General features: G+C 38.0%; 100 protein-coding genes and 1 tRNA gene (1 of these 101 running past the window's edge). 62 read left to right on the top strand and 39 right to left on the bottom strand.

The genetic code is table 11. The features are described 5' to 3' along the window. The 7 genes from H710_RS00915 to trxA all read left to right on the top strand — a co-directional run. Positions 1-96, top strand: partial view of a bifunctional folylpolyglutamate synthase/dihydrofolate synthase gene (locus tag H710_RS00915; RefSeq protein WP_041848983.1) — the 3' end only. 1,227 nt of this gene lie to the left of the window's left edge; only the last 96 of its 1,323 coding nucleotides appear in the window; the start codon falls outside the window, past its left edge; it ends in the stop codon at positions 94-96. Positions 97-140: 44 nt separating this feature from the next. Beyond that, a complete protein-coding gene (locus H710_RS00920) occupies positions 141-1,139 on the top strand; it encodes a complex I NDUFA9 subunit family protein (protein WP_041848984.1) in 999 nt (332 codons plus the stop codon). A 526-nt stretch (positions 1,140-1,665) separates the two neighbouring features. Continuing rightward, entirely contained in the window at positions 1,666-4,140 is a 2,475-nt protein-coding gene (locus tag H710_RS00925) for a PAS domain-containing sensor histidine kinase (RefSeq protein WP_041848985.1), read from the top strand. Between the two features lie 64 nt (positions 4,141-4,204). Continuing rightward, on the top strand, positions 4,205-5,698 hold the full coding sequence (tsaE, locus tag H710_RS00930; protein ID WP_041848986.1) for a tRNA (adenosine(37)-N6)-threonylcarbamoyltransferase complex ATPase subunit type 1 TsaE: 1,494 nt from the start codon (positions 4,205-4,207) through the stop codon (positions 5,696-5,698). A 178-nt stretch (positions 5,699-5,876) separates the two neighbouring features. Further along, a complete protein-coding gene (gene addB, locus H710_RS00935; protein WP_041848987.1) occupies positions 5,877-9,050 on the top strand; it encodes a double-strand break repair protein AddB in 3,174 nt (1,057 codons plus the stop codon). After that, on the top strand, positions 9,047-12,514 hold the full coding sequence (gene addA / locus H710_RS00940; RefSeq protein ID WP_041848988.1) for a double-strand break repair helicase AddA: 3,468 nt from the start codon (positions 9,047-9,049) through the stop codon (positions 12,512-12,514). The genes addB and addA overlap by 4 nt, the downstream gene beginning before the upstream one ends. 110 nt (positions 12,515-12,624) lie before the next feature. Continuing rightward, positions 12,625-12,948 (top strand): thioredoxin, encoded by a 324-nt coding sequence (gene trxA, locus H710_RS00945; protein ID WP_041848989.1) that lies wholly within the window; start codon positions 12,625-12,627, stop codon positions 12,946-12,948. A gap of 81 nt (positions 12,949-13,029) precedes the next feature. Here trxA and H710_RS00950 read toward each other — a convergent pair whose 3' ends face one another. From H710_RS00950 to H710_RS00960, 3 genes are all read right to left on the bottom strand, one after another. Next, positions 13,030-14,607, bottom strand: a complete 1,578-nt coding sequence (locus H710_RS00950) for a peptide chain release factor 3 (protein ID WP_041848990.1) — start codon at positions 14,605-14,607, stop codon at positions 13,030-13,032. Continuing rightward, positions 14,607-16,268, bottom strand: a complete 1,662-nt coding sequence (locus H710_RS00955; RefSeq protein ID WP_041848991.1) for a lysine--tRNA ligase — start codon at positions 16,266-16,268, stop codon at positions 14,607-14,609. Before H710_RS00955 ends, H710_RS00950 begins: the two co-directional genes overlap by 1 nt. A 199-nt stretch (positions 16,269-16,467) precedes the next feature. Then, complete coding sequence (locus tag H710_RS00960; protein WP_041848992.1) at positions 16,468-17,688, bottom strand: argininosuccinate synthase; 1,221 nt, start codon at positions 17,686-17,688, stop codon at positions 16,468-16,470. Between the two features lie 179 nt (positions 17,689-17,867). Here H710_RS00960 and H710_RS00965 point away from each other — a divergent pair, with 179 nt between their 5' ends. Beyond that, the gene (locus H710_RS00965) at positions 17,868-18,509 is read left to right on the top strand and encodes a LysE family translocator (protein ID WP_041848993.1); all 642 of its coding nucleotides are present in this window, start codon (positions 17,868-17,870) and stop codon (positions 18,507-18,509) included. A gap of 7 nt (positions 18,510-18,516) precedes the next feature. Here the strand turns inward: H710_RS00965 and rlmN are convergent, their stop codons facing one another. The 7 genes from rlmN to H710_RS00985 form a co-directional block, all read right to left on the bottom strand. Then, positions 18,517-19,686, bottom strand: coding sequence for a 23S rRNA (adenine(2503)-C(2))-methyltransferase RlmN (gene rlmN / locus H710_RS00970; protein WP_052472857.1), 1,170 nt, complete (start codon positions 19,684-19,686; stop codon positions 18,517-18,519). A gap of 86 nt (positions 19,687-19,772) precedes the next feature. Continuing rightward, entirely contained in the window at positions 19,773-20,276 is a 504-nt protein-coding gene (locus H710_RS00975) for an invasion associated locus B family protein (protein ID WP_414946104.1), read from the bottom strand. Positions 20,277-20,606: 330 nt separating this feature from the next. Continuing rightward, the gene (locus H710_RS06535; protein WP_414946127.1) at positions 20,607-20,693 is read right to left on the bottom strand and encodes a hypothetical protein; all 87 of its coding nucleotides are present in this window, start codon (positions 20,691-20,693) and stop codon (positions 20,607-20,609) included. Position 20,694: 1 nt separating this feature from the next. After that, on the bottom strand, positions 20,695-20,805 hold the full coding sequence (locus H710_RS06540; protein WP_196295835.1) for a hypothetical protein: 111 nt from the start codon (positions 20,803-20,805) through the stop codon (positions 20,695-20,697). Then, positions 20,802-20,969, bottom strand: coding sequence for a chlorhexidine efflux transporter (locus H710_RS06190; RefSeq protein ID WP_196295836.1), 168 nt, complete (start codon positions 20,967-20,969; stop codon positions 20,802-20,804). The genes H710_RS06540 and H710_RS06190 overlap by 4 nt, the downstream gene beginning before the upstream one ends. A 139-nt stretch (positions 20,970-21,108) precedes the next feature. Further along, the gene (ptsN, locus tag H710_RS00980; protein ID WP_041848995.1) at positions 21,109-21,573 is read right to left on the bottom strand and encodes a PTS IIA-like nitrogen regulatory protein PtsN; all 465 of its coding nucleotides are present in this window, start codon (positions 21,571-21,573) and stop codon (positions 21,109-21,111) included. A gap of 146 nt (positions 21,574-21,719) precedes the next feature. Then, positions 21,720-22,130, bottom strand: coding sequence for a hypothetical protein (locus H710_RS00985; protein ID WP_244875574.1), 411 nt, complete (start codon positions 22,128-22,130; stop codon positions 21,720-21,722). A 78-nt stretch (positions 22,131-22,208) separates the two neighbouring features. On the opposite strand from H710_RS00985, the gene H710_RS06195 reads away from it, so the two are divergent. Further along, the gene (locus tag H710_RS06195) at positions 22,209-22,379 is read left to right on the top strand and encodes a hypothetical protein (RefSeq protein WP_155367617.1); all 171 of its coding nucleotides are present in this window, start codon (positions 22,209-22,211) and stop codon (positions 22,377-22,379) included. A gap of 341 nt (positions 22,380-22,720) precedes the next feature. On the opposite strand, the gene lptB is transcribed toward H710_RS06195, so the two are convergent. From lptB to lptC, 3 genes are all read right to left on the bottom strand, one after another. Further along, positions 22,721-23,515, bottom strand: a complete 795-nt coding sequence (gene lptB, locus H710_RS00990) for an LPS export ABC transporter ATP-binding protein (protein WP_041848997.1) — start codon at positions 23,513-23,515, stop codon at positions 22,721-22,723. A gap of 6 nt (positions 23,516-23,521) precedes the next feature. Continuing rightward, positions 23,522-24,127 (bottom strand): LptA/OstA family protein, encoded by a 606-nt coding sequence (locus H710_RS00995; RefSeq protein ID WP_041848998.1) that lies wholly within the window; start codon positions 24,125-24,127, stop codon positions 23,522-23,524. 69 nt (positions 24,128-24,196) lie between these two features. Continuing rightward, positions 24,197-24,835, bottom strand: a complete 639-nt coding sequence (gene lptC / locus H710_RS01000) for an LPS export ABC transporter periplasmic protein LptC (protein WP_041848999.1) — start codon at positions 24,833-24,835, stop codon at positions 24,197-24,199. 186 nt (positions 24,836-25,021) lie between these two features. Here lptC and H710_RS01005 point away from each other — a divergent pair, with 186 nt between their 5' ends. From H710_RS01005 to H710_RS01030, 6 genes are all read left to right on the top strand, one after another. Further along, complete coding sequence (locus H710_RS01005; protein WP_041849000.1) at positions 25,022-25,300, top strand: integration host factor subunit beta; 279 nt, start codon at positions 25,022-25,024, stop codon at positions 25,298-25,300. A gap of 353 nt (positions 25,301-25,653) precedes the next feature. Then, the gene (locus H710_RS01010) at positions 25,654-26,586 is read left to right on the top strand and encodes an RsmD family RNA methyltransferase (RefSeq protein ID WP_155367623.1); all 933 of its coding nucleotides are present in this window, start codon (positions 25,654-25,656) and stop codon (positions 26,584-26,586) included. A gap of 2 nt (positions 26,587-26,588) precedes the next feature. Then, positions 26,589-27,413 carry a TrmH family RNA methyltransferase gene (locus H710_RS01015; protein WP_041849002.1) on the top strand — a complete coding sequence of 275 codons (825 nt, stop codon included), beginning with the start codon at positions 26,589-26,591 and terminating at the stop codon, positions 27,411-27,413. Positions 27,414-27,437: 24 nt separating this feature from the next. Then, positions 27,438-27,935, top strand: coding sequence for a signal peptidase II (lspA, locus tag H710_RS01020; protein ID WP_041849003.1), 498 nt, complete (start codon positions 27,438-27,440; stop codon positions 27,933-27,935). A 511-nt stretch (positions 27,936-28,446) separates the two neighbouring features. Beyond that, on the top strand, positions 28,447-29,220 hold the full coding sequence (locus H710_RS01025) for a Bax inhibitor-1/YccA family protein (protein ID WP_041849004.1): 774 nt from the start codon (positions 28,447-28,449) through the stop codon (positions 29,218-29,220). Between the two features lie 125 nt (positions 29,221-29,345). Continuing rightward, on the top strand, positions 29,346-30,242 hold the full coding sequence (locus H710_RS01030; RefSeq protein ID WP_041849005.1) for an endonuclease/exonuclease/phosphatase family protein: 897 nt from the start codon (positions 29,346-29,348) through the stop codon (positions 30,240-30,242). Here the strand turns inward: H710_RS01030 and polA are convergent. From polA to H710_RS01060, 6 genes are all read right to left on the bottom strand, one after another. Next, a complete protein-coding gene (gene polA / locus H710_RS01035; RefSeq protein ID WP_041849006.1) occupies positions 30,208-33,114 on the bottom strand; it encodes a DNA polymerase I in 2,907 nt (968 codons plus the stop codon). The genes H710_RS01030 and polA overlap by 35 nt on opposite strands. A gap of 307 nt (positions 33,115-33,421) precedes the next feature. Then, positions 33,422-34,126: a DNA polymerase III subunit epsilon gene (dnaQ, locus tag H710_RS01040; protein WP_041849007.1), complete on the bottom strand. Its 705-nt coding sequence runs from the start codon at positions 34,124-34,126 to the stop codon at positions 33,422-33,424. A gap of 4 nt (positions 34,127-34,130) precedes the next feature. Continuing rightward, complete coding sequence (gene coaE, locus H710_RS01045; protein ID WP_041849008.1) at positions 34,131-34,733, bottom strand: dephospho-CoA kinase; 603 nt, start codon at positions 34,731-34,733, stop codon at positions 34,131-34,133. Continuing rightward, entirely contained in the window at positions 34,730-35,602 is an 873-nt protein-coding gene (locus H710_RS01050; protein ID WP_041849009.1) for a shikimate dehydrogenase, read from the bottom strand. The genes coaE and H710_RS01050 overlap by 4 nt, the downstream gene beginning before the upstream one ends. Further along, positions 35,595-36,191 carry a Maf family nucleotide pyrophosphatase gene (locus H710_RS01055; RefSeq protein WP_041849010.1) on the bottom strand — a complete coding sequence of 199 codons (597 nt, stop codon included), beginning with the start codon at positions 36,189-36,191 and terminating at the stop codon, positions 35,595-35,597. The genes H710_RS01050 and H710_RS01055 overlap by 8 nt, the downstream gene beginning before the upstream one ends. A 10-nt stretch (positions 36,192-36,201) precedes the next feature. After that, positions 36,202-37,026, bottom strand: coding sequence for a pyruvate, water dikinase regulatory protein (locus tag H710_RS01060; protein ID WP_041849011.1), 825 nt, complete (start codon positions 37,024-37,026; stop codon positions 36,202-36,204). A 600-nt stretch (positions 37,027-37,626) separates the two neighbouring features. Between H710_RS01060 and rho the strand changes: the two genes are divergently transcribed. The 6 genes from rho (at position 37,627) to H710_RS01090 (ending at position 44,623) form a co-directional block, all read left to right on the top strand. Continuing rightward, positions 37,627-38,892: a transcription termination factor Rho gene (gene rho / locus H710_RS01065; protein ID WP_041849012.1), complete on the top strand. Its 1,266-nt coding sequence runs from the start codon at positions 37,627-37,629 to the stop codon at positions 38,890-38,892. Between the two features lie 31 nt (positions 38,893-38,923). Beyond that, positions 38,924-40,231 (top strand): tRNA uridine-5-carboxymethylaminomethyl(34) synthesis GTPase MnmE, encoded by a 1,308-nt coding sequence (gene mnmE / locus H710_RS01070; protein WP_041849013.1) that lies wholly within the window; start codon positions 38,924-38,926, stop codon positions 40,229-40,231. Positions 40,232-40,340: 109 nt separating this feature from the next. Further along, positions 40,341-42,209: a tRNA uridine-5-carboxymethylaminomethyl(34) synthesis enzyme MnmG gene (mnmG, locus tag H710_RS01075; protein ID WP_041849014.1), complete on the top strand. Its 1,869-nt coding sequence runs from the start codon at positions 40,341-40,343 to the stop codon at positions 42,207-42,209. Next, positions 42,209-42,856 (top strand): 16S rRNA (guanine(527)-N(7))-methyltransferase RsmG, encoded by a 648-nt coding sequence (gene rsmG, locus H710_RS01080; protein ID WP_041849015.1) that lies wholly within the window; start codon positions 42,209-42,211, stop codon positions 42,854-42,856. The genes mnmG and rsmG overlap by 1 nt, the downstream gene beginning before the upstream one ends. A gap of 5 nt (positions 42,857-42,861) precedes the next feature. After that, positions 42,862-43,659, top strand: coding sequence for a ParA family protein (locus H710_RS01085; protein ID WP_041849016.1), 798 nt, complete (start codon positions 42,862-42,864; stop codon positions 43,657-43,659). Positions 43,660-43,711: 52 nt separating this feature from the next. Continuing rightward, positions 43,712-44,623 (top strand): ParB/RepB/Spo0J family partition protein, encoded by a 912-nt coding sequence (locus tag H710_RS01090; RefSeq protein ID WP_041849017.1) that lies wholly within the window; start codon positions 43,712-43,714, stop codon positions 44,621-44,623. Here the strand turns inward: H710_RS01090 and H710_RS01095 are convergent, their stop codons facing one another. The 5 genes from H710_RS01095 to dapF form a co-directional block, all read right to left on the bottom strand. Further along, positions 44,624-45,103 (bottom strand): hypothetical protein, encoded by a 480-nt coding sequence (locus tag H710_RS01095; protein WP_041849018.1) that lies wholly within the window; start codon positions 45,101-45,103, stop codon positions 44,624-44,626. A 376-nt stretch (positions 45,104-45,479) separates the two neighbouring features. Then, positions 45,480-46,151, bottom strand: a complete 672-nt coding sequence (locus H710_RS01100) for a septation protein A (RefSeq protein WP_041849019.1) — start codon at positions 46,149-46,151, stop codon at positions 45,480-45,482. Next, a complete protein-coding gene (gene ftsY / locus H710_RS01105; RefSeq protein WP_080772744.1) occupies positions 46,148-47,311 on the bottom strand; it encodes a signal recognition particle-docking protein FtsY in 1,164 nt (387 codons plus the stop codon). Before ftsY ends, H710_RS01100 begins: the two co-directional genes overlap by 4 nt. 14 nt (positions 47,312-47,325) lie before the next feature. Next, complete coding sequence (gene mtaB / locus H710_RS01110; RefSeq protein WP_041849020.1) at positions 47,326-48,609, bottom strand: tRNA (N(6)-L-threonylcarbamoyladenosine(37)-C(2))-methylthiotransferase MtaB; 1,284 nt, start codon at positions 48,607-48,609, stop codon at positions 47,326-47,328. Beyond that, positions 48,609-49,460: a diaminopimelate epimerase gene (gene dapF / locus H710_RS01115; RefSeq protein ID WP_041849021.1), complete on the bottom strand. Its 852-nt coding sequence runs from the start codon at positions 49,458-49,460 to the stop codon at positions 48,609-48,611. The genes mtaB and dapF overlap by 1 nt, the downstream gene beginning before the upstream one ends. Positions 49,461-49,703: 243 nt before the next feature. Here dapF and H710_RS01120 point away from each other — a divergent pair, with 243 nt between their 5' ends. The 8 genes from H710_RS01120 (at position 49,704) to lpdA (ending at position 60,803) form a co-directional block, all read left to right on the top strand. Next, positions 49,704-50,249 (top strand): AprI/Inh family metalloprotease inhibitor, encoded by a 546-nt coding sequence (locus H710_RS01120; protein ID WP_041849022.1) that lies wholly within the window; start codon positions 49,704-49,706, stop codon positions 50,247-50,249. A gap of 93 nt (positions 50,250-50,342) precedes the next feature. Continuing rightward, on the top strand, positions 50,343-51,557 hold the full coding sequence (gene zapE, locus H710_RS01125; protein ID WP_041849023.1) for a cell division protein ZapE: 1,215 nt from the start codon (positions 50,343-50,345) through the stop codon (positions 51,555-51,557). Between the two features lie 268 nt (positions 51,558-51,825). Next, a complete protein-coding gene (gene mdh / locus H710_RS01130) occupies positions 51,826-52,791 on the top strand; it encodes a malate dehydrogenase (RefSeq protein ID WP_041849024.1) in 966 nt (321 codons plus the stop codon). An 80-nt stretch (positions 52,792-52,871) separates the two neighbouring features. Beyond that, entirely contained in the window at positions 52,872-54,068 is a 1,197-nt protein-coding gene (gene sucC / locus H710_RS01135) for an ADP-forming succinate--CoA ligase subunit beta (RefSeq protein ID WP_041849025.1), read from the top strand. 3 nt (positions 54,069-54,071) lie between these two features. Then, complete coding sequence (gene sucD / locus H710_RS01140) at positions 54,072-54,974, top strand: succinate--CoA ligase subunit alpha (RefSeq protein WP_041849026.1); 903 nt, start codon at positions 54,072-54,074, stop codon at positions 54,972-54,974. Positions 54,975-55,125: 151 nt separating this feature from the next. After that, positions 55,126-58,125 (top strand): 2-oxoglutarate dehydrogenase E1 component, encoded by a 3,000-nt coding sequence (locus H710_RS01145; RefSeq protein WP_041849027.1) that lies wholly within the window; start codon positions 55,126-55,128, stop codon positions 58,123-58,125. A gap of 33 nt (positions 58,126-58,158) precedes the next feature. After that, a complete protein-coding gene (gene odhB / locus H710_RS01150) occupies positions 58,159-59,364 on the top strand; it encodes a 2-oxoglutarate dehydrogenase complex dihydrolipoyllysine-residue succinyltransferase (RefSeq protein WP_041849028.1) in 1,206 nt (401 codons plus the stop codon). Between the two features lie 32 nt (positions 59,365-59,396). Next, complete coding sequence (gene lpdA / locus H710_RS01155) at positions 59,397-60,803, top strand: dihydrolipoyl dehydrogenase (RefSeq protein ID WP_041849029.1); 1,407 nt, start codon at positions 59,397-59,399, stop codon at positions 60,801-60,803. 135 nt (positions 60,804-60,938) lie between these two features. On the opposite strand, the gene H710_RS01160 is transcribed toward lpdA, so the two are convergent. Further along, a complete protein-coding gene (locus H710_RS01160; protein ID WP_041849030.1) occupies positions 60,939-62,177 on the bottom strand; it encodes a saccharopine dehydrogenase family protein in 1,239 nt (412 codons plus the stop codon). A gap of 55 nt (positions 62,178-62,232) precedes the next feature. Next, positions 62,233-63,330, bottom strand: a complete 1,098-nt coding sequence (locus H710_RS01165) for a carboxynorspermidine decarboxylase (RefSeq protein ID WP_041849031.1) — start codon at positions 63,328-63,330, stop codon at positions 62,233-62,235. Between the two features lie 723 nt (positions 63,331-64,053). On the opposite strand from H710_RS01165, the gene H710_RS01170 reads away from it, so the two are divergent. Genes H710_RS01170 through mnhG form a run of 6 tightly spaced genes read left to right on the top strand, consistent with a single transcriptional unit; the run spans position 64,054 to position 70,090 of the window. Continuing rightward, entirely contained in the window at positions 64,054-66,975 is a 2,922-nt protein-coding gene (locus H710_RS01170) for a monovalent cation/H+ antiporter subunit A (protein ID WP_041849032.1), read from the top strand. Continuing rightward, the gene (locus tag H710_RS01175) at positions 66,975-67,316 is read left to right on the top strand and encodes a Na+/H+ antiporter subunit C (protein WP_041849033.1); all 342 of its coding nucleotides are present in this window, start codon (positions 66,975-66,977) and stop codon (positions 67,314-67,316) included. The genes H710_RS01170 and H710_RS01175 overlap by 1 nt, the downstream gene beginning before the upstream one ends. Beyond that, entirely contained in the window at positions 67,316-68,938 is a 1,623-nt protein-coding gene (locus tag H710_RS01180) for a monovalent cation/H+ antiporter subunit D (RefSeq protein WP_041849034.1), read from the top strand. The genes H710_RS01175 and H710_RS01180 overlap by 1 nt, the downstream gene beginning before the upstream one ends. Next, positions 68,935-69,420 (top strand): Na+/H+ antiporter subunit E, encoded by a 486-nt coding sequence (locus tag H710_RS01185; RefSeq protein ID WP_041849035.1) that lies wholly within the window; start codon positions 68,935-68,937, stop codon positions 69,418-69,420. The genes H710_RS01180 and H710_RS01185 overlap by 4 nt, the downstream gene beginning before the upstream one ends. Then, a complete protein-coding gene (locus H710_RS01190; protein ID WP_041849036.1) occupies positions 69,417-69,701 on the top strand; it encodes a K+/H+ antiporter subunit F in 285 nt (94 codons plus the stop codon). The genes H710_RS01185 and H710_RS01190 overlap by 4 nt, the downstream gene beginning before the upstream one ends. After that, positions 69,698-70,090 carry a monovalent cation/H(+) antiporter subunit G gene (gene mnhG, locus H710_RS01195; RefSeq protein WP_041849037.1) on the top strand — a complete coding sequence of 131 codons (393 nt, stop codon included), beginning with the start codon at positions 69,698-69,700 and terminating at the stop codon, positions 70,088-70,090. Before H710_RS01190 ends, mnhG begins: the two co-directional genes overlap by 4 nt. Positions 70,091-70,120: 30 nt before the next feature. Here mnhG and H710_RS01200 read toward each other — a convergent pair whose 3' ends face one another. The 3 genes from H710_RS01200 to H710_RS01210 form a co-directional block, all read right to left on the bottom strand. After that, entirely contained in the window at positions 70,121-70,513 is a 393-nt protein-coding gene (locus tag H710_RS01200) for an MliC family protein (protein WP_041849038.1), read from the bottom strand. Between the two features lie 415 nt (positions 70,514-70,928). After that, positions 70,929-72,062 (bottom strand): 3-dehydroquinate synthase, encoded by a 1,134-nt coding sequence (gene aroB / locus H710_RS01205; RefSeq protein WP_041849039.1) that lies wholly within the window; start codon positions 72,060-72,062, stop codon positions 70,929-70,931. Beyond that, the gene (locus H710_RS01210) at positions 72,031-72,657 is read right to left on the bottom strand and encodes a shikimate kinase (protein WP_041849040.1); all 627 of its coding nucleotides are present in this window, start codon (positions 72,655-72,657) and stop codon (positions 72,031-72,033) included. Before H710_RS01210 ends, aroB begins: the two co-directional genes overlap by 32 nt. A 257-nt stretch (positions 72,658-72,914) precedes the next feature. On the opposite strand from H710_RS01210, the gene H710_RS01215 reads away from it, so the two are divergent. The 3 genes from H710_RS01215 to H710_RS01225 all read left to right on the top strand — a co-directional run bounded on the left by H710_RS01215 (position 72,915) and on the right by H710_RS01225 (position 75,662). Then, entirely contained in the window at positions 72,915-73,853 is a 939-nt protein-coding gene (locus H710_RS01215; protein ID WP_041849041.1) for a site-specific tyrosine recombinase XerD, read from the top strand. Between the two features lie 75 nt (positions 73,854-73,928). Beyond that, on the top strand, positions 73,929-74,885 hold the full coding sequence (locus H710_RS01220) for an acetyl-CoA carboxylase carboxyltransferase subunit alpha (RefSeq protein ID WP_041849042.1): 957 nt from the start codon (positions 73,929-73,931) through the stop codon (positions 74,883-74,885). A gap of 33 nt (positions 74,886-74,918) precedes the next feature. Further along, a complete protein-coding gene (locus tag H710_RS01225) occupies positions 74,919-75,662 on the top strand; it encodes a L,D-transpeptidase family protein (RefSeq protein ID WP_041849043.1) in 744 nt (247 codons plus the stop codon). 609 nt (positions 75,663-76,271) lie between these two features. Here H710_RS01225 and H710_RS01230 read toward each other — a convergent pair. The 3 genes from H710_RS01230 to H710_RS01240 form a co-directional block, all read right to left on the bottom strand. After that, a complete protein-coding gene (locus tag H710_RS01230) occupies positions 76,272-77,378 on the bottom strand; it encodes a D-alanyl-D-alanine carboxypeptidase family protein (protein WP_041849044.1) in 1,107 nt (368 codons plus the stop codon). Between the two features lie 90 nt (positions 77,379-77,468). Beyond that, the gene (locus H710_RS01235; RefSeq protein ID WP_041849045.1) at positions 77,469-78,275 is read right to left on the bottom strand and encodes a lysophospholipid acyltransferase family protein; all 807 of its coding nucleotides are present in this window, start codon (positions 78,273-78,275) and stop codon (positions 77,469-77,471) included. 643 nt (positions 78,276-78,918) lie between these two features. Continuing rightward, positions 78,919-78,993, bottom strand: a tRNA-Gly gene (locus tag H710_RS01240). A gap of 192 nt (positions 78,994-79,185) precedes the next feature. On the opposite strand from H710_RS01240, the gene H710_RS01245 reads away from it, so the two are divergent. The 6 genes from H710_RS01245 to H710_RS01270 all read left to right on the top strand — a co-directional run bounded on the left by H710_RS01245 (position 79,186) and on the right by H710_RS01270 (position 84,448). Then, positions 79,186-80,154: an ABC transporter substrate-binding protein gene (locus tag H710_RS01245; RefSeq protein WP_041849046.1), complete on the top strand. Its 969-nt coding sequence runs from the start codon at positions 79,186-79,188 to the stop codon at positions 80,152-80,154. Positions 80,155-80,205: 51 nt separating this feature from the next. Continuing rightward, positions 80,206-81,099, top strand: coding sequence for an ABC transporter permease (locus H710_RS01250; RefSeq protein ID WP_041849047.1), 894 nt, complete (start codon positions 80,206-80,208; stop codon positions 81,097-81,099). Then, the gene (locus H710_RS01255; protein ID WP_041849048.1) at positions 81,096-81,890 is read left to right on the top strand and encodes an ABC transporter ATP-binding protein; all 795 of its coding nucleotides are present in this window, start codon (positions 81,096-81,098) and stop codon (positions 81,888-81,890) included. The genes H710_RS01250 and H710_RS01255 overlap by 4 nt, the downstream gene beginning before the upstream one ends. Before the next feature lie 4 nt (positions 81,891-81,894). After that, complete coding sequence (holA, locus tag H710_RS01260) at positions 81,895-82,938, top strand: DNA polymerase III subunit delta (RefSeq protein ID WP_041849049.1); 1,044 nt, start codon at positions 81,895-81,897, stop codon at positions 82,936-82,938. A 136-nt stretch (positions 82,939-83,074) separates the two neighbouring features. After that, positions 83,075-83,932, top strand: a complete 858-nt coding sequence (locus H710_RS01265) for a YihY/virulence factor BrkB family protein (protein ID WP_041849050.1) — start codon at positions 83,075-83,077, stop codon at positions 83,930-83,932. Positions 83,933-83,950: 18 nt separating this feature from the next. Next, positions 83,951-84,448, top strand: coding sequence for a YaiI/YqxD family protein (locus H710_RS01270; protein WP_041849051.1), 498 nt, complete (start codon positions 83,951-83,953; stop codon positions 84,446-84,448). Position 84,449: 1 nt separating this feature from the next. On the opposite strand, the gene H710_RS01275 is transcribed toward H710_RS01270, so the two are convergent. Next, positions 84,450-85,148, bottom strand: coding sequence for a TlpA disulfide reductase family protein (locus H710_RS01275; RefSeq protein WP_041849052.1), 699 nt, complete (start codon positions 85,146-85,148; stop codon positions 84,450-84,452). Between the two features lie 33 nt (positions 85,149-85,181). Here H710_RS01275 and argH point away from each other — a divergent pair, with 33 nt between their 5' ends. From argH to H710_RS01300, 5 genes are all read left to right on the top strand, one after another. Next, a complete protein-coding gene (gene argH / locus H710_RS01280; protein ID WP_041849053.1) occupies positions 85,182-86,582 on the top strand; it encodes an argininosuccinate lyase in 1,401 nt (466 codons plus the stop codon). Between the two features lie 58 nt (positions 86,583-86,640). Beyond that, complete coding sequence (locus tag H710_RS01285; protein WP_041849054.1) at positions 86,641-86,820, top strand: hypothetical protein; 180 nt, start codon at positions 86,641-86,643, stop codon at positions 86,818-86,820. Between the two features lie 8 nt (positions 86,821-86,828). Further along, entirely contained in the window at positions 86,829-88,103 is a 1,275-nt protein-coding gene (gene lysA, locus H710_RS01290) for a diaminopimelate decarboxylase (protein WP_041849055.1), read from the top strand. A gap of 117 nt (positions 88,104-88,220) precedes the next feature. After that, the gene (locus H710_RS01295; RefSeq protein ID WP_041849056.1) at positions 88,221-90,638 is read left to right on the top strand and encodes a TIGR02302 family protein; all 2,418 of its coding nucleotides are present in this window, start codon (positions 88,221-88,223) and stop codon (positions 90,636-90,638) included. Between the two features lie 287 nt (positions 90,639-90,925). After that, entirely contained in the window at positions 90,926-91,660 is a 735-nt protein-coding gene (locus tag H710_RS01300; RefSeq protein ID WP_041849057.1) for a class I SAM-dependent methyltransferase, read from the top strand. Between the two features lie 141 nt (positions 91,661-91,801). Here the strand turns inward: H710_RS01300 and H710_RS01305 are convergent, their stop codons facing one another. Beyond that, positions 91,802-92,488, bottom strand: a complete 687-nt coding sequence (locus tag H710_RS01305; protein WP_041849058.1) for a response regulator transcription factor — start codon at positions 92,486-92,488, stop codon at positions 91,802-91,804. 30 nt (positions 92,489-92,518) lie between these two features. Between H710_RS01305 and H710_RS01310 the strand changes: the two genes are divergently transcribed. Beyond that, on the top strand, positions 92,519-93,127 hold the full coding sequence (locus tag H710_RS01310) for a L,D-transpeptidase family protein (RefSeq protein WP_041849059.1): 609 nt from the start codon (positions 92,519-92,521) through the stop codon (positions 93,125-93,127). On the opposite strand, the gene H710_RS01315 is transcribed toward H710_RS01310, so the two are convergent. Both H710_RS01315 and tsaD read right to left on the bottom strand, forming a co-directional pair. Further along, a complete protein-coding gene (locus H710_RS01315) occupies positions 93,124-93,552 on the bottom strand; it encodes an EVE domain-containing protein (RefSeq protein WP_041849060.1) in 429 nt (142 codons plus the stop codon). The genes H710_RS01310 and H710_RS01315 overlap by 4 nt on opposite strands. Positions 93,553-93,640: 88 nt before the next feature. After that, positions 93,641-94,735, bottom strand: coding sequence for a tRNA (adenosine(37)-N6)-threonylcarbamoyltransferase complex transferase subunit TsaD (gene tsaD / locus H710_RS01320; protein WP_041849061.1), 1,095 nt, complete (start codon positions 94,733-94,735; stop codon positions 93,641-93,643). Between the two features lie 386 nt (positions 94,736-95,121). Between tsaD and H710_RS01325 the strand changes: the two genes are divergently transcribed. The 3 genes from H710_RS01325 (at position 95,122) to H710_RS01335 (ending at position 98,929) form a co-directional block, all read left to right on the top strand. Next, positions 95,122-96,474: a COG4223 family protein gene (locus tag H710_RS01325; protein WP_041849062.1), complete on the top strand. Its 1,353-nt coding sequence runs from the start codon at positions 95,122-95,124 to the stop codon at positions 96,472-96,474. 11 nt (positions 96,475-96,485) lie between these two features. After that, positions 96,486-98,078 carry a heme biosynthesis protein HemY gene (locus H710_RS01330; protein ID WP_041849063.1) on the top strand — a complete coding sequence of 531 codons (1,593 nt, stop codon included), beginning with the start codon at positions 96,486-96,488 and terminating at the stop codon, positions 98,076-98,078. 83 nt (positions 98,079-98,161) lie between these two features. After that, the gene (locus H710_RS01335; RefSeq protein WP_041849064.1) at positions 98,162-98,929 is read left to right on the top strand and encodes a glutamine amidotransferase; all 768 of its coding nucleotides are present in this window, start codon (positions 98,162-98,164) and stop codon (positions 98,927-98,929) included. Between the two features lie 291 nt (positions 98,930-99,220). On the opposite strand, the gene H710_RS01340 is transcribed toward H710_RS01335, so the two are convergent. Continuing rightward, positions 99,221-103,930, bottom strand: coding sequence for an NAD-glutamate dehydrogenase (locus H710_RS01340; RefSeq protein ID WP_041849065.1), 4,710 nt, complete (start codon positions 103,928-103,930; stop codon positions 99,221-99,223). 260 nt (positions 103,931-104,190) lie between these two features. On the opposite strand from H710_RS01340, the gene H710_RS01345 reads away from it, so the two are divergent. The 4 genes from H710_RS01345 (at position 104,191) to rpsP (ending at position 107,421) form a co-directional block, all read left to right on the top strand. Further along, positions 104,191-104,847, top strand: coding sequence for a carbonic anhydrase (locus H710_RS01345; protein WP_041849066.1), 657 nt, complete (start codon positions 104,191-104,193; stop codon positions 104,845-104,847). Between the two features lie 244 nt (positions 104,848-105,091). Continuing rightward, positions 105,092-106,639, top strand: a complete 1,548-nt coding sequence (ffh, locus tag H710_RS01350; RefSeq protein WP_041849067.1) for a signal recognition particle protein — start codon at positions 105,092-105,094, stop codon at positions 106,637-106,639. Between the two features lie 79 nt (positions 106,640-106,718). Beyond that, on the top strand, positions 106,719-106,907 hold the full coding sequence (locus tag H710_RS01355; protein WP_041849068.1) for a hypothetical protein: 189 nt from the start codon (positions 106,719-106,721) through the stop codon (positions 106,905-106,907). 151 nt (positions 106,908-107,058) lie between these two features. After that, positions 107,059-107,421 (top strand): 30S ribosomal protein S16, encoded by a 363-nt coding sequence (gene rpsP, locus H710_RS01360; protein ID WP_041849069.1) that lies wholly within the window; start codon positions 107,059-107,061, stop codon positions 107,419-107,421. A gap of 100 nt (positions 107,422-107,521) precedes the next feature. On the opposite strand, the gene H710_RS01365 is transcribed toward rpsP, so the two are convergent. Next, on the bottom strand, positions 107,522-107,737 hold the full coding sequence (locus H710_RS01365) for a DUF1674 domain-containing protein (RefSeq protein WP_041849070.1): 216 nt from the start codon (positions 107,735-107,737) through the stop codon (positions 107,522-107,524). Positions 107,738-107,822: 85 nt separating this feature from the next. Here H710_RS01365 and htpX point away from each other — a divergent pair, with 85 nt between their 5' ends. From htpX to H710_RS06015, 5 genes are all read left to right on the top strand, one after another. Further along, positions 107,823-108,854: a zinc metalloprotease HtpX gene (gene htpX / locus H710_RS01370; RefSeq protein WP_041849071.1), complete on the top strand. Its 1,032-nt coding sequence runs from the start codon at positions 107,823-107,825 to the stop codon at positions 108,852-108,854. Positions 108,855-108,943: 89 nt separating this feature from the next. After that, positions 108,944-110,314, top strand: a complete 1,371-nt coding sequence (locus H710_RS01375; protein WP_041849072.1) for an RsmB/NOP family class I SAM-dependent RNA methyltransferase — start codon at positions 108,944-108,946, stop codon at positions 110,312-110,314. 67 nt (positions 110,315-110,381) lie between these two features. Continuing rightward, positions 110,382-112,091, top strand: a complete 1,710-nt coding sequence (locus H710_RS01380; protein ID WP_041849073.1) for a heparinase II/III family protein — start codon at positions 110,382-110,384, stop codon at positions 112,089-112,091. Positions 112,092-112,259: 168 nt separating this feature from the next. Then, positions 112,260-113,876 carry a bifunctional phosphoribosylaminoimidazolecarboxamide formyltransferase/IMP cyclohydrolase gene (gene purH, locus H710_RS01385; RefSeq protein ID WP_041849074.1) on the top strand — a complete coding sequence of 539 codons (1,617 nt, stop codon included), beginning with the start codon at positions 112,260-112,262 and terminating at the stop codon, positions 113,874-113,876. Between the two features lie 164 nt (positions 113,877-114,040). Next, on the top strand, positions 114,041-114,193 hold the full coding sequence (locus H710_RS06015; RefSeq protein WP_080772745.1) for a DUF1127 domain-containing protein: 153 nt from the start codon (positions 114,041-114,043) through the stop codon (positions 114,191-114,193). 328 nt (positions 114,194-114,521) lie between these two features. Here H710_RS06015 and H710_RS01390 read toward each other — a convergent pair whose 3' ends face one another. Continuing rightward, positions 114,522-115,328, bottom strand: coding sequence for an SURF1 family protein (locus H710_RS01390; RefSeq protein WP_041849075.1), 807 nt, complete (start codon positions 115,326-115,328; stop codon positions 114,522-114,524). Between the last annotated feature and the right edge of the window lie 15 nt (positions 115,329-115,343).

The following is a 115,343-nucleotide window of genomic DNA, read 5'->3' on the forward strand; positions in this document are numbered from 1 at the left end:
ATCAGTTTAAAACATAAAGAAGCCATCATCTTTATCGGTGGTTCTCTTTACCTTGCTGGCAATATTCTACGTGACAATGCGACACCTCCATGCTAGAAATTTGCTGTTCATGGCATTTTAATGGATAACAATCTCTAATTATGAAACTTGATCATACACTTTATCAAAATCCTAAACTTATTACTGTTTTCGGTGGTTCAGGTTTTGTGGGGCGACATGTCGTTGAAGCCTTAACAAAACGGGGTTATCGCGTTCGCATCGCTGTGCGTCGCCCGCAAAAAGCTTATTACATGCTACAAATAGGTGAAGTAAGCCAAACCCAAATGTGTACGACAGATGTTAAGAATCGTGCTTCTGTTGCACGTGCATTGTCTGGAGCAGATGGTGTGGTATTTTTTCCTGGGAGTTTGAAACAATCCAATCAATCAAAATTTCAAAGCACACAAATTGATGGAACAACACATGTTGCGGAATTAGCTCAAAAAGCGGGTATCCCTCTTATTTATGCATCAACGCTCATCGCTCATGAAAATGCATCGCTTCTTTACGCGCGCGTTAAATTTATGTGCGAGAAAATTGTTCAGGATAAGCATTCTCAAGCAATCATTATGCGCCCATCTGTCATTTTTGGACCAGAAGATTGTTTTTTCAATGCCTTAGCAAAGGCATCCTGTTTTTTGCCGATTATGCCAGTTTTTGGCGGTGGACACAATAAATTGCAACCTGTTTATGTTGGCGATATTGCTGAATTTGTTGTGCGTGCTTTAGAAGAAAAAATCCCCTTTGGAAACAGTTATGACCTTGGTGGGTCGATAGTAATTACAGTCCGACATGTCATTGAAAAGATATTAAAAATTATTTACCGCAAAAAAACAATTTTATCCATGCCGCTTTCTGTGGGACTTTGTGTTGGAAATATTTTGGGCACTATCGGTAAATTGCCTTTGCTACCAACACTGACAACAGCTGATCAAATACGCTTTCTGCAACTAAACAATATTGTTTCTCAAAAAGCTATAGATAGTGGATATACTTTAGAAGGGGTGGGCATTACTCCAAAAACTATGGCTTCTATTTTACCAAGTTACTTATGGCACTTCCGTCCACAAGGACAGTTTTCCAATAATTTACTAACCTAATACCGATTTTCCCTGATGGATATTTCATAACAAAATCTGCTTTACTCCCACAGATATCAGTAGTAAAATCTGTGTTGTGCCTTCTCTTTCCTAGAAAAGACATTAATACTTCCTTTTGTAATCCAAATCTTCGTAGTCTATTGAATTTATACAGATAAGATTTTTCCTAATCTTATTAAAACGATTTTCTATATTAAAAAATTTTAGACAATCACGCAATGATGAACTTGTATGGTATAATTTCACGATCATAACAAGCATGAACGATGAAAATGATATCCTTTGATATATTGCAGCCAATTGAAGATATGTGTATCTCTTCGCAAAATTGACTATTTTGACAAAAAAGTTGCATATTTTTATCCTGATCAGCTAAAAATAAGATAAAATACTTTATTGAGATTACATGACAAAAACATTGTAAGCTAAATTGTTACTGTTACGAGAATCTTTCCTTGGTAAAAAGTAAAAGGAGATGCATCGTGCACAATTTTGATAGCAATAATCCCAAAGAAAGACTTAAAAAATGATCAGAATTTCTGCCTGTATTTTTTGCTTTCTTTCGCTGTTTTTTCCAATATATGCTATTGCTCAATCACCAATATCTCACTTACTATCCACCTTAACTTGGTCAGAACATCAATGGCTTATTTTAGCACTTTGCGGAAGTATTTCTTGTGCTTCCCTACTAACGTGCATAACCGTTATTATAGATATAAAGAAAAATGCTGAGAAATCTTTACAAGTGATTCAAACCAATTTTTTTGAAAAACTTAAACAATATGAATGGTTTTTAAAAGAAACAGAACAATGCCTTCTTATTTGGGAGCACCCAACAGCCCTACCACATATCGTTGGCAATATTTCTAAATTACAAAATGCAGGAATAAACGAACAAAATTTTCAGTGTTTCGAAAATTGGCTCGAAGAATCTTTTCTGCAACAACTTAACCAAGCACTGACTCAATTACGTTATCATGGCTGTTCTTTTGAACTTTCTATCACCACTATCAATAAAATCCTCTTACAAGTTACAGGGATTATTGCAGGAACAGCAACCATTGCACGTTTCCAAGATTTCTCAAAACAGCAGAGTGAAAACATTCGCTTACGGGAAGATATGACCCGAATGCTCACAGAGCTGAAAATACAACGCAACCTTTTTGATTATATCCAAGAACCGGTGTGGATTCGAAATAGTGAAGGGAAAATTTGTTTCGTAAATAATGCTTTTCGAAACATGACAAATTTTCAAGAAGGCTGTGATACCATCACTGATCCTTTCAATGAAACAACACAATTCCAAATGAATAAAAGAGACCAAATAAATGAGAGGAGTCAAACAAATGGAACAAATCAACTAGATGAGACAAAAACAGTATTCCAAAAACACGTTCATACCGTCGTGAATGGAGAACGACGTCATTTTCACCTAACACGTATCACAACAGAAGAAGGAATGGCAGCTTTTGCTCGTGATGACAGCGCATATAAAAATCTTACTAATGAAATGGAACAAATTCTTCAAAGCCACTATGAAATACTCGATCAAATTTCAACAGCTGTAGCGATTTTTGATAGCAATCAAAAATTAAAATTTTGCAATCATGCCTTTAGAATTTTATGGCCATTAGAAAGTTCTTTTCTAGAAAGTGAACCAAGCCATACACTCCTTCTTGAGCGTTTGCGTGAAAAAGGACTCATCGGTGAACATCCTGATTGGCGCGCATGGAAAGAAGAGCTTTTAACAAACTACCACCAAATAGAATCTAACCCTAAAATTTGGAATCTTCCTAACGGATGTACAGTGCGTGTCATGTCTCACCCCCACCCACAAGGAGGTATTACCTGGCTTTACGAAAATCTTACAGAAAAAATTGATCTTGAACGACGCTATAATACATTAATCAAAATACAAGGTGAAACACTTGATAAACTTTCTGAAGGCGTAGTGGTTTTTGGCACAGATGGATGTCTATGCTTATCAAATCCTGCTTTATCAAAATTGTGGTCTTTACCCTATAATTTATTAGTAGAAGGTACTCATATTACGCAATTACAAACCCATTGCTCAGCCCTGACAGTCAGAGAAGAATGGAAGCAATTTACCCAATTGATTACAGGCTTTACTGAAAAACGCGATGCCCATTCAGGTCGCATAGATCTGAAAAATGGAATGATTATCGATTACACATTCGTGCCACTCCCCAATGGACAAACAATGTTAACTTTTGTGAATGTTACTGACACCGTCCATATAGCGCGTGCCCTGCAAGAAAAAAATGAAGCCTTAAAAAGTGCTGATCGTCTACGCAATGAATTTGTCCAACATGTGTCCTACGAATTACGCACACCTCTCACTAATATTATTGGATTTTCTGATATTTTACGTGACCAAATGTTTGGCTCTCTTAATGGACGCCAACACGAATATCTCGGCCATATTCAATCAGAGTCCAATACACTTTTGAATCTTGTTAATGATATTCTTGACCTTGCAACCCTTGATGCAGGGATTATGGAATTAAATATACAATCGGTCAATATTGTTGATGCTATGGCGAAAGCAGTAACACGAATAGAAGAACATCTCAATGGACGTCATATTCTATTTTCTCAACACATTTCTCCTTCTTTAGATGTCATTTTTGCGGATGCTACACGTTTACATCAAATCTTTGTGAATGTACTTAGTAATGCTGTGAACTTTGCCCCAGAAGCAAGCACTATTGAATTTTGTGCTCATAAACAAGATAATCATATTGTTTTCAGCGTCCATAATGAAGGATCGGACATTCCATCTGATATTCTTGATAGGATTTTCAAACGGTTTTCTTCTCATGCACATCATGGTGGACGTGCTGGAGCAGGCCTTGGCCTCTCTCTTGTCAAAAGCTTTGTTGAACTCCATGGTGGATATGTTGAAATTCTCACCGGCACGGGTCAAGGAACAACAGTTAAATGTTTTTTCTTACTTAAAAAGGAAGATATAATCCTTTAAGTCTGTACTTTTGTCATCAAAACCATTTTTTCACCTATTCATTCACCAATTCAATGGAAATTTTATGAATTTTAGTTTTTTTCTTGCCAATGAAGAAGCAACAAAATTATTTGCGCAAGATCTAGGTCTTGCTTTAAAACCAGGTGATCTTGTAACACTTCAAGGTGATCTTGGAGCAGGAAAATCAACTCTCGCACGTGCAATCATTCATACACTTGCCAATGATGATAATTTAGAAGTACCAAGCCCTACTTTTACTCTTGTTCAAAACTATAAACTGCCACAATTTGAAGTTATTCACGCTGATCTTTATCGCCTCTCTATGGCAGAAGAAATTGATGAATTAGGACTTCACGAAGCACGTGAACAAAGTATTTTATTGATCGAATGGCCAGAAAAAGGTGCAGATTCTTTAGGACCCATTACTTTTGCTATCAGTTTACAACACCAAGATTGTGGACGTCATATCACCATTACAGCAGCAACACATGATATTGAACGTCTACAACAATCTTTTGCAATCCGCACTTTTTTAACTACTCATGGTCGCGGTCATGTTCATCGTCGTTTTTTAGCAAGCGATGCTTCTGCACGATCTTATGAACTTTTGCATAGTGACCATCATCAAGAAATCTTTATGAATGCATCCATCATGCAAATGGCACAAAAAACGGATCCTACCTTTGCAGAAAAAATGCATCTTGCAACAGATATCCGTCAGTTTGTAGGCATTAACCAGATCATTTTAGAGAATGGATTTTCTGCTCCTCATATTTTTGTCGAAGATCTTGAAAAGGGGTTCTTGATTTTAGAAGATTTGGGACGCGAAAGAATTTTAGATCAAGCTGGCAATCCTATAGAAGAACGTTATATCGCTTGTAGTGAATTGTTGGCTACTTTCCATCAAAAATCGTGGGCTTTTAAAAAGCAATTTGCAACATTTTCAATTCATATTCCTTGCTATGATCAACAGTCTATGCAAGCAGAACTCGCTTTACTGCTAGACTGGTATATACCTTTTCAGAAGAAAAAAACCTTAGATGAAAAACAACGTAAAGCTTTTTTTACCTGCTGGAAACCCTATCTTGACATGCTCATCGAGGGAGAAAATACCCTTGTAATGCGTGATTATCACTCGCCCAATATACTGTGGCGTGCAAATAAAGAAGGAGTAGCTCGCATTGGTCTTATTGATTTTCAAGATGGCTTAAAAGGACCAACAGCTTATGATCTTGTTTCCTTGGCACAAGATGCACGTCTCTATATTTCACCAGAACTTGAGATGAAGATTCTCAACGCTTATTGTCACGCGCGCCATAAAGCACCGCAACCTTTTGATGAAAATGAATTGCGCAAACTTTACGCTCTTGCAGGTGCTCAACGTGTTTCAAAAATTTTAGGCATTTTTGTACAATTACACCAACAATATGGAAAATCGTCTTATCTCAAACATTTGCCCCATATGCAGGACTATCTTGCCCGTAATCTTTCACACCCAATTCTTTCTCCTTTAAAAAGCTTTTATCAAGAAACTGGCATTCTTGCAGAAACAACATAAATATCCAATTTTGAGCGCATTACCTATATGGCTTATTCTCTTAACTTTTAGAATAACAGTAACACTATTGTGTAGATGTAATTTTTCAATTTTGCCATGAATGAAAACTAATATACAGTAAAATCTATTAAAATGATCGGTAAATTAAATAATTTTGACACACCCACAATCAAAGCAAATGACTTATCAGCCACGTATATTTTCTATTTCTTCTGGAACTCCGTTTCTATCTTATTTTGTTGATGCTTTTCTCTCAGGGAATATTATTCGTGATTTTGCACCCAATGGAAATATCCAAGCTGCTCTTGCTAATACCCTCATTTATGTACCAACGCGCCGTGCTGCCCGCGCTTTACGCGCAACTTTTGTCGAAAAAAGTCCTAGCCAATCAAGCTTTTTGCCAACGATCCTTCCTTTGGGAAGTATGGACGAAGACTGTTTTTTCTTTACTGGTGATTATACCAACGCTTTGACGATTCATCCTCCTATCAAAGAGAGTGAACGTCTCCTGCTTTTAGCACATCTCATTCGCTCTTGGCGTGAAAAATTACCAACGCATCTACGTGCCATATTTGGAACAGAAGATGTGCTCATTCCTGCAAATACAGCTGATGCTATCTGGCTTGCCCAAGATTTAGCACGCTTGATGGATGAAGTTGAAACTGAATCTGCTGATTGGTCAAAACTCAAAGATATTGCACCTGATATGGTTGCTGAATGGTGGCAAATCACTCTCGATTTTTTGACCATTGTTACACAAAATTGGCCATATATTTTAAAAGAAAAACAGCTAAATAATCCAGTTGAATGGCGTAACCAAATCCTCAAAATGCAGGCAGACACTTTATACCGAACACAACCCAATAAACCGATTATTGCTGCTGGTGCGACAGGATCTATCCCTTCAATTGCTAATCTTTTAAAGGTGATCGCCTCCTTGCCTAAAGGAGCTGTTATTCTTCCAAACCTTGATCTCCAAATGGATGAAGAACAATGGAATGCATTAGGTTTGATCAATGAAGAAACTGAAATTTTTGATCTCCCCAACCATGCATCTGCTGCTTTTAGCCATCCTCAATATCACTTAAAAAAACTTCTCTTTCTTATGCAATGTCAGCGCGCCCATGTTAAAGAAATTGGCCAGCAAAGTAGCATGAAGAAAAAACGCGCTGCCCTTTTATCAGAAGCATTAAGACCTGCCTCTACGACAGATCAATGGGTACAAATCACACGCGATGATTATGAAAATCTCTGTGCCGATTTATCATTGGTTGAAGCCACCAATGAACATGAAGAAGCTCTGGCTGTTGCTATTGCTTTACGCCATGCCATTGAAGACCCCAAAAAAACTGCAGCGCTTATCACCAATGATCGCAATTTAGCACGCCGTGTTTCTGCTGAATTGCAACGATTTGGGATTGAAGCTAATGATTCAGGAGGAATTCCACTTGCACAGACACTGCCTGCAACTTTATTACGGCTTATCTTAGAAAATCTGTTTAAACCTGGGGATCCCATTGCATTTCTTTCTCTTCTCAAACATCCACTCACAACTCTGGGGCAAAATCGTCATCATTTACGTGAAATAGTGGAAAATTTTGAGCTCTTTGTTCTCCGAGGTGGAACTGGCCGCATTAATCTTTGCACATGTGATCAATTTTTTGAAACATGGATTAAAACGCACACACTCAACAGTTCGGGGACTAATAATTCAAGTCCCAACAGTTCAAATGCTAATGGTTCGAATAATTATAGCCTTGACCCACAAAAGAGTGAAGAAGCGCGCCTGCTTTGCCATCTTTTGGTAAAAGCTATCGAACCTTTGGTGTCTTTAATACAACAAAATAGAGAATGCACAATCAATGAAACAATTATAGCGACTGTTGAAGTTTTAGAAAATTTTGGGCGTGATGATGACCATTCTCTTACTCGCCTTTATCAGGATGAAGCAGGAAAAACTTTATCAACTTTTCTGCGTGAATTAGTCAATGACCAATCAGGACTAAAATTTCATCTCCATGAATGGCCCGCTATGTTTTCAGCTCTCATAGCAACTCGTTCTGTAAGTCCTGCTCCTGGAGGACATTCACGTTTATTTATCTGGGGAACCTTAGAATCGCGTCTACAAACAGTAGATACAGTCGTCATTGGTGGTATGAATGAAGGATCATGGCCTATCACAACCCGCAATGATACTTTTTTATCACGACCGATGAAAATGATGTTAACTCTTGAACCACCAGAAAAGCGCATTGGCCTTTCTGCACATGATTTCCAATGGGCTATGGGAATGGATAAAGTTATCATGAGCCGAGCCATGCGGGTTAACCACGTTCCCTCTATTCCCTCACGTTGGTTACAACGCCTAGAAACAGTCATAGGTCAACAAGTTTGGAAACAAATTTGCGCACGGGGAAACACATTGCTTTATTGGGCAAAAATTCTTGACACAACAAATATGATTTCCTCTGTAGAACGGCCTTGCCCTACTCCACCACTCGAGATGCGTCCACGTCATTTTTCAATTACTGAAATAGAAACATTACGACAAGACCCTTATGCCATTTATGCTAAAAAAATCTTGCGTCTCAAACCGCTTAAACCGCTCATCCACGATCCTTGTAATACTGAACGAGGAATACTTTATCACGCTATTCTTGCTGCCTTTTGCACGCGTATAAAAAATCCACATGCCACAGATGCGCTAGATACATTATTGACCATTGGACGTGAAGAATTTGACAAACTAAACTTACCATCTGATATCGAAGCTATCTGGTGGCCAATGTTTGAAAATCTAGCGCCTCTCCTTATTCAATGGGAACAAAGCCTTGGCCCCCGAAAACGACACGCTGAAGTAGAGGCTCAAAAAACACCCATAGGCACAACAGGTGTAACCCTTTCAGGACGCGTTGATCGTATTGATATTTTACCTGGGGAAATGGCTGAAATCCTTGATTTTAAAATCAGCACTCCCCCTTCATCCACACAGGTTTTGACCTTATTATCTCCACAATTAGCACTGGAAACAGCTTTATTAATGCAAGGAGCGTTTGTAGGCTTTCAGGATCTCACCCCCTTAAATTTATTATACATTCCTCTTAAAGGAAAAAATAAAATTAAACCGCAATCGATTATCCTAAATAAAAAAGTAACAAATCAAAAAAGCGCTGTTGATCTTGGTAAAGAGGCATGGAAACGCCTTATCTCATTAATGAACTACTATCAAAATCCACAACACGGTTATCTCTCGCATGCTCTCCCTTCACAAAACCGTTATGAAGGGGATTATGATCACTTAGCAAGAGTATTAGAGTGGTCAAATGATTTTCATAAAGCAGGCCAATCATGACAATCTTTTCTATTCCCCAAGCTGCCCTTGATGCACAAGCAGCCGCTACACATCCAACAACAAGCGTGTGGGTTTCTGCTAATGCGGGATCTGGGAAAACGCATGTTTTGAGCGAACGTGTTATCCGCCTGCTTTTAAATGGAACACCTCCAGCACGCATTTTATGCCTGACCTATACCAAAGCTGCTGCTGCTGTTATGCAATCGCGTATTTTTCGCACACTTTCCAGCTGGAGTGAACTGGATGATCATCAACTTCAAACCATTTTATCACGACTTGAAAATAAGCCCGTAAATGCGCAAAAACTTACCTATGCACGTCAGCTTTTTGCCCGAGCCTTAGAAACACCAGGGGGCCTAAAAATCCAGACCATTCACGCCTTTTGTGAAGCTTTATTGCACCAATTTTCTTTAGAGGCTAATATTGCTGGTCATTTTGAATTATTAGACGATATAAGTCGTAAAAAATTATTGCAACAAGCCCGTTGTCAACTTTTGACACATGACAATGCACAATCGTCTTTAAAACAACTGTTTAAAATTATTAACGAGGAAACATTTAATCAATTGCTGCATGAAGCAACTCAAAAACAACATGAATTCTCAGATTTCTTATCTTTCATTCTCTCTGAAAATGGAGAGGAGCAGTTGCGCCAGTTTTTCAACTTAGCAGCTGATGAAACACACCAACGGCTCTTAGAAAAAATTAAACAAACGGCCTTACTCTCGCCCCATGCAATGAAATATTATCAAACAAACGGAAATTCAAAAGCTAAAAATATCATTGCTGATTTTTCACAATTAGCGAGCGCATCTTCTGAAGAAAATATTATCAATCTTGTTTCAAATATTTATTTAACAACCACAGGAAAACCGCGTGATTTCTCACGTTTGTTTTCTAACAAATCAAATGAAATTTGGTTCTTTGTTCAAAAAGAGATTGAAGAAAAACAAAATCAGCTCTCTACTCTGTTAGAAAAATATCAATGTGTACAACTCGTCACACTGAATATGGTTGTTTTTCAGCTTTGTTCTCTTTATCTTAAAATCTATGCAGATTTAAAAAAGACCAATAGTCTGTTAGATTTTGATGATCTCATTGAACGCACACTCCATCTATTGCAACGCAGAGGTGCAAGCCAATGGGTACAATATAAACTTGATCGTGGTATTGATCATATTTTGCTTGATGAAGCGCAAGATACTAATCCTGAACAATGGCAAATTATTCAGCTTTTAGTGCAAGAATTTTTCACAGGAGAGAGTCAACGAACAAATATACGGACCATTTTTGCTGTTGGCGATGAAAAACAGTCTATTTATTCTTTTCAAGGGGCTGAACCAGAAAATTTTGCTAAAAATGGACGGATGATCCAAAAACAGATACAGCATGTTAACGAGAAATTTGAAAAGATACAGCTGCATTATTCTTTTCGCTCAACAGCTGATGTGCTAAAAAGCGTCGATCTCGTGTTTGAAACACCAGAAAATTATAAAGGACTTTCAGCAGATAATGCAAAAACAGTGCATGAACCCATTCGGGTGAACAGCCCGGGTGATGTCATTGTATGGGATGTTATCTCCAAACAAACAAGTACCCTACCTGATGATTGGCATTCAACGGTTGATCACTTAGATACACCTGAAGTGCGTTTGGCAGATAAAATTGCAACAACCATTGCCGATTGGTTGCAAAAAGGCGAAATGCTTCCTGCAAAAGGGCGTCTACTCCGTGCCAGTGACATTATGATTTTGGTCCGTAAACGGGATCAATTTGTACCCGCTCTTTCTCGTGCACTAAAACTGCGCAATATTCCCGTGGCTGGTGCCGATCGTTTACAGCTCACCAGCCATATTAGTGTACAAGATTTGATGGCGCTTGCACGTTTTGTCTTGCATCCTAAAGATGATCTGTCCTTAGCTTGTGTTTTAAAAAGCCCACTTTTTGCACTAAGTGAAGAGGCACTTTATCAATTGGCAGCTCAACGCACAGGATCACTTTGGCAAAGCTTGAATGCTCATGCATCATCACATAACTATTTTAAAGAAATTTTTGAAAATTTAAGTAAATATCGCGCTTTAGTTGACAAAATACCGGTTTTTGAATTCTACAGTCATATTCTCAATAATGATAAAGGACGACAAAAAATCCTTGCCCGTCTCGGGCCTGAATCTAAGGAAGTTCTTGATGCTTTTATGGATTATACACTCACGATTCAAAAGACTGGTTTACCAGGGCTACAAGCTTTTTTAGAAACATTGAGTAAAAACAAACCAGAAATTAAACGTGAACTTGATCAAAATCACGAAGAAGTGCGTATCATGACTGTCCATGCTGCCAAAGGGCTTGAAGCATCTGTTGTCTTTTTGGTTGATTCAGGCAGTGCTATCTGGAATTCACATTACGCGCCACATTTGTTCAAACTTCCCTTAAATGGCAAACAAGCGTTTATCTGGCGTCCAAATGCAGAATTTAAAACAAAGCCCCTTGAAAAAGCACTTTCTCATTTAAAAGAAAGTGCTGAAGAAGAATATCGACGCCTTCTTTATGTAGGAATGACACGTGCTGAAGATCGATTGATTGTTTGCGGTTATAGCCAAAAACGGGAAGTTCCCAACACGTGGTTACATTTAGTGAAAAATTCCCTTAAGCCCTATGCTATTCTTACAAAAGACTCCGCAAACGATATTGTTGCCTGGCGCTATTCTATCACCCCCTCGACTTCCTTCCCAATAGATCCTAAAATACCTGGTGAGGCGAGCAAAAAATTTCCGCCTTTGCCTGCTTTTTTTCATCATAAAGTACCTGCAGAATCAGCTTTACCCAAAATATCCAAACCCTCCGTTACTAATTTTGCAACGGATACAGATGGCGGAATTGAACTTTTCTCTGCTCAGAAAATTTTAAGTGTTTCACCTATTTTCGAAGCAAAAAACACCCACAAAGCTTTTAGCATCGAATATGGTAATTTGATTCACAAACTGCTGCAATATTTGCCTGATTGCCCTCTTGAAAAACGCCAGGATTACGCTCAACAATATCTCAATATCAAAGCCTCTCATTGGAATGAGACCAAAAAAAACAATGCCTTACACGATATTTGGGCAATCTTAGACAATCCGCATCTTAAATTACTTTTTTCAGACTCTTCACGCGCCGAAGTATCCCTAATGGGCATTGTAAAAATCCGTGGTAAAGAACAAATGATTTCTGGTCGAATTGACCGTTTATGTATCACCCAAGATTGTATTCTCTTTGCTGATTTTAAAACTGGAACTCCACCAGAAGATGAAACTGGAATTACCCAAAACTATTGGTTACAAATAGCTCTTTATCGAAAAATACTGCAAACTATTTACCCTGAAAAAACCATTCAGGCTTTTCTTATTTATAGTCAAGGAGCGAAAATTTTCACGCTTCTCCCTAAAAAACTCGATACGCTTCTTGATGAAATTGCTCTATAAATAAAAATCCTTTCCAAAAGAGCCTATAATCACTTATCTTCACTATACTGACATAAATTGAAGTCATACCAATCAATGTACAAAAAAGTGTAATATAAAGGAATAAATCAATGACTTGTATAAAAATTAATAATAGCAATTTCGAAAATGAAGTTCTCACCTCCTCCATTCCTGTTGTGGTTGATTTTTGGGCAGAATGGTGTAATCCTTGCAAAATGATTGCACCAATACTTGATGAAATTTCAGCAGAAATGGAAGGTCAAGTTAAAATCGCCAAAATAAGCATTGACGAAAATCCAGAACTGGCCACACAATATGGAGTGCGTTCAATTCCTACCCTCTTGATGTTCAAAAATGGTAATGTCTCGTCCAATGTAGTTGGCGCTACGTCTAAAAAGCGTCTTTGCGAATGGATTAAAGATAATCTTCGCTAATTTCATGCATAATAACTTTTTTCGTAAAGAAAAGGGAGCAAACAAGCAATCCCTTTTTTTGATCTTTTAAGAATCATTTTTTTACTCAGAACGCGTTTGATAATCTTTGAAAGTTGCAAATTTTATTTTCGGAGCCCGTTCTGCTTCATAATTTAAAGAAAAAGCATTTTCTGCCAAAAAAACTAGATCATTATCCAAATCATAAGCAATAGCGGATCGATGATTGGTGAGAAATTTTTGGAGTTCATTTTTACTTTCTGCAGAAATCCAACGACACACATTAAAGCGTGCTGGCTCAAAGCCCACAGACAAAGAATATTCTACTTTAAGCCGCTCGGTTAAAACATCAATTTGCAAAGCACCAATCACACCAACAAGAGCAGGCGATCCATCATCAGGAGTAAATAATTGTACAACTCCCTCCTCAGCCATTTGTTGCAACGCTTGCTTAAGCTTTTTTGCTTTCATAGGATCATGCAAACAAACACGACGCAGAATTTCCGGTGCAAAATTTGGTACACCTTTAAAGAGAATATCTTCTCCCTCAGTCAATGTATCTCCAATACGCAAAGTTCCATGATTGGGAATCCCCACTACATCACCAGCATAAGCTTGATCAGCAATTTGACGCGAACGAGCAAAGAAAAATTGTGGAGATGAAAGTGTCATTGGCTTTCCTGTCCGTACCAACTTCGTTTTCATGCTACGCTCAAGCCTTCCCGAGCACACACGCAAAAATGCAATACGATCACGATGATTGGGATCCATATTGGCTTGAATTTTAAAGACAAATCCTGTCATTTTTGGCTCATCAGCACTGACTGTGCGTTGATCTGCCATCTGATCACGAGGACTGGGACCAAAATCGATTAATGCATTAATCAAATCACGAACACCAAAATTTCGTAAAGCTGAACCAAAATAAACCGGTGTCATATGTCCTTCACGGAAGGCTTGAAGATCAAAATGTTTGCAAGCATTGCGAGCAAGCTCTACACCTTCAAGAAAGAGAGAACGCTGATATTCAGGAAGTAAATTGGCAACTTCATCCGGTCCAGAAACCACCCGTGAAGTTATTTCATCATCATGTTGACGAAAAGAATTATGATAAAGGTCAAAGGTACCAAAAAAATCTTTACCCATACCAATGGGCCATGTAATTGGTGCAGTATCAAGCGCGAGTTTTTCTTCAATTTCATCTAAAATTTCTAAAGGGTCACAGGCCTCACGATCCATTTTATTAACAAAAGTAACAATAGGGATATCTCGCATACGACACACTTCAAATAATTTTAGTGTTCTTGGTTCAATCCCACGGGCACCATCCAAAACCATAATCGCACTATCAACAGCTGTAAGAGTGCGATATGTGTCATCTGCAAAATCTTCATGACCTGGAGTATCTAATAAATTAAAAATATGATCTTCATATTCAAACGTCATGACCGATGTCACAACAGAAATACCGCGATCACGTTCAATATTCATCCAATCAGAACGCGTTTGAATACGATCTTTTTTTGCCTTAACCTCACCAGCGAGCTGAATTGCTCCACCAAACAACAACAATTTTTCTGTCAGCGTTGTCTTTCCTGCATCAGGGTGAGCAATAATAGCAAATGTACGCCGCCGCTTTACTTCTTGCGCTCTACAATCCATTATTCCCCCATAGGCTGAGAAAGTACTTTAGCAATCAGGGCGCGCATTTCATCAACCCCATAAAGCGCTATAAAAGATCCAAATCTTGGTCCTCGTTCTTGTCCTAATAAAACTTCGTAAAGCATTTGAAAAAAAGCAACTGAAACACCTGGGCCGCCTTCAGGACTTTTTTTGCTATGATCTTGATAACGTTCCGTTAAACGCGCAACGTCAAGAAGTGAATTTTGAAGTGCATTGTCATCAACAATTTCTGGCAAATTTGCTAACTTTTCATCGATTTGAGCCAATATCGCGCGCTCAATATCATCAGGTACTCGAAACTGTTTATTGGGTTTGACAAAAACATCAAAATATTTAATGGCACACTTCACCAACAAATCAAGCGCTGGACATGTTTGTGCATTAGTTCCCTTAGAATAGCGAGAAATAAATCCCCAAAGAACGTCTTCATTTTCAGCATTTGAAGCACTAACCAAATTTAAAAGCATAGCAAAAGATACGGGCATATCAACCTGCGGAGGACAACCGCTATGAATATGATATACAGGGTTATTAAATCGTTCCTTCCATTGTTGGCGACCGTAAGCAGCAAGATGCGCATAATATTCATCAACAGTTTTTGGAATAACATCAAAATAGAGGCGTTTTGCTGTTTTAGGCTTTAAAAACATATAAAGTCCTAAACTTTCTGTTGGTGCATAAGTCAGCCACTCATCAATAGTCAAACCATTTCCCTTAGATTTGGAAATTTTTTGCCCTTTCTCATCCAAAAAGAGTTCATAATTAAATCCTTCGGGTGGATTACTACCAAGCACTTTGCAAATTTTAGAAGACAGATTTACTGAATCAATCAGATCTTTTCCTGCCATCTCATAATCAACTCCAAGCGCTTTCCAGCGCATCGCCCAGTCCACCTTCCACTGACACTTAACTTTTCCACCAGTAACCTCTGTTTCAATAGTTTCACCTGTTTCAGGCTCAATATAGGTGATAGTGCCTTTTTTAACATTCCGATCAATAATTGGAACTTGCAATACTTTTCCAGAAACAGGAGAAATAGGTAAAAAAAGCGCATAAGTTTCTTGTCGTTCTTCCCCCAATGTTGGCAAAACAATTTTCATCACCTCATCATAAGAAGCCAATATTTTTAGGAGAACTTCATCAAAACGGCCAGAACTGTAATAATCGGTAGCGCTAGCAAATTCATAATCAAAACAGAAACGATCAAGAAAAGCACATAAGCGCATATTATTCGCCGCTCCAAAAGAAGGAGATGCATCCCCAAAAGTATTTGGAACACGACTGAGCGGTTGACCAAGATAATGTGCCATTTTTTCACGGTCAGGCACATTCTCAGGAACCTTACGCAAACCATCCATGTCATCAGAAAAACAAATAAGTTTTGTTTTAATTTTATCCTCAGTCAGAACATGGAATGCGTGGCGTACCATCGTCGTCCGTGCGACTTCCCCAAAGGTCCCAATATGCGGCAAACCAGAGGGTCCATAACCTGTTTCAAATAAAACAGTCTCTGGATAACTTGTCTTTTCATAACGCTTGATAATCTTGCGTGCTTCCTCAAACGGCCAAGCTTTCGACTGAACAGCTTCATCTTTTAATTCAGATGTAAAACCAAAAGCATCAAACTGATTACGCGTCATGATTTTATCCTATATATTAAACTTTTTAACAATTAAAGTGTGCGGTTGTTGAACTTTTTCGCCAAGAATAGCAGAATAAAAATTGCAAAATTTTTATCTCACTTTTATTCACTCTATAATTTATGTTTCATTACTTTAGTTTAGTCTTCTTCATGTTTATAGAACAAAGAATATGAGAACATAAACTGTTATTTCTTATTCATAATACTGATCGTGCTGCTAATGTGCGTAAGCGCAGGGCGTTTAATTTAATGAATCCAGCAGCATCTTTTTGATCATAAGCACCCTGATCATCTTCAAAAGTTACCAGTTTATCAGAATAAAGCGATTTTTTACTTTGCCGACCCTCAACAATCACATTACCCTTATAAAGCTTCAATGTAACCTCTCCTTCAACATGTTCTTGCGATAAATCAATAGCTGCCTGCAACATTTTACGCTCAGGTGAAAACCAAAAGCCATAATAAATCAACTCTGCATAACGTGGCATTAATTCATCTTTCAAATGCGCTGCACCGCGATCTAAGGTCAAGGATTCTATCGCTCGATGAGCTATTAAGAGAATGGTTCCTCCTGGTGTTTCATAAATGCCACGCGATTTCATACCCACAAAGCGGTTTTCAACTAAATCTAACCGACCGATACCATTGTCGCGTCCGTAGTTATTTAATTGAGTTAGTAAAGTAGCTGGAGATAACATTTCTCCATTAATAGAAATAGCATCACCTTTTTTAAAGCCGATTGTGATTACCGTTGCTTTATCTGGAGCATCCTCCGGCGAAAGAGTGCGCATATGCACATATTCAGGAGCAGGAATAGCAGGATTCTCCAAAATCTTCCCTTCTGATGATGAATGCAATAAATTTGCATCTACCGAAAAAGGTGCTTCACCTTCCTTATCTTTCGCCACTGAAATTTGATGCACACGTGCAAATTCAATTAAATCTGTTCGACTTTTAAAAGTCCAATCTCGCCATGGAGCAATAATTTTTATATCAGGATCAAGAGCATAAGCAGAAAGTTCAAAACGAATTTGATCATTCCCTTTTCCTGTTGCTCCATGAGCAATCGCATCAGCTCCGGTTTCCTTAGCAATTTCAATAAGACGCTTTGAAATAAGTGGACGAGCAATTGATGTTCCTAAAAGATAGACCCCTTCATAGACGGCATTTGCTCGAAACATGGGAAATACAAAATCACGCACAAATTCTTCACGTAAATCTTCAATATAGATCTCCTTAATACCCATTATTTCAGCTTTACAACGCGCAGATTCTAACTCTTCCCCCTGACCTAAATCAGCTGTAAAAGTTACAACTTCAGCACTCAATTCGCTTTGCAACCATTTGAGAATAATCGATGTATCCAATCCCCCCGAATAGGCCAAAACAACTTTCTTAACATCTGTCCATTTTTTCATTCTAAAGCTCTACGATACTTGTTTTCTACTCTTTTACTCACAAATATTAAAACCATGCAAGCAATGAAAATAAATTCTTTGTAAACAGCATTTAAAAGATGCAAAAAAAAAAAGCGTAAAGAAGAATGGAAGAGAGGTAATAATCGCAACTGCCTCTTCATTATAAAGGGGGGAAAGTTATGTCATTTTTGCCTGAATGGTCTGTTCTTATAGAATTCGCTTTAACATCATTGGTTCTCGCTCTCATACCAGGACCTGATGTCATGCTATCAGTGGGACGAACCATTGCACAGGGCACAACAGCTGGAATTATGTGTGTCTTAGGGAGTTCAACAGGTTTTGCTATTCAAGTGTTATCTGTTGCCGTTGGCTTATCAGCGCTTATTTTCACTTCACCAATCGCCTTTTTTCTTCTTAAAATTGCTGGTGCTCTTTATCTTTTATGGCTCGCCTTTCAAATGGTGCGAACACACTCAAAATTTTCTCTAAAAGAAAAACAGCAAAAAAAACAAAGCCTCAAACGCAACTATTTAGCTGGCATTGGAACCAGTCTTTTAAATCCCAAAGCTATTCTCTTTAACATAACTTTTTTACCGCAATTTATTAATGTTAATGATCCTATGGCCACACAAAAATTGCTCTTTTTAGGGTTTTCCTATATCCCATTTTCTCTACCTGCCACAATTTCCATCGTTTTTATGGCCCACAAACTCTCCACGAGTCTTAAACAAAACCCTTCTTATATGCGCTTTCTTGATTGGCTCGTTGCAGGTATTTTCACAAGTTTTGCTTTACGTCTTCTGATCGACAATAGATTTTAAATTGAGCTTAAATTATATCGCCCATCATACTTTCAAGCTGTAACCGCTCTGATTTACGTAACCGCTCTGAAGTTGATTTAAGATTTCCACATGCAGCCAGAATATCGCGTCCACGTGGCATTCGAATAGGCGAAGCATAACCTGCTCTATTAATCACATCAGCAAAACGTTCAATTTGCTCCCAATCAGAACATTCATAACGGCTTCCCGGCCATGGATTAAAGGGAATTAAATTAATTTTAGCAGGAATACCTTTAAGCAGTTTAATCAATTTCTTAGCGTCATCCAAACTATCATTGACGTCCTTTAACATAACATACTCAAACGTAATGCGCTTAGCATTAGAAAGGCCAGGATAATTACGGCAAGCCTCCATTAACATGCTTAGTGGATATTTTTTATTGATAGGAACGAGAACATCTCGCAAACTATCACACACCGCATGAAGCGAAATGGCTAACATTACACCAATTTCTTCCCCAGCACGTATAATTTCAGGGACAACCCCACTGGTTGAAAGAGTAATGCGGCGTTTTGATAAAGAAAGCCTGTCACCATCAGAAGCAATCAATAAAGCTTTTTTGACCGCTTCAAAATTATAAAGCGGTTCTCCCATACCCATCATAACAATATTGGTGATTTTACGTCTTGCTTCTGAAAGACCTGAATAATCAGGTGTATCTTTCCCAGGGAAATCGCCTAAACGATTGCGTGCAAACAATAACTGCAACAAAATCTCTTCAGCAGTCAAATTGCGAACCAGTTTTTGTGTTCCCGTATAACAAAAAGAACAAGTTAGCGTGCATCCTACCTGGGATGAAACACACAAACGCCCTTCTCCAGGAATATAGACTGTTTCAATTTCAACAGGCTTTCCTGCTCCACGTGCTGGAAACCGTAAAAGCCATTTATATGTACCATCTTTTGATATCTGTTCTTCAACAATTTCGGGATATGCAATAGAAAAATTATCTTTTAGCATTTCCCGCATCGGCTTAGAAATATTGAACATCTCATCAAAAGACGAGACACCACGCACATAAAACCAATGCCAAAGCTGACGTACCCGCATACGTATTTGATGTTCTGGAACACCAATGCTCCTCAATGCTTGTACCATTTCATCATGCAACAAACCAATCAAAGACTGAGACTGCTTTAATCTATCTCTTACCATGTCTGATCTGCTTTAATTTTTTGGCATACACTCATTGAGTGATTACACGAAATAGTCATTACTTTCCAATTTTAGGTTATAAGTTCTTAATGACAATTTTTCGCTGCATTCAATGCCGCAGTCACTCCCTTTAAGGAATAAGTGTAAGTCGTGTGTGTTCCCCGTTTTGAGACGGCTTGTACTTTCATCGTTGCACCTGCACGCATAGCTGCAACAAGCTGCACTTCCATCCCTGAAGACGCTAACCAAGCCGATGAATCCTTCGTGAAGAAATTAAAAACCTTATCCCCAACAGTCACAATAACTTCTGACCCTTCTTTCAATACGTAGCCAGCCATAAACTGCGGCTCAAATGAAACAGGCGAACTAGAACGCTTAGTCACTAAAAAAAAATTATCACCATGCTTAACGGTTGTTGGCAATGCATTTAAAGGCATTGATAACACATAGCAAATTGTATTCTCTGCAGATTTATAAGAATAGGCTCCCCAAGATTCAAACTGATGTAAACGACTTGGTGCTTGTGCCCATACTGTTCCAGTAGTTGCAAGAATCACAACAGATATAGTAACAAAAATCTTCTTAAACATTCTCATTTAGCTCACTTCTTTATTTTTTAACAAAATTTTCTTTAATAGAAATCATATATTATATCGCCAAAACAGATCTTTCACTTAATTGTGACCTCTTAGATCTTACTAAAATGTGAACTTTTTACTCAATAACCAAATTTTCAAAAAAATAATATTTTAACTTGTTAATTTTGCTATCAACCAAACATAAAAAACAGTTTATTCGTAATTTTTGTGTCAAATTACACAAATTTAAACGCATAGCAACCTTTATACACTAAATAAGCGCACATAAATTTTATCATAAATATAATTGAACAAGGCAAGAAAAAACCAACACTCCTATTTCTAGAAAAAAGTATTCAAAAAATCGATTTTCAAATAAGCAGCAATAAGGGAAACTGTAAAAATAATTAGCCCTCCTTCAAACCCCACACTATGAAATGCACATCCATTTTGTATGCTGAAAGCTCATATATTTTTGTATTCTATCATACAAAAAATTAAAAACACCATTCCATGCCGTAGCGATTAAAGAAACAATCAAAGAAAGACCTGACCTGTTAATTCCAATACATTATCTTTTGAAACAAAAAGCAAAATAAGAACAATTAAAAGAATTGCCATAACTTCAAAAATAACTGCATGACAAAGCCGTGCTTTCCAACCCCGTTGTACTAAAATTTCATCTACTTGTTTAACATTCAACACAGATTTATTCCCTAACAGTAGTACTATTTTATTTTATATTATAAAACGTCGTTGAATTTTCTTTTTGGTCAATAATTATGTCGCTTTCTTTTACTTATGCTCATAATTATTACCCACATACAGAATATAATCTAGCTTTTCAGGCTGCACTTAATTCTGAGTGATGAACAAATAAATTGTAAAGTACAGAAACGTCATTTGTATTGTATAATTTCTGGCTAATACCAGAATAGCGCAAAACACGTGCAACTTGCGACAAAGCTTTTAAGTGATCTGCTCCAGAATTCTCAGGTGCCAAAAGTAGAAAAACAAGGCTTACCGGTTCATCATCAAGAGCTTCAAAATCAACAGGAGTTTCAAGACGAGCAAAAATACCTATAATGCGATCAATATCAGAAAGTTTTCCGTGAGGAATCGCAATACCACCCCCTACACATGTCGATCCTAATTTTTCACGTTGCAAAATAATATCAAAAATAGCGCGCCCTTCAAGTCCTGTTAACTCAGCAGCTTTTTCAGCTAAAATTTGCAAAACCTGTTTTTTCGAATTTGCCTTAAGCACTGGAATAATTGCCTTCGGTGCAATTAACTCACTCAAATCCATATTTCATTTTCCTTTTACACACCAAAATGCTCACTCACAAAATCAATAAATAAATAGTTTTGATTCTAAAGATTTTCGTCAATTGTTTGCATCACCGCATGTATATTTACTCCCTCATGATAACATCCTGCCAGTATTATCTTGGTTCAATTATCATCATTGTTTACTCTTGGAAAAATAAGACGATCCGTTACATTCATTGCTACCACAGCAAAAGCAATAAACATCATTTGTAAATACATTAATCGCCCAACCTCAACAGCATCACTTTTCTTGAGAAAATTTTTCTCAAAGACTACTATAATAATGGGATATACATAAAAATCCAATAATATTCTTAAATTGGCTACGACTATGCGATTTAAAGCAAAAACCATGACAACGCGAAGAAATATTATATTTTTAGCAATATTATCAAAAATCACCTGCGCTCTTTGTGTTTGACTTAACATGCGTAACGCACTGTTTTTTAAATGCACAACGCACTTCGCAAAAGAGCCCAACCCAAGCTCAACAATTGTAATATAACCCGTAGTATGATGACTAAAATATATCAAAACGGCATCACCAAAACGTTTGTGTTGATTGAAAAAACCCTTACCAACCCTATATTCCTTTCAGAAGTATGCAGATTTATGGCAAACTCGTTTATCATTCATGACAAGATTAATCTAACAAATATTTCCTATAAGACAAAAACAAATCGAGAAACCAACAAAAATCATCTTTTCATAGGATGTCTTTCTAAGCAATTAGCAGGAAAATTCATTCCGGTTTATCGTAAAAAAAATTTAGAAGCAAAATGATATATCCCACCGGGAAAAAACATCTCACGATGTCAACAAATAACAAGAAGAGACTTAATAACCATCCCTTCTTCACGCCTCATGAAGATCCCTTTAAACTATCGTACTTTCCCCCTTATTCATAAAATCTTAACGAGATTATTATGTCACTCACCTACAACAACTTATAGGCTTCTTATCCTGCAATGAAAATATACGTTAACAGCGCTCATATGAGAAATCAAGAATAAAGCTTCATTGATACAAACAAATAAAATTGATTGTCTCTCATTAAAATGACATTATATTTGCAACTGTTGCTTTATCTAAGCTTTAATGAACTATTTATAAAACTACAACTCTCAGAGAGAAAACTGATTTCCTAAATAAATTCTTCGTGCGTCAGCATCATTGATAATGTTGTTTGGACACCCGTGAATTAATACCTTTCCTGCGTGAATAATATAAGCACGATCGACAAGACCTAATGTCTCACGCACATTATGATCAGTTATTAAAACACCAATACCACGTTGAGTTAAATGACGAATAAGTTGTTGAATATCAGAAATAGCAATAGGATCAATTCCTGCAAATGGCTCATCAAGCAGAATAAAATCAGGACGAGAAGCTAAAGAACGAGCAATTTCAAGCCGCCGCCTTTCACCCCCTGATAAAGAAATTGCAGGAACTTTGCGCAAATGATCAATTTTAAATTCATACAAAAGTGCATTTAACTCTTCACAGCGTTTAAAACGATCTTTTTCAACAATCTCCAAAACAGCTTTAATGTTATTTTCTACTGAGAGACCACGAAAAATAGAAGCTTCTTGCGGCAAATAGCCAATACCCAAACGGGCACGCCTATACATCGGCATATGCGTAACATCAAATCCATCAATCTCTATAACCCCTCCATCAGCTTTAACTAAGCCTGTAACCATATAAAAACAGGTAGTTTTACCAGCACCATTGGGACCTAAAATACCAATAGATTCTCCAGTACGAAGACTAAAAGAAACACCATTAACGACTTGTCTTCCTTGATAAATTTTAATCAAATCGTGGGCAGCTAAGGTTCGCTTTAAAGATTTTCCCAGAGTTTCACTTTCAGAGTTTTGTCTAGTTATTTGTTTCGCTGTTTTGATCGCAAACATAAAATTTTAATGGCTACTCTTTTGATTTGATTGTAAAATGATCGAAACACGGCTTTTTTTCTCAGATGCTTCACATCCTTCAAGCAATGCTTTTCCTGTTTTCATATTGGTTGTCAACTTACATCCTGTCGCAACGTTACGACCATCTTTCAAAACAACATTGCCTGTCAAGGTCATCACATTTGATTTTCCATCAAAAATACCTTGATCGCCCGTAATGATTTGTGTTGCTATTTTAATATAAACATTTCCCAACATTTCCATTTTTTTTACACCAGTTAAACCAAATCCGACAAACAATCTAGATTGTTTGCTTACTTCATTGATACCAAATGTTTTATGATCCTGATCATAATAAACAACTAATTTTGATGTTTGCAAAAGCCGTTCACCCTGAATAATTGAAACATTGTTATTGAAAATAACGATACTCTCTTTTTCACGTATTTCCAAAGAATCTGAATATAATTCTATCGGCTTTTCTCCATTTGATAAATCAATTCCCATATGAGCCATTTCAGCATGTCCAGAAAGCTTCCCCCATTTCAATAACCCTATGCTTAAAATCAAAAACCCACCTACCCATTTTTTCCATGATGTTTTTGATTTCATCTGATCACCCTCAGCTCTTGTATTTATATAACAAATACGATTTAAGGTTCATATTGGAATTATCTATTGCTAGTTAATAAGCAAATGCACACCACCTTGAAAATGCATTACTCGTCCTTTTTCGCAAACCCGCAAACGACTAGCTGTGAGAGAAAAATCTGCATTGTAAATATCTACACGTTGATCGGTTTTTAATTGACCTTCAGATAAATTGATATCTGCGGTCATAAATTGTGCAACCAATCCATCTTTTGTTTCTATTGTAAAGGGTTTATTCAATTGCAAGTGAGTGCTACTATTGTCATAAATTCCTCTTTGTGCTCGGAGAAAAACCGATACCTGCTTACTTGCAGGAACTTCAGCTGTAATATTTTCTAACTCCACCACTCCAAAACGCACATGATCCTGAAACGCTTTTTCCGCTTTAAGCCAATAAGGCTGATTAGAGCTTGTATAACCTTCTAATCTTGGATCAACCATTGTCAATGTCGTTATCCCATCTTCTTCATTATTCAAAATTACAGTCTCAAAAGAAGTAGAAACAGAAAAAAATGTAAACCAACAAAAAACAAGTGCTATGATAAATGCAACGAGAGGTAAAAAAATTTTTAACACGTGAATCCGACGTGAATGGCAATAAGCTGTTTTTAAAACATCGCTAAAAGACGATTTTACTGAAAAAATTTCATTGCGATTGTATATGGCCATATTGTTTTCATCTCTCAAATACCCCATCTTTTAGTCTGTGGAGTTTTTATAAAATGTATTTTTAAATTTCTCTTATTGCAATTCAACTTTTCTTGGTTTTATTTTGCTTTCATCAATTTATGTGTGTAATGTACACGCAAAAATAAATAAGAAAATGATTTTTTCGTATAAATTGGAGAGGCTATTTTGATCAAATCAGAACTCATACAAATCATTGCTCGTCGTAACCCACATCTTCTGCAACGCGATGTAGAAAATATTGTTAACACTGTTTTTGAGGAGATTTCAACAGCTCTCACCAAAGGTCATCGCATTGAACTTCGTGGTTTTGGAGCTTTTTCTGTCAAAAATAGATCCGCTCGTAATGGTCGTAATCCACGGACAGGGGAAACTGTTATGGTTGAAGAAAAATGGGTTCCTTTTTTCAAAACAGGTAAGGATTTGCGTGACCGCTTAAATCAATGAGTAAATTTATGACACCTAAAAATATTCTTTTAACAATTATTTTGATACCTCTCACAGTTTTTTTGGTCTTGGTATTGTATTAAACAGTAGCATCAATTGGTTTACACGATGCCAACATCGTAAAGCTCTTAAAAAAAATAGCGCTGAACTTTAAAAAATTAGAATGACGAGGGCTTAAAAATCTAATATACAGCACTTTAATGATTTTTTTCTATTGTGTTTGATAACAGATCCAAAGGTATTTTTCTTCTCTTATCGTATTTTCATTAGCTTTAAACTCTAAAGTTCAATGAAAATTTAAGAGACTCTTAAAAAGTATTTCCTTTTACAATAAACGTGCCATGACACTGAATATACCTATACAACACTTTCAACCACATTTCGACAGTGTATATCCGAAAGAAAAATTACCTATTATTTTAGAAACAGGAGCTAGTACAGACTATGCTTTGATTGACTCTGGTAATGGAAAAAAGCTGGAGCGTTATGGCTCTTATCGCATTATTCGGCCAGAAGGCCAAGCGCTATGGAAACCAATTTTACCAGAAGAAATTTGGAATGATGTTGATGCTATTTTCACAGGCAATCGAGATGAAGAAGGTGTAGGTCGTTGGCATTTTCCCAAAAAAACACTTGATGAAACATGGCCTCTTTCTTGGAATGGCTTGTCGTTTCTAGGGCGTTTTACTTCTTTTCGCCATGTAGGTGTTTTTCCTGAACAGGACGCACATTGGCGTTCAATAGAAAAGCAAATTTTGCAAGCAGGACGTCCTATCAAATTGTTAAATCTTTTTGGCTACACAGGCATTGCCTCTTTGATTGGTGCGCGTGCCGGTGCTTCTGTCACCCATGTTGATGCCTCTAAAAAAGCTATCCTTTGGGCAAAAACCAATCAGGAAAGAGCAAAATTATCAAATCATCCTATTCGCTGGATTTGTGATGATGCAGTAAAATTTGTCGAACGTGAACTGCGTCGTCAAAAAACTTATGATATGATCCTTCTCGATCCTCCTGCTTATGGACGCGGACCTCATGGTGAAATTTGGCAACTTTTCGATCACTTACCAACAATGATTAAAAATTGTCGCAACCTTTTATCTGATGAGCCACTCGCTGTTGTACTTACGGCTTATTCCATTCGCGCTTCCTTTTACGCGCTTCATACTTTAATGCGCGATGAATTCACAAATCTTGGTGGTATAATTGAATCAGGAGAATTGATTTTACGTGAAGAAGCTGGCAAACGTGCTCTGTCCACTTCTCTCTTTAGCCGTTGGATTGCTTGAATATGTTCGGTCAAGTTAAAGAAATTACTTCTCTTAGTAACCCCATCATTAAAGATCTTAAAGCGCTCAATAAAAAGAAAAAGCGCCATCAAGAAGGACTCTTTATGGCAGAGGGACTTAAATTGGTAATTGATGCTTTAAATCTTGGTTGGACGATTCAAACACTCATCTTTTCCAAAAGCACACTAGGTAACACCACTCTTGAAAACACTGCTGCACGTATTCTTGCCAACAGTGGTTATGTTATCAGAGCTTCACAAAAAATTATGGAATCTATCACCCATCGCGATAATCCGCAAACTGTCGTTGGTATTTTCAAGCAACAATGGCACCCTATTGAAACCATAACAGAATCAGCAAAAGATGTTTATATTGCTCTTGATCGTGTGCGAGATCCTGGAAATCTTGGCACCATAATCCGCACAGCCGACGCGGTAGGAGCAAAAGGTGTTATTTTGATCGGCGAGACAACAGATCCTTTTTCGCCTGAAACAGTCCGTGCAACAATGGGTTCAATTTTTTCTATCCCCCTTTACCGTTTTAATGAAAATGCCTTTTTGGACTGGTCTGCAAACTTCAAAGGTATAATGATTGGTACGCACCTCCAAGGGACTGTTGATTACCGCACTATTGATTTTAAAGGTCCTGTTATACTTGTAATGGGAAATGAACAACAAGGTCTATCAAATGCACTGGCAAATCGCTGTCACCAACTTGCACGTATTCCACAAAATGGGCGTGCTGATTCTCTTAATTTAGCTATAGCCACAGCAATTATGCTTTATGAAATCCGTCGCTCTGATTTAACGCTTGAACCACGTGTTTAAGGCTTGACCCTAAGTGAGAACAAAATGACACTCAAATCATTGTTTTTTCTTCTTTTGGGTTTAATAATTACAGTCCTGCTTGATCAAGCCATCAAATATTGGATTACGCACACTATGCTCTTAGGAACAGAAATTCCACTTTTTCCCTTCATTTCTCTTTATCATGTACGTAATTCTGGTATTGCATTTTCGTTTCTTTCCTCTTTCTCCCATTGGGGGCTCATTGCTCTTACAATCACCATTATTGTTTTTCTTTTCTGGCTATGGAAAAACACTGAGCTTGATAAATCTTTATCACGTTTTGGTATTATTCTTATCATTGGTGGAGCAACCGGTAATCTTATTGACCGTATTCGTTTTCAAGCTGTTACGGATTATATATTATTTTATATTGATGGTGTCTTTTCTTTCGCCATTTTCAATCTCGCTGATACGTTTATAACGCTCGGCGCAATTTCCATTCTGATTGATGAATTTTGTATCTGGATAAAAACAAAACGCCATCTCAACAAATCTAAATAAATAACATACGAATTGCTTTCCTATATTAATACGGGTAATTCCATAATCATATAAATATTTCTACGGATTTTGCACTTGGTTCTCTTTTAAAATTTATGTGCTATAAATAATTTTGTTTCTAACTTTCTTGTTATTGCGTGTGATATTTTAGAAAATCGATCAAGCCTTATTCGTTGAGTCAATCAAACGTTGTAAGGTAGTTCTTTCAAAATTTATCCCTATAAGATCTTTTCGGTATCGGTAAATAGGGTATTTTATTTTGTAGAAAAACTGAATAATCTTGGATAAAAATTCGTTCGTCATTACTTATTTGTAAGGCTTCTCTTTACAAAAGTCTCTTGTATTTTCCAAATAAATCTCCATAATAGAAGTAGTATTTTAAAATTCTGCCAATGGAGCTTAAGAGTGTTTATATCCGCCCGACTAAAGCTCATATAGAATTCATTTAAAGGGTATAAAGCCTTTTGAGTCTTGAGTCCCACAACAGAACGTATGCTAAAGGATTTTTATTATGGCTGATTTCAGAAATTTACGCTCGGCATCTATTTCTCATGCCGATGCATCAATTGATCAGGGATTGCGTAGTTATATGCTAAGCGTCTACAATACAATGGCCATTGGTCTACTTGTTACAGCCGCTGCAGCTTATGCAATTGCATCATTGACCACAACAACAGATATGAACCTGGCGGCTGCCCAAATCAACAGTAGTGTTTACCTAACATCTTTCGGGGTAGCGTTTTATACATCACCTTTATCCTATATTATTATGTTTGCGCCACTTATAGCTGTTTTGTTTCTTAGTTTTAAAATTAATACACTCAGCACAAGTGCTGCTCGTAGCCTCTTTTATGGTTACGCAATGCTTGTTGGCTTGTCATTATCATCAATTATTTTGCGTTACACACCAGAAAGTATTGTACAAACATTTGTTATCACCGCTGCAGCTTTTGGTTCTCTTTCGCTTTATGGTTACACCACAAAGCGTGATCTTACTGCCATGGGGTCATTCCTATTCATAGGTCTGATTGGTTTGGTGCTTTCCATGATTGTTAATATTTTTCTTGGATCTGATGCTTTGCAATTTGCTATCTCTGTAGTTGGTGTTTTGATTTTTGCTGGTTTAACAGCCTACAATACACAAACCATTAAAACTATGTATTATGAAGGCGATGAAGATGAGACCCGTGGTCGTAAGATTATTATGGGCGCATTAAATCTTTATCTTGATTTCATCAATATGTTTGTTTTCTTGTTGAGATTTCTTGGCTCAAACCGTGATTAATTTAAGAACATTTTTATTTGAAAGCCCTATTTCCTAGAGGAAGTAGGGCTTTTTATTTTTTAATAAGCACTTTCTTTACCTTAACCATGTTAGAACAATACTCAAAAACTCAAAACAGTAAAAAAATGACAAGAAAGTCTAATAACTGGTCTACCAAATTTATTGAGAATAAATTTTATAATCCTTTATTAAGTGCACTCCATAAACGCTGTGGTTACCAATCAAATACAACCGACCATCAGACTAACTACGACCTTGTAGCTGCTTCTTACAATGTTCATAAATGTGTAGGTGTTGATAAAGTTTTTAATCCCACTCGTATTGTGCGCGTTATTGCTGAACTACAAGCTGATATTCTAGCTCTCCAAGAAGTGGATAAGCGTTTTGAGGAATGTATCGGTTTTATTGATCTTGAATTTCTAAAATCTGAAACAGATCTAACTTTAGTCCCTTTAAACACGAAATCACCCCATAGTCACGGTTGGTATGGCAATGCTCTTTTTTTACGCCAAGGATACGTGCGTGATATTTCGCAAATCAATTTACCTGGCATTGAACCACGTGGTGCTGTGATTGCAGAATTAGAAATGAAGATGGGAGCTATTCGTGTTATTGCCGCTCATTTTAGTTTATTGCGTCATTCTCGCAATAAACAAGTAAAAATGCTTCTTACGTTGCTGCAAAAACGCCCTTTTATGCCTACACTCATCATTGGCGATCTTAATGAATGGCGTGTTGGAAAAAGATCATCATTACATCATTTTTCTCTTTATTTTGATACCACATTTGGAGTTGTACCAAGCTTTCCCTCTCGCTTTCCTTTTCTTGCTCTTGATAGGATTTTTGCTTTCCCTCATCAATTAATAACAAGCGTTGAAAGTCATCATTCTCCTCTAGCCCGTATTGCCTCGGATCATTTACCTATTAAGGCCTATCTTGATCTTGGCAGTACAATAACTTCTCTTAAGAATGAAATGAATAAAGAAGCTAATGCGCTTCATCCCAATTTTGAGCAACCCTAACCTTCACTTCAAGCGGCACAGACAAAGATAACGCTGGCATTGTGGCATTTTCCATCACTTTTTTAACAATAGCTTTAGTTTTTGCACTTTCAGCTTTCGGCATTTCAAAAATTAGTTCATCATGAACTTGCAGCAACATTTTAGTAGATAGTCTTTCTTTTTCTAAAGCACCTTCCATTTGTATCATAGCACGGCGAATAATATCTGCTGCTGATCCTTGAATAGGTGCATTGATAGCAGCACGTTCATTAAAAGCACGGACTTGTCGATCTCTTGCTTTTATTTCTGGATAATGGATACGACGCCCAAAAATAGTCTCTACATAACCATATTGACGTGCAAATATTTTCGTCGCTTCCATATAATCTTGAATTCCTGGAAATCTCTCAAAATAGATACGAATATAATGGCTTGCTTCCTCCCGAGAAATACCGAGTTGATTTGCTAAACCAAAAGCTGATATACCGTAAATAATGCCAAAATTAATCGCCTTTGCACGACGACGTACATCTGAGGACATTCCCTCTATCGCAACACCAAACATCTGGGACGCAGTCATAGCATGAATATCTTGCCCTTGTGCAAAAGCTTCTTTTAACGCAGTAATATCTGCAATATGCGCAAGAAGGCGCAATTCAATCTGGCTATAGTCAGCTGATAAGAGAAGACAGCCTTCAGAAGCAATAAAAGCTGTCCGAATTTTACGCCCCTCAATAGTCCGAATTGGAATATTTTGTAAATTAGGCTCTGAAGATGATAACCGCCCTGTTGATGTTGTTGCGAGAGAATAATTTGTATGAACACGTCCTGTTTTAGGCGAGATATAAGAAGGCAAAGCGTCTGTATAGGTAGATTTTAACTTTGTAATTTGGCGCCAATTAACAATTTTACGTGGCAAAATATAACCCTCAGCAGCCAATTCTTCCAAGATCTGTGCAGAAGTTGACCACTGCCCACCTTTTGTTTTAGCCCCTCCAGGCAAACCAATTTTACTAAAAAGTATATCCCCTAGTTGTTTTGGTGAAGCAATATTAAATTGTTCACCAGCCAGCTGATAAATTTCTTCTTCTAAACTTAGAGAAGCTTGTGCTAATTCACCTGAAAGACGCGATAAGATCTGCCGATCAACAAGAATGCCGCGTTCTTCCATTCTTGCAAGAACCTCTATTAAAGGTCGATCAAGACGTTCATAGATCTTTGTCATCCCCTGTGCAACAAGCTGTGGTTTCAAAACCTGCCATAAACGTAGCGTTATATCTGCATCTTCTGCTGCATAAAGAGTTGCCTGTTTCAAATTTACCTGTTCAAAAGAAACAATCTTTTTCCCATCACACATTAAATCCTTGTACGCAATTGGTGTATGTCCAAGCCAGCGTTCAGACAAAACATCCATACCATGTGTCGATGTTCCGGCATCTAAAACATAGGACAAAAGCATTGTATCATCAAAAGAACGTATCATAATACCATATTGCCTCATAACCAACCAGTCATATTTCATGTTCTGACTAATTTTGAGCACGGCTTGATTTTCTAATATTGGCTTTAAAAGCGCCAAAGCCCTCTGTGTTTCAATTTGCCCAACAATACGTCCTCCTCCAAAAAGATTGTTTCCTCCTTCAATATGCTCCAAGGGTATATAGACAGCTTTATTAGGCTGTAATGCCAATGAAAAACCGACAAGTTTGGCTTGCATAGGATCAAGAGACGTTGTTTCCGTATCAAAAGAAAAATAGCCTTGTTCTTCTGCTTCCAATAACCACTTTTTCAAAATATCTTCATCAAGAAGAGTTTCATAAGCATCTCTTGTAATAACTTGGGTGAAAGCTTGTTCTTTACGTTTTTGCGCCAAAAATTGTGGGCAATTTTCAGAAGAAGTCTGAGGTAGCACTACGTCAGTTTTTTGAATATCTAGATCAGGTCCATGAACAGTCTCTGTCCACTCAGTCTCTACATCACACACCTCGATAATCATTGCATCACACTCGGTATCCTCTGCAACACGACGAGTTAGTGTTGTAAATTCCATAGCTTTCAGAAAAGCAATCAAGCGTGGACCATCTTGTGGTTCCAAAGTAAAACTATCTAAATCACTGTCTATAGGAACATCTGTTTTTAGCTTGACCAATGCACGGGAAATTTCTGTTTGCTTACTGTGAGTTTGAATATTTTCACGTCGTTTCGTTTGCTTAATTTCTGATACATGTTGCAATAAAAGGTCGAGAGACCCAAATTGATTCAATAATTGAGCCGCAGTTTTGGGACCAATACCTGGTATACCTGGTATATTATCGACTGGATCCCCAGTCAAAGCTTGTAAGTCGACCATCTTGTCAGGCGTTACACCCCATTTTTCTACAACCTCAGCAACCCCTATATGTTTATCTTTCATCCCATCATATAGGGACACATGTGTATTCACCAATTGCATTAAATCCTTATCAGAAGAAATAATGGTTGTCTTTGCACCAACTTGAGTTGCTAAATGTGCATAAGTCGCAATTAAATCATCAGCTTCAAACCCTTCTTTTTCGATACAAGGCACATTAAAAGCCTTGGTAGCTTGCCTTATCAAAGAGAATTGAGGAATAAGATCTTCAGGAGGCGTTACCCTATTAGCTTTATATTCAGGATAAATTTGCTTACGAAACGTATGAGATGAATGATCAAAAATAACAGCAAAATGTGTCGGAGTGAGACCAACAGCGCTGTTACGGGCATCACAGAGTAATTTCCATAGCATATTACAAAAGCCAGAGACAGCTCCCACAGGAAGTCCATCTTTTTTGCGCTTTAAGGATGGAAGAGCATAATAAGCACGAAAAATGTAGCCTGATCCATCAACCAAAAAAAGGTGATCATTTATTTTCATAATCGTTACATTTCTCCCTTTAAACCTAAAGCAGGTTCAACTTTATATTTTTTTTGATATTATCAAAAATTTATTAAACTGCCTCTGAAAAGCCATTTTTTTGTTTTTATAAGATACCATATCGTTACGGTTTAGAGTCAGTACCGAGAGCTCTTCTTTGCTATTATAGGATGCGATTGCTTTAATTTATTCCTTCTATAATAGCGGAAGGTACAGTGTAACGGTTAGGTCGTTGTGGTGTCCCCCTCCCCACAACGACCAATTTTAGGGATTTTAGCAATTTTTCAAAAGAAACTTTACATTATTCTTAAAGGATTTTGAACTGATTCCATAAAGCTTTTTCGCCTATTTGGTTGACCAGATCAGCGTGCATAATTTTTTCTTGTTCACTTAACCTTAGAGGTAGAGCCTGTGGGCGAATTTTAACGACATAGGGAGTATTGCTGTCATTTTCAGCGCTTAAATGACGACTATCATTATTATAAAATCCTAATGTTCCTTGTTTTCCTCCAATTAATTCAATATAGACATCAGCAAGAATTTCTGCATCAAGAAGAGCACCATGAAGAACACGGTGGCTCTTATCGATTCCAAAACGTTTACATAAAACATCAAGAGAATTAGGTCCCATAGGAAATTTTCGCCGCGCCATAGCTAATGTGTCAATGACATTATCAATGCTGATCAGTGGCTTATTTACTCGTTTTAATTCTGCATTAAGAAAGCTAATATCAAAATTTGCATTATGAGCAATCATCATTGCTCCATCTATAAATTCTAAAAGCTCATCAGCAATATCATCAAATTTTTTTTCATCCTTTAAACGCTCATTGGTCAATCCGTGAATTGCGACAACTTCGTCAGGAATAATAACCCCTTGCGGATTCAAATAAACATGGAATTGGCGTCCTGTAAGATAACGATCAACCATCTCCACACAACCTATTTCAATAATACGGTCGTTATCTTTATCTAAACCTGTTGTTTCAGTATCAAAAATAATTTCACGCATTGCTTTAATTCTTTAAAGAAAGGTCTTTTGATAATTTTTTTATCACATGCAAAACTTGTTTGCGTGTATTTTCTAAATCTTTTCCTGTATCAATGACAAAATCAGCACGCTCTTGTTTTTTTTCATCAGATATTTGTCGAGTATTGAGAATTGTAAATTTCTCCTCACTCATATTCGGACGGCTCATTGCGCGTTTCTTTTGTATTTCTGGTGGTGCAGAAACAACAACCACACTATCCACTCGACTTTCGCTTTTTGTTTCAAAAAGAAGTGGAATATCAAGCACAACTAATTTTTTTCCTTGTTGGCGTGCTTTCTCAATAAATTTTTTTTCTTTTTTCCGTACCAAAGGGTGAATTGTCTTTTCTAATATTTGTAATTTTTCATGATCTTTGGCCAAAATTTTAGAAAGCTTTTGGTTATTCACCCGGCCATTTTCAACAACATCAGGAAAAATACGCGCCATAAGTGACACAGTTGGCTTACTTTTATAAAGCTGTTGTACAGCTTCATCCGCACTAAAGACAGGAATACCAGCTTGTTTGAAAAAACTCGCCGTTGTTGATTTTCCCATAGCAATTGATCCAGTCAATCCTATAATTTTCATCCCCTATTTTCACCCATATCTTCTAAAATCGCTGTCCGTAATTCTTTTGTTACTGATGGTCTTATTCCAAACCATCTTTCAAAACCAGGAACAGCCTGGTGTAAAAGCATACCAAGTCCGTTGACTGTTTTTAAATTATGAGCTTTTGCTTGTTGTAAAAAAGGTGTAATTAACGGAGTATAGACAACATCTGTTACCAATGCTGTTGGCTTTGCTTTATGAAAATCAAAAAAAAAGCCGTTTTTTTCTTCACTAAAATTTATCATATCCATAGAAGCCGTATTCACAATTAAATCTGCATGACAAGCTATTTCACAAAAGCGATACCAATCATAGACTTTTATAGATTTTCCGAAATATTCAGCTAAATTATCTGCGTTTTTTTTTGTACGATTAAGCAAAAAAATACGTTCAAATTTTCGTTTTTTTAAAGCGTAGAGAATAGCACGCGCTGTACCCCCAGCACCAAAAACAAGAGCCGTTTCTCCAGCCCAACCAGGAACAAAATCATCAAGATTAGCATTAAAACCATAAGCATCACTATTTGTAGCAAGAAGTTTTTTCCCTTCAAGCCACAATGTATTCGCAGAACCAATAGCTGTTGCTATTCCATCTTTATAATCTGCTAAACGAAAAGCTTCTTGTTTATGTGGTGAAGTAACATTACCTCCCAAAATTTTTTTTTTTATTGATGCAATAAAATTTCTAAATTCTCTAACTGTTACTTCTTCTGAAACATATTCCCCATGTAAACCATAGTATTTAAGCCAAAACTCATGAATTTTTGGTGATTTTGAATGATGAATAGGATAACCAACAACAAAAGCACGTGAACATATTTTTTTGTGATTTACTGTAAAATCAACCATCAATAACCCCAAAATGACGTAATTTAGCTAACAAAGGTAATAAGGGTAAGCCAATAATAGTGAAATAACTTCCTTCTATTTTTTCAAAAAGATGAATTCCTTTCCCTTCTATCTGATATATCCCTACACTCTTGAGTACATCCATTCCCACATTCTCTAAATAACGCTCAATAAATTCTAATGAAAGGGAACGCATTGTCATGTGAGCGCTAAAAACTTCAGACCAAATTTCTTGGCTATTTTGGACTAAAGCTACTGCACTATGAAGAGAATGTGTTTTTCCTGATAAACTACGCAAACGTTGATGTGCTTCTTCCACATTTGTAACTTTATGAAAAACTTGACCTTCTAAATCAAGAACCTGATCACAACCAATAATAAATGCATTAGGAAAGCGACCAGAAACATTTTTTGCCTTAGCAATTGCAAGAAAACGGCTAAGTTTTTTTGGAGTTTTAGTTCCTATTTTTTTTTCTATTTCTCGTTCATCAAAAGAAGCTCCTTCAACGGAAAAATTCAAACCGGCATTTTTTAATAGTTGTGCACGATGAAAACTGCGAGATGCTAAAATTAACGTATTTTTTTTCATATAACTTTTCTTATTTTCCTTCACGAAATCGTGACAAAAGCTCAAAAACTGCAGCTGCAGTTTCTTCAATAGAGCGCCTTGAAACATCAATGATCGGCCAACCAAAACGTTCACAAATACGTTTTGCATAAGTTAATTCTTCAGCTATGTTGACACGATCAGTGTAGCTTTCAATAGAAACATCCTTTCCTAATTCTCTATTTTTACGAACATGTGAAATCCGTTCAGCTGAAGCAATTAAACCAATAATCAGGGAATTTTTTCCTTCCAAAAGAGCCTTTGGTAAATCAATTCCTGGAATAAGAGGCACATTGGCAGTTTTTATTCCGCGATTTGCCAAATAAATACTGGTTGGAGTTTTAGAAGTTCTTGAAATTCCTACAAGAATAACATCCGCATTAAATAAGTCATCTGGATATTGTCCATCGTCATGTTCTATTGTGAAATCCAATGCTTCAATCCGACGAAAATAATCTGTACTAAGATCATGCTGTGCACTAACGCGTAAGTTTTTTGGTGTTCCAAGATAAGACTGAAAAACATTCAAAACTGGATCGAGAACAGCAGCGCAGGGAACTCCTATTTTTGTGCATTCTCTACTAAGAAGCTGTTTAATTTCTTGATTAATGATTGTGTAAAGAACAATTCCCGGTTCTCTTTTAATTTCATCAATAACTCGCTGCAACTGTGTTTTATTGCGAATCATTGGATAAATATGTTCTATTGGCTGAATTGTTGAATATTGCGAGGCTACAGCTTTTCCAGCAGATATTAACGTTTCTCCTGTTGCATCAGAAACCATATGTAAATGAAAGAAGTTTTTTTCTTTTTTCATATAAACTTTAACGTCTTGTTAATAGATGTGTATATAACTTTAAAGCCTTTTGAAAAATAAAAATTTAGAGAAAATTTTTCACCATTATGCACAAATTTAAGAACTATAATAAACAAATCTCTTTTACCAATAAAGAGTGGGGATAATATTTCTAACATATTTTTATTATTTATTTTTATTATTTATTTTTTTTAACAAAATTGAGGATAAATAGACTATAAATAATAATTCACATTAAACACAGTTTTAAATAAAAATAATCATCTCTTCCTTTTAAAATATATTTTTTACAGAAGTTTTGAAAATGAAGATCCTATTGAATAAATAATCTTTGATGGGAAAAAGATATTAATTTGCAATTATGTAGGAAACAGACAGGTTATCTCTTCTAAATTTTTATCTTGTGAAATAAATTAGTTATTTTATGTAATTTCTAAGATTACATAAAAAAAATTAAGGTATAAGAGTAACTCTTGCAGTTTAGGAAAGTTAAGTGTATGATGTTTTTTTCTCAAGAGAGTGTTCATTCTCTAATTTTCCTAAAATAGTTAAATCTTTTCGAAAATAATTTCCTATTCTAAATTTAAAAGAGAACATTTCATGCAAGAAATGAAACTACAAGAACTTAAAAGTAAAAGCCCTGTTGAACTTATCTCTTTTGCTGAAACATTGGAAGTTGAGAATGCTTCACTAATGCGTAAACAAGAATTGATGTTTGCCATTTTGAAAAAGCTCGCTTTGCAAGACGTAGAAATTATTGGAGAGGGTGTTGTTGAAGTTTTACAAGATGGGTTTGGATTTTTACGATCTGCTGATGCTAATTATCTTCCAGGACCTGATGATATTTATATTTTACCCTCACAAATTCAATCTTTTTCTCTAAAAACAGGGGATACTGTTGAAGGCCCTATACGCGGTCCAAAAGAAGGAGAACGTTATTTTGCTCTTCTTAAAGTGAATAAAATAAATTTTGAAGATCCTGAAAAAATTCGTTATAAAATTCATTTTGATAATCTTACACCTCTTTATCCAAATGAACCTTTCCGAATGGAAATTCAAGATCCTATGGAAAAGGATATGTCATCACGAATTGTTGATTTAATATCTCCATTAGGAAAAGGTCAGAGAGGGTTAATTGTAGCCCCTCCTCGGACAGGAAAAACAGTTTTATTACAAAATATAGCTCATTCTATTACAACTAATCACCCTGAATGTTATCTTATTGTTCTTTTGATTGATGAGCGTCCAGAAGAAGTTACAGATATGCAACGTTCTGTGAAAGGAGAAGTGGTTTCTTCTACCTTTGATGAACCGGCAGTACGTCATGTGCGTGTAGCTGAAATGGTTATTGAAAAAGCTAAACGCTTGGTTGAATATGGGCGTGATGTTGTCATTCTCCTTGATTCAATTACCCGTCTTGGGCGAGCATATAACACTGTTATTCCTTCATCAGGAAAGGTTTTGACAGGTGGTGTTGATGCCAATGCTTTGCAACGTCCAAAACGTTTTTTTGGTGCAGCACGTAATATTGAAGAAGGTGGGTCTTTAACTATTATTGCTACAGCTCTTATTGATACGGGTAGCCGTATGGATGAGGTTATTTTTGAAGAATTCAAAGGAACAGGGAATTCGGAAATTGTTCTTGATCGTAAAGTTTCTGATAAACGTATTTTCCCAGCTATAGATGTTTTAAAGTCAGGAACGCGCAAAGAAGATCTTTTAGTAGTACGTCAAGATTTGCATAAAATTTTCATACTTCGTCGTATTTTAGCTCCTATGAATGTAACGGATGCAATGGAATTTTTGATTGATAAATTGAAGCATACAAAAAATAATAGTGAATTTTTTGACTCAATGAATACTTAAAAATATTTATTTTAAAATTAGGATTAATCCTGTGAATACAATCTTTGCTGTTTCAAGTGGATTGTTGCCTTCAGGCGTCGCAGTCATACGGATTTCTGGTCCTCGTGTTATTGATATTGTAAAAACGCTTTGTGGTTGTTTGCCTAAGGCGCGTTTTATGCATTACGGGGATTTGATTGCACGTGATGGTAGTTTTTTGGATTCCGCCTTAACTGTTTTTTTTCCTCGTCCTCATAGTTTTACAGGAGAGGATTGTGCAGAATTTCATTTGCATGGAGGAAAAGCCGTTGTTAATCGCTTTCTTGATGAATTATCTACATTTTCTGGATGTCGTCTTGCGGAAGCAGGAGAATTTTCACGTCGAGCTTTTATTGAGGGAAAAATAGATCTTATCCAAGCGGAAGGTCTTGCTGATTTAATAGAAGCAGAGACAGAAAGCCAGCGACGTTTAGCTGTTATGGGTGCAAATGGTCATTTAACAGAACTTTATCGTAATTGGCGCAATAAACTTATAACAGCACGCGCTTTAATTGAAGCAGAACTTGATTTTTCTGATGAAGCGGATGTTTCTAATTTTTCTTCTGATAAAGTTTGGCAAAATATGCAAGAGCTCAGCTATTCACTTTGTGAACATATAGCTGAAGGAGAACGTGCAAATATTTTACGTGATGGAATAAAAATCGTTATTGTAGGAGTTCCAAATTCTGGAAAATCGAGCATTATTAACCGTCTTGCAGGAAAACCTATAGCCATTGTGACAGAAGAAGAAGGGACAACGCGTGACGCTTTAGAAGTCAGATTGGTACTTGGTGGTTTACCTGTTTTAGTAACGGATACTGCTGGTTTCAGGGAGACAGAAAACAAAGTTGAACAATTAGGAATAGATATTGCAAAACAACATGTTATGGATGCTGATCTTGTGATTTTGGTTGATGATATGAAAAATCCTCAAGAAATTTTTTTACCAAATACATCAGCTGAAATATGGCGTGTTGGTAATAAACTTGATATTTGTGAAGGTGATAAAACGCGTTGGCCCATACAATTTTCAGCATTAAATGGTTTAAATTTTGATTATTTTATAAAAAAAATAGAATCTTTTTGTTTGCATCGTATTGCTAAGATTGGAAATATTTTTCCAGCACGAAAAAGGCAGATTCAGTTATTAAAAGAGGCCGTTAAAGAAATTGATGCTTCAATAAATTATACTTTTCTTGATTTAAGTTTACGTGCCGAGCATCTTCGTCGTGCTAGTGATGCTCTTGGACGAATTACGGGCGATATTGATGTTGAGGATTTGCTTGATATTATTTTTTCACAATTTTGTATTGGTAAATAATGATTTGCGTGAAAAATTAATTATTTCATAGACAGATTTATAAGATCATGTATTTTAAGATTCTGTTTCACGTGAAACTTTACGGGTGATTCTCTATGGAATGAAACAAATGCAATCATATGACGTCATTATTGTTGGAGGAGGTCATGCTGGCTGTGAAGCTGCTTCAGCTTCTGCACGCACTGGAGCACAGACTGCACTCGTTACATATCGCTTATCAGACTTTGGAACAATGTCTTGTAATCCAGCTATTGGTGGACTTGGAAAAGGACATTTAGTTCGCGAGATAGACGCTTTAGATGGTTTAATGGGGCGAGCTGCAGATTTTGCAGGAATACAATTCCGGCTTCTTAATAGACGTAAAGGACCAGCAGTAAGGGGACCACGTACACAAGCTGACCGACAATTATACAAAAAAGCAATTCAAAAGCTTTTACGACAGCAGGATAATTTATTTCTCATTGAAGATGAAGTTGTTGATATAATTGTTAAAAATAATCGTGTTTCAGGTGTTCTTTTAAAAAATCAGGGAAATATTTTTTCTGGTGCTGTCGTTTTAACAACAGGTACTTTCTTAAATGGTCTTATTCACATAGGTAATAAAACGTGGCCTGCTGGACGTATAGGTGAACAGGCAAGTACGCAACTTGCTGGACGTTTAAAAAATTATGGAATCAGTTTTGGACGATTAAAAACAGGAACTCCTGCACGTCTTAGTAAAAAAACAATTCGTTGGGATATTCTTCCTAAACAACAAGCTGATGAAGATCCGGTTCCTTTTTCTTTGTTAACAGAAAAAATTAAACAACCTCAAATTGAATGTGCAATAACACGTACAAATGCACAAACACATCACATTATTAGTGAAAATATTCACCGCTCTGCTTTATATTCTGGAGCTATTGAAGGAGTTGGGCCTCGTTATTGTCCTTCAATTGAAGATAAAATTATTAAATTTGGTGAACGTGATGGACATCAAATTTTCTTAGAACCAGAAGGGTTAGAAGATGATGTTATTTACCCTAATGGTGTATCGACTTCTCTTCCTGAGGATGTACAAATTTCTTTATTAAAAACGATAGAAGGGCTAGAAAATGTTACTGTTTTACAGCCCGGTTATGCTATTGAATATGATTTTATTAATCCACAACATCTTAGCAAGACTCTAGAATTACGATCTTTACCAGGATTATTTTTAGCTGGCCAAATTAATGGTACAACGGGATATGAAGAAGCTGCAGCACAAGGCCTTTTAGCTGGATTGAATGCTGCACGCCAAGTTGGGGGATTAGACGAAATTATCTTAAGTCGCTCTACGGCTTATATTGGTGTGATGATAGATGATTTAATTTTACGTGGAGTTTGTGAACCTTATCGAATGTTTACATCACGTGCTGAGTTTCGTTTATCTTTGCGTGCTGACAATGCTGATACTCGTTTAACACCTTTAGCACGAGAATGGGGTATTGTCGGTCATAAACGTTGGACATTCTATCAAAACAAACAGAAACGCCTTGATCACGCAAGATCAATCTGCCAAAAGCTTTTTTTGACTTCTAATGAAGCATCTGCTCATGGATTACAAATAAATAATGATGGAATTCGGCGTTCAGCTTATACTCTTTTATCTTATCCTAACATGAATGTCGCACGCCTTACAGGCTTTTGGCCACAATTACACTCAATTGATACTAAAACAGCTGAAGCTTTAGAAATTGAGGCGCAATATGCGGTTTATTTAGAAAGACAAGCACAAGATATTGCCGCTCTTCAAAGAGATGAACGTTTAGAAATTCCCTCGTCTCTTAATATTCAGGCTATTTATGGTCTTTCAAATGAGTTAAAAACAAAAATTCAGAAAATATCACCACGTTCAATAGCAGATGCTCAAAAAATTGATGGTATGACACCAGCAGCATTATCATTAATTATTACATATATTCAACGTCAACGACGTGAAAAGGGAAAATTGTCTTGATGGTTGTTTTTGTAGAACAAAAATATCAGGAGCTTTTAAATATATTGCCCTCTGTTTCACGTGAAACGATGGAAAATTTAATACAGTTTGAATCTCTTATCATTCAGTGGAACACACATATTAATTTAATATCTGCAGCAACAGTACCATTTTTATGGACACGTCATATCTTAGATTCTGCGCAGATTTATCCTTTATACAGTCAATGTTTACACTGGTGTGATTTTGGTTCAGGAGGAGGATTCCCCGCTATTGTTATTGCTATATTTCTTAAAGAAAAACAAAAAGGACACATTGATTTGGTTGAAAGTAATGGAAAAAAAGTTGCTTTTTTACGAACAGTTATTGCTCAACTTAATCTTCCAGCAACTGTACATCATTGTAGAATTGAAGATATTTATCAAAAAATCAATGCGCCAGAAATTATAACAGCGCGAGGTTTAGCTTCATTAGATACTCTTTTGCAACTAACATTTCCTTGGTTAAAACAAAAAACAATTGCTCTTTTGCAAAAAGGTCGGGATTACGCTATAGAAATAGAAAATGCTTATGCCAATTGGCGCTTTAATTTACAAAAACATCAAAGTAAAATTGATAAAAATTCTGTTATTTTAGAAATTTCTCATGTTCGATCATGTCGAGGATAAACAAGATGAACGAAACACGGATCATCGCTGTTGCAAACCAAAAAGGTGGGGTCGGTAAAACAACCACAACAATTAATCTCGCAACAGCTTTAGCAGCTATTGGGAAAAATGTTCTTATTATGGATATTGATCCGCAAGGTAATGCGAGTACAGGTCTAGGAATTGATCGTAATAATCGTCCTTTATCATCATATGATGTCTTAGTTTCTGGAGTTTCAATTGCAGAGGCTGCTTTAAAAACGGTTGTTCCTAACCTACATATTGTGCCTTCTACACTTGATCTTTTAGGTATAGAAATGGAAATTGCTTCATCATTAGATCGTATTAAACGGTTGCGTAAAGCACTTTATGATGACCAAAAAGTTGCCAAAAAATTTAACTATATTCTAATAGATTGTCCTCCTTCACTTAATCTTTTGACATTAAACGCTATGGGAGCTGCGGATTCTGTTTTAGTACCGATGCAATGCGAATTTTTAGCACTTGAAGGTTTAAGTCAGTTGCTTGAAACAGTAAAACAGGTGCGGTATGCTCTGAATCCGTCTTTAGAAATTCAAGGTATTGTGTTAACGATGTATGATGGACGTAATAATCTTTCAAATCAAGTTGTTGAAGATGTACGCTCTTTTATGGGAGAAAAAGTTTATCGTACCGTTATTCCGCGTAATGTACGTGTATCTGAAGCCCCTTCTTTTGGTAAGCCAGCATTGCTTTATGATCTCAAATGTGCAGGGAGCCAAGCTTATTTACGATTGGCATCAGAAGTTATTCAACGTGAAAAACAAGCAGAAGCGGCTGCTTAAAAAATACAAGAGAAAGTGATTTATTGTAAAAATAAATTCGAAGAGTGAAGTTATGAATGAGGATCAATCAAAAAAGAGACTGGGACGTGGGTTAGCAGCGTTGATTGGAGATATCAATTTAGATGGTAATTCTATATATCAATCAGAATATCAACCAGATCTTTCCGGATTGTCTGTTGAGTCAGAGGTTGCTTTTGAAAAATTTGTCTCTATTGAGCTTATTTTACCCAATCCATGTAATCCACGGCGCCATTTTACCGATTTAGAACTTGATGATTTAGCTCAATCAATTCGCCAACATGGAGTTATTCAGCCTATCGTTGTAAGGCCTTCGCGTAATTATCCAAACCGGTTTGAATTGATTGCTGGTGAACGGCGATGGCGTGCTGCACAGCGAGCAGATTTAAGTCAACTGCCCGTTATTGTTCGCGATGTGGATGATAAGACAGCTTTAGAATTAGCTATTATTGAAAATATTCAGCGTACGGATCTTAATTCTATTGAAGAAGGAAAGGGGTATGAACTTTTGCTCAATGAGCATGGTTATACTCAAGCAGAGCTTGCGCAGATTATCGGAAAAAGTCGCAGCCATATTGCAAATACTCTCCGCTTATTAAAACTTCCACCTGAAGTGCAACAATTTGTGATAGAAGGTCAACTTTCAGCAGGTCATGCACGTTGTCTTATCACAGTTGATAATCCACGGGATTTAGCTGATAAGATTATTCGTGAAGGTCTTTCTGTACGTCAGGCAGAAATGCTTGCTAATGAAAGAATGAACTCTGAAAATAAAAAGAAGATTGTAAAAGAAAAAGACAAAGAAACAGAATTTTTAGAAAAATTACTTTCCGATATTATTGGAATGAAAGTTGTTATTCAACATAGAAAAAAAGGCGGAGATTTAAAAATTCACTATTCTTCGTTAGAGCAGTTAGACGATATTTGTCGACGTTTGCAAGATTAATCAATAATCTAAAAAAGCACGAATTCTGTTAATATGTTTCTGACCAAACTTTAAGTTATCTTGAGATACGGTAGTTGTTTCGTCAAAAAAAGCATCTTTATCTTCGAGTGCAGTGACTGCTATCAATGTTTTTTGCAGCGCCATAAAACCTACAACATAGTCTTTGGGAGTAAGACCATTATCGTCTAAAATTTCTTTTAAATATGGTCGACTAGATATAAAAGTAATAAGTCCTTCAATGCTATGGTCATTTTCAGTGTGAGATGTTTGTAGTTCTGGAGGTAAACTGACAATTTTTTGTTTGGTTTTTTCCATTTTTTCAAGAAAATTTTCAGTTAAAGGATAATTGGCTACGATCTTTGGGTTGTTGATAGGTGTCAGAATGAAGTGACCGTCTGGCTCATTTTTTATTGTTTCTTGAGCGTAAGTTGCAAAAGGAAAAAGCAAAATAAAAAACACATGCAATGTAATTTTAAACATAGCTAAAAATAATCTCCTCTTTTTTGTAGGGGGGAAAAAACTCTTATTCATTTTATTTTTTGTTACAAAGCTTTTCTATAAAGCGCTTTTTCTCCAAAAATATAAAAGGTTTTCTACATAAGGCTATATAAAAAAATATAGCTTTCTGAAGTTTTTGATTTGTGTTTCAATAGTTCATAAAAAGAGCATTCATTTCATCACAATTTTAATGCACTTTAAAAGATTTTATTCAAAGTGCATTAGATGCAGCTGTAATAAACTTTTTTATCATGAATGAATATATAAATTATCTTTTTGATAAATCAACTGTTCAATCGCTATACATTCTCATCTTGTGAGAAGTTTATAAAAGCGTTTGAAATGATGAATACTGTGTTTAGGAATTGGATTCATCATCTTTTATCAGGGAATTGTCTGAATATTTGATAATGATAGGGAATTGTACAATAATAAATAGAATTGCTATGGGCACAACACCAAACACTTTAAATGTAACCCAGAAATCATCGTTAAAATTACGCCAAATGACTTCATTTAAAAGAGCAAGAAAAGCGAAAAAAAACGCCCAACAATAGGTAAGTTTTTTCCATCCCTTCTCAGTAATTTTAAAAGCAGAGTCAAAAATGTAACGCAATAATAGTTTATTAAATAATAAACTACCAAAAAGCATAAAAGAAAATAGACTATTGATGATTGTGGGTTTCATTTTGATAAAAGTATCATCATTAAGCCAAAGGGTTAAAAAACCAAAAACGAGGATCAATAATCCTGAAATGAGGAGCATGATAGGAATGGTACGTGCAATAATCCACGATAAACTGAGAGCAATAATAATCGCTACCATAAAAATAAACGTGGCAGGATAAATAGGTTTATCAAAGTGTTTGAAAAGTTCAACATTATTGATCAACCATCCGCCCTTATAATGGGCGAGAAAAAAAACAATCAATGGTCCCATTTCAAAGAAAAATTTAAATATAGGAGAAGGAGACGCTTTTTGATTATTTTGGGTGTTTTGTGAATTAGGTTCAAAAAGAAAGTGTTTCATGAGTGTTTTCCTATTATAGCTTGGGCAAAATCGGAGGCAGAAAAAGGTTCAAGATCCTCTGTATTTTCGCCTATACCAATGAAATAAACAGGTAGTTTATATTTTGCTGCAAGAGCAACGAGAATTCCCCCTCGTGCGGTACCATCAAGCTTTGTCATAACCAAACCATTAACACCGGCAATATTGCGGAAAATATCGACTTGATTAAGAGCGTTTTGCCCAGTTGTTGCGTCGAGTGTTTGGAGAATGGTATGAGGTGCTTGAGGGTCATGTTTCTGCAAAACACGAATAATTTTTGCTAATTCGTCCATTAATTCAGTTTTATTTTGCAAACGTCCAGCTGTGTCAATGATTAATATATCGTTGTTTGCTTTTTTTGCTTTTTCGTAAGCCTCAAAGGCTAAACTAGCGGTATCTGCACCAAATTGGGTTGAGATAACAGGAGCTCCTGTACGCTCACCCCAGATATGTAATTGTTCAATTGCTGCGGCACGAAATGTATCACCCGCAGCAAGCATAACTTTTAACCCATTTGAGATTAGTTTAGCCGCTAATTTTCCAATAGTTGTGGTTTTTCCAGTACCGTTTACACCAACAAACAAGATAACATGAGGTTTATGACTAAGATCAAGTTCTAACGGAATAGCAACAGGTTCAAGTACTTTTTTTATTTCATCTGCAACAATGGTATGAATATCATCTAAGGATAAGTTTTTTCCATAACGACCAGAAGCCAAAATATCAGTAATATGTGAAGCTGTTTCTATACCAAGGTCGGCTTGGATAAGAATGTCCTCTAATTCTTGCAATGTGTCGGCATTGAGTTTTTTTTGGGTAAAAAGTGCACCAATAGAACCGCCTAATTGTCGTGAAGAACGTGATAATCCGTGTTTAAGGCGCTCAAACCATGCCACCTCTTTTTGTTCAACAGGAAGTGTTGGTAAGGGGGCTTCTTCTTTCTCTATAATTGTATCTGTAATGACGACTTTTCTAAAATTTGATTCAGAAGACTGAATTTCCTCACTGTGCGTCGTGGGATTTGTACTGTACTCTTCCCTCTGTTTTTCCTTTTCAAGCTTTATAGAAGGACGACCGTTTTTTGTCGTTTCATTTTTAGATTTATTAAAAGAGAATATTTTTTTGATAAAAAACTTTGTCATAAGGACTTTCCTGCTCAAGCTACATGTGATGCAAGATGTGTAGCAATTAATTTATTGCCATCATGGTCAATAATGAGGGCTTTAACAATTGTCCCAACTTTAGCACCTTTAATATGTGTAAGAGTATAATCTTCTGTTCGTCCAATTTCATCTCTTTCAACAAGGATTTTTTGTTTGGTATTTTGTAAATAAGAAAGATGTTTTTGGTAGGCTTTTTCACCTGCTTTGCGTAACTTTTCTGCACGCATTTTGATTGTTTCATGGTTAACTTGTGGCATACGTGCTGCAGGAGTTCCTTTTCTCGGGCTAAAAGGAAAAACATGGAGATGTATTAAACCACAGTCATTGATCAAATTTAAGCTGTTTTGAAACATTTTTTCTGTTTCTGTTGGAAAACCGGCAATTAAATCAGCACCATAAACCATAGAGGGACGTTTAGCACGTAAATCTTGGCAAAATTGGATTGCATGTTCACGTAAATGCCGACGTTTCATTCGTTTTAAAATCATATTATCTCCTGCTTGTAGAGATAAATGTAAATGCGGCATTATTCTTTTTTCATAGGCTAAAAGATCGATCAATTCTTGGTCTGCTTCGATAGAATCAATAGAGGAAAGATGCAATCGTGGTAAATCAGGAACATGGCGCAAAATGGTTGAAACTAATTTTCCTAGAGTTATTTTTCCAGGTAAGTTAGAACCGTAGCTTGTCAAATCAACACCTGTCAAAACAACTTCCTGAATACCATTATCTATAAGCCGTTTGATTTGTTCAATAATGGCCCCCATAGGAACTGAGCGTGATGGTCCGCGGCCATAAGGAATGATGCAAAATGTACAGCGATGATCGCATCCATTTTGGATTTGTACAAAGGCGCGCGTGCGTCCTTCTATTGAATTAATCATGTGCGGAGCATTTTTGCGCACTTCCATAATATCATTGACACGAATTTTTTCATCATGATTAATTCCAAAATCTGGTAACTGACGATAAGAATGCGTATGAAGTTTATCTTCATTACCTAAAATTAGATCTACTTCCGTCATAAGGGAAAAATTATCTGCTTCTGTTTGTGCTGCGCATCCTGTAACGATGATGCGGGTATGAGGGTTTTCACGTCTTGCTTTTCGGATAGCTTGTTTGGCTTGTCGTACAGCTTCGGAAGTGACAGCACAGGTATTAAAGATAATCGCTCCATCTTTGAGTTGATCAAGGCCAGCAGAAGAGCTTTTTTGTCGTATAACTTCTGATTCATAACTATTAAGGCGGCAACCAAATGTTACAATTTTTACCGTCATCAAAGATGATCCTTTTTATAAGTTCCTGTTAGAGGGTTAAAAAGTCCATTGAATTCATGCTCTGTTGGGCCTGTCATGATGATATGTTCATCATCTCGATAGAGAATAGAGAGTATTCCCTTTGGTAGATTAACGTCAATGTGGCGCTCTATTAATCCACGGCGATAAGCAGCGACTGCACTTGCACAAGCAGCGCTGCCGCATGCTTGTGTTAACCCAACTCCTCGCTCCCACGTTCGTAAAGTTAGACTTTTCTTTGATGTTATGTGAGCGATGGAAATATTACATCTTTCTAGAAAAAGTGGATCATGTTCGAGCTTTGGTCCATATTTTTCTAATGGTATGTTTTCGATGTTACTTTCAATAAAAAAAATAGCATGGAGATTACCAACAGAGACAAGACATGCGTCTTGTAAGGGGCCAACTGTAATGTCTACGTGATTGGTATCAATGATTTCACGTGAAACAGGCATATTTTTTGCATTGAGATATGGACGCCCCATGTCAACAGAAATAAGTCCATCAGCTTGGCGTTTACCTTCAACAATTCCGGTCCATGTTTCCAATCGAAAATTATTGCCTAGATTATGATTAGCTAACCATTCAATGACACAACGTGTACCGTTGCCGCAAGCTTTTGCCTTTGAGCCATCGGCATTCCATATTTCGATGCGGAAATCGGCTTTATCTTGAGTTGGGGGATGAATAGCCATGATTTGATCAAAATGTGTTTGGGGGTTTGAAGCTAAAGCCTGAATTGCCTGTGGTGTGATGTTATGTATAGATTTACGCAAATCAGCGACAATGATTTTATTTCCAAGACCGTTCATTTTGCTGAATGGTATTTGCATAGGATTTCTCTATTTTAGTAACACATGATCTGTATAATTATGACTGAAAATTTTGTAAATTTCTAGTATTTGATAGAGATAAAGTCAGTAGTAAAAAGCTATTATTGTTTGAAGGAAGAATTTGCAATTATATTTTCATGGTTTCTTTTATTAATTGTATCTAAACAAAAGTAGCTCATGATATAAGAATTTTAATCGTTTTTAGATAAGCTTGTTTATTGGTATGGGAAAGAGTAAAAGTCTATGATATTCTCAAAAATTTCATCTTTCGTTATATTATCACTTATCGTTATTTTGAGTGGTTGTTCAACCTCACGATTTAAGAGTGATAGTAACAGTACCCCAGGCATTTTTTATCCTTTTTATCCTGCTGAAACAGTGTCAGATTCTATAATAACATCTGATTTACCTGAATTTGAGGAATTCACTTCAGTTGATAGAAAAAAAGATTCCAGCGATTTTTCACAAATGGCGGATTTTGAAGATTTTGAACCACCAAGTTATGCAATAAATTTATCTCCTGCAAGCATTGCTGGTGTATGGAATCTTTCTGTAGATAATACAGTTTGCCGAGTTGCAACACCACAAACGAAATTTGGTCAAGGATATCGTGCTCATCCTTTATCATGTTCAAAAATATTTTCTGAGGTAAGATCGTGGGCTATTAAAGGGAAAAAATTGTATTTTTATGAAGAATCTGGGCGTGTTGTTGCTGTTTTTTATTCTTTGAATGAAGGCCGTTTTGAAGGGTATATGTTTAATAATCAGCCAGCTATTTTAAACCGTTAGACCATTAAATCGTTCATAAAAAGAAGAAATATATACACATGTATATATAAGGTTACTCTTATTGAAAGCAGTTTAAAAAGGGAATAGAGATAGATGATTTTTGTTTCGACACGCTATAAAAAATTAGTTTCTGAAGGAAAAATCAGTTTCGATCCAGCTCAATTGGCCCTAACAGAGCATTTTGATTATTTATTGCAAAAAATTTTAGCACAAAATACTTCCCGGTTTGGAGCATTTTGGCATCGTTTTAGAAAAAAGATAAAAGCATATTTCTGTGTTTCAAAACAAGTTAATATTGATAGCCACGTTCAAAGTCACATTCAAGGATTGTACATCTATGGTGGAGTAGGGCGAGGTAAAACCATGCTGATGGATTTGTTTTTTTCTTGTTTGCCACAAGGCAACAAAAAACGTGTTCATTTTAATGATTTTATGGCTGATGTCCATGAACGTGTTAATGTGCACCGTCAAGGACTTAAATCTGCAAAAACCAAACAAAATGATTCCATTCTTGCTATTGCAGAAAATCTTGCGCGAGAGGCTCGTGTGCTTTGTTTTGATGAGTTTAGCGTAACGGATATTGCAGATGCCATGATTCTTGGTCGTCTTGTAACCACTTTATTTGATAAAGGGGTTATTTTAGTGGCAACTTCAAATGTTGCACCTGATAACCTTTATTATAATGGTTTAAATCGCTCTCTCTTTTTGCCTTTTATTCAAGTTTTGAAAACATATGTGCACGTTATTAATCTTGATGCGAAAACAGACTATCGTCTCGAAAAGTCAAATCCGCAACATATGTTGTATATAACACCGTTGGGACTATCAGCAAATCAATGTATGGATAACGCGTGGATGTCGATTTTGCAGGGTCAAGAAGAAAGGTCTGAGGATATATCTGTCAAAGCGCGTTTGATTCATATTATGCGTTCTGGTGCTGGGTGTGCACGTTTTGATTATCAAGATCTTTGTGTAAAACCTTTGGCGGCAGCTGAATATTTAGCATTAGGAGAGCGTTATCACACAATTTTTATCGATAATGTTCCAATAATGGACGACGATGTTCATCGTAATGAAACAAAACGGTTTATTTTGCTTATCGATGTTCTTTATGAGCGCTATATAAGATTGTTTATGTCGGCAGCAGCAGAGCTTGAGAGTTTATATAGAGGGCGTTTGTCAACGACGGAAGGTTTCGAGTTTCAAAGAACACAGTCACGTCTTTTTGAAATGCAAAGCCAGGATTATCTAGCTGTTTGGGCAGAACGATTTTTTGCAGGAAAAAGCGATCTCTTTACCTTTACGTAAAATGTTTAAATATAGTCCTTTGAATCTAAAAATATTGTATAATTTATTGTGTTTTTTTAAGTTCATCTTATCGGTGAAATATGATAAGTCTCTAACAGTTGTTTGAGAAATTTTATGTTATTTCAATAGATAAGGGAACTTTGATAAATCGTATACTATCTCATTTTATAGTTGTATTGAAAGTGGGGTAGAGTGAAGGGAAATGCTTAGTATTTTGGCGTAGAGGAATTTGCGCCTAATCATCTGGTAGAAGTGAGAAAGAACAAGAATGAAACGGAAGAAAATAGCTCTTATTGGTTCGGGTATGATTGGTGGCACTTTAGCGCATATGATTGGGCTTAAAGAGCTGGGTGATATTGTCTTGTTTGATGTTGCAGAAGGGTTGCCACAAGGTAAGGCTCTGGATATTGCTGAATCTTCTCCAGTTGATGGTTTTGATACCAACTTAACAGGTGCTAACGCTTATGAGGCTATAGAAGGGGCTGATGTTGTCATTGTAACAGCAGGTGTTGCACGTAAGCCTGGTATGAGTCGTGATGATCTTTTAGGTATCAATTTAAAAGTTATGGAACAGGTTGGTGCAGGCATTAAAAAATATGCATCTTCAGCATTTGTTATCTGTATTACCAATCCTCTTGATGCGATGGTTTGGGCATTGCAAAAATTTTCAGGATTGCCGGCACAAAAAGTTGTCGGTATGGCTGGTGTTCTTGATTCGGCTCGTTTTCGTTATTTCTTATCTCAAGAGTTTAATGTCTCTATTAAAGATATTACAGCCTTTGTTCTCGGTGGGCATGGCGATTCAATGGTACCGTTAGTACGCTATTCAACAGTGAGTGGTATTCCTTTACCTGATCTTGTAAAGATGGGCTGGACGACACATGAAAAAATAGATCAAATTGTTCAGCGTACGCGTGATGGTGGTGCAGAAATTGTGAGTTTGTTAAAAACGGGTTCTGCTTTTTATGCACCTGCTTCTTCTGCTATTGCTATGGCCGAAGCTTATTTGAAAGATACTAGGCGTGTTCTTCCTGTTGCTGCCCATCTTTCTGGTGAATATGGAATTAAAGATATGTATGTAGGCGTTCCTGTTGTCATTAGTGCTGGTGGTGTTGAACGGGTCATTGAAATTGATCTTAATGATAATGAAAAAAGCGCTTTTGAAAAATCTGTAAATGCAGTACAGGAACTTTGTGAAGCTTGCAGTGCTTTTGCGCCTAATCTCAAAGAATAATGAGAGTGTGCTGATCAAAATAAAATATTTAAATGTTGTGAGGATTGATTTAGTTATCCATAAAAGAAGAGGGAAAGTGAATGAATATCCATGAATATCAGGCTAAACGTTTGCTTCACGAATATGGCGCACCTGTTGCAAATGGTGTTGCTGTTTATTCTGTTGAACAGGCTGAAAAATGGGCAAAAAAATTACCTGGACCACTTTATGTGGTGAAGAGTCAGATTCATGCCGGTGGTCGTGGTAAGGGAAATTTTAAAGAGCTTGATTCTGATGCAAAGGGTGGTGTTCGGCTTGCAAAATCGGTTGAAGAAGTTGTTGCCAATGTAAAAGAAATGCTTGGTAAAACTTTGGTGACAAAGCAAACAGGTTCTGAGGGTAAACAAGTTAATCGCCTTTATATTGAAGATGGTGCCAATATCGAACGGGAACTTTATCTTTCACTTTTAATTGATCGTACAACAGGTCGAGTTGCTTTTGTGGTTTCGACAGAAGGGGGTATGGATATTGAAACGGTTGCTGCAGAGACACCGGAAAAAATATGCACACTTTCTATTGATCCTACAGAAGGCGTAACTGATACAGATTGTGCAAAGCTTTGTGATGAATTAAATTTGAGTGGTAATGCACGTGAAGATGGCGAAAAACTCTTTCCAATTCTCTATAAGGCTTTTTGTGAAAAAGATATGAGCCTTCTTGAAATCAATCCACTTATCGTCATGGACGATGGGAGATTACGCGTTCTTGATGCAAAAGTTTCTTTCGATAACAACGCCTTATTCCGTCATCCAGATATTCTAGAGTTGCGTGATATTTCGGAGGAAGATCCAAAAGAAATCGAAGCTTCAAAGCATGACCTTGCCTATATTGCTCTTGATGGTATGATTGGCTGCATGGTAAATGGTGCAGGTCTTGCCATGGCAACAATGGATATTATTAAACTTTATGGAGCTGAACCAGCAAATTTCCTTGATGTTGGTGGTAGTGCTTCAAAAGAGAAAGTAACTCATGCTTTTAAAATTATTACGGCTGACCCGAATGTTAAAGGGATTTTTGTCAACATTTTTGGTGGAATTATGCGTTGCGATGTTATCGCTGAGGGTGTGATTGCTGCTGTTAAGGAAGTTGGTTTGAAAGTGCCTTTGGTTGTGCGTCTTGAAGGGACCAATGTTGAACAGGGTAAAGCGATTATCAATGATAGTGGTTTGAATGTGATTTCCGCCAATGATTTAGATGATGCAGCTCAGAAGATTGTTGCAGCCGTGAAAGGAGCTTAAACCATGTCGATTCTTATCAATAAGGATACAAAGGTTCTCGTTCAAGGCCTTACAGGAAAAACTGGAACGTTTCATACAGAACAAGCACTTGCGTATTATGGAACGCAAATGGTTGGTGGCATTAATCCCAAAAAAGGTGGGGAAACATGGACAGGGGCAAAAGGTGAGACTCTTCCCATTTTTGCAAGTGTTGCAGAAGGTAAAGAAAAAACAGAAGCCAATGCTTCTGTTATTTATGTTCCTCCTGCAGGGGCTGCTGATGCTATCATAGAAGCTATTAAAGCTGAAATCGATCTAATTGTCTGTATTACAGAAGGTATACCGGTTATGGATATGGTCAGAGTTAAGGCGAAATTAGAAAAATCGAAATCGCGCTTAATTGGTCCTAATTGTCCAGGTATTTTGACACCTGATGAATGTAAGATCGGTATTATGCCTGGGTCTATTTTCAAGAAAGGTTCTGTTGGTGTTGTTTCTCGGTCAGGAACTTTGACTTATGAAGCTGTTTTTCAGACAAGTCATGAAGGTCTTGGGCAAACAACAGCGATTGGTATTGGGGGTGACCCTGTTAAAGGCACAGAATTTATTGATGTGTTAGAAATGTTTTTGGCTGATGATGAGACCGAATCTATTGTTATGATCGGTGAGATTGGTGGTTCTGCTGAGGAAGAAGCAGCACAATTTCTTAAAGATGAAGCAAAGAGAGGTCGTAAAAAGCCTATGGTTGGCTTTATTGCTGGTCGTACAGCACCTCCAGGACGGACAATGGGTCATGCTGGAGCAGTTATTTCTAGTGGTAAAGGGGGTGCAGAAGATAAGATTGCTGCTATGGAGTCAGCAGGGATTCGTGTTTCTCCTTCACCATCGCAGGTGGGGAAGACGTTGGTTTCAGTTTTGAAGGGTTAAAAATAAATTTATCTGAATGGGTATGTTGCCCATTCAGATCAAATATCGATTACAATGAAGTAGAGGCTGTTTAAATTTCTGGCTTTTAGTTTTAGAGTGCTACGGTTACGGGTATATGTAAGGAGACGGAGCAGACGTTCCGGAAAGATATATGGCAAAGCAACATAAGATAAATGATCTTTTTGCGCAAACGTCGTTTTTATATGGTGGAAATGCGAGTTATATAGATCAGCTTTATGCCGAATATGAGAAAAATCCCGACAGTGTTGATCTACAATGGCGTGCTTTTTTCGAAAATTTGCAGGATAATAAAGAAGATGTTCTTAAAAATGCAGAAGGTGCATCCTGGCAACGTAATCATTGGCCACTGAAAGAAAGTGGAGAATTGGTTTCTGCTTTAGATGGTAATTGGTCTGCGCTTGAAAAGCACCTTGGTGATAAATTAAAGGAAAAAGCAGCGGTTGGTGCTGCACAAAAGGGAGAAACGCCTAGTCAACAGGATATGGCTTGTGCCATACGTGATTCTTTTAACGCTTTAATGATGATCTACGCTTTTCGGACTCGTGGTCATCTTCTTGCGCAGCTTGATCCCCTTCGACTCATTGAAAAGCCTAAAGAATGTAAGGAGTTATCTCCAGAGGCTTATGGTTTTAGTACTGCCGATTATAAACGTCCGATTTTTATTGATAATGTTTTGGGATTAGAATACGCAACGATTCCGCAAATGCTTGAGATTCTCAAGTCTACTTATTGTTCGACCATTGGTGTGGAATATATGCATATTGCTGATCCTGCTCAAAAAGCGTGGATTCAAGAGCGTATAGAGGGATCAAATAAGCAGAGTGCTTTCACACAAGAAGATAAGAAAACTATTCTTGACAAACTTATTGAAGCAGAAGGTTTTGAACAGTTTCTAGATACAAAATATAAAGGAACAAAACGCTTTGGTCTTGATGGTGGTGAGGCGCTTATTCCTGCTCTTGAGCAAGTTATCAAAACTGGTGGTGATTTGGGTGTGCAGGAAGTTATTTTTGGAATGGCGCACCGCGGTCGTTTAAATGTTCTTTCACAAATTCTTGCAAAATCGCACCGGGCTATTTTTTATGAATTTAAAGGGGGATCTTATAAACCTGACGATGTAGCAGGATCGGGTGATGTTAAATATCATTTAGGAGCTTCAACGAATCGCGAATTTGACAACAAAAAGATTCATTTATCGCTTTTACCTAATCCATCTCACTTAGAAATTGTTGATCCGGTTGTTATTGGGAAAGCCCGTGCTAAGCAAGATCAGCTTGTTGGTCCCACACGTACGGATGTCATTCCATTGGCTGAACGTTCAAAAGTTATGCCAGTATTAATTCATGGTGATGCAGCTTTTGCGGGGCAAGGAGTTTTGCAAGAAACCTTTGGTTTTTCAGGTTTGAAGGGATATCACGTTGCTGGCTCCATACATGTGATTATTAATAATCAGATTGGATTTACAACTGATCCACATTTCTCACGCTCTTCGCCTTATCCATCGGATGTGGCAAAGATGATTGATGCACCTATTTTTCATGTCAATGGGGATGATCCTGAGGCTGTTGTTTTTATAGCAAAAGTGGCAACAGAGTTCCGTCAAATTTTCTACAAACCTGTCATCATTGATATGGTTTGTTATCGTCGTTATGGACATAATGAAGGTGATGAACCTTCATTTACACAACCGATCATGTATAAAGCTATTCGTAATCATCAAACAACTGTTCAGATTTATAGCGATCGGTTAATTGCAGAGCAATTGATTAACTCAGAAGAGGTTGAGCATAAAAAGAAGGTATGGCGTGACAAGCTTGAGGTTGAGTTTGAAGCAAGTACCTCTTATAAGCCCAATAAGGCTGACTGGCTCGATGGGGTGTGGACAGGTCTTAAAACTGCTAATCATGCTGATGAGCAACGTCGTGGGATAACAGGTATTGAACTGAAAGCGCTCGTTGAAATTGGGCGAAAACTGGTTGAAATTCCATCAGATTTTCATGTTCATAAGACTATCCAGCGTTTTTTGAGCAATCGTGCTAAAATGTTTGAAACCGGTGAAGGGATTGATTGGGCGACAGCTGAAGCTTTAGCTTTTGGTTCACTTTGTTGTGAGGGAATTCCTGTTCGCCTTTCCGGTGAAGATGTTGAACGTGGAACTTTTTCGCAACGTCATTCAGTTCTTTATGATCAAGAAAATGAAGCGCGTTATATTCCTTTGAATAATTTGCAAAAAGATCAGGCTATTTACGAAGTTGTGAATTCTATGCTTTCTGAAGAAGCCGTCCTTGGTTTTGAATATGGATATTCACTTGCTGCTCCCTTTGGTTTAACGCTTTGGGAAGCACAATTTGGTGATTTTGCCAATGGTGCGCAGGTTATTTTTGACCAATTTATTTCATCTGCAGAGCATAAATGGCTTCGCATGTCGGGTCTTGTGTGTTTGTTACCTCATGGTTTTGAAGGGCAAGGACCAGAACATTCTTCAGCACGTTTGGAACGTTATCTGCAATTGTGTGCAGAAGATAATATGCAGGTTGCTTATTGTACAACGCCTGCGAATTATTTTCACATTTTGCGTCGACAGATTAAACGTGATTTCCGTAAGCCTTTGATTTTGATGACACCAAAATCACTTTTACGTCATAGAAGAGCTGTTTCTTCTTTAAGTGATATGGGGCTACAGACAAATTTTCACCGTTTATTGCTTGATGATGCAGAATGTTTAAGAGACTCTGTAATTAAATTACAAAAAGATAATAAAATCCGCCGTGTTGTTCTTTGTACAGGGAAAGTATATTACGATCTTTATGAAGAGCGTGAAAAAAGAGGAATTGATGATGTTTATTTGCTTCGTATTGAGCAACTTTATCCTTTTCCAGCGAAAGCTTTAGTTGAGGTGCTTTCGCGTTTTGTAAAAGCGGAAATTGTTTGGTGCCAGGAAGAGCCCAAGAATATGGGAGCATGGTCGTTTATTGAACCTTATCTTGAATGGGTTTTGATTCATATTAAGGCAAAATATTCCCGTGCACGTTACGCAGGGCGTCCTGCAAGTGCATCACCGGCTACTGGATTCGTGTCAAAACATCTCGAACAACTTGTCGCGTTTCTTGAAGACGCGTTAGGTTCTTAATTTTATTATTACTCTGACGTATGGAAGAATATTATGGCTACTGAAATTCGTGTTCCTACTTTGGGTGAATCAGTTACTGAGGCAACTATTGGAAAGTGGTTTAAGCAGTCTGGTGAAACCGTGGCTATGGATGAGCCTTTAGTTGAATTAGAAACTGATAAAGTAACAGTTGAAGTTCCTTCACCTGTTGCAGGGAAATTATCTGAGATTATCGCAAAGGAAGGTGATACAGTAGGAGTAGGAGCTCTATTAGGAATGGTTGAAGCTGGAGCTGTTGGCACCATTTCATCATCTTCACCTGTTGTTGCGCCTAGTTCGGTGGTAACATCTGCACCAGCTCCACAATTTTCAGGTCATTCAATGCCTCCTGCTCCTTCGGCAGCAAAATTGATGGCTGAAAATAATATAGAAAACATCGATATTTCAGGTTCTGGAAAGCGTGGACAAATTCTCAAAGAAGATGTGCTTAAGGCATTGACACAAAAAGTAGCAGCACCGGCTTCTGTTGCATCATCTTCTTCAGTAATGTCTGCTAATAGCGTGCGTGAAGAGCGAGTTCGTATGACTAAGTTGCGTCAAACGATAGCACGTCGTCTTAAAGATGCACAGAATGTAGCAGCAATGTTAACCACATTTAATGAGGTTGATATGTCTGCTGTTATGGATTTGCGTAAGCGTTATAAAGATGTTTTTGAGAAAAAACATGGTGCTAAGCTTGGTTTTATGGGCTTTTTTACTAAAGCTGTTTGTCATGCATTAAAAGAACTTCCTGCTGTTAATGCTGAAATTGATGGAACAGATATTGTTTATAAAAATTACGTTAATGCTGGAATAGCGGTTGGAACAGACAAGGGCCTTGTTGTTCCAGTAATTCGTGATGCAGATCAAAAGTCAATTGCAGAAATTGAAAAAGAAATTGTTCGTTTAGGGCGTCTTGCTCGTGATGGCAAATTAGCTGTTACGGATATGCAGGGTGGGACATTCACCATTACGAATGGTGGGGTTTATGGGTCGCTCATGTCGACACCTATTTTGAATGCACCACAATCTGGTATTTTGGGAATGCATGCGATTAAAGAACGTGCGGTGGTTGTTGGAGGTCAGATTGTCATCCGTCCAATGATGTATTTAGCACTTTCTTATGATCACCGTATTGTAGATGGGCAAGAAGCTGTAACATTCCTTGTACGTGTTAAGGAAAGTCTAGAAGATCCAGAACGTCTTGTCCTTGATTTATAAAATACAGTTTTTGGGGATGAAAGGAAAAATCGATGTCTTATGATGTTGTTATAATCGGAGCTGGTCCGGGTGGTTATGTTGCAGCAATCAAAGCAGCACAATTAGGTCTTAAAACTGCGATTATTGAAAAACGTGAGACATTGGGTGGTACATGTCTCAATGTTGGCTGTATCCCCTCTAAGGCTTTGTTACACGCTTCGGAAGTATTTGCTGAAGCACAGCATGGTTTTGATACGCTTGGTGTTTCTGTTTCAAAACCTCAGCTTAATCTTGAAAAGATGATGGAGCATAAGAAATCTATTGTTGCAGCCAATACGAGCGGTATTTCTTTTTTGATGAAAAAAAATAAAATCGATACTTTTTTTGGCACAGCAAAAATTTTAGGTGCAGGTCAAGTTGCAATCTTTGCCAAGGATGGTAATCAGCAAACGATTGTAACAAAGAATATTGTTATTGCTACAGGTTCAGATATTTCAGGCATTCCAGGGGTGAATGTTGAAATTGATGAAAAGGTTATTGTTTCTTCCACAGGGGCACTTGCACTTGAAAAAGTTCCAACGCGCATGGTGGTTATTGGTGCTGGTGTTATTGGTTCAGAGCTTGGTTCTGTGTGGAGCCGTTTAGGGGCTAAAGTAACTGTTATTGAATTCCTGGATAAAGTTTTAGGATCAATTGATGGTGAAGTTTCACGCCATTTCCAGAAAATAATGGAAAAGCAAGGGATTGAATACAAGCTTGGTACAAAAGTTACAGCTGTTGCAAAATCTGGTTTGAAAGCTAAAGTTTCTTTTGAGGCTGTTAAAGGTGGTGCAAGTGAAACTTTAGAGACTGATGTTGTTTTAATTGCAACGGGGCGTCGTCCTTATGTCGACGGTCTTGGTTTAGCAGAAGCAGGTATTCAATTAGATGAACGCGGCTTTATTGCAATAAATGAGCATTGGCAAACCAATATTCCGGGAATTTATGCAATTGGTGATGTTGTTAAAGGACCAATGCTCGCTCATAAAGCTGAGGAAGAAGGTGTTGCTGTGGCTGAGATTTTGGCAGGCCAAAAGGGGCATGTTGATTTTTATGTCATTCCCAGTGTTGTTTATACGCAGCCAGAGATCGCCAGTGTGGGTAAGACAGAAGAAGAGCTGAAAGCTGCTGGCATTGCTTATAATGTAGGGAAATTTCCCTTCATGGCTAATGGACGTGCGCGTGCGATGCAAAAAGATGATGGGTTTGTTAAAATCCTTGCTGATAAAAATACAGATCGGGTTTTGGGTGGGCATATTATCGGATTTGGTGCTGGTGAAATGATCCATGAAATTGCAGTTCTAATGGAGTTTGGTGGTTCATCAGAAGATTTGAGCCGTTGTTGCCATGCGCATCCTACTTTATCAGAAGTAGTGCGGGAAGCAGCCTTAGCAACATTTTCTAAGCCACTTCATATTTAAAAATTTTGTGATTTCTCTATAAGAGAGGGTCTATAAAATAGTTTTTGTAAGAAAATTGGTTTTCACATCTAAAAACCGCCTTTTAATTTAAAAGTGCGGTTTTTTAAAATTATCTTTTATCCGTAGATTAAGAAGTTAAAATTGTAATTTTTTATCCTCTTGTCCTTCTCTTATATGAGTTGATAGACCCATTTTGTCGAGATTTTTAAGAAAAGGCTGTGGTGGCAATTCTTCCACATTGACCATCGTTTTCACATCCCATTCGCCGGTGGCAATAAGGAGCGCTGCTGCTGCTGCTGGAACGCCAGCTGTATAAGAAATTGCCTGTGCACCAGTTTCATTAAAAGAATCTTTGTGGTCTGCGACATTATAAATGAAAATTTCTCTTGAATTTCCATCTTTTTTGCCTTTAACAAAATCACCAATACAGGTTTTTCCTGTGTAATCTGGTGCTAAAGAAGCTGGATCTGGTAAAACAGCTTTGACAATTTTTAAAGGAACAACTTCTTGGCCCTCTGCTGTTTTAATGGGTTGTTCAGATAAGAGCCCAAGATTTTTTAAAACAGTAAAAACAGTGATATAATGTTCACTAAATCCCATCCAGAAGCGGATATTTTGAACATCGAGATTTTTAGATAATGAATGAATTTCATCATGCCCTGTCATATAGGCTTTTTGTTTGCCAACAACCGGAAGATCCCATTCGTTGCTGATTTCAAACATTTGATTAGCAACCCATTGTTTATTTTGCCACGACCATACGCGTCCTGTAAATTCTCGGAAATTTGTTTCTGGATCAAAATTTGTAGAAAACCAACGTTTGTGATTTCCAGCGTTAATATCAACAATATCAATGTCAGTAATAGTATCGAAATAATTATCACGAGCTAAGGCCGCATAAGCATTCACAACACCAGGGTCAAAGCCTGCTCCTAGAATAGCAGTTATACCAGCCTTTTCGCATTTTTCACGTTGTGGCCATTCGTAATTGCCATACCAAGGTGGTGTTTCACAAATTTTTAGAGGGTCTTCATGGATTGCAGTATCAATATACGCGCATTTAGTTTTAATACACGCTGAAAGAATAGACATATTAAGAAAAGGAGCACCAACATTAATAACGATTTCACATTTGGTTTTTTGGATGAGTTTTATAGTTTCTTCTCTATCCATCGCATTCAGTGCATAACCTTTGATAATATTCTCTACTTTCATTGCTTTTTTATCTTTAATAGAAGCAATGATTGCGTCACATTTTTTGGGTGTTCGTGAAGCAATGTGAATTTCACCGAGAATATTATTATTTTGAGCACATTTATGCGCGACAACTTGTGCGACACCTCCAGCACCAATAATGAGAACATTTTTCTTCATGGGGAATTTATCTCCTTCTAATATTGCTGCGTGACAATTTTTTATATGTGATTTTTTACGATAGACTCTCTTGATAGTTGTTATAATTGAATTGGCGTTGCAATGTTAAGGTTCCATCACATTCTTTAATGACAATGGCAGGCATTGCAATGCCATTAAACCAATTTTTCTTAACCATTGTATAGCCTGCAGCATCTTGAAAAGACAGTCTATCACCTATTTTAAGGGGATGGGGAAAATAAAATGTTCCAAAAATATCGCCAGCAAGACAAGATTTTCCGCAAATCATCACTTCATATGGCCCTTGATTTGGTTCTAATTTGGCATTTTCGCGATAAATTAAAAGATCAAGCATATGGGCTTCAATGGAGCTATCAACAATGGCGAGGTTTTTTTCATTATACACGGTATCAAGAACGCTCACTTCTAAAGTCGTGCTTTTTGTGATAGCGGCTTCTCCCGGTTCTAGAAAGACGGTCACACCGTATGTTTGAGAAAAACGTTTTAGAAGTTCTGCAAAGGTTTTTAGAGGATAATTTTCAGCTGTAAAGTGAATTCCACCGCCAAGACTAATCCAATCAACCGCGAAAAAAAGTTTTTTAAATTTTTCTTCCATAAAGTTAAGCATTTGCTCGAAAAGATTAAAATCAGCATTCTCGCAATTATTGTGGATCATTAAGCCATTAATAAGCGGCAGAACCTCTTCAATAGCATTTTGATCACTTTCTCCTAAACGGCTAAAAGGGCGAGAAGGATTTGCAAGATCAAAATTTGATGCACTGATCCCTGGATTGAGTCTTAAACCCTTTGGAATCATTTGTGTTTCATCAGAAAAACGTAAAAGTTGTTGAATTGAATTGAAAATGATTTTGTCTGCATAACTGCATGCTTCGTCTATTTCATGGTCTGCCCAAGCAACGGAATAGGCGTGGGTTTCTTTGCCAAATTTTTCTTTTCCTAAACGCAGTTCATAAAGGGATGATGACGTTGTTCCATCCATATATTCTGACATAAGATCAAAAAGGCTCCAGGTAGCAAAGCACTTCAATGCGAGCAAGGTTTTAACTCCTGACATTTCTCGTAAGCGAGCGATAATTTCCATATTCTTTATTAGTTTGGATTTATCTATGAGGTAATAAGGAGTCTTAATCATTGTTTATCCATTCTCTTTCGAAGGATCTTATTGTTAATATTGTTGTTTAGTATCTTTAGAAACCTAATATCTCAAGGGGAAAAGTATCATAAATGAAAATCTATCTTTATTGAGCGATAAAGAAAGTTTTCTTATTTTGTTTCGTTTTTAGTTTTTTGAGATTTAGGTTGCTCTGACAATTGTAAATTTATATTTTATTTTAATTGTTATCTTGACTAGAAGTATTTTTTATTTTTGATGTAAAAGAAAAGAAAGAGTCTTAAAGTAAAAGAGAAGTAGCGATCTTTTGTTTAAGAAACAGGGGGCTTTTTTCTTAGAAAATTGGGGGATTTTGATAGTGGTAGAATACAAAGCACGCAATAATATCAAAATGGTTATCACTAAAGTAATCATTGGAAATATATTAAACAGTATTTATTATCTTGATACATGTAAATGTTGAGCATTTGCTTGCAAATCAAATTTATTCCAAAAAGAACAGTTGAAATTTTTCTTCTAGAAAGAAAATGTTTGTATCTTAAAAAAATGAAGAGTGTTGAAAGTGAAAAAGCTCTAATAGCTTGAGAGCTATACAATTTTCTTTTAAAAATTTGGAATATTTTTAAGCTTTATTTAAACCTTATTATCGTAAATATATACTGAAAGAACAACAAGGAAGTTTTGCGTTTTTTCATTTTCATTTTTCCGATAAGAACATATTAAGAACAGAGTGGAGTTTGGATAATGACAACACGGGAAGCGATGTTGATATTGCTAGTTTTGCTTCCCTTTGGTGGTAGTTTTATTATTGGTTTTTTTCGTTCAACTGCCAAAAATAATGAAGCATGGTTTGCTGGAGCTATTGCGCTTTTCAGTCTTCTTTTTACAATTATGCTTTATCCGACGATTCGTGGAAATGGTGTGGTTCGTTTAGATATTTCGTGGCTTCCAGAATGGGGTGTTGATTTGACCCTACGTATGGATGGCTTATCGTGGCTTTTTTGCCTTTTAATTACAGGAATCGGGCTACTTGTTGTTGTGTATGCGCGTTACTACATGAATCCAGCAGATCCCGTTCCAAGATTTTTTTCCTTTTTTCTAGCTTTTATGGGATCAATGACAGGAATAGTTTTGTCAGGAAATCTCGTTTTTTTGGTAATTTTCTGGGAGTTAACCAGCATTTTCTCCTTTTTGTTAATCGGTTATTGGTATCATAATGCCAGTGCGCGTGACGGAGCCCGTATGGCTTTAACCATCACTGGTTTTGGTGGTTTTGCACTTCTTGTTGGGGTTTTACTGATTGGCCATATTGTTGGCAGTTTTGATTTAGATAAGGTCTTGCAGTCTGGAGATTTGATCCGGTCAAGCTCTCTTTATAATCTCGTGCTTATTTGCGTTTTATTGGGGGGATTAACAAAAAGTGCACAATTTCCCTTTCATTTTTGGCTCCCCAACGCAATGGCTGCTCCAACTCCTGTATCATCTTATCTCCATTCGGCAACAATGGTTAAAGCGGGTTTATTTTTGCTTATCCGTTTGTGGCCAGTGCTGTCTGGAACAGAATCTTGGTTTTTTCTTGTTGGTTTTTCTGGGCTTACAACATTATTGCTTGGATCTTATTTTTCAATGTTTCAGCATGATTTAAAAGGTCTTCTCGCTTATTCAACTATTAGTCATCTTGGATTGATTACAACGCTTTTAAGTCTTGGCAGTCCATTGGCATGTGTTGCAGCAATTTTTCATATGGCTAATCATGCAACTTTTAAAGCCTCTTTATTTATGGCCGCTGGCATTATTGATCATGAAACAGGCACGCGTGATATGCGTAAATTAACGGGGCTTTTTCATTATATGCCTATTACCGGAACTCTTGCTTTGGTTGCAAGTGCAGCGATGGCTGGTGTTCCTTTGCTTAATGGTTTTTTATCGAAAGAGATGTTTTTTGCTGAAGCTGTTGAAACCCATATGGAATCATGGCTGGATTGGATTGCGCCTTATATAGCAACACTGGCTAGTCTATTTAGCGTCACTTATTCTATTCGTTTTATTCATGGTGTTTTTTTCGGGCCAAAATCCACATCTTTACCCAAGATACCACATGAACCGCCACATTTTATGCGTTTTCCGATGGAATTCTTAGTTTTTATTTGTTTGGCAGTTGGTATTTTGCCCCATTTAACAATTGGACCTATTTTGGATAATGCGGTTGTTTCTGTTTTAGGATCCGCGACACCTTCTTATAGTTTAGCTGTTTGGCATGGTTTGAATACGCCATTAATTATGAGTTTTATAGCTCTGTTTGGAGGTATATTGCTCTATATTTTGGGGTCTCGTTATTTTTTATCTTGTGATGAAGGCCCCCCTTTTTTTCGTTATTTTAAAGGGCAACGTATTTTTGAGCAAATTCTCGTAATCATTTCCTGGAAATGGGCACGTACAGCGGAATCTGTTTTGTCAACACGTCGCTTACAAGCTCAATTACATTGGGTTCTTTTGGTGTGTTTTGTATTTGTTAGCCTTTTATTGTGGCGCGATGGCTGGATTTCAGCAGGTTCACTTCCAATTTTTCCGCTTGAGATTTCTTTTATGGCGATTTGGGTAGTTGGTGGGGTATGCGCACTTTTAGTTGCTTGGCAAGCAAAGTTTCATCGTTTTGCGTCATTGATGCTTTTGGGAGGCGCTGGTTTGATGACTTGTGCAACCTTTTTATGGCTTTCTGCCCCTGATTTGGCTGTAACACAATTGGTTGTTGAAGTCGTGACAACAGTTCTTTTGCTTCTTGGTTTACGGTGGTTACCGAAACGTTTGTATAATGCTGCTCCTTCACCCACTGGTTTTTCGGTGTATATGCGTCGTGGTTGTGATTTTGCTATAGCTCTTCTAGGGGGTGCGAGCATGGCATGGTTGTCGTTTGCAGTAATGACACGTCCGCAAGGGCAAACAATTTCTGATTTTTTTCTCACACACGCCTATTCTGAAGCTGGTGGTCGCAATGTTGTGAATGTATTGTTAGTTGATTTTCGCGGTTTTGATACAATGGGGGAGATTGTAGTTTTAGGTATTGTTTCGTTGACTGTATTTGCACTTTTACGACGTTTTCGTCCTTCTCCTGAAAGTGTTGATGCCCCTTTTCAGCAACGTGTTCAGATGGTTTTTGATACGACACAGCCTAATCGTGAAGCGGGGGATACTTTATCCGATTACCTTGCTGTTCCTTCTGTGATTATGCGTTGGCTTTTTCCTATCATTATTGCTTTTGCTATTTATTTATTTATGCGTGGGCATGATCTTCCAGGAGGTGGGTTTGCTGGTGGTGTGACTTTGGCAATAGGATTCATTTTACAATATCTTGCCGCCAATATTCGCTGGGTAGAAAATCATTTACGGGTTTTGCCTTTGCGGTGGATGGGTTTTGGTTTACTGTTGTCAGTGGTGACAGGAGTAGGTTCATGGTTTTTTGAATTTCCTTTTTTAACATCATTTTTTCAATATATAAATCTTCCTTCTATTGGCGCAGTTCCTATGGCTTCTGCTTTTTTGTTTGATTTAGGCGTATTTGCATTAGTTGTGGGAGCAACGGTTCTTATTTTGATTGCGATTGCTCACCAATCCATACGTACTTATCGAGTTAAGGAAAAATCTGTCACGAAAGAGAAGGAAAATTAATGGAAATTGTTCTTTCTTTAGGTATTGGTGTTTTTATTGGATCTGGGATTTGGCTTATTTTGCGTCCACGAACTTTTCAGGTAATTCTTGGTTTGTCGTTGATCTCCTACGGTGTGAATCTCTTTATGTTTTCAATGGGACGGCCACGTAGTAATGTGGCGCCCATTGTTAACTCTTCTGATATAGTGAATCCAGCCAATTATGCAGATCCTTTGCCACAAACCTTGGTTTTGACAGCGATTGTGATTGGTTTTGCAACGACAGCTTTGTTTCTGGTTATTCTTCTGGTTTCACGCGGTTTAACGGGCTCTGATCATGTTGATGGACGTGAGGTGCAATGATGGAAGTTTGGTTGCATCATTTGCTTATTGTGCCTATTCTTTTACCGTTAACTATTGGAGCGGTGCTTCTTTTTTATGATGAGCGCCGTTCAAAACTTAAAGCACTCATCAGTCTTGTTTCTGCTGGTTTATTGATTGTCGTTTCTGTTTTATTGTTCGTTCGCACTCTTGAAATTGCACCAGCTGCAGATGTGTATCGGCTTGGGAATTGGCTTCCTCCTTTCGGTATCGTTTTAGTTCTTGATCGCTTAAGCGTTATGATGCTTGTACTTTCAAATTTATTGACAACTGCTGTGTTGGTTTTTTCGCGCGCTCATTGGTATAAAGCAGGTCCTCATTTTCAGTCATTGATGCAGTTTTTTATCATGGGGGTTAATGGCACTTTTTTAACAGGCGATCTCTTCAATTTATTTGTGTTTTTTGAAGTTGTCTTAACGGCTTCTTATGGGCTTGCTTTCCACGGTTCAGGTCAGTCACGAGTGCGTGCAGGGATGCATTATGTGGTGATAAATCTTGTTGCTTCATTATTTTTCTTAATTGGGGCAGCACTTATCTATGGGGTGGTTGGTACGCTTAATATGGCTGATTTAGCTGTCAAAATAAGACACATCACTTCTGAAGATATTGTTTTATTTGAGGTTGGCGCAGCATTTTTGGGCATCGTTTTTTTGCTCAAAGTGGGTATGTGGCCACTGAATTTCTGGTTAACTCCAGTTTATAGCACAGCCGCTGCTCCTGTTAGCGCTGCTTTTGCAATTTTAAGCAAGATGGGTATTTATGTTATTTTACGTCTAACACTTTTATGGTTTAGCCCTGAAAGTGGATATTTTGCTCATTTTGGTCATATAATTTTATTTTATGGTGGACTTGCTACGCTAATTTTTGGGATCATTGGGGTACTGGCAAGCCAAGTTTTAGGGCGTTTAGCAGCTTACAGCGTCCTTGTATCTTCTGGAATTTTGTTAACAAGTATTGGGATGGGGAATACAGCGCTTATGGCAGGAGCGCTTTTTTACATTTTTTCTTCAGTTTTAGCGCTTGGCGCTTTATTTCTTCTAGTAGAATTGGTTGAATGTAATCAAGACATGGCTGCTAATGTTTTGGCTGTTACCATGGAAGTGTACGGGGATGATGAAGAAGAAGAGGATGATGAAGTTGGTACTTATTTACCGGCAACTTTAGCAATTCTCGGATGTTGTTTTGTGATATGTACGATTTTGATTGTTGGCTTGCCACCTTTTTCTGGTTTTGTTGCGAAATTTATGATGCTCATGGCAATTTTTAATCAGAATGAGGGGAATTCTTCCGCTAACCTATCGGTTATACATAATTGGCTTTTTGTTTTCTTTGTTATTATTTCTGGTTTTGCAGCTTTAATTGCAATGACTCGTAAGGGTATTCGAATATTTTGGACCCCTCTTGAGTACAGAGAGCCACGTGCACAAGTGATCGAATTTGCACCTATTGCTGCTCTTCTCACTCTGTGTTTGATGATGACGATTATGGCTGGTCCTATTAGCCACTATATGTCTGAAACAGTGAAAACTTTAAGTGATCCGAAAAATTATATTGAGAGCGTTTTAACGAGTTCTACCTTAAAAACTATGGAGAAGAAGCCATGAGTCGCTTTTTGCCTTACCCTTTTTTAAGTGGTGCGATTGTTTTTATGTGGGTGATTTTAAGTGGTTTTAGCTTAAGCCAATTACTTTTAGGAATGATGGTTGCGTTATTTAGCGGTTGGATGATGCAGCTTCTTGAACCAGAAAAGATCACGATTAAAAATTGGCGTGCAGTTTTTCAATTGATTTATCGTGTATTTATTGATTCTATTGTTGGAAACATTTCAGTTGCTTGGTTTACTCTAAAAAATGGGCATAAAAAACAACAATCTGGTTTTGTTGTTGTGCCTCTTTTTATTAAAAATCATACAGCTTTGGCTATTTTAGCATGCATCTTATCAGCAACTCCAGGGACTGTTTGGATTTCGTATAATAGCAAAAAGAATGAGCTTTTGATTCATGTATTAAATTTAAAAGATGGAAATGATTACCAGCAACTCATTAAGCAACGGTATGAAGGATTAATTTTGGAGATTTTCTCATGAGTATGATTATCCTTTATTGGGCTCTTTTCATTTCACAGATTTTTTTAAGTTTGGCAATAGTTGTTGTAGCGGTTTTTCGATTGGTTCGTGGTCCAAGGGCACAAGACCGAATTGTTGGTTTAGATGCCCTTTATATGACGACGATTCTTTTATTTATCCTTTTTGATCTTCGTTCAGGAACAATTATTTATTTTGAAGCTGCCCTTATTATTGGGTTGTTGGGTCCTATCTCAAGTATTGCTTTGGCAAAATTTTTGATGCGTGGGGAAATTATTGAATGAAAGATGATATTTCACTTTGGGTTTCAATACTTATCGCTGTTTTTTTGCTATTAGGGTCTACTCTTACGCTCATTGGAACGATAGGGCTGGTACGTTTTTCAACTTTTTATGAGCGGCTACACATGCCTTCATTAATTGCGAGCTGGGGAGCCGGCAGTATCTTTATGGCCTCACTTCTTTATTCAATATTTGTAGATCATCAGCTGGTTTTTCATGAAGTGTTATTGTTAGTCTTTTTGTTTGTAACAACACCTGTAACTTCAATGCTTTTGTCACAAGCGGCAGCTCATCAAGACCATCCAGAAAATTGGTTAAAGAAGCCGCCAGCTTTTTTATTGTGTCATAGGGAAGAAAAGTCCTCTGTATTAAAAGAAAAAGAATCTGATTGAGATTTACAAATCTCCTAATTTAGACTCAATTTATTGTATGTCTTGTATTTTTTCACAGCGGATAGGATTTTCTTCTGTTGGATCATCAATCAGATTGTAAAGTATAGCTTGGTCCTTTTTTATCCACCAAATATATTGTGCTCCCGCAAATTTTACTCCTGAGGCTGCAATAACATTTGCGCCAATGACACGTTGGCCTTTCCATGTAAAATCAACTAAAGAAATCATGCTAGCATTGAGGTAGGTTGCAGCAATTTTCTCTTTATCTGTCTCAGTATCGCATTGATACATAACGGTTGTTTTTGTAGGATTTGGATCTTCTGGGACTTCAATGATTAAAGAACCCGCAGAGACACTAATTTGTTTAAAAAGTAAAACACCTAAAATGGCCAAAGATCCTAAAATGAGTAAAACTTTTTTCATGATATTTTCCTTTAATAATTTAAAGTAATAATCCTCATTGGGGCAATGGTGTCTACGGCAGGATTTGAACCTGCGACCCCAGGATTCATACCACTTCGATTTTCACCGCCAGCCTATTGGTTTAAGCTGTTTGTGGTCTGGACTGTCTCTTCACCTTGAAGCTTTACGCTTTTTAGGTGCTGCCCGTTCAGTCTCTACACCTTCCTATCTGTTTTAGATAGGCTTGGCTCGGGATTGGCATATAGTTTCCTGTGAAGCTTTCCCCGAATTTGAGCAGATCCGCTTCGAGAATTTCTTCTCAAGGCGCCCAATTTTTAGGAATCCTGTGCTCTATCCTACTGAGCTACGCAGACACAACTGCATCTTATTCTTTTAATCAAATTATAAAGGTGAATCAATTTAGATTAAGTATGAATCAACGCGTTTTTATGAATTTTTGTTTTAAAAAGGTTAAAATAGCGTCTGATGCAACATCTTTTGCGATAAATGACTGGCCGAGTCCACGTGTTAAGATAAGAGTTAAGCGATTATTTGAGACTTTTTTATCCTGAGCAATGAATGTCATTAACATTTCGGCATTTGGCAATTCACCCGGGATATCTTGTAACTGTGTAGGCAAGCCAGCTTCTTTAAGATGCGTTTCGACACGTTGTACGAGCATAGGGTTTATTAAATTGAGTTGCGCAGAAAATTGATGGGCTAGTATCATGCCAATAGCGATAGCTTCACCATGTATTAAACGGTTTGCATTATAATCGGTAGCTGTTTCAAGCATATGTCCAAATGTATGGCCGAGATTAAGCAAGGCACGCTCATCGGATTCATATTCATCACGCGCTACAATGTCAGCTTTAAATTGACATGAGCGGGCAATGGCTTCTACCCGTGTTGGGCCACTGGAAAAAATTTCTTTTTGATTTTTTTCAAGCCATTCAAAAAAATGAGGCTGGTTAATAAGGCCATATTTAACCATTTCTGCGTAGCCTGCACGAAATTCGCGTAAAGGCAATGTATCAAGGACACATGTATCAGCGATAACACATTGAGGTTGATAAAAGCTACCGATGAGATTTTTACCATGTTGGCTATTGATTCCAGTTTTTCCTCCGATGGATGAATCAATTTGTGCGAGTAGCGTTGTCGGTATCTGTATGAAATGCATTCCTCGGCGTATGATGCTTGCAGCGAAACCTCCCAGATCACCGATAACACCACCACCAAAAGCGATAATGCTGTCACTTCTTTCCAAACGAGCAGCAAGGATTTTATCGATGATAGTTTGTAAAACCGGGAATGATTTTGATTGTTCTCCCGCTTCTACGATGATTGGAATGGTGTGGATTTGATTTGCTAACAATTCTGCTTGCAGTGTTTCTAAATGAAGGGCAGCAACATTTGTGTCTGTGACAATAGCCAAGCGCTTTTGGTGGAGATCTTTTTGATGAGAGAAACTCTTAATCTGTAAAGCGGCTTGTGCAATAAGATCGGAACCAATAATGATATCATAACAGCATTTATCAAGTTTGACAGTAATGATTTTGGCTTGCATGCTTTTTATTCCTATCATTGATGTAGTTTTGTACCCGTTTTATGACCTTTTTTGCTACCATATTACGGGATTCTTTATGGTTTTTGACCATTAAGTTTGCTGTTGCATAAATAGGGTAGCGTTGTTCCATAAGTATTCGTATGGTTTCTTGAGGATTGTCTGTTTGCAGTAAAGGTCGAGTAAGGCGTCGCGAAACACGTTTGATGAGTAGGTTAAAGTCTGTTTTGAGCCATATGGAGATACCCCTGTGATGAATGGCTTTTCGAATATTTTCGTTCATATAGGCTCCTCCGCCTGTTGCAAGAACAAGAGGACCATTTTTGAGGATGTTGAGGATGACTCTTTGTTCAAGAAGGCGAAATTCTGATTCACCATGAATTTCAAAAAGATCAGAGATTGTCATTTGTGCGGCTTTTTCGATTTCCTGATCAGAATCATAAAAAGGCAGATCAAGCATGGTTGCAACACGTTTACCAATAGCTGATTTCCCTGAACCCATGAAACCAACAAACACTAGTGTTTGTTGGTTAAGACACGATAAGAATTCACTTTTTATGTGTGTCTCTAGGATAGGATGAGGCCGATTATTCTTCATCGTTATATTTCGACATTTATTTTCTTTAAAGTCAATTTTTGTTAATTTTTGTAAGACATGATAAGAGATAAAAATAAGTGTTTTTGGGAATAATTTATTGTTTCATGTTGGATTAACTCGATTTTGATGGTTTTTTCTCGTGATCATTGTTTTTTCGATATGATAATAATGCCAATGATTTGAATTAATTGATAATAATGAAAATGCATATCGATGTTCTTTTGGATTCATGCTACGTTTTTTGCGAAGGTTGATCTATGAAAAATAATATTATAATAGATCGTTTTCTTGAAATGATGAGTGCTGAGCGAGGAGCTTCTGCTCATACATTGGCTGCGTATCAGCATGATTTACAATGGGCACAAGATAAATTGTCTTCGTGTTCTGTTTCACTTTTTTCAGCACGAAAAGAAGATTTGATTAGTCTTTTGTCATTAATGCATAAAGCTGGTTTTGCGGCAACTTCGCAGGCACGTCGTTTATCAACATTGCGTCAATTTTATCAATTTCTTTATGCTGAAAAATTGCGAGAAGATGATCCTTCCAGTGATATTGATGCACCTCGTAAAGGGCGTCCTTTGCCAAAAATTATGAGTGAAGATGTGGTTACAAAATTACTTGATTTTGTGCAATTAGAAACAAGTCAAGCAGAGTATGGGTCTAAGAATCATTTTCGTGCATTGCGTTTTCAGGTTCTGATTGAAATGCTTTATGCTACGGGGTTACGCATTAGTGAATTGGTAAGTCTTCCTGTTCAAACAGTGCGAGGGAAAGAGCAATATATTTTAGTGCGCGGCAAAGGTGGAAAAGAGCGAATGGTTCTTTTATCTGCGAAAGCACGCCAAGTTCTTTCTGAGTGGTTAGTTTTGCGGGATCAAGGAAAAGATGCTACAAGCCCTTATCTTTTTCCTGCACATTCATCGACAGGGTACATTGCTCGCCAATTTATTGCACGGGGATTAAAAGATCTTGCGAAAAGAGCGGGAATAAGAGGCGATTGCTTTTCTCCTCATACCTTGCGCCACGCTTTTGCTAGCCACCTTTTGCAAAATGGTGCTGATTTGCGTGTAGTTCAGCATTTATTAGGTCATTGTGATATTTCGACCACGCAAATTTATACACATGTGCTAGAAGCAGGTCTTTATCATTTAGTTAATGAACATCATCCACTTGCCGATCAAGATAAGGCCAGGTAAAAAGAAGGTAATAGTCTTAACGATATTATAAATAATTAATAACTATAAATTTTATGCAAAATAAGTTGGATATCGATGTATAATTATCTTGATTTTGAAAAACCCGTTGCTGATCTTGATGTACAGATTCTTGAACTGAAAAAGATTGCTCAAGAAAAGGGTAGCCTTGATATGAGTGATGAGATTGCATGTCTTGAAATGCGCTCTCAAACGGCTTTGCGGGATCTTTATAAGAAATTATCGCCATGGCAAAAGACACAGGTGGCTCGCCATCCTGATCGACCTCATTTTATGGATTATTCGGCGCAATTATTGTGTGATGTTACACCTTTGGCAGGTGATCGAAAATTTGCTGAAGATGAAGCAATTCAAGCTGGTTTTGCACGTTTTAAAGGAGAAGCAATTGCTTATATTGGTCAAGAAAAAGGTTATGATACACAAACTCGTTTGCGCTATAATTTTGGATCTGCGCGCCCAGAAGGATATCGTAAAGCTGTGCGTATTATGGAACTTGCTGACCGTTTTGGTTTACCATTACTGACTTTTGTTGATACAGCAGGAGCTTATCCTGGTGTGAGTGCTGAGGAACGCGGACAAGCAGAGGCAATCGCTCAATCAACGGCGGCAACTTTGCGTTTGCGGATTCCTGTTGTTTCGGTCATTATTGGGGAGGGTGGTTCTGGGGGAGCAATCGCGATCGCTGCAGCGAATAAAGTTTATATGTTAGAGCATTCAATCTATTCTGTTATTTCACCAGAAGGTGCCGCTTCTATTTTATGGCGTGATCCGACCCGTGCAAAAGATGCAGCAACCAATATGCAGATTACGGCTCAAGATCTTTATAGATTGAAAATTATTGATGGTATTATTCCTGAACCTTTAGGGGGAGCACATCGGCAGAAAGAGGTTGCCATTGAGGCAGCAGGTGATAGTATTGCAGCCGCTCTAAAATCTATGATTGGTAAGGATGGTGAAACCATTAAACAAGAACGTTGGGACAAATATCTTCAAATTGGTCGCTCTTTGGCTTAATTCTTATATAAATGTTAAGTTTTGATTGTGTTTATGATGTTGAATCGATACTTTTTGGTATTTCTTTTATTGGTAACTGGAATATTAGCAGCATGTCAGGGAAGATTTGTAAGACATCATAAAAGCGAACAGCCACTTCCTAAAAATATCCTCAGTAAGATGGCTAAATTTAATATTGATCAATATGCGCCGATTATGATGCGATTTTTTAAAAAAGAAAATATTGCTGAAATCTGGAAACAAAATCGTGAAGGACGCTTTGTTCTTATAACACATTATAAAATTTGCAAATGGTCAGGTAAACTTGGGCCTAAATATAAGGAAGGTGATTATCAAGCACCAGAAGGATTTTATATGGTTCGTTCAAACCAAATGAATCCTCGTTCGAAATATTATCTTTCTTTTAATATCGGTTTTCCTAATCTGTATGATCAAGTGAATGGTCGTACGGGGAGTTATCTCATGGTTCATGGCGGATGTGCTTCTGTTGGCTGTTATTCGATGAATGATAAAAATATGGCACAGATTTATGCTTTTGCACGGGATGCTTTTAGAGGTGGGCAGAGAGCGTTTTCTTTGCATGCTTTTCCCTTTCGCATGACCGATGCGAATATGGCGCATCATCGTGCTAGTCCTCATTATCCATTTTGGAAAATGCTTAAAGAAGGTTATGATTTTTTTGAGAAATATCGTAAACTTCCAGTTATTGAGGTTTATAAAAAACGCTATATTTTCAGGCATCCTACGCGTAGCGATTTAATTTCTGTTATGCGATAAATTTATATTTATCGTAAATTATGTGGTCTTTTTGATTTAAAGATCCTACCTTTTACTGTGATGTGTACGAATATTTTTCATAGAAGGTAAGGTATGCATTGAATAAATTATTAATGTGTATCATGTGAACATTTTTGATAAGTAAAAAAGGAGAGAAATTTAAAATTTCATCCTCAAGCTCATTTAGAGAAACTCTAACATAGCGTTTATCTACGGATTCATATTGGTTTATTGAAAATAAGCCCTTTTAAAATAGGCTGTTTTCAAGGAGAGTTTTGGATCACTTTTTAAAAGCTTATCAATCATGATAACAAAACAGGTTTGTATAAGTCCTTTAAGGAAATTGTTTTTAAATAGGGTAATTCCAATATCCTTATGAAAAAAAGCAAGATCCGCTCATCTTGCTTTTTAATGATTATCTGTTCAGTATTTTAAGATGCCCTATTTGAGCGTGCTCAATGAGTCAATGTGTTGGTTTAACGATTGTGCAAAGTGCAATGTAAATATCCAGCTATCAATGAATGATTTTTTTAATGAATAAGGTGAGATTAATAATTATTTTGCTAGAATTTAACGCTGATCATGAAAATCGTAGAAATTGATATGTTATCATTGATTATGGTGAATTATTTTCGTGGTTGGCTTATGATCTGGCCGCTTTTGGGGAATGGGAATTGTTCGGAGGGTTCTAATTTTCATTTTACGTGTCTTTGATAGGGTCATGGGGTGCATCAATAGAGGATAAACAAAAGAAGGTGAAGCGGCAATTAAAGGTGAGTTTAGGATAATATTTCCTTCTGTATCATAAGAACTCTTACGTGTATTGCTAGCTTCAGGCGTGCATATTTGTTGCTTCATATCGGTGATTTGCGTTATTTTTGTGCCATAAGGTTCTAGTGTTGCTAATGTTGATGTTGGCGATCCTTGCTTGGTAAAAGCTTTATGAAGCAACTCTGCTGCCTTTGCTTCTCTTTCATCGATGTTTTCTGCCCCTAAAATGACAGCGATGATTGTACGGTTATTACGGGTTGCTGAAGCGACAAGATTGAAGCCAGATGCACAAATAAAGCCGGTTTTCATGCCGTCTATACCATCAAAACGGTCTATGAGTTTGTTTGAATTATACTGAATTTTTTTGTTATCGCCAAAATCAATGGCTGGAATGGAAAAGTAATGGGTATATTGAGGGAATTCTCGACGAATTTGAACAGCTAAAAGGGCAATATCACGTGCTGTGGAATAATTATTTGGATCTGGCAATCCACTCGCATTGGCAAAATGAGTTCCAAACATCCCTAAACGTTGGGCGTGAGCATTCATTTGTTTTACAAAAGCCTTTTGTGAACCAGCAATAGCTTCACCAATAGCAATGGCTAAATCATTTGTGGATTTAACTAAAGTGATGCTCAGAGCTGCATCAAGTGTAATGGTAGAACCAGTCTTATAGCCTGAACGATAAGGGGGAGCTTGTGCTGCAGCTTTACTGATTGTAATGGACGTGTCAGGTGAAATTTTCCCTATGCTCATGGCACGAAAAACGACATAAGCTGTCATTAACTTTGTTAAGGAGGCGGGGTACCAACGCTCAAAAGCTTGATTATGTTCTAATATACGTCCATTGGCAAGATCAACAGAGATGAAAGGATAGGCTAGAGCCAAACGGCTCATCATACTGAACACGAGAAATAAAAAGAATTTATAAAAGAGCTTACGCATAAAGAAGTTTGTATCCTTTTTAAGATGAATGATTAGGACGTATTTAGTGCGAAGTACAATAGATTTTAGTGTGTAAATGAGGATAAATGTTTAATCACACACAGAGCCTTTCCAAGCATGTCCGAGAGTTTGCAGTTTTTTAACAGCAGAGGATGGCATAGGGGGAGGAGTATGATCTTGAGCTGCTAATAAGAGCAGTTCATCACAGGCTTTTTCTGTTTCTTGGGTCAATTTTTTTAAGAAATCATGTTTCTTTAAACCAGTTTCAATGGGGGGAAGAATACGGACGCGAATTGTTCCTGGATAGCGGCGAAAATTATTGCGCGGCCAATATAAACCAGCATTGTGAGCAATGGGAATAACTTGAAGCTCTAATTCATTGTAGAGGGCAAGAATGCCCGATTTATAATCTGGTTTTTGACCAGGTTGTTGACGTGTTCCTTCAGGAAAGATGATGATTTGACGCCCTTGTTTTGCTTTTTGTTTCGCGTTGTTTATGACAATTTTAAGAGCTTTGATAGGTGTTGTCCGGTTGATCGGAATCATCTGCATTTTCGCAATATACCAGCCTAAAATGGGTAACCACATCAATTCGCGTTTTAGAATGAAAACGGGGTCATCAAAATAGAGGAAAAGACTAACAGTTTCCCATGCAGACTGGTGGTTTGGAGCAACAATGTAGGCACCCTTTGGTAGATTCTCTAATCCCTCAATTTCATAAGTTGTACCAGCAATATGTTTTTGTAAAAACAACGTGATACGGGCCCATGATTTAAGAAAAATTTGTGCTTTTTTACGCGGTGTTAAAAAGTAAAAAGGTGCATAAAGAATCATTTGCACAAAGGTTGCAATATAGAAAAAGAATGTAAAAAGAAGAGAACGAAGGACGAGCACCATATTTTCCCCTATTTCATATTTGCAAAGAGACTTTGTGTATGATTCAGTTTGCACGAAAAAATATTTCATTAGCCTTTTAATGTATTTTAAAATGCAAGAAAAGAGGTTGAGAATATTAAAATTAGCAAAGATAAATTTTATTATTCTTGGCTCTGGGTGGGTTTAAATATAAAATATTTTAAAGAATTTTTTGCAATGATAATCTACATTTTAAGAGTTTTTTATCCTGTAGCTGTGTGAAAAATTGATCAGAGCACTTTCTTATTAGCATACGTAAAGGACAATTATATTTTTTAGTTTGGGCATAATTTTGAGTTTAAGTATACACAGACTTTAGTTATGGTTTTGAGAGCATTGTGATCTTTACAACTTTTTATGTCATAGCGATAAATCGTTGATATGGTATGCACTCTTTGGGTTATGATTATAGGATTTTTAGGACAAAGCTTTAGATTTGTATGGTTAAAGCGCTCCTTTTGGGGAGGAATTTTGTTTTTTTGAATATTTTAAAATAAGGATAAAAACAGAGGCTCAGCTAATTATTTTTGTGCATGATGGGGCAGAAATAAAAAAGCGACTCTTGCAAGAAAAGTTTAAAAATTAAACTAAAGTTTTTCAAAATCACTTAAAATTAATAAAAACATGGAGCGGGCGATGGGATTCGAACCCACGACCCCAACCTTGGCAAGGTTGTGCTCTACCCCTGAGCTACACCCGCTCACAGAATTGAAGCAGATGCTTCAAACGGTCTCTGTATGGCGTAGGCTGTTCTGAATTGCAACAAAAAAATAACATTTTATGATGATTTATTTGTACAGCGTAAAAAATAAAGATTGATTTCACAAGTGCTCTTTAATAGATTGCCGCTCCTATTGTTACATGTTGTTATATATTGTGAGGGGAGATGGTAATGGTGAAGAAAGTACTGAGTTTATGCATTGCTATGGTGGCTGTTTTTACAGTGAGTAGTTTTGCACAAGAAGCTCAGCGAATTAAAATCGCTATTACGCAAATTGTTTCACATCCTGCTTTGGATAAAGTGCGCAAAGGGGTGGAAGATGTGCTGGAAGAAAATGGCTATAAAAATGGTGACAATTTAGAACTGACCTTTTTATCGGCACAGGGTAACATTTCTACAGCAACACAAATTGCACGGAAATTTGCTGGTGATAAACCTGATGTTATTGTTGCAATCAGCACTCCTTCAGCGCAGACAATATTGGCAGCAACAAAAGAAATTCCCATTGTTTTTTCTGCAATTTCTGATCCTGTTGAAGCAAAATTAGTGTCTTCACTTTTAAAGCCTGGTGGCAATGTAACAGGGGTTTCTGATCGTGCAGATGTTGCAGAGAATCTTAAACTTTTAAAAGAAATAAAACCAAATTTAAAAAAATTAGGTTACCTCTATAATGCATCTGAGGTTAATTCTGTTTCTACACTTAAGGTGTTAAAAGAATTAGCAGATAAAATGGGGATTGAAGTTATTAGTTCATCAGCACCAAGATCTTCTGATGTTCAAGCGGCAACGCGAGCTTTGATTAATAAGGTAGATGTTATTTTTGTTCCCACTGACAATACGGTTATTGCTGTTTTAGAAGGCGCAACAAAAATTGCCCTTGAAACCAAAACGCCTTTGTTTACTTTAGATTCTAATTCTATTGGGCGCGGGCCTTTTATAATGCAAGGCGTTAGTTATTATAATGTAGGGGTTGATACCGGAAAATTGGTTTTGCGTATTTTAAATGGCGAAAAACCAGGCGATCTTGATGTTGTACAAGCAGATAACAAGAATATTCAAGTTGATAGAAAGATCATTGAAAAACTTGGTATTATCTTACCACAAACAGTTCTTGAACGCATTACAGAAGTTGTGGAATAGATTTCTGTAATTAGGCTCTTATGGAGATGAGATTGGGGATATGATATCTGAATGAATATATTTGCTTTTTGGGGAGCTGTAGAATTAGGTCTTATTTACGCTTTTGTTGCTATTGGGGTTTATCTGTCGTTTCGAGTTTTAGACTTTCCTGATTTAACGGTTGATGGTTCGTTTCTTCTTGGTTCGTGTGTTTGTGGCGTTTTAATTCTTTCAGGTGTTAATGCGTGGGTTGCTATGTTGTGCGCTTTTGGTGCAGGTATGGTTGCTGGTTTGTTAACGGCTTTGTTAAATGTGCAATTTGGTATTTTAAATCTTTTAGCCTCAATTTTAACGATGTCAGCGCTTTATACGATTAATCTTCGTATTATGGGGATTCTAGGAGGAGCTAACATTAATTTAGCACTTGCAGATACAGCTTTGACACCTTTTTACGGTTTGTTTGGTTTGTCTGATCTTTTTATCCGTCCCCTTTTTGTTGGGTGTGTTTTATTTATCGTGACCTTTTTAATTTGGCGTTTTTTAACCAGTGAAGTTGGTCTTGCTATGCGGGCAACAGGGGTGAATCCGCGCATGGCTAAAGCACAAGGGATCCATACCGCGGCATTGATTTATTTGGGTATGGGGCTTGCAAATGCGTGTGTTGCTTTTGGAGGGGCTTTGTATATCCAAACAGCAATTGCTACAGATATTACAGGGGGAGTTGGAACTATTGTTTTCGGTTTAGCAGCAGTCATTATCGGTGAAACTTTATTCCGTACACGCAATATTTTTTGGATTATTGTCAGTTGTATTATGGGATCTGTTTTTTACCGTGTTGTTGTACAATTTGCCTTTGAAGCAAGCGGTATAGGCATTGATACATCGACAGATCTTCAGCTCATTACAGCATTATTGGTTATGTTGGCTCTGATTGTACCGCGTTATTTGGGGAAGGGATCAACATGATTGAACTTTCTCATGTTGGGGTTGTTTTTAAACCGAACACACCTCTAGAAAAACGCGCTTTAATTGATATTAATCTCAAAATTAATCAGGGGGGATTTGTCACAGTTATTGGTTCAAATGGTGCTGGTAAATCGACTTTGCTGAGTGTTGTATCAGGAGTACTTCTTCCTACAGAAGGGCGGATGATGATCGATGGACATGATGTTTCTCGTCAATCAATTCGTGAACGAGCTGGTAGGGTTGCTTGTGTTTTCCAAGATTCACTAATGGGGAGCTGTGCTTCTTTGACTATTGAAGAAAATTTAGCTCTTGCAGCTTTGCGGGGAAAGCGTCGAGGTTTTTATTCAGCGTTAAGACGTGAAAAACGACAATTTTTCCGCGAGAAAATTGCCCAGTTAGGACTTGGTCTTGAAGACTGTCTGCATAACCGTATGGATAGTTTGTCAGGTGGGCAGCGGCAAGCTGTCTGTCTTATCATGGCTACCTTAGCTCATGCGGATGTTTTATTGCTCGACGAACATACTTCAGCATTAGATCCAGGAATGGCTGATTTTGTTATGGGTTTGACCAAAAAGATTGTTGAAGAGAATCAATTAACCACTATTATGATAACGCATTCTATCCGTCAGGCTCTTGATTATGGGGATCGCACACTGATGTTGCACGGAGGAGAAGTCGTTTTAGATATTTATCAAGAAGAGCGTAAAGGTTTGAAAATGAGTGATGTGATGGGTATGTTTCAAAAAGTTCGTGGGATTGTTCTTGATGATGATAAACTTTTAATGGAATAATCATTTGGCTCAAAAGAAAGCGCATGAAGTTAACCATTTTCTAACGCATTTTTCGCGTTCTTTTCCTATTGTTTTAATTTACGGTCCCGATCGCGGTCTTGTTTGTGAACGTGTACAGCGTTTTATCAAACTCACACAAATAGCCACAGATGATCCTTTTGCAACAGTTCGTCTTGATGCTGCTGAAATTGATAAAGATCCTGCACGATTAGGAGATGAAGCACGCACTTTATCGCTTTTTGGTGGTGACCGTTTGGTATGGGTGTCAAATGGCGCTAACCAAAAAAATTTTCTTGAAGCTCTTAAGCTTTTAATTGCAGAACCTCCGGAAAAAAGTTTTATTTTAATTGAAGCAGGAGATTTGAAAAAAGGAATAGGGCTGCGCAATATTATTGAAATGGCATCAGTTGCAATGGCTTTGCCTTGTTATGCAGATGATGTTCGTTCTTTGGATACACTGATTGATGAAGTTTTAGAAAGCTTCAAGATGACTCTTTCTTTAGAAGCACGGAGAGGCTTATATGAAAGTTTAGGGGGTGATCATCTTGTTTCGCGCCGTGAATTAGAAAAGCTATGCCTTTATGCTTTAGAAAAGCGTCATATTACTCTTGAAGATGTCAAATCTGTGGTGAGCGATGTGAGTGCTTTTTCTCCTGATGAAGTGATTGATGCTATTTTATTGGGAGATGGTAAAGAGTTTGAAGCTCATTTTAGCCGATATGTAGCTATGCACAATACACCTTTTTTGATTTTAAGCACAGCACAAAGGCATTTTCAACAGTTGCAAATTTTGCGTTATCAGGTGGAAATTGAACGGAAAACGGCTTTTGCCGTTATGTCTCAAGCGCGACCACTGATTTTTTTTCAGCGGAAAAAGACAATTGAAAAAGCTTTGAAATATTGGACACTGGAAAAAATTTCTTATGCTATGGAAAAAATTCAGTGTGCTCTTTTAGAAAGTCGTAAAAATCCACTTTTGAGTGAAGCCATTATTCATAAAGTTTTATTGGAACTGGTCTTTATGATACGATGCCAAATGTCATCTTAAAAGTTTTGAGCTATGTTTGTGTAGAATTTTTTTTGATCATTGCAAAAGTGAATGTTTTAACCAATAATTAAAGCAATGATTTTTTGATAAAGCTCAGATAAATTTAAAGAAAAATATCATTGGGAAGTATAGAAATTTGATCAAGAATATATCGTTATGTTATCATATTCTTATCAACGCCATTAGTCATTATTGGCGTGGTGATGGCAGTGCTTTTGCAAGCCATGTTGCGCTTTCAGGACTTTTGGCATTTTTCCCTTTTTTTATTTTTGGAACGTTTCTTGCTGGTTTTATTGGGGCTTTTACCTATACACCACAAAAAATTGCAGCACTTGTCCAGTTATTGCCAGATGCAATTACAGAACCTTTGATGAAGGAAATCATTAATGTTTTAACTATTCAGCGCAGGGATGTTTTAACACTTTCTGTTTTTGGAGCCGCTTATTTTTCTTCCAATGGGATAGAAGCTTTGCGGACAGCCTTAAATAAAGCTTACCGTGTTGTAGATTATCGTAGTTTTGTTTTTTGCCGTTTTCAAAGTTTGTTTTTTGTCATGATTGGAGCGATTGGTCTTGTCATTATTAGCTTTTCATTAGTGTTGGCGCCTGTACTGGTTAAAATGATGCAGCAACATTCCCCCTTCATTACTGAATATGTTGGTGTTATTCGTCTGTGGCGTTACACGATCGCGATGATTGTTTCATTGATAAGTCTTCTTATTGTTCATAAATGGTTGCCTGCAGGAAAGCGGAAATTAATTAATATTTTACCAGGGATTGTGGTGACAATGTTTGCTTGGTTTTTGGCGTCGATGGCTTTTGCACATTATTTAAATTTAACAATGCTTAATTATGTTTCGACCTATGCGGGATTAGCTTCTATCATGGTTGCTATTATTTTTTTATATATGCTAAGTGCAATTTTTATTTTGGGAGGTGAAATCAACGCAGCCATTATGTTGTATCGGGATCGTTTACAACACTCCAATGAATAAAAGAAGCAAGAGAGTGTTGTGTTAATTAGAAATCAAGAGCAAGATACACAAACAAAACCTGCTATCATTTTGTTGGTTGATGCTGATGCTTGTCCTGTAAAATCTGAAATTTACCGTGTTATGAATCGTTATCAGCTCAAGACATTTATTGTAGCAAACCATTTTTTATCTCTTCCAAATGAATCCCTTCTTGAAAGGGTTATTGTGTCTCAAGGGCCTGATTGTGCAGATAATTGGATTGTTGATCATGTCCATCAGACAAGTATTGTTATCACGAGTGATATTCTTTTGGCAGCGCGAGTTGTGCAAGCGGGCGGAGTTTGCCTTTCACCGACAGGACGTGTTTTTGATATCAACTCAATTGGTCAAGCTTTGGCTATGCGTAATTTGATGGAAGATTTGCGCGAACAAGGCTGTGTGACGGGTGGACCCCGTCCTTTTTGTCGCAAAGACCGTTCCGCTTTTTTATCTGCTCTAGATTTAGCAATACAGCGCTTAAAAAGGTGCGAGTATTAAATTATTTTATTTTTTCAATAACAGCTTTTATCAGTGCTTTCGCATCTTCATTGGCCCATGGCGCAGAGCCATTTAGGGAAGCAATGAGACGGCCCTCTTTATCGATCAAGAGTGTAACCGGAAGTCCCATAGCGAGCCCTTGTTTGCGGATATTACGAAAAATATTCATTGTTTTGTCACGATAATAAACCAAATGATCTGCCTGGACTTCGCGTAAAAATTTTTGAATTTTTTCAGGAGACGCTGTTGTATCAACATTAATCGCGATAACATCAAAATTGTCTCCCCCCATATCACGTTTTAATTGCGCTAATTCTGGCATTTCCATACGGCATGGTGTGCACCAAATGGCCCACAGATTGATGAGTACTGGTTTTCCGTTAAATTCGAGAAGTTTATGGTCTTTTCCCTGAATATCTTTAAAAGAAAGCTGGTTCATGTCATAGAAATTATCAGCGAATCGTATATGACTAAAAAAGCCTTGAGCAGCTTTTTTGATCGCTGCTATTTCTTTCAGGTATGTTGTGTTGGAGTTTATTTCTTGCGCTTTGGCCTTTGAAATAAAATTGGCAACAAAAGTACCTCTCGTGCTATTGTGGTTTATTGTTGCGTATAAACTTAAGGCAATGATAAAGGATGCAATAAAGAATTGCATTTTTTTATTCTTGTTTTTTCGGCTGATAAAAATTTGAAAAATCATAATTTTTGTCCTTTTAGAGAGTACTTGCAGGTTATGACGGGTGATAAGTTAAGTAATGAAATGTGGGGTGGTCGTTTTGCAACAGGTCCTGCTGCAATTATGGAAGAAATTAATGCTTCTATTGATTTTGACCAAAAACTTTATCGGCAAGATATTGAAGGTTCATTGTCTCACGCAGCAATGTTAGCGCAAACGAAGATTATTTCACACTCTGATTATGAAAAAATTGTTCATGGTTTGCAACTTATTCATCAAGAAATTGAAACAGGCTCCTTTACCTTTTCACGCAAGCTTGAAGATATTCATATGAATATTGAAGCACGGCTTAGCGAATTAATTGGTCCTGTGGCAGGGCGTTTGCATACCGCGCGTTCACGCAATGATCAAGTTGCTGTTGATTTTCGATTGTGGATGCGTGAGGCAGTACAGAAAATAGCGCAAGCTTTAAAGGGTTTGATGGAGCAATTACTTGTGCGGGCAGAACAGCACGCAGATACAGTGATGCCGGGTTTTACCCACTTACAAACCGCACAGCCCGTCACATTTGGCCATTATATGATGGCTTATGTTGAAATGTTTGGTCGAGATTTATCACGGATGCGTGATGCCATTGAGCGCATGAATGAATCGCCTTTGGGGGCTGTTGCTTTGGCAGGAACGGGTTTCCCAATTGATCGTTTTATGACAGCACAAGCACTCGGTTTTCGCGAACCAACACGTAATTCGATTGACAGTGTGTCTGATCGTGATTTTGCATTGGAATTTTTAAGTGCTGGTGCTCTTTGTGCTACGCATCTTTCACGTTTAGCAGAGGAAATTGTTCTTTGGTCGAGCGCGCAATTTCATTTTATTCGTTTATCGGATGCTTTTTCAACGGGTTCATCCATTATGCCACAAAAGAGAAATCCCGATGCTGCTGAGCTTGTGCGAGCTAAGGCAGGGCGGTTGAATGCTGCATTGATAGGGCTTTTAACCGTGATGAAAGGATTACCGCTTGCCTATTCAAAAGATATGCAAGAAGATAAAGAATATGTGTTTGATGGGGTTTTGAATCTGGAATTGTCATTGGCAGCAATGACGGGGATTATCAGCGATCTTGAAGTTAACAAAGAAGTCATGAAACAAGCTGCTGGTTCTGGTTATGCTATTGCCACCGATTTAGCGGATTGGTGTGTGCGTGAATTAGGGCTGCCTTTTCGTGAAGCTCACTATATTACAGGATGTGCTGTGGCTTTGGCAGAACAAAAAAAATGCAGTCTTCATGAGTTATCATTAGATGAGTTTCAAACTTTCCATCCAGATATAAACGCAACTGTTTTTGATGTTTTGACAGTTAAAAAATCTGTTGAAAGTCGCAAAAGTTTTGGAGGAACAGCACCTTCAGAAGTGCTTCGCCAAGTTGCTTATTGGAAACAGCGTCTTGTAACTGCCTAAGGATTTTATTTTCAACCCAATAATGGAAGTAAGTTATTAAGATGAGAGAGAAGGGCGTATGAAAACACTTGTGAGGACTGTAATCATTGCTCTTTTTTGTCCCATTGTTTTTATTGGATGTGGGCGCAAAGGTGCGCTTGAAAGATCTCCCTCAACAGTAGTGGAGTCTTCGCAAGAAGAATTTATTTCTAAAAATAAAGCCGATAAAGTTTTCATTCTCGATCGATTGATAAAATAGGGGTTTTTATGAATTTTTTTTCTTATCATCAGGGTGAATTACACGCTGAAGGTCTCTCGCTCTCTACCCTCGCACAGGATGTAGGAACACCCTTTTATTGTTATTCTGCTGGTGCATTGGTTGCGCATTTTAAAGAATATCAAGATGCATTTCACGATATGCCGAGTCTTATTGCTTATGCGGTGAAAGCTAATTCCAATCAAGCTGTTTTGCGGATTTTAGCCGCAAAGGGAGCAGGAGCTGATGTCGTGTCAGAAGGTGAATTGCGGCGTGTGCTTGCTGTTGGGATTGTGCCTCAGCGCATTGTTTATTCTGGTGTTGGAAAAACAGTGAGAGAGATAGATTTTGCTCTTTCTCAAGACATTTTTTGTTTTAATGTTGAATCAGAACCAGAACTTGAACAATTATCAGCACGTGCTGTTGCTTTATCAAAGACGGCGCGTATTTCATTGCGCATTAATCCTGATATAGATGCTAAGACTCATAAGAAAATTACAACTGGCAAGTTTGATAATAAATTTGGTATTCCGTTGTCGTTGGCGTGTAGTGCCTATAAAAAAGCAGCGCAATTGCCGGGTTTACAAGTCTGTGGGATGGATATGCATATCGGCAGTCAGATTTGTGATTTAAAACCGTTTGAGGATGCGTTTCTGATTGCTGCCGATTTTGTCCGTCATTTATGGCATGAGGGCTATATGATCACCCATATAGACATAGGGGGTGGGCTTGGCATTGCTTATCATCCCGAACAAAATATGGTTCCATCTCCTGCTGATTACGCGGCGTTGGTGAGAAAACATATTGCTCCTTTAGGGATTAATATTATTTTAGAACCTGGGCGTAGTCTTACTGGTCATGCTGGCGTGTTGGTAACATCTGTCACATATTTAAAAAGAGGAGAAGGACGAAATTTTGTTATTGTGGATGGTGCAATGAATGATTTTCTTCGCCCAACACTTTATGATGCTTGGCAGACAGTTTTGCCCGTCAAAAAAGCACTGAAAGATGCTCCTTTGATCACGGCAGATATTGTCGGTCCAGTGTGTGAAACGGGTGATTATTTAGGGTTAAATCGCTCATTACCGATGGTTTCTGCCGGTGATCTTTTGGCGATTACAGGAACAGGGGCTTATGGTGCAGTGATGGCAAGTACTTATAATAGCCGATTGTTAGTGCCAGAAGTTTTGGTACACAATACGCGTTATGATGTTATTCGGCCACGTCTTGATTATGAGCAATTAATGGGATTAGATCACATTCCAGATTGGATTGAGAACTTTTAAATATTTTATGATCTTATCTCTATTAAACTTTAATGCAATAATTTGTTTGATAGAAATTATTGTGTATGAGTTTTATGATGTTAACGCATGGTTATCAAAAAGGATAAGTGTTCGTCTATGAGTGATGAAAACATCAAAAGATGCATCATGATAAGGCTTTTGGGGGTGCGCTTTTTAGCTTGGTGTATCTTATGTTTTGAACGAATCTGGCCGCGCCTTTTGCCGTTTTTTTTGGCTTTGAGCTTTTTATGCTCGCTGAGTTGGTTGGGCATTTTTAATGTTCTCCCTTATGGGTGGCATTTATTTTTTCTTGGTCTTATATTGTTTGTTGCTGTGGGCAGTCTATTTTTGCTTGCGGATTTTCGCTTTCCTACAGCAAAAGAAGTTGATCGTCATATTGAGCAGAAAAGTGGCCTAAAAAATCAACCCTTAAGCGTTCAAACGGATCGTTTATGTTCTGAAAATGATAAAGGTTTTAGCGCGGTTATTTGGCGTGAACATCAACGCCGCATGGCAGAGGATTTGCGCTATGTGCGAAGCGGATTTGCTTACCCCAATAGTGCTAACCATGATCCTATGGCTTTGAGGTTTTTGTTTGTTCTACTTTGTGTGTGTGCTTTCAGTTTCTCCTTTGGTTCATCAGGAGGGCGCTTGCAGGACACATTTGATTTACGCTCCATGGTCAATGAATCATCAATGCGGGTTGATGCTTGGGTCACACCACCCTCTTATACGAATGTTGCCCCCATTTATTTAACACGAAGTGAGATAAAAAATTTTTCCATTCCTGAAGGGAGTGAGGTGGTTGTCCGTGTTGTTGATGGATCTGGTGTTACAGTAAAGGCAGTATCTAAAGAGGATGGACGTAAAGTTTTGCTTTCTCAAAAAAGAGAAAAGACAGCTTTGAATGATTCCATTGTTCATTTTGAAACACGGTTAGAACGCTCCATAAATTTATCCTTTTCATCACGTTATCAACAACAACAATGGCATTTAGACGTGGTGAAAGACCAAATGCCAACAATCCGTTGGCTTGAAAAACCAGAGCGGATTTCAGCTGGGGCATTGGAGTTGCAGTATGAAATGGATGATGATTATGGCGTTATAAATGCTTTTGTTGCTATAGAGTCTCTTGTTGATTTTGATAAAAACGCAGTTCCTCTTTACCAAGCCCCTCAAATAAAGCTTCTTCTAGCACGTGGTGGAAAGGGAAAAATGCGAATGGTGCAAGATTTATCGAGCCATCCATGGGCAGGCACGGAAGTTAAGATCACTTTGGTGGTAGAAGATGGTGCTGGCCAAAAGGGGCGTAGCAAAACCTTTATCATGACATTACCGCAGCGTGTTTTTGCTAACCCTATTGCTCGTGCAGTCAATGAACAACGCCGTTTATTAGCTCTTAATGCTTCTGCGCGCGAGCGTGTACTCGATATGCTTGCTGCTTTGCTTGTTCGTCCAGAAAATGGTGTACAAAATTCAATCAATATTCTTGCATTACAGAGTGCGTGGACAAGGCTGTCGATAGCACAAACAGAAGATGAATTGCGTGATGTGGTTCATTATTTGTGGCAGATTGCCATAGCGATTGAGGGTGATCAGTCAGAGTCTGCTCAGCAAAAACTAAAACAAGCACAAATGGCTCTGCGGGATGCATTGCGCCGTGGTGCTTCAGGAGTAGAAATTGAACGCCTTATGGCTGATTTACGACAGGCTATGGATGATTATATTCGTGCTTTGGCTGAAAAAGCACCAGAAAATAGCGACTTTAATAATAAGGCGAATCTTTCTGAAGATAGTCTGCACAAAAAGCTCGATTCGATTGAGAAAATGGCTCAAATAGGGTCTTCTTCTTCTGCTGAACAGCTTTTGGATGAAATTGAACAAACACTTGATCATTTGCGTGTTCAAAAAAGCAATCGAGATCAAGAGCAAAAGAATACGCAAACAACAAAGATGAAAAAGATGATTGATAAACTTGGTGATGTGATGCGCCGTCAGCAGGAAATTCTCAATGATACACATCGTTTAGAAACAGAAAAACGACGTGGGGAGATTGTTACACAAGAGAAGAGTGAGGCTTTGGTAAAACGTCAAGCTCAATTACAGTCTGAATTATCGGTGTTAGAAAAGGAATTGTCAGAGCAAAGTTTTGAAAAGGGTGGTGTGTTGAAAGAGGCAGAAGAGAAAATGAATTCTGCAAAGGCTGCCCTTGGTCGTGGAAACTACGAGACATCTGTAAAAAATCAATCAGATGTTTTAGAATCTTTGCGACAAGGTGCACAAAATATTTTACAAAAAATGCGTGAAGCGTTGAAACAATTTGAAGATATGCAAAATGCTATTGAGTCTCAAGATCCATTAGGACGTCCCCTACCTTCAGACAGTGATCGGGGAAAAGACGGTAAAACTATGTCTCAGGAAGGTGATAAGACGCGGGCACGGCAAATTCTGGAAGAAATTCGCAAGCGTCTCAACAAGGACCATCTTTCTGAAGAAGAAAAGAATTATCTTGAAAGGTTGTTGTATTTTCACTAACGAAAGCGCTTTTCTTATAGTATTTTTTTTGGAAAAAGTGCATTCTTTCATAAAAAGCAGATAGGAAGTGCTCGTATAGAAGAAGTTTTATTGGAAGAGAAGACGCAAAGGGGAATAATAATGAAGTTATTAAAGTCATGACAACATTGTTGAGATGATTTCATCATTTGGATTTAAAGAATAAAGTATGAAAGGTATCATTCTTGAAAAGAAGAGATGAAATCTCCATAAACTAAATCTATGAAGATCTGCACTATTTAAAATTTTTTTCTACACGGTACATTACATTGGATATAATCACACTGAGAGATTTTTATGCTTCTCCGCTCGGTATGCGGGTGCAGACGACGCTGTGTGAACAACTTAATATAAAGTGGTCAAATCTTGATGATAAACGCGTCTTAGGTTTGGGTTATGCTTTGCCTTATCTTGCTGCATTGCATGCACGTGCACAACAATGTTTTGCTTTTATGCCAGCTAATCAAGGTGTGACACCCTGGCCTTGTGCGGATAAGGTTGCGACAGCGCTCGTTTTTGAAGAAGATTTGCCTCTTCCTGATGCTTCAGTAGATTGTATTTTATTGATCCATGCTTTGGAATATAGCGAAAATGCACGGGAAACGCTCAATGAAATATGGCGTATTTTGGCTCCTAATGGTCATTTGATTGTTATTGTTCCTAATCGTTGCGGATTGTGGGCACGCAATGATCGCACGCCTTTTGGCTATGGCCAACCCTATAGTCGACAACAAATTGTTCGTTTATTTGAAGAAACAAATTTTATTGTCAGGTCTGTGCAAGAAATTGTGCATTATATACCTTTTGCTGGGCGTGTTTCGCGATTATTGTCACTTTTCTATGAACCTTTGGCGCGCTATCTGTTTCCTTATTTTGGTGGACTGTTAATGTGTCAGGTCCAGAAACGTGTTTATCAAGGTCTATTTGTGCAGCGCCGCCAATCACGACGTGTGTTCATTCCTGTTTTATCACCACAAGCTCGTGAAAAATGTACATCATCTTAGTCTTCTCCTTTATTGTAGGAAGAGAAAATTGAGGTCAGAGCTTATGTGTTGAGCCATGAGAGTAAAAAATAAAAATTAAAATAGTGGCTTCCTTTAACGATTCTAGGTAATGCTCTTTGCTAAAGATTAAAACAGTATTCCTTAAAGGTTAAGGCGGTATCCATTTTGATCTGTGATGAGGATTTGTGCATTCGCGGGATCTTTTTCGATTTTTTTTCGCAGGCGATAAATATGCGTTTCTAATGTATGGGTAACAATCTGTTCGTTATAGCCCCAAATCTGTTCTAATAAGGTTTCGCGGCTGATGACTTGGTTTTTCCTTGTGCAATAGAGATATTTAAGAATTGCAGATTCTTTTTCTGTAAGACGAATGTGATTATTCTGCTGATCAATGAGAAGTTTTCGTCCAGGTTTAAAATTATAGGGTCCGATATGAAAAACTGTATCTTCATTGTGTTCATATTGACGCAGTTGAGCACGGATGCGCGCTAATAATACAGCGAAGCGGAAGGGCTTTGTTACGTAATCATTAGCGCCCACTTCAAGATTTAACAGATTATCACAATTGGTGTCGTCACGAGTGATCATGATAATAGGAGCACGAAATCTTTGTTGACGTATCGTGGTGACAGGAGTATGGTCATCAAGGTTAGAAAATTCAACATCAATAATGATAAGATTAATTCTTTTTTCTTGAGTTATTGTGATTCCTTCTTCAGCTGTTTTGGCTTGCAGGATTTCAAATTCCTTATATATTTGCAATTGTTCTACCAAAATGTGACGTAGATTATCATCCTCCTCAATGATTAAAAGATTATAATCGCTCATTTTTTTTCCTTGTAAAAGCATGTTTGGATTATGGTTTTGAAAGTAGTTTCACGAAAAATGAGATTTCATGCAAGTAGAATTAAAAAGGAAATTGTAAAAAAGAAGACTCGCGTGACTCTCATAACCGTTCGTCGGCAGGTGCGCATAGCAGGCAGGCATACACGGGGTATCCTTTGTATAGGTCAGCATCGTTTATTTTGCGCTCTAGGACGCTTTGGTGTTTCTGCTTTTAAACGTGAGGGCGATGGAGCGACACCTTTGGCGAAGATGCGCTGTTTAAGAGGATTTCGAGGCAATTTTTATCGGTCCTTACCGCGTTCAGCTTTATCTTTTCGCCGTATTCGAGCTCATGATGGTTGGTGTGATGCAAGTGGGGACACCAATTATAATCGTTTTGTCCGCCTTCCTTATCCTAAAAGTGCTGAAAAAATGCAGCGTGAGGATGATCTTTATGCAATTTGTCTTATTCTCGATTGGAATATTACAGAACGAAAAATGGCAAAAGGAAGTGCTATTTTTATGCATTTAGCGCGAGACAATTATCAGCCGACAGAAGGATGTATTGCGCTTTCCCGCCGTGATATGGAGCGGTTGCTGCCCTATATAAGCCAACGAACAAAAGTTGCGGTTTTAGCTTAAAGCATTTCTAGTTGAAGGCCACCCATAGCACAAATTTCTTTCCATTCCTCTTCTGTAACGGGTTGTACTGATAATCGCATAGCTTTAACCAGTGTCATCGTATTTAATTTTGGATTGGCTTTGATCTGTTTTAGTGAAACAGGGTTTGGCATATCACAGATAGCGCGAATATCCACACATTCCCAGCGTGGATCAGATGTTGTTGAATCAGGGTGCGTTTCAGCACAGATTTCTACAATGCCAACAATCTCTAGCCCTTTGTTGGAATGATAAAAAAAACCCTTATCACCGTATTTCATGGCGCGCATGTTGTTGCGGGCTTGATAGTTGCGCACGCCATCCCATGGTTCTCCATCAAGGCCTTTTTTCTTTTGCATGGTCCATGACCATTTATCGGGTTCGGATTTAAAAAGCCAATAAGCCACGAAAAGCTCCTTTTCATAAAGTTTGATGCGGTTTCAGATTTTTATGAATGCTCTAATAGTTTTTATGTGTATTGTGTTTTTGATCTCTTTACACTTTTGCTCCACGGCGCCCTGTTCCGATTAAAGGCGAAGCGTTTTCATCTAACGGCCAACGTGAACGGGGAGCAATATCAAGCGGGCTTGTTTGCCCCCGTGCTATTCTCTCTGCACCAGCAAAAGCAATCATGGCAGCATTATCCGTACACAGAGAGGGAGGGGGGGCGATAAATTCAAAACTATGTTGATGGGCAAGATTTTGTAGAGTTAAACGGATGGCCTGATTAGCAGCAACGCCGCCGGCAACAACAAAAGCTGGATGGCGGTGCTCTTGGCTATGAGAAGAAGGATATTGGCTAGTGAAATATTGCAAAGCCAAGTGAACACGATCTTGCAATGTATCGATGACAGCAGCTTGAAAACTTGCGGCGATGTCTGAAACGTCCTGTTCTGAAAGAGGAGCCATAGCTGTTGCTGCTTGTCGAACAGCGGTTTTCAGACCAGAAAAAGAAAAGTTGAGTTGTTTGTTTCCTTTTAAAGGTCGTGGCAGAGGGATGCGATTTTTGTCTCCCAAAAGAGCAGCCTTTTCAAGAGCTGGGCCACCAGGATAGGGAAGGCCTAAGAGTTTTGCGGTTTTATCAAAAGCTTCTCCCAAGGCATCGTCAAAGGTTGTTCCTAGACGCTGATAATTGCCTACTCCATGAACAAGGATCATTTGTGTATGGCCACCTGAGACCAGAAGCAATAAATAAGGAAAAGTGACTTGATGGGTAAGAACAGCTGTTAACGCATGACCTTCGAGATGATTAACAGCAATGAAGGGTTTTCCAGTGGCAAAAGCCAGTGCTTTTGCACTCATTAGGCCAACTAAAAGCCCCCCTATCAAACCGGGGCCACCGGTGACAGCAATCGCGTCAATCTCTTTCAGTGTTGTTTTAGCTTTTGCGAGTGCTTCGAGGATTAGAGTGTCGAGAATTTCAACATGGGCGCGTGCTGCGATCTCAGGCACAACACCGCCATAAGGCGCGTGATCTTCGATTTGGCTCCAAACGATATTGGAAAGAATATGACTTTTTCCTTTTAAATTGTGTTCAATAACAGCGGTAGCAGTTTCGTCACAACTTGTTTCTATTCCCAACAGGCGCATTATAGGCTAAACCTTATGTTTAAAAATTCTTTAAGAGTGATCGGTATCACGGACAAATAAAGATGCAAAGTGCTTCTCTTAAAGTTGGCTCTTATAAGCGTCAATAGGCATATAATTTTTGTGCTATGTTTATGTATGACTCATCACTGTTTTTCTGTGTTTTGTGCTACATATTAGTATTGGTATGTTTAAAGTCTTTCGATCAAGAGGGGGCTGGCCTTAAACGTATCTCGTGAGAATGAACAATCGAATAATTGATCTACGGTATCAATTCTTAGTCAATAGGATGTAAGACAGAGCCTGTAGCCATAGGAAGCGTTTGGCTCTTAAAGTTTCTTTCATTTTATTATTTTATTATCAGCAATGAGAGAGAAAAAGAGACAGTCATGGTAGATTCTTCAAAACCGAAAGAAAATCCACATTATAAAGGTGTTAAACGTGAGACACCTGTTATTGAGCATGAAGCAATACGTGATGATTCAGAGAAAAAAACACAAAATTTAGCAGAATCTTCAACATTGCAGGAGTCCATTACAATGAAAAAGCCTAGCAAGAAAAAGGAAAAGAGCCGGTGCTCTTTTGGTGTGGCTTTGGTGTGTTTACTCATTTCAGGGATTGTGAGTGCTGTAACGACATTAAGTCTTTTGATAGGGTTTCAACGAGATGGTTCTCTTTTCCCTTTTCTAAGCAGACATAATTCTGCAACAGAGCAAGCTTTGCAGATGGCGAAAACCACACAAAATCAATTAAAATCAACAGAAAGCCAATTGACACATCTTCTCCAAGAGCTTGATCTGTTGAAAACAGATGTTTATTCTGTGTCGCAAAGTGTCTCTCTTTTTGAAAAAGAGATGAGTCTTAAAGCAGAAGTCGGAAAAGATGTGGCAGATTTAGAGAAAAAAGTGGTTGCTCTTGAAGATCAGATGCAAGCTGTAGTCGAAATGTCAAAAGATATGAAAGCAGCTCTTTTATCACATAATTTTGAGGATACTCAAAGTAGAAATGCCTTACAAGAAGAAAATAAAAAAACTCTAACAGTTTTAGGACAAAAAGTTATACTTCTTGAAGAGCATATAAAAAATTTGGCTGAGATGTCAAAGAATAGGTCAGCTTCGTTGACGGAAAACAATATAGCAAATGATTTAATGGAATTGAAAAAACAGCTCAACACTTTGCAAGAAAATATGGCAACGAAGAGTGGTGAAGGAAAAGCTGTAGACATGCAAATACTTATGGCAGTCAGTGCTTTAAAAAATGCTGTAATGCAGGGCGGACCTTTCATTGATGAGTTAGAAGCCGTACAAAATTTTTTCCCTGCATTGCCTGGGCTTGAGATTTTACAAAAAAAAGCACGAACAGGTTTTTCCAATTCTACGAAGCTTGCTCATGATTTTGCAGCTATTGCTGATATCATTGTTGGTTTGCAAAATATTGTTGCGCCAGATGCTGGTTTTTTTGCACAGATTTTGGCATGGGTAAAAGGTCTTTTTGTTACACGGCCAGTTGGCAATATTGCAGGGACAACAATGGAAGCAATTGTCGCACGGATGGAAGCTGCTATTCAGGAAGGTAACTATGAAAAAGCCTTAGCAGAATGGGAAACTTTACCTAAGAACGCTCAAGATGCTTCAGCCGATTTTGCAAAACAGCTTAAGCAAAAGCTCTCTGTTCGTAATATTTTACAAGATTTGTTAACTTCTATTCAACAAGGGCGTTTTGAGACTAGAAAAAGTAAGTGAGATCAAGGGTAATGATACGTGTTGTGGTGTATAGTTTTGCTGTTTGTGTGTTGGGTGCTCTTTTTGGATGGGTTGCGAACCACAATAGCATTGTTATCATTACATTTTTGCAAACGCGGTTTGCTATTTCTTTGTTAACACTTGTAAGTGTGTCTATTGTGCTCTTGGTTATGCTGGCCCTTATCTGGTGGCTGTTGCGTGGTCTTTTTTTTGCTCCTAATACTTTGCGTCATTATTTTTCTACACGCCGCCAAAAAAAAGGTCGTGAAGCGCTTTCACAAGGGCTTCTTGCTGTTTTTTCTGGTGATTATGTCACGGCAAAAAAAATGGAAACATGTGCTTTAAAATATCTTGCAAATAATCATGAGCCGTTGATGAAGCTTTTACAGGCTCAAACCTTGTTTTTACAAAAGGATTCTATTCGCGCCATTGGTTTTTATGAAGAAATGCGACAAGAGACGCCAACAAAACTTGCTGGGCTTTATGGTCTTTATCGTGAAGCTGTGGCTATGAAAGAGGATGAAGCAGCACAGCATTATGCAGAAGAAGCGCTGGCTTTATCGCCAACACTTTTATGGGCTCATCAAGCTGTTATTGATCGGTTGAGTGCTGAGGGGCAATGGGATAAAGCACTTGATGTTTTTGGAAAAGCACAAAAGGCTTTACCCCGTGCTGACCGTTGGACTGCAGAGCGTAATCACACATATGCCTTGTTATTAAGTGGGCAAGCGCTTCAGCTTTTCAAAACCCATCCTGTCAAAGCGCGTACAGCTATTTTAAAAGCACATAAATTACTGCCTGATTTTGTGCCGATAACAGTGATTGCAGCTGATATTCTTTATAAGTTCAATGAAGTACATAAGGCTGATAAAATCATTTTCAATGCTTGGAAAAAAAACCCCCATCCTGACCTGGGTGCATGTTATCTTGAGAATGAGGAAAGAGCCGTTGAGCGATTGAAAAAGGCTAAAAAATTGGCTTCTTATAATGAGGATACTTTTGAATCAGCGTTTCTTGTTGCAAAGGCTGCTTTGGATGCAGGTGAAGTGGCATTTGCGAGAGAACAAGCACAAAAAGCCCTTCAACGTCATCCCCGTGAAAGCGTTTATTTATTATTGGCGGATATCGAAGAAGCACAAGGCAATAATCAGCTATTGGTGCGTCAATGGCTTTCATTGGCGTTGCGTGCAGAGCGGGATCCTACATGGATGTGTGATGGAACGCTTTTTTCTTCTTGGTCAGCGGTATCTCCGATAAGCGGGCGATTGGGTTGTTTTGAATGGAAAGCACCGCCACGTAGGCTTCCTTTAACATTAGAAATCGATCCTATAGAACCAAAAGATGTTGGTGATGTTGGTCCTATGGTGCTAAATGTCGATCCTGTAATGGCTGAAAAGGAAGAAAAAGAGGATATTGTGACGGAAATAACTTTCGTTAACGATGAACTCTTAAATGAAATTTCACCTATAAAAGATGGTTTTTTGCCTCAAAATTCAGCTAAGAAAAAAATTGGCAATCAGACACGTTTAAATGTTGATGATCCAGGAGTGAAAATAGCAGAAAGAGATATGCTTTCATCGAAAGAGCAATTTCGAGCGTTATAAAATTATCGTAGCTATTGTTGACAGACGTAATTTGCGTATGCATTTAGAATGCCCAATTATGTTATAAAGCGATTAATTGAATTATGTTTTTTGTAGAACAATATTTAGATCACAAACAAAAGGACAATAAACCAAAAATTGCAATCGTTCTTCATCGTCCATCTGGGGGGATGGGTTATCTGGGATCTTTTTTGCAACAGAGTGGTTTTGCTCTTGATATTTATTGTCCTATTTTGGGACAAAAACTTCCCGATACATTAGAACATCATGCTGGTGTTGTTATTTTAGGTGGGCCGATGAGTGTAAATGATAGGGATGCATATATTAGTGAGGAAATTGATTGGATTTCTCTGTCTTTGAAAGAAAATAAGCCTTTTTTAGGTATTTGTCTTGGAGCACAAATGTTAGCACGAAATCTAGGAGGATGTGTTGAGGCAAGACGTGATGGATATGTAGAAGTGGGGTGGTATCCTCTGCAGGTGATGCCACAAGGTGAGACAATGATGGATTGGCCAAAAGTGGTTTATCATTTTCATAATGAAGGAATTTATGATTTGCCTAAAGACGTTATTCTGTTGGCAACAGGGCAGACATATCCTGTACAAGCATTCTGCTATGGAGATAAAGCATGGGGTTTGCAATTTCATCCTGAATTAACACGTATGATGATACGAAATTTGGTGATGCATTTGGCTAAAAATTTGACTCAAAAGGGTGTTCAACCTGCTTTTATGCATTTTGAAGGTTACTCAATGTATGGCCAGACTTTGCATAAGTGGTTTAAAAATGCATTGCAACGGATTTTTGGTGCTTCTTCTGCCTTTTATACGGAAGTTGAGAGCCATAATTAGTCTAAAAATCATCATAAAAAATGTTGGATATTCTCTTACTCTATGAAGTGAAACAACATGGAAGTGAAAAAGGCCTTTTTTGTTTCTGCATGTAGGCTTCTTTCCATTGTTCAGTATTTATTGTCTACACAAGTTAACGCCTAAGTGTAATAATTTGCGCACTTTGTTGTTTTTGTCGGTTTATGTTGAAAAAATGTAAAAGGTCAACCTGTTTACCGCAACTCCTTTGTAACTCGACAAAGGAGCAGGGGAACTAAGTTATTCAAGATAGGCTCTCTACACTATCTTTCTTTAAGATTGGAAGGTGGTGTTTTTGAGTTGAGCGATCATACTTGCTGCAAAGGTAAAACGAGAAATATTAAGATCACCTTCAATAAGTGCACCAATTCGATTGGTCACCGTGTAAATTTGATTTTCTCCTGTTTTGATCCAAACTGCGAGCGGATCATTTTGTTCACCATAATTTTGCAAAATTTTCGTAACAATTTGCCGTAAGCTTTCAGCAATATTTTCTTTCGCTTGGCTTAAAGCCATACCATCATAATAATCAAAAATAGGGATGGCTCGGCTTGCTTCATCAATACGGTTTATGTGAATAATTTGAGCAAGGGAGAAGTAGATTTGTGCTGTTTGAATCAGGTCACTTTTATTTTGTTTTGCAATTAGAGAAATATCACAAATGATCGAGGCGACTTCCAGGAGAGCTAATTGTTGTGCTAAAGCTTTTGGTGCTCCTTCTTTGCAATAATTTGCTGCTTTTCTTGCAATTTTTTGATGAATGTCTCTACCATTGGAGTGTGTAAGCTGTTTTTCAATAACAGTACGGGCCTGTTTGATTGTTTTCACAAGATCTTCCAACGGTGTCGATAAATCCATATGACGTAAACCCCAATTAGTTGCTTCAAAGAGCATTGAGGTGATTGCTGCATAGAATTTATTTTGGATAAGACCAGGTATTTTATTATCAAGATTATCAATTTGGTTAGATAATTGCGGAATTTCAAAACCATCACGAATAGCAATGAAAACACGAATAATATTTTCAACTTTTTGTCCTGTTTTATCTTGCAGACGATTAACAAAAGTTGGTCCTCCACGATTGACAATATCATTGGCGACAAGAGTTGCAATAATATGACGGCGCAATTGGTGATTAATGATTTCTTGCTTAAACTGGATTTGCAGTTGGGTTGGAAAATACCCCAATAAGGTTGAATCAAAATAATGATGGTCAACAATAGGATTGTTGGCAATTTCTTCTTGCAGAGTCAATTTCGCATAAGCCAAAATAACAGCAAGCTCTGGACGTGTGAGACCCTGATTTTGAGCAAGTCTTTGGCGTAAAACTTGTTCATCAGGTAAAATTTCAACCCGACGATCAAGGAGGTTTTTCTTCTCTAGATCATTGATAAAGCGTGCTTGATAAGGCAAATCAAGAGCACCTCGTCTTTCCGCTAGTGAGAGAGCAAGAGGTTGCAGATAATTGTTGCTCAGCACTAATTGCTCAACCTGTGGGGTCATTTCCTTCAAAAGAGCATCACGTGTGTTACGGGTGAGTTTTTTTGCTTGCTGTGCTGATGCGAGAACGATTTTGATATTCACTTCAACGTCAGAGCAATTGACCCCTGCAGAATTATCAATAGCATCTGTATTGCATCGCCCACCATTTAAAATATATTCAATACGGCCGCGTTGAGTAAGACCAAGATTAGCGCCTTCACCAATGACTTTAGCACGAACCTGTTCACCGGTGATGCGCACTGCATCATTGGTACGGTCGCCTACTTGTGCATTCGTTTCCATTGTTGCACGGATATAAGTTCCGATACCGCCAAACCATAAAAGATCAACAGGTGCTTTTAAAATGGCCGTAATAATTTCAAAAGGTGTTCCTGTTCGTTTTTCAAAACCAATAACTTGTGCAGCTTCACGGGAAAGAGTGATTGTTTTCGCTGTACGTGGGAAAACACCACCACCTTTTGACAATTTTCCTTGGTCATAATCTTGCCAGCTGGAACGGGGAAGTTGAAACAGACGCATACGTTCTGCATAACTTTCAGCGGTATCTGGATCTGGATCGATAAAGATATCACGGTGATCAAAGGCAGCGATCAGCTTTGTTTGCTGCGACAATAACAATCCGTTACCAAAGACATCACCCGACATATCGCCAACACCAACGCAGGTGAAAGGTTTTGTTTGGATATCATGGTCAAATGACTCTCTAAAATGTCTTTTGACAGCTTCCCATGCGCCTTTTGCTGTGATTCCAATCGCTTTATGGTCATAACCTGCTGATCCTCCAGAAGCAAAAGCATCATCAAGCCAAAAGTGATTTTCTTGGCTTATAGCATTTGCGGTGTCAGAAAAGGTTGCTGTTCCCTTATCTGCAGCTACAACGAAATAGGGGTCGTCGCCATCATGGCGGATCACATTAGGGGCTGCGTTGACTTTGCCATCAACCAGATTATCGGTGATAGATAGCAGTGCTGCAATATAGCTAATATAGGCTTGTCGTGCGGCTTCTACAACAACGGAACGGTTATCAGTTTGAGGAAGACAATGGGGATAAAAGCCACCTTTTGCACCAACAGGGACGATTACTGCATTTTTGACTTGTTGGGCTTTGACCAAGTCGAGCACTTCGGTACGATAATCCAATGCGCGGTCGGACCAGCGAATACCTCCACGAGCAATAGGACCAAAGCGTAAATGAACGCCTTCAACTTCTGGACCGTAAACAAAAATTTCTCGGTAAGGGCGCGGTTCAGGCAAACCCTCAATTTGGCGTGGATCCAATTTGGTGGCCAAAATACGTCGCGGGCTCCCATCGGCAAGAGGGGTAAAGGCGTTGGTGCGTAGGCTTGCTGCAATCAAATTACGATAACGACGTAAAATAAGATCATCATCCAAACTGGGAACATGCTGTAATTTTTCTTCAATGCGTTGTTGAATGATTATTTCGTTTTTCTGTCGTTCTTCCGCTGTATGACTTTGATGAAATTTCAAATGAAATAAAGCATAAAGATCCTGAGTAATGTGAGGATAGGCGTTTAAAGTTTTAGCGATACGTTCTTGCGAATAAGGAATGCCTGCTTGTTGGATATAGCGTCCATAATGGCGCAAAATAACAATTTCGCGCCAATCCAGTTGGGCTGTTTGCGTAAGCGCGTTAAAAGCATCATCGTCAGCATTTTGGGCCCAAACAGCTTCAAATGTTTCAGCAAGTTTAAGACCATTTTTGTCAAGATTAACACAAATTTGGAAAGAGCTTTCTAGTTGCATATCGTGAAGATACACATATTTTCCATTGCCGTCTGGCAGTTCAAGAGTTTGTTCGGCTATGACGCGGAATCCCATATTTTCAAGGAGTGGTACCCGTTTAGAAAGAGCAAGCGCTTCATGACGGTGAAATAGCCTGAGAGCAATGGTGTGTTTTTCTTTATGGTGGGTGTGATAAAATGTCACAAAAAGAGGATGTTCATCATTAAGATTTAAAATATGAGTTGCATCGTTTATAGCATCTTCCGCTGAAAATAAGTCACGATAGCTGTTGGGAAATTGACTGGCGAGATGTGTTTGCTGATCTGTCGCTTTGTGAGCAAGAGCTACAGCTTGGACAGTGTTTTCCCAGTTACGTGTGATCTCGCGAACAGCGTGCTCAAGAGTGGTGCGTTCAATAACAGGAGCACTTTGGTTGCTTTTACGGTAGATGATATAGTGGATGCGAATCAGTGTACTTTCCAAAAAAAGCGGATAGGATTCAAAGAAATCACCTTCATAGATATCGACAAAATAAGCACCAATTTTTTCACGTTTGCTGCTGCCATATTGATCCCGTGGGACATAGACAAGGACGGAAACAAAACGTCCAAAAGAATCAGCGTGAGCAAGAACCCGTAAACGGGGACGTTCATCTAATTGCAGGATGAGTTTAGCATTTTCTGTCAGTGTATCCACATCAGAGTGGAACATTTCATCTCTTGGATAGGTTTCCAAAACACTGATAAGGGCTTTCCCAGAATGGTCAGCCCGATTATATCCAAGACGCTGAATAATGGTTTCAGCTTTTTCTTTTAAGAAAGGGATTTTTAGAATAGAGTGTGTATAAGCTGAAGATGTAAACAACCCTACAATACGCATTTCTCCGCAAGGAAGTCCTGCTTTATTAAAAATTTTCAGACCAATATAATCTAATCGAACAAAGCGGTGTATTTTTGAGCGGCTATTCGCCTTTGTCACGATAAACAAGGCGTCGCTTTCCATAAAGGATAAGAATTCTTGAGGACTCTCTTCCATATGCGCATTTCCAATAATGCGGATAGAGGCATCTGTAAGAATACCCAATTCAACATCACCAGTGTTAAGAGCTTTATCAGGGTTTTGGCCTTTAATGAAATCATAAGTGCGCAACCCAAGAAAGATGAAATTATTGTTCATCAACCATTGCAGAAATTCAATAGTTTTTGCACTTTCTTTCTGGTAATTTAGTGGCAGGTTTGTTTGATAGGCATGAATGCGCTTTTTGACTTGCTCAAGCATGGGCTGCCAATCTTGCACCGCTGCGTTGACTTGTCCAAGAACTAAGGTGATCTCATCTTTAAGCTTTTGAGCTTGTTGTTGATTTAAAGCTTCAACATGGATTTGCATCAGACTGATGCGTTTTTCGGCAGCACAATCAAGAACAGGATGCGCAATCAAATAAATTTTGTTTATTTGTTGATTGAAGACATTCAAAATAGAATCAAGCAAGAAAGGTTTGTTGTCATTAACCAACGTAACAACAGTTAAGGGTTTGTCATTACAGGTTAGAGTGTGTTCAAAGCAGACGGTGCTTTCTCCTTCCCGATATTGGTGGAGGGCTTCAGTAGCGATTTTTGCAGCTTTTTGGAGTTCACTGCTTTTATAGCGGGCTATATCTTCTTCATCTGCATGAGCGAAAAGAATTGATTCTATTTCATTTGGATCTTTCTTAATATCCAGTATTTCCTGTTTTGACATAATAGTCCTCCCTCTTTTTGCTTTGGGTCGTTTTTTCCTCACAAAAGTTGGCTTTTACGCCATTATCCCTAGTGTATCATCTTATTGACTAAAGGGAAGAGAGATTTACCTTCAGTGATTATAAATTCTTTTCGTTACTTTATAGCAGGAATGATGACATTAAAATGAATAGTTTGTGTGAATGTTTTATTTTTGTATTCAAGATCATGTGTAAAATGATAAGAACCTAGTCAAGATTTAATAATTAAAGTGACGATATAATGATTTTGCCAGAAAAACTTCTCAAAGGATACTGGTCCTTTATGGATAATCGTTTTTCACAGGAGAGAGAGCGTTATCAGCAATTAGCAAAAGAAGGACAAAGGCCAGAGACTTTGGTCATCGCTTGCTGTGATTCTCGTGCCACTCCAGAAACGATTTTTGATGCTTGTCCAGGTGAAATTTTTGTTCTACGTAATGTAGCGAATTTGGTTCCTCCTTTTTCTCCTGATGATCAATATCACGCAACGTCAGCAGCGATTGAGTTTGCAGTACAGTTTTTAGAAGTCAAACATATTGTTATTTTAGGACATGGGCATTGTGGAGGGATTCGTACCGTTCTTGATGAAACTTGTAAGCCCTTATCATCAGATGATTTTATTAGCCGTTGGATGAGCCTGTTGACACTAGCAGGAAAAGCTGTTGCGAGTAATTCATGGATGACTGCAGAAGAACGGCAAACAGCATTGGAACATATTTCTATTCGTTGTTCACTCGAGAATTTAGAGACATTTCCCTGGTTAAAAACGCGCAAAGATGAAGGGCTGTTAAAATTGCATGGAGCTTGGTTTGATATTTCAAGTGGTGAATTATGGAGCATGGAACAAGAAACAGGAAATTTTACCCGTGTTGAAAGCGAATTGCTTTCTCAATTCTGAAAATACTCTCTGTTTCGCCTTCATTCTTGCGTGATAAAATCTTGACAAAGGACAGTTTTTGTTGTTTGAAACAATGAGCATTTAGTGACAAGAATTAACTTGGAATCACCTACTGGGACCCCGCTTAAGGGTATAAAAAGATCCCAGAGGTCAACACCCGACAGCGCGTGGCGTTCTCGGGTGCTGTTTTGGTTTGCCATGTGGTTTGCTTGTTAGTTTTTGTTACAGAGAAATGAGGTTAGTGATGTTTGAGTCTTTGCAGGAACGTCTTGGGTCTATTCTGTCCAATTTGACAGGGCGTGGTGCTTTGTCAGAACAAGATGTTGCGACAGCTCTGCGTGAAATTCGTCGTGCCTTGCTGGAAGCTGATGTCGCGCTTGATGTTGTGCGTTCTTTCACGGATAGGGTTCGTGAAAAAGCTGTTGGGTCTGCTATTGTTAAATCTATCAAACCAGGCCAGATGGTTGTTAAGATTGTTCACGATGAACTTGTGAACATGCTTGGAGACGAGAATGTTTTAGGCGATTTTAATGCACCAGCGCCGGTCGTTGTTATGTTGATTGGTTTACAAGGCTCAGGAAAGACGACGACAACAGCGAAACTTGCAAAGCGTTTAACTGATAAACATAATAAAAAAGTTTTAATGGCGTCGTTAGATACACGTCGTCCTGCTGCACAAGAGCAGCTTCGTCAATTAGGGGAACAAGGAGAGCTTGCCAATTTACCAATTATTCCTGGTCAATCGGCTGTTGATATTGCTGTACGTGCTGTTCAGGCAGCAAAGTTAGGCGGTTATGATGTTGTCCTTTTTGATACGGCAGGGCGTAACCATATTGATGAAGCTTTGATGCTTGAATTGGCAGAGATTAAGGCTTCTTCTTTACCACATGAAATTTTGTTGGTTGCAGATAGTCTGACTGGTCAGGATGCAGTTCATCTTGCTCGTTCTTTTGATGAGCGGATAGGACTTACAGGGATTGTTTTAACACGCATGGATAGTGATGGCCGTGGCGGTGCTGCTCTTTCAATGCGTGCTGTGACAGGGAAACCCATTAAAGCGATCGGTATTGGCGAAAAGATGGATGCTTTGGAAGAGTTTCATCCTAGCCGTATTGCGGATCGTATTCTCGGCATGGGTGATATTGTTTCTTTGGTTGAAAAGGCTGCTGAAACAATTGACCATGAAAAAGCTATGGCTCTTGCCAAAAAAATGCAAGCTGGACAATTCGACTTGAATGATCTTGCAGACCAATTGCAAAAAATGAAACAGCTTGGTGGTATGGGAGGCATTATGGGTATGATGCCAGGTCTGGGAAAGATGAAAGATCAAATCACAGCTGCAGGCCTTAATGATGGTCTTTTAGATCGCCAATTAGCGATTATTGGATCAATGACACGTGAAGAACGTCTCAAGCCTGAAATTTTAAAACATAGTCGTAAACAGAGAATTGCTAGAGGGTCAGGTACGAGTGCAGCTGATATTAATAAGCTTTTGAAAATGTATCGTCAGATGGCTGATATGATGAAAGCTATGGGCGGAAAAGGAAAAAGCGGTCTCATGGGCAAAATGTTAGGGGGATTTGGTTCTAAAATGGGATTAGGGGGGTTGGAGGGAACTGGTGCTCTGCCTGATCTTTCCGGATTTGACCCTAAGCAATTATCAGCGCTGCAAAAGCAGATTCAAAATAATTCTTTGAGCGAAGGACTGCCTGGTCTTCCAGGGCGAGGCTTAAAGATTCCTGGTCTTCCTGAAGGAAAAGGGATCGTGCCTCCATCGCTTAAGAAGAAGTAAATCACAAAGAGAAAACACATATAATGCAGCAAAAAGATGTCAAAATATTTTATGTTTATGTAAGGGTTTCAAAAATTGAATGATGGTTTTTATGCAATTATTGATTGACTGTGTGGTCGAGCGTTTTTGGGGTATGCAAGCTGCTGCGTTTTTAAAAACCTCTCTATTGGTTGGCGACCTGTCTTATGCAGGGGTATCTTACACAGTACGAGTCAAAGACGTGTTTACATGGCATCTTTACAACCATTGGCCAAAAGCAGTTACCTAGCAGTCATCTCTGTGCAGATTATGTAAGAAAAATTTTTGAATTTTATTGTGAGGAAAATTATTGATAATCACGGAATAAATACGCTGAAAAGCAAAAAACAAAGAAAATAAGTTAAAACGAAAGCCAAAATTGATAACAGGAGAAAAATAATATGGCCCTAAAAATTCGTTTATCACGTGGAGGTTCAAAAAAACGTCCTTACTACCATATCGTTGTGGCAGATGCACGCAGCCCACGTGATGGACGCTTTCTTGAACGCGTTGGTGCATGGGATCCAATGTTGCCAAAGGATAAGCCACGTGTAAAGCTTAACGAGGATCGTATCCAACATTGGCTTAATCAAGGGGCTCAACCAACAGATCGTGTTTTGCGGTTTTTGGATGCTGCTGGTTTAAAAAAGCGTCCAATACGCAATAACCCACATAAAGGTGAGCCTGGCAAAAAAGCACAAGAACGGATAGCTGCTGCTAAACAAGCTACCGAAGATGCTAAAGCAGTAGAAGTATCAGCCTAAGATAAAGGAAAGCTTTACATATGGTGATTACGATTTGTTTTGGGTAAGCTGATTTTCCTAAAAAGAAACAGAGAGTGTCCTCATTAAAAACTTTAGTTTTTCAAAAGTCTATAGCGCGGCCTTTAATTTCCCAGTCTCCATAGCGAGCAGGATCTTTGCCGCCGCGCCCACCGCTTTCTAAAGGTTTTTTCTCATGGGTTTCGTGTTTGCGTCTTTCTGCAGCCTCCTGTAAGGCACGCTGTGCTGCTGGGGAGAGGGAGGAACTTGGCTGAAAGCAAGCTGTATCGTTGTTTATTTTCTTATCCTTTTTGTCCATTTTATACCTATGTTCCATTGAAGAATCAGGAAGAAAATACCATCCTATAAGAATGGTTACACTTTAGCATGGAGTTTTTTAAAGAATGAACATAATGCGCACAACAATGCTTTTAGCTTTTATGACAGTTCTTTTTATGGGAGTTGGTTATCTGGTTGGAGGGGGCAGTGGTATGGTTGTTGCTCTTTTCATAGCAGGAGCATTAAATTTTTTTTCTTATTGGAACTCGGATAAAATAGTTTTGCGTATGTATGGTGCGCGTGAAGTTGATGAGCATTCTTCACCTGTATATTATGGGATTGTGACTGAACTGGCTCAAAGAGCCTCTCTTCCACAGCCGAAGGTCTATATTATTGATAATGCACAGCCCAATGCTTTTGCGACAGGGCGTGACCCACAAAATGCAGCTGTTGCTGCAAGTACAGGGCTATTGAAACAGTTGAGTGCAGAGGAAATTTCTGGGGTTGTGGCTCATGAATTAGCGCATATTGAGCATCGCGATACCTTAACGATGACATTGACGGCAACCATTGCAGGAGCGATCTCTATGCTTGGTAATTTTGCTTTATTTATGGGAATGAGCGGGCAACGCAATTCTTCAGGGAATTCTCAAGGGGCTGGAATGCTTGGGACTGTTATTGCTTTGTTCGTTGCACCTTTTGCAGCAATGCTGGTGCAAATGGCGATTAGTCGTACACGTGAATATGCTGCTGATCAGCGGGGAGCTGAAATATGTGGAAATCCTTTGTGGTTAGCTTCAGCTTTGAGAAAAATTTCTGGGAGTGGACAGACGTTGTATAATGAAGAGGCAGAGAGTAATCCAGCAACAGCCCATATGTTTATTGTTAATCCTTTAAGGGGTGAAGGAACGGACAATCTTTTCTCTACTCATCCAGCAATTGAAAATCGTATTGCAGCTCTTCACAAGCAAGCAGAAAAGATGGCAAAAGAGGGGAATAAAAGGATGAAATTTGCTGTAGAGAATGGGCCTTATGGGAAACATGGCAATTTAAAAGATGAAGATCTCAATCCAGAAGCTCAGAATGGTTTTATACATCATCAGAAAAAAAAGATTCTTCGGCGGGGTACAGACCGCCCCACTTGGCTTCGTCATTAAAATTCAAGAACGGCCTCGATGAGAACATTTTTAAATAAGAAATGTGCGTTAAGGTTTTATTTTGAAACATGAAATGAGAAAGTGGATGGATGTTTGAAAAGAATGTTCAAGGATTGGCTGTTCGTCAAGTATGTGTCCGTCTTTTAGGTGCGGTACTGGATAAGCATACGTCTCTTTCTGGTTTAACAGATCATGAGCATGGACATCCCCTTTATTTGAAGCTTTCATATCGTGATCGTTTATTATGTCGGGCTATTTTGATAGCGGCGTTGCGTCATCGAGGCCAGATTCAAGCAGCTTTATCACGTTTTTTAACACGGCCTTTGCCGCCAAAAGCATTTGCACTTCAGCATCTTTTCCATATTAGTGCAGCGCAGATTCTTTATCTTGATATTCCTGATTATGCAGCAATTGATTTAGCGGTGCGTGCAGCCAAAATCGATCCTCGTACACGCTGTTTTTCGGGATTAGTTAATGCTATTTTACGCAATTTTGCGCGTGATGCGATGGTGTTAAAGAGGCAAGCACTTACTTTTAATGAGGTTCCAGATTGGTTTTGGCAGCTTTTGGTCTCAACTTATGGGGAAGAGAAAACACAGCGGATTTTAGCGATGCAAAGCGAAACACCACCGCTTGATTTGACTGTTAAATCAGACAGTGAGGGGTGGGCAAAACGACTTGGAGGTGTTGTTTTACCAAATGGTTCGGTTCGTCTAAAAGCTTTGGAGAGCTCTGTTGTCGATTTACCAGGCTATGCAGAAGGAGCTTGGTGGGTTCAAGATGTTGCAGCCGCTTTACCTGCTCGTTTCTTAGGAGATATTCATGGGAAACGGGTGGTTGATCTTTGCGCTAGTCCTGGAGGAAAAACGGCGCAATTGGCCTTGCAAGGAGCAGATGTAACAGCAATTGACCTTTCTGCTAATCGATTAAAGCGTTTAACAGCCAATATGCATCGGCTTAATTTTTCCGTGAGCTATTGGAATGGTGATGCAAGAAATTTTCATCCTGAAAAGCTTTTTGATGCAGCGCTTCTTGATGCTCCATGCTCTTCTCTTGGAACGATCCGCCGTCATCCTGATATTTTATGGACTAAATCACGAGAGGATATCATGAAGCTCGCTGCTGTACAATATGATTTGTTGTTGGCAGCTATTGCTATGGTCAAAAAGGGTGGGCATATTGTTTTTTCTAATTGCTCACTGGCAAGAGAAGAAGGTGAAGATCTGATTGAGAAGGTTTTATCAACACGCGATGATGTTGTTTTAGAGCCTATTTTAGAGAATGAATTAGGAGATATGAAGCATGTATTGACAGTTGAAGGCATTGTGCGAACAACACCTGCTGATTTTTGTGGATCTGTGGAGTTTGCTGATTTTAAGAGTGAAAATTGTTATGCTGAGAACAAATTGTTATTTGGAATGGATGGTTTTTACGCAGCACGTCTCCGGAAAATTTCTTAATTAATATTTCATTTACTAAAATAGTTGACAGTGTATTTTGTTAAGTGAATACAAGGAAAGTAGAATTGTGGCGATTGCTGTTAAATATCCTCAAATGAAGGTAGGAGCCTTTTTTTATAGGATGTTACAAGTATTTTGGCGTTTATGGGTTGGGCCTTTATTTCATGGGCGTTTTTCACGGTTTCGTCCGCAAAAAATTTTAGCACGCCCCATTGATTTGCATGTTGCGGATCCCATGATGGCGCATGAATTTTACCATGGTCGCTTTTCTTTTTCAGGTCGTATTGTTCAGTCGGGTTCTGTTTCGCCTTTTGCACTAACATCACCAACCTTGGAATGGGAAGCAGCACTGCATGATTTTCATTGGTTGCGGCATATGACAGCAGCGCGTAGTCAACTGGCAACAGCCCATGCGCGTTTCTTATTAGAAGATTGGCTTGACCATAGTGGCAAAAAAATTAAAGGACTTCCTTGGAGTGGGGGGGTTGTTGCACGGCGTTTGATTGCATGGATTTGTCATGCACACATGCTCTTAGAAGGTGCAAGTGAGCAGTTTGAAAAGCGATTTTTAAATGCGCTTGGTTTTCAATTTCGTTATTTGCGCGTCACGATTTGCAGTATGGAACATAATGATCAACGCTTGCAGGCAGCAATAGCCTTAGCATTTGCGTCTTTAGCTTTACCTCTTTCTGCAACAATGAAAAAAAAGGTTCAAACCTATTTGAGCCGTGAACTTGCGCATCAAATTCTTGTTGATGGTGGTCATATTTCACGCAATCCTGCTATTGTGTTCAATTTGTTACCAGATTTATTATCGTTGCGTCATCTTTATATGCATAGCAATGAAACGGCACCACGTATTTTGATTGATTCTGTTGAGCGTATGTTGCCAGCTTTGAGGTTTTTTATTCATGAAGATCAAACATTAGCACATTTCAATGGGGTTGGACCTATTGCTCCAGAATGCTTGTCTACAATTTTAGATTTTGATGAAACAGCAGGAAATCTCTTTAGTCATGCGCGTTATTCAGGATTTCAGCGTTTAAATGCTCATGAAACGACAGTGATCGCTGATACGGGAGAATTTCCACCACGTTCTGTTGCAGAGCATGCTTGTTCGGGATGTTTGTCATTTGAAATGTCATCTGAGGGACACCGCTTTATAATCAATGCGGGTATTGATCCGTATGGACGTGAAGAATATCGGCATTTTGGACGGATTACAGCAGCACATTCAACGGCAACATTAAATGATTCTTCAGTGGGTGTTTTTCGAAAAATAAAAAATAAGGCGTCTTCCCTTTTGCTGAAAGGGCCTAAAAATATTCAGATACAGCGCATAGAGGATGCCAAAAAAATTGGTTTTATTGCATGCCATGATGGTTATGTGCGACCTTTTAATCTTTTGCATGAGCGTGGACTTATTTTGACGACAAATGGCACGATGATTGAGGGGTTTGACCGCTTTTTCATGCCAAACAATGATGAGTCTAAGAACTATAAATCTGTTCAAAATGAATCACACAATGTTGCAGTTCGGTTCCATCTTCATCCAAAAATTGAAGTGAGCCGTGAGGATCATTTTGTCCGTTTAGCTGTGGGAGGTAAATCGGTGTGGCATTTTATGTCTCCTGATGCTGATCTTTACCTTGAAGATTCAATTGATTTTGCTGAATTAACAGGTCCACAACATACACAGCAGATCGTTTTATACTTCCGCCCTGCAGTACAGGAAAAAGTTCGTTGGCGTTTTACCCGTATAGAATCAAAGAAATAATTAGTGTCTTTCATGAAGATGCTGAAAATGATTCTGTTAATCTGGAGAGGTAAAAAGAGGTATGCTATCTATCCTATGAGTATATTTTGATTCAAGCTCTATGGACACACAGATGCAGTCTTCTTGCTTTGCCTGAATTTTAGCCATTATATTCTTAAGGTTTTTGTCATGGTTGTTGTTTCACAAAATTATCCTACACCTGATTTTCACCGGGTTCGTCGTGCTTTGCTTTCTGTTTCTGATAAAACAGGTTTGGTTGCATTTGCGCAAGAACTGCACACATATGGAATTGAATTGATTTCAACGGGAGGAACATCTGAAAGCTTGATAGCGGCTGGTTTGTCGGTGAAAGATGTTTCTGAAGTAACAGGTTTTCCGCAGATCATGGATGGACGAGTAAAAACATTACATCCTTTGATTCATGGTGGTTTGTTAGGAGTGAGAGACAACCCAAGCCATAAAGCTGCTATGGAAGAGCACGGTATTTGTGGCATTGATCTTGTTGTTGTTAATCTTTATCCCTTTGAAAAAACTTGGCAATCAGGTGCTGATTCGCAAACGATTATTGAGAATATTGATATTGGTGGGCCTGCCATGATTCGTGCAGCGGCCAAGAATCACGCTTATACTGGTGTTGTGACAGTTGCGTCTGATTATGATGTTATTTTGGCGGAATTAAAACAGCATGATGGGTGTTTGAGCTTTTCACTCCGTCGTCAGTTAGCAGCCCGTGCCTATGAACATACGGCTGCTTATGATGCAGCAATAGCCGCTTGGTTTGCGCAAGATTTAGAAGTTGAAATGCCGTCTTGGCAGAATTTTTCTGGTCATTTTGAAAGCATGATGCGCTATGGGGAAAATCCGCATCAACGGGCAGCATTTTATCGCACTCATGATACCCGTTTTGGGGTTGCGACTGCAAAAATTTTGCAGGGTAAAGAGCTTTCTTATAACAATATGAATGACGCAGATGCGGCTTTCGAGTTGGTAGCAGAATTTGATCCCCAAAGAACCGCTGCTGTTGCTCTTATTAAACATGCCAATCCTTGTGGGGTTGCGGAAGGGCAAAGTTTAAAAGAGGCTTATTTAAAAGCGCTTATGTGTGATAGTGTTTCAGCATTTGGAGGGATTGTTGCTTTAAATCAACCCCTTGATGAAGAATGTGCAGCAGAAATTGTTAAACTCTTTACAGAAGTGATTATTGCTCCTGATGCAACAGAAGCTGCATGCAACATTATTGCACAGAAAAAAAATCTTCGTTTATTAATCACAGGGGGGATGCCAGATCCTCGGTGTGGGGGGCTGATGGTCAAAACACTTGCTGGAGGAGTTTTGGTACAATCACGTGATAACGCTGTTATTGATGATTTTGATTTACAGGTAGTAACAAAGCGGGCACCAAGCCGAGATGAAATGCGTGATCTGCAATTTGCTTTTCGTGTTGTGAAGCATGTCAAATCAAATGCGATTGTTTATGCCAAAAACAGTGCAACAGTTGGTATTGGTGCTGGTCAAATGAGCCGCCTTGATTCAGCAAGAATTGCAGTTTACAAGGCTGAAGACAATGCAAAAAGAATGGGTCTCGCAGAATCTCTCACGAGAGGGTCAGTTGTTGCGTCGGATGCATTTTTTCCCTTTGCAGATGGTTTGATATCCGCTGCTGAAGCCGGTGTAACTGCTGTGATCCAACCTGGTGGGTCTATACGTGATCAAGAAGTGATTGAAGCCGCTGATGCACGTGGCTTAGCAATGGTTTTCACAGGCGTGCGGCATTTTCGTCACTAGTTTGGCGATTGTCTTTATTGTTGTCAAAAATCCATAATGAGAAAAAATATTCATATTTTTCTTTGTGATCAGTGCAAATCAGTTATGCAATTATAGCATACCTCATTTTTTCATTTTGTTCTATTTTAATATCAATGGTTTAACGTAGAATTTGAGTGAAAAAAATGAACATCTTGCGTTCTTTTAAAAGTTGGTGTCGGTACCGTCGGACAGTGAAAGCGTTGGATAGTTTGTCAACATATGACCTTAATGATGTTGGCATTAATCGTGGCGATATTCGTTCAATTGCTAAACGTTTTTCACGTGAATCTTTCTAAGATACACCGATAAATAAGATAATAGACTTTGGATAACGCGCTGAATTCCTCGTAAGGCAGCGTATATGGTTTTTTATCTGCAAAGTATAATTCTTGTTGCTCCTTCCCGTTGATGTGATGGATATAACGGAAGATGCTCAAGAGATAAGAACCATTTTGATATCAATTTTTTTGACGTGCTCTCTTTGATAAAGAGAGAACAAGTCTGCAGTCTGCACTATTTTATTACATTTTGAAAAAATTATAAAGTCAGCAATATTTTGGGATTTAAGCAAGGATTTTGGGATGTGGTGGGGAAAAGACAGGGAACTTCGTTTAGCAAAATGAGCTATTTGTGAGGGATGCTGTTAGCTTTTTTGTAGCATAGCAAGAAAAAAGGAATGCCCAAGGTGCCAATGGCGAGGGTAAACCATGTGATCGCATAGATGAGATGGTTATTATAAAAATGGATTACAGTTAGCCCAACAATGGGAAGATTCCCTTGAGAAGCTATTTTCTGTGTTGCATCAATAAAATAAGGGGCAACATGAGAAAGATCAAGCTTTTGTGCCATAGCGGGGAGTTGGCGCGTATACCAGAGATTTCGGTCAGGGTTGTTTTTGCGAGGAAAAAAACCACCTTTTTCGCTCATACGTAAAAAACCTATGACTGTCGTTTGTTCGTTGCTGAGCGCGAGGGAATCCGGGGTAAAGTCATTATTTTGCGGCAGTTTTTGATGATCAAATTGCTGACGTGCATTCATGGGAATAAAGCCACGGTTAACAAAAGTCAGTGTGTTGTCAGCTGTTTGTAAAGGGGTTAAAACCCAGTAGCCGGTGGTATTTTGGCTTACAGCGGTGACCAGAATGTTTTTATCTGTCAAAAATTTTCCAGTTAATATAACCGGTCGATATTCATCCTTATTAAAAGTCACATTTGCCCATTGGTCTTGGCGAGGAGCTGCAACAGGGGGCAGATGGGTGCGCTGATTGACGTGCGCTATAAGATTTGTTTTCCAATTAAGTCGTTGTACTTGCCAAATGCCTAAAGCACTAAAGACAAGAAAAAAGAATACGCAAAAAATTCCTCCAAATATAAAGGACAAACTTACTTTTTTATACGGGATTTTCGGTATGGAGTGATTTCTATTGATCATGATCAAAATCCTTTT

This window comes from Bartonella bacilliformis Ver097 (assembly GCF_000709795.1).
In the GTDB taxonomy this organism is placed as follows: domain Bacteria; phylum Pseudomonadota; class Alphaproteobacteria; order Rhizobiales; family Rhizobiaceae; genus Bartonella; species Bartonella bacilliformis_A.

Coding starts and splice junctions, on each gene's coding strand:
- polA (WP_041849006.1), bottom strand. CDS start 33,114: ATGAAAATAAATGATCACCTTTTTTTGGTTGATGGATCAGGCTACATT.
- H710_RS01145 (WP_041849027.1), top strand. CDS start 55,126: ATGGCAAAGCAACATAAGATAAATGATCTTTTTGCGCAAACGTCGTTT.
- H710_RS01250 (WP_041849047.1), top strand. CDS start 80,206: ATGAATATATTTGCTTTTTGGGGAGCTGTAGAATTAGGTCTTATTTAC.
- rho (WP_041849012.1), top strand. CDS start 37,627: ATGCAAGAAATGAAACTACAAGAACTTAAAAGTAAAAGCCCTGTTGAA.
- rpsP (WP_041849069.1), top strand. CDS start 107,059: ATGGCCCTAAAAATTCGTTTATCACGTGGAGGTTCAAAAAAACGTCCT.
- H710_RS01330 (WP_041849063.1), top strand. CDS start 96,486: ATGATACGTGTTGTGGTGTATAGTTTTGCTGTTTGTGTGTTGGGTGCT.
- H710_RS00965 (WP_041848993.1), top strand. CDS start 17,868: ATGTCATTTTTGCCTGAATGGTCTGTTCTTATAGAATTCGCTTTAACA.
- lpdA (WP_041849029.1), top strand. CDS start 59,397: ATGTCTTATGATGTTGTTATAATCGGAGCTGGTCCGGGTGGTTATGTT.
- lspA (WP_041849003.1), top strand. CDS start 27,438: ATGACACTCAAATCATTGTTTTTTCTTCTTTTGGGTTTAATAATTACA.
- H710_RS00920 (WP_041848984.1), top strand. CDS start 141: ATGAAACTTGATCATACACTTTATCAAAATCCTAAACTTATTACTGTT.
- H710_RS01375 (WP_041849072.1), top strand. CDS start 108,944: ATGTTTGAAAAGAATGTTCAAGGATTGGCTGTTCGTCAAGTATGTGTC.
- H710_RS01225 (WP_041849043.1), top strand. CDS start 74,919: ATGATGTTGAATCGATACTTTTTGGTATTTCTTTTATTGGTAACTGGA.
- H710_RS01220 (WP_041849042.1), top strand. CDS start 73,929: ATGTATAATTATCTTGATTTTGAAAAACCCGTTGCTGATCTTGATGTA.
- H710_RS01235 (WP_041849045.1), bottom strand. CDS start 78,275: ATGGTGCTCGTCCTTCGTTCTCTTCTTTTTACATTCTTTTTCTATATT.
- H710_RS01055 (WP_041849010.1), bottom strand. CDS start 36,191: ATGAAAAAAAATACGTTAATTTTAGCATCTCGCAGTTTTCATCGTGCA.
- H710_RS01050 (WP_041849009.1), bottom strand. CDS start 35,602: ATGGTTGATTTTACAGTAAATCACAAAAAAATATGTTCACGTGCTTTT.
- H710_RS01305 (WP_041849058.1), bottom strand. CDS start 92,488: ATGAGCGATTATAATCTTTTAATCATTGAGGAGGATGATAATCTACGT.
- H710_RS01255 (WP_041849048.1), top strand. CDS start 81,096: ATGATTGAACTTTCTCATGTTGGGGTTGTTTTTAAACCGAACACACCT.
- H710_RS01295 (WP_041849056.1), top strand. CDS start 88,221: ATGAGTGATGAAAACATCAAAAGATGCATCATGATAAGGCTTTTGGGG.
- lptC (WP_041848999.1), bottom strand. CDS start 24,835: ATGGCCATATACAATCGCAATGAAATTTTTTCAGTAAAATCGTCTTTT.
- H710_RS01095 (WP_041849018.1), bottom strand. CDS start 45,103: ATGTTTAAAATTACATTGCATGTGTTTTTTATTTTGCTTTTTCCTTTT.
- H710_RS01090 (WP_041849017.1), top strand. CDS start 43,712: ATGAATGAGGATCAATCAAAAAAGAGACTGGGACGTGGGTTAGCAGCG.
- H710_RS01230 (WP_041849044.1), bottom strand. CDS start 77,378: ATGCGTAAGCTCTTTTATAAATTCTTTTTATTTCTCGTGTTCAGTATG.
- rsmG (WP_041849015.1), top strand. CDS start 42,209: ATGGTTGTTTTTGTAGAACAAAAATATCAGGAGCTTTTAAATATATTG.
- odhB (WP_041849028.1), top strand. CDS start 58,159: ATGGCTACTGAAATTCGTGTTCCTACTTTGGGTGAATCAGTTACTGAG.
- H710_RS01120 (WP_041849022.1), top strand. CDS start 49,704: ATGATATTCTCAAAAATTTCATCTTTCGTTATATTATCACTTATCGTT.
- sucD (WP_041849026.1), top strand. CDS start 54,072: ATGTCGATTCTTATCAATAAGGATACAAAGGTTCTCGTTCAAGGCCTT.
- H710_RS01390 (WP_041849075.1), bottom strand. CDS start 115,328: ATGATCAATAGAAATCACTCCATACCGAAAATCCCGTATAAAAAAGTA.
- H710_RS01060 (WP_041849011.1), bottom strand. CDS start 37,026: ATGAAAAAAGAAAAAAACTTCTTTCATTTACATATGGTTTCTGATGCA.
- argH (WP_041849053.1), top strand. CDS start 85,182: ATGACGGGTGATAAGTTAAGTAATGAAATGTGGGGTGGTCGTTTTGCA.
- dapF (WP_041849021.1), bottom strand. CDS start 49,460: ATGCAAATACCATTCAGCAAAATGAACGGTCTTGGAAATAAAATCATT.
- H710_RS01345 (WP_041849066.1), top strand. CDS start 104,191: ATGATTTTGCCAGAAAAACTTCTCAAAGGATACTGGTCCTTTATGGAT.
- H710_RS01085 (WP_041849016.1), top strand. CDS start 42,862: ATGAACGAAACACGGATCATCGCTGTTGCAAACCAAAAAGGTGGGGTC.
- H710_RS01365 (WP_041849070.1), bottom strand. CDS start 107,737: ATGGACAAAAAGGATAAGAAAATAAACAACGATACAGCTTGCTTTCAG.
- htpX (WP_041849071.1), top strand. CDS start 107,823: ATGAACATAATGCGCACAACAATGCTTTTAGCTTTTATGACAGTTCTT.
- purH (WP_041849074.1), top strand. CDS start 112,260: ATGGTTGTTGTTTCACAAAATTATCCTACACCTGATTTTCACCGGGTT.
- H710_RS01275 (WP_041849052.1), bottom strand. CDS start 85,148: ATGATTTTTCAAATTTTTATCAGCCGAAAAAACAAGAATAAAAAAATG.
- H710_RS06195 (WP_155367617.1), top strand. CDS start 22,209: ATGGCAAACTCGTTTATCATTCATGACAAGATTAATCTAACAAATATT.
- H710_RS01030 (WP_041849005.1), top strand. CDS start 29,346: ATGACAAGAAAGTCTAATAACTGGTCTACCAAATTTATTGAGAATAAA.
- H710_RS06015 (WP_080772745.1), top strand. CDS start 114,041: ATGAACATCTTGCGTTCTTTTAAAAGTTGGTGTCGGTACCGTCGGACA.
- ffh (WP_041849067.1), top strand. CDS start 105,092: ATGTTTGAGTCTTTGCAGGAACGTCTTGGGTCTATTCTGTCCAATTTG.
- H710_RS00995 (WP_041848998.1), bottom strand. CDS start 24,127: ATGAAATCAAAAACATCATGGAAAAAATGGGTAGGTGGGTTTTTGATT.
- mdh (WP_041849024.1), top strand. CDS start 51,826: ATGAAACGGAAGAAAATAGCTCTTATTGGTTCGGGTATGATTGGTGGC.
- H710_RS01215 (WP_041849041.1), top strand. CDS start 72,915: ATGAAAAATAATATTATAATAGATCGTTTTCTTGAAATGATGAGTGCT.
- coaE (WP_041849008.1), bottom strand. CDS start 34,733: ATGAAAATTATAGGATTGACTGGATCAATTGCTATGGGAAAATCAACA.
- H710_RS01310 (WP_041849059.1), top strand. CDS start 92,519: ATGGTTTTGAAAGTAGTTTCACGAAAAATGAGATTTCATGCAAGTAGA.
- H710_RS01015 (WP_041849002.1), top strand. CDS start 26,589: ATGTTCGGTCAAGTTAAAGAAATTACTTCTCTTAGTAACCCCATCATT.
- lysA (WP_041849055.1), top strand. CDS start 86,829: ATGAATTTTTTTTCTTATCATCAGGGTGAATTACACGCTGAAGGTCTC.
- zapE (WP_041849023.1), top strand. CDS start 50,343: ATGATTTTTGTTTCGACACGCTATAAAAAATTAGTTTCTGAAGGAAAA.
- H710_RS01210 (WP_041849040.1), bottom strand. CDS start 72,657: ATGAAGAATAATCGGCCTCATCCTATCCTAGAGACACACATAAAAAGT.
- H710_RS01200 (WP_041849038.1), bottom strand. CDS start 70,513: ATGAAAAAAGTTTTACTCATTTTAGGATCTTTGGCCATTTTAGGTGTT.
- addB (WP_041848987.1), top strand. CDS start 5,877: ATGACTTATCAGCCACGTATATTTTCTATTTCTTCTGGAACTCCGTTT.
- H710_RS01190 (WP_041849036.1), top strand. CDS start 69,417: ATGAGTATGATTATCCTTTATTGGGCTCTTTTCATTTCACAGATTTTT.
- H710_RS01175 (WP_041849033.1), top strand. CDS start 66,975: ATGGAAATTGTTCTTTCTTTAGGTATTGGTGTTTTTATTGGATCTGGG.
- trxA (WP_041848989.1), top strand. CDS start 12,625: ATGACTTGTATAAAAATTAATAATAGCAATTTCGAAAATGAAGTTCTC.
- H710_RS00960 (WP_041848992.1), bottom strand. CDS start 17,688: ATGAAAAAATGGACAGATGTTAAGAAAGTTGTTTTGGCCTATTCGGGG.
- H710_RS01340 (WP_041849065.1), bottom strand. CDS start 103,930: ATGTCAAAACAGGAAATACTGGATATTAAGAAAGATCCAAATGAAATA.
- H710_RS01165 (WP_041849031.1), bottom strand. CDS start 63,330: ATGATTAAGACTCCTTATTACCTCATAGATAAATCCAAACTAATAAAG.
- H710_RS01325 (WP_041849062.1), top strand. CDS start 95,122: ATGGTAGATTCTTCAAAACCGAAAGAAAATCCACATTATAAAGGTGTT.
- ptsN (WP_041848995.1), bottom strand. CDS start 21,573: ATGGATTTGAGTGAGTTAATTGCACCGAAGGCAATTATTCCAGTGCTT.
- H710_RS00925 (WP_041848985.1), top strand. CDS start 1,666: ATGATCAGAATTTCTGCCTGTATTTTTTGCTTTCTTTCGCTGTTTTTT.
- dnaQ (WP_041849007.1), bottom strand. CDS start 34,126: ATGCGTGAAATTATTTTTGATACTGAAACAACAGGTTTAGATAAAGAT.
- mtaB (WP_041849020.1), bottom strand. CDS start 48,609: ATGACGGTAAAAATTGTAACATTTGGTTGCCGCCTTAATAGTTATGAA.
- ftsY (WP_080772744.1), bottom strand. CDS start 47,311: ATGACAAAGTTTTTTATCAAAAAAATATTCTCTTTTAATAAATCTAAA.
- H710_RS01180 (WP_041849034.1), top strand. CDS start 67,316: ATGGAAGTTTGGTTGCATCATTTGCTTATTGTGCCTATTCTTTTACCG.
- addA (WP_041848988.1), top strand. CDS start 9,047: ATGACAATCTTTTCTATTCCCCAAGCTGCCCTTGATGCACAAGCAGCC.
- mnhG (WP_041849037.1), top strand. CDS start 69,698: ATGAAAGATGATATTTCACTTTGGGTTTCAATACTTATCGCTGTTTTT.
- H710_RS01285 (WP_041849054.1), top strand. CDS start 86,641: ATGAAAACACTTGTGAGGACTGTAATCATTGCTCTTTTTTGTCCCATT.
- H710_RS00950 (WP_041848990.1), bottom strand. CDS start 14,607: ATGGATTGTAGAGCGCAAGAAGTAAAGCGGCGGCGTACATTTGCTATT.
- sucC (WP_041849025.1), top strand. CDS start 52,872: ATGAATATCCATGAATATCAGGCTAAACGTTTGCTTCACGAATATGGC.
- H710_RS00975 (WP_414946104.1), bottom strand. CDS start 20,276: ATGTTTAAGAAGATTTTTGTTACTATATCTGTTGTGATTCTTGCAACT.
- tsaD (WP_041849061.1), bottom strand. CDS start 94,735: ATGCGCCTGTTGGGAATAGAAACAAGTTGTGACGAAACTGCTACCGCT.
- aroB (WP_041849039.1), bottom strand. CDS start 72,062: ATGCAAGCCAAAATCATTACTGTCAAACTTGATAAATGCTGTTATGAT.
- lptB (WP_041848997.1), bottom strand. CDS start 23,515: ATGTTTGCGATCAAAACAGCGAAACAAATAACTAGACAAAACTCTGAA.
- H710_RS00955 (WP_041848991.1), bottom strand. CDS start 16,268: ATGACGCGTAATCAGTTTGATGCTTTTGGTTTTACATCTGAATTAAAA.
- H710_RS01185 (WP_041849035.1), top strand. CDS start 68,935: ATGAGTCGCTTTTTGCCTTACCCTTTTTTAAGTGGTGCGATTGTTTTT.
- H710_RS01245 (WP_041849046.1), top strand. CDS start 79,186: ATGGTGAAGAAAGTACTGAGTTTATGCATTGCTATGGTGGCTGTTTTT.
- H710_RS01170 (WP_041849032.1), top strand. CDS start 64,054: ATGACAACACGGGAAGCGATGTTGATATTGCTAGTTTTGCTTCCCTTT.
- H710_RS01025 (WP_041849004.1), top strand. CDS start 28,447: ATGGCTGATTTCAGAAATTTACGCTCGGCATCTATTTCTCATGCCGAT.
- H710_RS01355 (WP_041849068.1), top strand. CDS start 106,719: ATGATGGTTTTTATGCAATTATTGATTGACTGTGTGGTCGAGCGTTTT.
- H710_RS01100 (WP_041849019.1), bottom strand. CDS start 46,151: ATGAAACACTTTCTTTTTGAACCTAATTCACAAAACACCCAAAATAAT.
- tsaE (WP_041848986.1), top strand. CDS start 4,205: ATGAATTTTAGTTTTTTTCTTGCCAATGAAGAAGCAACAAAATTATTT.
- mnmG (WP_041849014.1), top strand. CDS start 40,341: ATGCAATCATATGACGTCATTATTGTTGGAGGAGGTCATGCTGGCTGT.
- H710_RS01160 (WP_041849030.1), bottom strand. CDS start 62,177: ATGAAGAAAAATGTTCTCATTATTGGTGCTGGAGGTGTCGCACAAGTT.
- rlmN (WP_052472857.1), bottom strand. CDS start 19,686: ATGGTAAGAGATAGATTAAAGCAGTCTCAGTCTTTGATTGGTTTGTTG.
- H710_RS01335 (WP_041849064.1), top strand. CDS start 98,162: ATGTTTTTTGTAGAACAATATTTAGATCACAAACAAAAGGACAATAAA.